General features: G+C 61.5%; 107 protein-coding genes, 1 tRNA gene, 1 pseudogene and 1 riboswitch (1 of these 110 cut by a window edge). Of the genes and pseudogenes, 47 read left to right on the plus strand and 62 right to left on the minus strand.

All coding sequences use genetic code 11. The features are described 5' to 3' along the window. The 8 genes and pseudogenes from ACIOTL_RS00005 to ACIOTL_RS00040 all read left to right on the plus strand — a co-directional run. A pseudogene (locus ACIOTL_RS00005) lies at positions 1–309 on the plus strand (HNH endonuclease); the annotation flags it as partial. A gap of 380 nt (positions 310–689) precedes the next feature. After that, on the plus strand, positions 690–1,484 hold the full coding sequence (locus ACIOTL_RS00010) for a creatininase (RefSeq protein ID WP_400341163.1): 795 nt from the start codon (positions 690–692) through the stop codon (positions 1,482–1,484). 121 nt (positions 1,485–1,605) lie between these two features. Further along, the gene (locus ACIOTL_RS00015; protein WP_388023001.1) at positions 1,606–3,231 is read left to right on the plus strand and encodes a BCCT family transporter; all 1,626 of its coding nucleotides are present in this window, start codon (positions 1,606–1,608) and stop codon (positions 3,229–3,231) included. 295 nt (positions 3,232–3,526) lie between these two features. Continuing rightward, positions 3,527–4,780, plus strand: a complete 1,254-nt coding sequence (locus tag ACIOTL_RS00020; protein WP_400341165.1) for an aminopeptidase P family protein — start codon at positions 3,527–3,529, stop codon at positions 4,778–4,780. Positions 4,781–4,972: 192 nt separating this feature from the next. After that, positions 4,973–6,325 (plus strand): MFS transporter, encoded by a 1,353-nt coding sequence (locus tag ACIOTL_RS00025; RefSeq protein WP_400341167.1) that lies wholly within the window; start codon positions 4,973–4,975, stop codon positions 6,323–6,325. Positions 6,326–6,356: 31 nt separating this feature from the next. Beyond that, positions 6,357–7,130: an IclR family transcriptional regulator gene (locus tag ACIOTL_RS00030; RefSeq protein ID WP_400341169.1), complete on the plus strand. Its 774-nt coding sequence runs from the start codon at positions 6,357–6,359 to the stop codon at positions 7,128–7,130. 2 nt (positions 7,131–7,132) lie between these two features. Further along, the gene (locus ACIOTL_RS00035; RefSeq protein WP_400341171.1) at positions 7,133–7,468 is read left to right on the plus strand and encodes a cupin domain-containing protein; all 336 of its coding nucleotides are present in this window, start codon (positions 7,133–7,135) and stop codon (positions 7,466–7,468) included. Positions 7,469–7,606: 138 nt separating this feature from the next. Next, positions 7,607–8,194, plus strand: coding sequence for an NADPH-dependent FMN reductase (locus ACIOTL_RS00040; protein ID WP_400341173.1), 588 nt, complete (start codon positions 7,607–7,609; stop codon positions 8,192–8,194). Positions 8,195–8,210: 16 nt separating this feature from the next. Here the strand turns inward: ACIOTL_RS00040 and ACIOTL_RS00045 are convergent, their stop codons facing one another. Further along, positions 8,211–8,783 carry a dihydrofolate reductase family protein gene (locus ACIOTL_RS00045; RefSeq protein WP_400341175.1) on the minus strand — a complete coding sequence of 191 codons (573 nt, stop codon included), beginning with the start codon at positions 8,781–8,783 and terminating at the stop codon, positions 8,211–8,213. A 134-nt stretch (positions 8,784–8,917) separates the two neighbouring features. Further along, positions 8,918–8,993: transfer RNA gene (locus ACIOTL_RS00050), tRNA-Ala, on the minus strand. Positions 8,994–9,184: 191 nt separating this feature from the next. Here ACIOTL_RS00050 and ACIOTL_RS00055 point away from each other — a divergent pair. Beyond that, positions 9,185–9,610 carry a VOC family protein gene (locus ACIOTL_RS00055; RefSeq protein WP_133833990.1) on the plus strand — a complete coding sequence of 142 codons (426 nt, stop codon included), beginning with the start codon at positions 9,185–9,187 and terminating at the stop codon, positions 9,608–9,610. A gap of 9 nt (positions 9,611–9,619) precedes the next feature. On the opposite strand, the gene ACIOTL_RS00060 is transcribed toward ACIOTL_RS00055, so the two are convergent. After that, positions 9,620–10,846, minus strand: a complete 1,227-nt coding sequence (locus ACIOTL_RS00060) for an MFS transporter (RefSeq protein WP_105656358.1) — start codon at positions 10,844–10,846, stop codon at positions 9,620–9,622. A 208-nt stretch (positions 10,847–11,054) separates the two neighbouring features. On the opposite strand from ACIOTL_RS00060, the gene ACIOTL_RS00065 reads away from it, so the two are divergent. Then, a complete protein-coding gene (locus ACIOTL_RS00065) occupies positions 11,055–11,933 on the plus strand; it encodes an endonuclease/exonuclease/phosphatase family protein (RefSeq protein WP_388023018.1) in 879 nt (292 codons plus the stop codon). Here the strand turns inward: ACIOTL_RS00065 and ACIOTL_RS00070 are convergent. Continuing rightward, positions 11,930–12,604: an alpha-ketoglutarate-dependent dioxygenase AlkB gene (locus ACIOTL_RS00070; RefSeq protein WP_332487612.1), complete on the minus strand. Its 675-nt coding sequence runs from the start codon at positions 12,602–12,604 to the stop codon at positions 11,930–11,932. The two genes, ACIOTL_RS00065 and ACIOTL_RS00070, sit on opposite strands and share 4 nt — an antisense overlap. 290 nt (positions 12,605–12,894) lie before the next feature. Here ACIOTL_RS00070 and cobA point away from each other — a divergent pair, with 290 nt between their 5' ends. From cobA to ACIOTL_RS00090, 4 genes are all read left to right on the plus strand, one after another. Next, a complete protein-coding gene (cobA, locus tag ACIOTL_RS00075) occupies positions 12,895–13,914 on the plus strand; it encodes a uroporphyrinogen-III C-methyltransferase (RefSeq protein WP_400341177.1) in 1,020 nt (339 codons plus the stop codon). Continuing rightward, a complete protein-coding gene (locus ACIOTL_RS00080; protein ID WP_105661937.1) occupies positions 13,914–15,014 on the plus strand; it encodes a uroporphyrinogen-III synthase in 1,101 nt (366 codons plus the stop codon). Before cobA ends, ACIOTL_RS00080 begins: the two co-directional genes overlap by 1 nt. 46 nt (positions 15,015–15,060) lie before the next feature. Further along, positions 15,061–15,969, plus strand: coding sequence for a carbohydrate kinase (locus ACIOTL_RS00085; RefSeq protein ID WP_105656354.1), 909 nt, complete (start codon positions 15,061–15,063; stop codon positions 15,967–15,969). Between the two features lie 201 nt (positions 15,970–16,170). Then, positions 16,171–16,944 carry an IclR family transcriptional regulator gene (locus ACIOTL_RS00090; RefSeq protein ID WP_105661938.1) on the plus strand — a complete coding sequence of 258 codons (774 nt, stop codon included), beginning with the start codon at positions 16,171–16,173 and terminating at the stop codon, positions 16,942–16,944. A gap of 7 nt (positions 16,945–16,951) precedes the next feature. Here ACIOTL_RS00090 and ACIOTL_RS00095 read toward each other — a convergent pair whose 3' ends face one another. The 7 genes from ACIOTL_RS00095 to ACIOTL_RS00125 form a co-directional block, all read right to left on the minus strand. Further along, the gene (locus tag ACIOTL_RS00095; protein WP_388023026.1) at positions 16,952–17,962 is read right to left on the minus strand and encodes a sugar phosphate isomerase/epimerase family protein; all 1,011 of its coding nucleotides are present in this window, start codon (positions 17,960–17,962) and stop codon (positions 16,952–16,954) included. A 13-nt stretch (positions 17,963–17,975) separates the two neighbouring features. Next, positions 17,976–19,082, minus strand: coding sequence for a Gfo/Idh/MocA family protein (locus ACIOTL_RS00100; RefSeq protein ID WP_388023029.1), 1,107 nt, complete (start codon positions 19,080–19,082; stop codon positions 17,976–17,978). A gap of 18 nt (positions 19,083–19,100) precedes the next feature. Continuing rightward, positions 19,101–19,940: a carbohydrate ABC transporter permease gene (locus ACIOTL_RS00105; protein WP_105656351.1), complete on the minus strand. Its 840-nt coding sequence runs from the start codon at positions 19,938–19,940 to the stop codon at positions 19,101–19,103. After that, the gene (locus ACIOTL_RS00110; protein WP_388023033.1) at positions 19,933–20,925 is read right to left on the minus strand and encodes a carbohydrate ABC transporter permease; all 993 of its coding nucleotides are present in this window, start codon (positions 20,923–20,925) and stop codon (positions 19,933–19,935) included. The genes ACIOTL_RS00105 and ACIOTL_RS00110 overlap by 8 nt, the downstream gene beginning before the upstream one ends. 95 nt (positions 20,926–21,020) lie before the next feature. After that, the gene (locus tag ACIOTL_RS00115) at positions 21,021–22,373 is read right to left on the minus strand and encodes an ABC transporter substrate-binding protein (RefSeq protein ID WP_133833997.1); all 1,353 of its coding nucleotides are present in this window, start codon (positions 22,371–22,373) and stop codon (positions 21,021–21,023) included. Positions 22,374–22,419: 46 nt separating this feature from the next. Continuing rightward, on the minus strand, positions 22,420–23,532 hold the full coding sequence (locus tag ACIOTL_RS00120) for a Gfo/Idh/MocA family protein (RefSeq protein WP_105661941.1): 1,113 nt from the start codon (positions 23,530–23,532) through the stop codon (positions 22,420–22,422). A gap of 5 nt (positions 23,533–23,537) precedes the next feature. Then, positions 23,538–24,278, minus strand: coding sequence for a sugar phosphate isomerase/epimerase family protein (locus ACIOTL_RS00125; RefSeq protein ID WP_388023038.1), 741 nt, complete (start codon positions 24,276–24,278; stop codon positions 23,538–23,540). 158 nt (positions 24,279–24,436) lie between these two features. On the opposite strand from ACIOTL_RS00125, the gene ACIOTL_RS00130 reads away from it, so the two are divergent. Both ACIOTL_RS00130 and hutU read left to right on the plus strand, forming a co-directional pair. After that, positions 24,437–25,651 carry an ROK family transcriptional regulator gene (locus tag ACIOTL_RS00130; RefSeq protein WP_332487599.1) on the plus strand — a complete coding sequence of 405 codons (1,215 nt, stop codon included), beginning with the start codon at positions 24,437–24,439 and terminating at the stop codon, positions 25,649–25,651. A 130-nt stretch (positions 25,652–25,781) separates the two neighbouring features. Then, a complete protein-coding gene (gene hutU, locus ACIOTL_RS00135; protein WP_400341181.1) occupies positions 25,782–27,458 on the plus strand; it encodes a urocanate hydratase in 1,677 nt (558 codons plus the stop codon). A 78-nt stretch (positions 27,459–27,536) separates the two neighbouring features. On the opposite strand, the gene ACIOTL_RS00140 is transcribed toward hutU, so the two are convergent. The 3 genes from ACIOTL_RS00140 to ACIOTL_RS00150 form a co-directional block, all read right to left on the minus strand. Beyond that, the gene (locus ACIOTL_RS00140) at positions 27,537–28,046 is read right to left on the minus strand and encodes a Dps family protein (RefSeq protein WP_133834001.1); all 510 of its coding nucleotides are present in this window, start codon (positions 28,044–28,046) and stop codon (positions 27,537–27,539) included. A 72-nt stretch (positions 28,047–28,118) separates the two neighbouring features. Further along, the gene (locus tag ACIOTL_RS00145) at positions 28,119–28,307 is read right to left on the minus strand and encodes a hypothetical protein (protein ID WP_400341183.1); all 189 of its coding nucleotides are present in this window, start codon (positions 28,305–28,307) and stop codon (positions 28,119–28,121) included. A gap of 241 nt (positions 28,308–28,548) precedes the next feature. Continuing rightward, on the minus strand, positions 28,549–28,803 hold the full coding sequence (locus tag ACIOTL_RS00150; protein WP_105656343.1) for a hypothetical protein: 255 nt from the start codon (positions 28,801–28,803) through the stop codon (positions 28,549–28,551). Positions 28,804–29,132: 329 nt separating this feature from the next. Between ACIOTL_RS00150 and ACIOTL_RS00155 the strand changes: the two genes are divergently transcribed. From ACIOTL_RS00155 to panD, 3 genes are all read left to right on the plus strand, one after another. Further along, positions 29,133–29,711, plus strand: coding sequence for a DUF3060 domain-containing protein (locus tag ACIOTL_RS00155; protein WP_105656342.1), 579 nt, complete (start codon positions 29,133–29,135; stop codon positions 29,709–29,711). 182 nt (positions 29,712–29,893) lie between these two features. After that, positions 29,894–31,435, plus strand: coding sequence for a histidine ammonia-lyase (hutH, locus tag ACIOTL_RS00160; protein WP_400341185.1), 1,542 nt, complete (start codon positions 29,894–29,896; stop codon positions 31,433–31,435). Between the two features lie 110 nt (positions 31,436–31,545). Then, entirely contained in the window at positions 31,546–31,968 is a 423-nt protein-coding gene (gene panD / locus ACIOTL_RS00165) for an aspartate 1-decarboxylase (RefSeq protein ID WP_105656340.1), read from the plus strand. Between the two features lie 7 nt (positions 31,969–31,975). Here the strand turns inward: panD and ACIOTL_RS00170 are convergent, their stop codons facing one another. Further along, positions 31,976–34,432, minus strand: coding sequence for an ABC transporter (locus tag ACIOTL_RS00170; protein ID WP_400341186.1), 2,457 nt, complete (start codon positions 34,430–34,432; stop codon positions 31,976–31,978). Positions 34,433–34,485: 53 nt separating this feature from the next. Beyond that, positions 34,486–34,863, minus strand: coding sequence for a hypothetical protein (locus ACIOTL_RS00175; RefSeq protein ID WP_400341188.1), 378 nt, complete (start codon positions 34,861–34,863; stop codon positions 34,486–34,488). Between the two features lie 155 nt (positions 34,864–35,018). Between ACIOTL_RS00175 and ACIOTL_RS00180 the strand changes: the two genes are divergently transcribed. Then, complete coding sequence (locus tag ACIOTL_RS00180) at positions 35,019–35,504, plus strand: DUF6328 family protein (RefSeq protein ID WP_105656337.1); 486 nt, start codon at positions 35,019–35,021, stop codon at positions 35,502–35,504. Between the two features lie 12 nt (positions 35,505–35,516). On the opposite strand, the gene ACIOTL_RS00185 is transcribed toward ACIOTL_RS00180, so the two are convergent. The 8 genes from ACIOTL_RS00185 to ACIOTL_RS00220 all read right to left on the minus strand — a co-directional run bounded on the left by ACIOTL_RS00185 (position 35,517) and on the right by ACIOTL_RS00220 (position 42,577). Further along, on the minus strand, positions 35,517–36,317 hold the full coding sequence (locus ACIOTL_RS00185; RefSeq protein WP_400341190.1) for an oxygenase MpaB family protein: 801 nt from the start codon (positions 36,315–36,317) through the stop codon (positions 35,517–35,519). Between the two features lie 63 nt (positions 36,318–36,380). After that, the gene (locus ACIOTL_RS00190) at positions 36,381–36,572 is read right to left on the minus strand and encodes a hypothetical protein (protein WP_332487581.1); all 192 of its coding nucleotides are present in this window, start codon (positions 36,570–36,572) and stop codon (positions 36,381–36,383) included. 65 nt (positions 36,573–36,637) lie between these two features. Then, entirely contained in the window at positions 36,638–37,021 is a 384-nt protein-coding gene (gene rbsD / locus ACIOTL_RS00195; protein WP_332487579.1) for a D-ribose pyranase, read from the minus strand. A 34-nt stretch (positions 37,022–37,055) separates the two neighbouring features. After that, the gene (locus ACIOTL_RS00200) at positions 37,056–37,979 is read right to left on the minus strand and encodes a ribokinase (RefSeq protein WP_388023064.1); all 924 of its coding nucleotides are present in this window, start codon (positions 37,977–37,979) and stop codon (positions 37,056–37,058) included. A 74-nt stretch (positions 37,980–38,053) separates the two neighbouring features. Next, positions 38,054–38,989: a substrate-binding domain-containing protein gene (locus tag ACIOTL_RS00205; RefSeq protein ID WP_105656332.1), complete on the minus strand. Its 936-nt coding sequence runs from the start codon at positions 38,987–38,989 to the stop codon at positions 38,054–38,056. A 49-nt stretch (positions 38,990–39,038) separates the two neighbouring features. Continuing rightward, entirely contained in the window at positions 39,039–40,007 is a 969-nt protein-coding gene (locus ACIOTL_RS00210; protein ID WP_400341192.1) for an ABC transporter permease, read from the minus strand. Next, entirely contained in the window at positions 40,007–41,521 is a 1,515-nt protein-coding gene (locus tag ACIOTL_RS00215; RefSeq protein WP_400341193.1) for a sugar ABC transporter ATP-binding protein, read from the minus strand. The genes ACIOTL_RS00210 and ACIOTL_RS00215 overlap by 1 nt, the downstream gene beginning before the upstream one ends. A 21-nt stretch (positions 41,522–41,542) precedes the next feature. After that, complete coding sequence (locus ACIOTL_RS00220; RefSeq protein ID WP_105656329.1) at positions 41,543–42,577, minus strand: LacI family DNA-binding transcriptional regulator; 1,035 nt, start codon at positions 42,575–42,577, stop codon at positions 41,543–41,545. Between the two features lie 239 nt (positions 42,578–42,816). Between ACIOTL_RS00220 and ACIOTL_RS00225 the strand changes: the two genes are divergently transcribed. Next, complete coding sequence (locus ACIOTL_RS00225; protein WP_105662148.1) at positions 42,817–43,494, plus strand: metal-dependent transcriptional regulator; 678 nt, start codon at positions 42,817–42,819, stop codon at positions 43,492–43,494. A 291-nt stretch (positions 43,495–43,785) separates the two neighbouring features. Continuing rightward, positions 43,786–44,658, plus strand: coding sequence for an HNH endonuclease family protein (locus ACIOTL_RS00230; protein ID WP_400341195.1), 873 nt, complete (start codon positions 43,786–43,788; stop codon positions 44,656–44,658). A 289-nt stretch (positions 44,659–44,947) separates the two neighbouring features. On the opposite strand, the gene ACIOTL_RS00235 is transcribed toward ACIOTL_RS00230, so the two are convergent. The 6 genes from ACIOTL_RS00235 to ACIOTL_RS00260 all read right to left on the minus strand — a co-directional run bounded on the left by ACIOTL_RS00235 (position 44,948) and on the right by ACIOTL_RS00260 (position 51,446). Next, positions 44,948–45,823 (minus strand): metal ABC transporter permease, encoded by an 876-nt coding sequence (locus ACIOTL_RS00235; protein WP_105661959.1) that lies wholly within the window; start codon positions 45,821–45,823, stop codon positions 44,948–44,950. Further along, positions 45,820–46,575: a metal ABC transporter ATP-binding protein gene (locus ACIOTL_RS00240; protein WP_400341197.1), complete on the minus strand. Its 756-nt coding sequence runs from the start codon at positions 46,573–46,575 to the stop codon at positions 45,820–45,822. The genes ACIOTL_RS00235 and ACIOTL_RS00240 overlap by 4 nt, the downstream gene beginning before the upstream one ends. Continuing rightward, the gene (locus tag ACIOTL_RS00245) at positions 46,572–47,528 is read right to left on the minus strand and encodes a metal ABC transporter substrate-binding protein (RefSeq protein WP_400341199.1); all 957 of its coding nucleotides are present in this window, start codon (positions 47,526–47,528) and stop codon (positions 46,572–46,574) included. The genes ACIOTL_RS00240 and ACIOTL_RS00245 overlap by 4 nt, the downstream gene beginning before the upstream one ends. A gap of 113 nt (positions 47,529–47,641) precedes the next feature. After that, on the minus strand, positions 47,642–48,607 hold the full coding sequence (gene hutG / locus ACIOTL_RS00250) for a formimidoylglutamase (protein ID WP_105661961.1): 966 nt from the start codon (positions 48,605–48,607) through the stop codon (positions 47,642–47,644). Between the two features lie 78 nt (positions 48,608–48,685). Continuing rightward, the gene (locus tag ACIOTL_RS00255; RefSeq protein ID WP_400341202.1) at positions 48,686–50,647 is read right to left on the minus strand and encodes an SH3 domain-containing protein; all 1,962 of its coding nucleotides are present in this window, start codon (positions 50,645–50,647) and stop codon (positions 48,686–48,688) included. Positions 50,648–50,792: 145 nt separating this feature from the next. Next, positions 50,793–51,446: a peptidyl-tRNA hydrolase gene (locus ACIOTL_RS00260; protein WP_105656322.1), complete on the minus strand. Its 654-nt coding sequence runs from the start codon at positions 51,444–51,446 to the stop codon at positions 50,793–50,795. Positions 51,447–51,593: 147 nt separating this feature from the next. On the opposite strand from ACIOTL_RS00260, the gene ACIOTL_RS00265 reads away from it, so the two are divergent. After that, positions 51,594–51,863 (plus strand): hypothetical protein, encoded by a 270-nt coding sequence (locus tag ACIOTL_RS00265; protein WP_400341204.1) that lies wholly within the window; start codon positions 51,594–51,596, stop codon positions 51,861–51,863. A gap of 124 nt (positions 51,864–51,987) precedes the next feature. On the opposite strand, the gene ACIOTL_RS00270 is transcribed toward ACIOTL_RS00265, so the two are convergent. After that, positions 51,988–52,797 (minus strand): hypothetical protein, encoded by an 810-nt coding sequence (locus ACIOTL_RS00270; RefSeq protein ID WP_400341206.1) that lies wholly within the window; start codon positions 52,795–52,797, stop codon positions 51,988–51,990. Positions 52,798–53,301: 504 nt separating this feature from the next. On the opposite strand from ACIOTL_RS00270, the gene ACIOTL_RS00275 reads away from it, so the two are divergent. Next, on the plus strand, positions 53,302–54,093 hold the full coding sequence (locus ACIOTL_RS00275; protein ID WP_400341208.1) for a MerR family transcriptional regulator: 792 nt from the start codon (positions 53,302–53,304) through the stop codon (positions 54,091–54,093). Positions 54,094–54,140: 47 nt separating this feature from the next. On the opposite strand, the gene ACIOTL_RS00280 is transcribed toward ACIOTL_RS00275, so the two are convergent. Further along, the gene (locus ACIOTL_RS00280; RefSeq protein WP_105656318.1) at positions 54,141–54,347 is read right to left on the minus strand and encodes a helix-turn-helix domain-containing protein; all 207 of its coding nucleotides are present in this window, start codon (positions 54,345–54,347) and stop codon (positions 54,141–54,143) included. 227 nt (positions 54,348–54,574) lie between these two features. On the opposite strand from ACIOTL_RS00280, the gene ACIOTL_RS00285 reads away from it, so the two are divergent. Continuing rightward, positions 54,575–55,057, plus strand: a complete 483-nt coding sequence (locus tag ACIOTL_RS00285) for an Lrp/AsnC family transcriptional regulator (RefSeq protein ID WP_105656317.1) — start codon at positions 54,575–54,577, stop codon at positions 55,055–55,057. Between the two features lie 74 nt (positions 55,058–55,131). Here the strand turns inward: ACIOTL_RS00285 and ACIOTL_RS00290 are convergent, their stop codons facing one another. Further along, a complete protein-coding gene (locus ACIOTL_RS00290; protein ID WP_400341209.1) occupies positions 55,132–56,325 on the minus strand; it encodes an MFS transporter in 1,194 nt (397 codons plus the stop codon). A gap of 14 nt (positions 56,326–56,339) precedes the next feature. Beyond that, the gene (locus ACIOTL_RS00295) at positions 56,340–56,744 is read right to left on the minus strand and encodes a low molecular weight phosphatase family protein (protein ID WP_400341211.1); all 405 of its coding nucleotides are present in this window, start codon (positions 56,742–56,744) and stop codon (positions 56,340–56,342) included. Between the two features lie 167 nt (positions 56,745–56,911). Here ACIOTL_RS00295 and ACIOTL_RS00300 point away from each other — a divergent pair, with 167 nt between their 5' ends. Further along, positions 56,912–57,160: a hypothetical protein gene (locus tag ACIOTL_RS00300; RefSeq protein ID WP_146112217.1), complete on the plus strand. Its 249-nt coding sequence runs from the start codon at positions 56,912–56,914 to the stop codon at positions 57,158–57,160. A 91-nt stretch (positions 57,161–57,251) separates the two neighbouring features. Here the strand turns inward: ACIOTL_RS00300 and ACIOTL_RS00305 are convergent, their stop codons facing one another. From ACIOTL_RS00305 to ACIOTL_RS00315, 3 genes are all read right to left on the minus strand, one after another. Then, positions 57,252–58,775 (minus strand): APC family permease, encoded by a 1,524-nt coding sequence (locus ACIOTL_RS00305; RefSeq protein WP_105656313.1) that lies wholly within the window; start codon positions 58,773–58,775, stop codon positions 57,252–57,254. Between the two features lie 151 nt (positions 58,776–58,926). After that, entirely contained in the window at positions 58,927–59,799 is an 873-nt protein-coding gene (locus ACIOTL_RS00310; RefSeq protein ID WP_388023159.1) for a universal stress protein, read from the minus strand. 3 nt (positions 59,800–59,802) lie between these two features. Continuing rightward, entirely contained in the window at positions 59,803–61,230 is a 1,428-nt protein-coding gene (locus ACIOTL_RS00315) for a flavin monoamine oxidase family protein (protein WP_400341213.1), read from the minus strand. Between the two features lie 106 nt (positions 61,231–61,336). Between ACIOTL_RS00315 and ACIOTL_RS00320 the strand changes: the two genes are divergently transcribed. Beyond that, a complete protein-coding gene (locus ACIOTL_RS00320; protein ID WP_105656310.1) occupies positions 61,337–61,984 on the plus strand; it encodes a TetR/AcrR family transcriptional regulator in 648 nt (215 codons plus the stop codon). A gap of 2 nt (positions 61,985–61,986) precedes the next feature. Further along, complete coding sequence (locus ACIOTL_RS00325) at positions 61,987–62,208, plus strand: LapA family protein (protein ID WP_332487549.1); 222 nt, start codon at positions 61,987–61,989, stop codon at positions 62,206–62,208. Here ACIOTL_RS00325 and ACIOTL_RS00330 read toward each other — a convergent pair. The 10 genes from ACIOTL_RS00330 to ACIOTL_RS00375 all read right to left on the minus strand — a co-directional run bounded on the left by ACIOTL_RS00330 (position 62,205) and on the right by ACIOTL_RS00375 (position 71,198). Beyond that, positions 62,205–62,393, minus strand: coding sequence for a hypothetical protein (locus ACIOTL_RS00330; protein ID WP_332487547.1), 189 nt, complete (start codon positions 62,391–62,393; stop codon positions 62,205–62,207). The genes ACIOTL_RS00325 and ACIOTL_RS00330 overlap by 4 nt on opposite strands. 163 nt (positions 62,394–62,556) lie before the next feature. Then, complete coding sequence (locus ACIOTL_RS00335; protein WP_105656308.1) at positions 62,557–62,928, minus strand: hypothetical protein; 372 nt, start codon at positions 62,926–62,928, stop codon at positions 62,557–62,559. A 359-nt stretch (positions 62,929–63,287) separates the two neighbouring features. Continuing rightward, a complete protein-coding gene (locus ACIOTL_RS00340; protein WP_105656307.1) occupies positions 63,288–63,533 on the minus strand; it encodes a hypothetical protein in 246 nt (81 codons plus the stop codon). 200 nt (positions 63,534–63,733) lie between these two features. Beyond that, positions 63,734–64,222 carry an Lrp/AsnC family transcriptional regulator gene (locus tag ACIOTL_RS00345; protein ID WP_105661972.1) on the minus strand — a complete coding sequence of 163 codons (489 nt, stop codon included), beginning with the start codon at positions 64,220–64,222 and terminating at the stop codon, positions 63,734–63,736. A gap of 152 nt (positions 64,223–64,374) precedes the next feature. Further along, positions 64,375–65,631 carry an MFS transporter gene (locus ACIOTL_RS00350; protein WP_332487544.1) on the minus strand — a complete coding sequence of 419 codons (1,257 nt, stop codon included), beginning with the start codon at positions 65,629–65,631 and terminating at the stop codon, positions 64,375–64,377. A gap of 7 nt (positions 65,632–65,638) precedes the next feature. Further along, entirely contained in the window at positions 65,639–66,772 is a 1,134-nt protein-coding gene (locus ACIOTL_RS00355) for an NAD(P)/FAD-dependent oxidoreductase (RefSeq protein ID WP_400341216.1), read from the minus strand. Then, positions 66,773–67,090 (minus strand): bifunctional 3-phenylpropionate/cinnamic acid dioxygenase ferredoxin subunit, encoded by a 318-nt coding sequence (locus ACIOTL_RS00360; protein ID WP_105656303.1) that lies wholly within the window; start codon positions 67,088–67,090, stop codon positions 66,773–66,775. It lies immediately after the preceding gene. Positions 67,091–67,186: 96 nt separating this feature from the next. Continuing rightward, positions 67,187–68,116, minus strand: coding sequence for an N-acetylglucosamine kinase (locus ACIOTL_RS00365; protein ID WP_388023173.1), 930 nt, complete (start codon positions 68,114–68,116; stop codon positions 67,187–67,189). Between the two features lie 572 nt (positions 68,117–68,688). Further along, a complete protein-coding gene (locus tag ACIOTL_RS00370) occupies positions 68,689–70,005 on the minus strand; it encodes an ABC transporter substrate-binding protein (RefSeq protein WP_400341218.1) in 1,317 nt (438 codons plus the stop codon). A 173-nt stretch (positions 70,006–70,178) separates the two neighbouring features. Next, a complete protein-coding gene (locus ACIOTL_RS00375; RefSeq protein ID WP_400341219.1) occupies positions 70,179–71,198 on the minus strand; it encodes a LacI family DNA-binding transcriptional regulator in 1,020 nt (339 codons plus the stop codon). Between the two features lie 174 nt (positions 71,199–71,372). Here ACIOTL_RS00375 and ACIOTL_RS00380 point away from each other — a divergent pair, with 174 nt between their 5' ends. Genes ACIOTL_RS00380 through ACIOTL_RS00400 form a run of 5 tightly spaced genes read left to right on the plus strand, consistent with a single transcriptional unit; the run spans position 71,373 to position 77,921 of the window. Next, entirely contained in the window at positions 71,373–72,509 is a 1,137-nt protein-coding gene (locus ACIOTL_RS00380) for a Gfo/Idh/MocA family oxidoreductase (protein ID WP_332487636.1), read from the plus strand. A gap of 11 nt (positions 72,510–72,520) precedes the next feature. Next, entirely contained in the window at positions 72,521–73,759 is a 1,239-nt protein-coding gene (locus tag ACIOTL_RS00385) for a dihydrodipicolinate synthase family protein (protein ID WP_400341894.1), read from the plus strand. After that, complete coding sequence (locus tag ACIOTL_RS00390; RefSeq protein WP_105661980.1) at positions 73,756–74,664, plus strand: sugar phosphate isomerase/epimerase; 909 nt, start codon at positions 73,756–73,758, stop codon at positions 74,662–74,664. Before ACIOTL_RS00385 ends, ACIOTL_RS00390 begins: the two co-directional genes overlap by 4 nt. 30 nt (positions 74,665–74,694) lie before the next feature. Continuing rightward, entirely contained in the window at positions 74,695–76,824 is a 2,130-nt protein-coding gene (locus ACIOTL_RS00395; protein ID WP_400341221.1) for a DUF6807 family protein, read from the plus strand. A gap of 2 nt (positions 76,825–76,826) precedes the next feature. Continuing rightward, complete coding sequence (locus ACIOTL_RS00400) at positions 76,827–77,921, plus strand: Xaa-Pro peptidase family protein (protein ID WP_105656294.1); 1,095 nt, start codon at positions 76,827–76,829, stop codon at positions 77,919–77,921. Between the two features lie 75 nt (positions 77,922–77,996). On the opposite strand, the gene ACIOTL_RS00405 is transcribed toward ACIOTL_RS00400, so the two are convergent. From ACIOTL_RS00405 to ACIOTL_RS00420, 4 genes are all read right to left on the minus strand, one after another. After that, entirely contained in the window at positions 77,997–78,905 is a 909-nt protein-coding gene (locus tag ACIOTL_RS00405; protein WP_400341231.1) for an NAD-dependent epimerase/dehydratase family protein, read from the minus strand. Positions 78,906–78,913: 8 nt separating this feature from the next. Beyond that, complete coding sequence (locus tag ACIOTL_RS00410; RefSeq protein WP_400341233.1) at positions 78,914–80,269, minus strand: Gfo/Idh/MocA family protein; 1,356 nt, start codon at positions 80,267–80,269, stop codon at positions 78,914–78,916. Positions 80,270–80,365: 96 nt separating this feature from the next. After that, the gene (locus tag ACIOTL_RS00415) at positions 80,366–81,346 is read right to left on the minus strand and encodes a carbohydrate ABC transporter permease (protein WP_286134060.1); all 981 of its coding nucleotides are present in this window, start codon (positions 81,344–81,346) and stop codon (positions 80,366–80,368) included. After that, complete coding sequence (locus ACIOTL_RS00420; RefSeq protein ID WP_105656291.1) at positions 81,339–82,265, minus strand: carbohydrate ABC transporter permease; 927 nt, start codon at positions 82,263–82,265, stop codon at positions 81,339–81,341. The genes ACIOTL_RS00415 and ACIOTL_RS00420 overlap by 8 nt, the downstream gene beginning before the upstream one ends. A 280-nt stretch (positions 82,266–82,545) precedes the next feature. Between ACIOTL_RS00420 and ACIOTL_RS00425 the strand changes: the two genes are divergently transcribed. The 3 genes from ACIOTL_RS00425 (at position 82,546) to ACIOTL_RS00435 (ending at position 85,943) form a co-directional block, all read left to right on the plus strand. Beyond that, positions 82,546–83,769, plus strand: a complete 1,224-nt coding sequence (locus ACIOTL_RS00425; protein WP_400341235.1) for a mandelate racemase/muconate lactonizing enzyme family protein — start codon at positions 82,546–82,548, stop codon at positions 83,767–83,769. 260 nt (positions 83,770–84,029) lie between these two features. Next, positions 84,030–85,163, plus strand: a complete 1,134-nt coding sequence (locus ACIOTL_RS00430) for a mandelate racemase/muconate lactonizing enzyme family protein (protein ID WP_105656289.1) — start codon at positions 84,030–84,032, stop codon at positions 85,161–85,163. A 66-nt stretch (positions 85,164–85,229) separates the two neighbouring features. Continuing rightward, positions 85,230–85,943, plus strand: a complete 714-nt coding sequence (locus ACIOTL_RS00435) for a FadR/GntR family transcriptional regulator (RefSeq protein WP_105656288.1) — start codon at positions 85,230–85,232, stop codon at positions 85,941–85,943. Positions 85,944–86,037: 94 nt separating this feature from the next. Here the strand turns inward: ACIOTL_RS00435 and ACIOTL_RS00440 are convergent, their stop codons facing one another. The 5 genes from ACIOTL_RS00440 to ACIOTL_RS00460 all read right to left on the minus strand — a co-directional run bounded on the left by ACIOTL_RS00440 (position 86,038) and on the right by ACIOTL_RS00460 (position 91,391). Further along, a complete protein-coding gene (locus tag ACIOTL_RS00440; RefSeq protein ID WP_400341237.1) occupies positions 86,038–87,396 on the minus strand; it encodes a gluconate:H+ symporter in 1,359 nt (452 codons plus the stop codon). 420 nt (positions 87,397–87,816) lie between these two features. Continuing rightward, positions 87,817–88,209: a universal stress protein gene (locus tag ACIOTL_RS00445; RefSeq protein WP_105656286.1), complete on the minus strand. Its 393-nt coding sequence runs from the start codon at positions 88,207–88,209 to the stop codon at positions 87,817–87,819. After that, a complete protein-coding gene (locus ACIOTL_RS00450) occupies positions 88,206–89,735 on the minus strand; it encodes a tripartite tricarboxylate transporter permease (protein ID WP_400341238.1) in 1,530 nt (509 codons plus the stop codon). Before ACIOTL_RS00450 ends, ACIOTL_RS00445 begins: the two co-directional genes overlap by 4 nt. A 23-nt stretch (positions 89,736–89,758) precedes the next feature. After that, positions 89,759–90,343 (minus strand): tripartite tricarboxylate transporter TctB family protein, encoded by a 585-nt coding sequence (locus tag ACIOTL_RS00455; protein WP_400341240.1) that lies wholly within the window; start codon positions 90,341–90,343, stop codon positions 89,759–89,761. Between the two features lie 49 nt (positions 90,344–90,392). Beyond that, positions 90,393–91,391, minus strand: coding sequence for a tripartite tricarboxylate transporter substrate binding protein (locus ACIOTL_RS00460; protein WP_105661987.1), 999 nt, complete (start codon positions 91,389–91,391; stop codon positions 90,393–90,395). A 151-nt stretch (positions 91,392–91,542) separates the two neighbouring features. On the opposite strand from ACIOTL_RS00460, the gene ACIOTL_RS00465 reads away from it, so the two are divergent. The 6 genes from ACIOTL_RS00465 (at position 91,543) to ACIOTL_RS00490 (ending at position 100,099) form a co-directional block, all read left to right on the plus strand. Further along, a complete protein-coding gene (locus tag ACIOTL_RS00465) occupies positions 91,543–92,433 on the plus strand; it encodes a LysR family transcriptional regulator (RefSeq protein WP_105656282.1) in 891 nt (296 codons plus the stop codon). Between the two features lie 138 nt (positions 92,434–92,571). Next, complete coding sequence (kdgD, locus tag ACIOTL_RS00470) at positions 92,572–93,510, plus strand: 5-dehydro-4-deoxyglucarate dehydratase (RefSeq protein ID WP_400341242.1); 939 nt, start codon at positions 92,572–92,574, stop codon at positions 93,508–93,510. 50 nt (positions 93,511–93,560) lie between these two features. Next, positions 93,561–95,162, plus strand: coding sequence for an aldehyde dehydrogenase (NADP(+)) (locus ACIOTL_RS00475; RefSeq protein ID WP_400341244.1), 1,602 nt, complete (start codon positions 93,561–93,563; stop codon positions 95,160–95,162). 3 nt (positions 95,163–95,165) lie between these two features. After that, the gene (locus tag ACIOTL_RS00480) at positions 95,166–96,494 is read left to right on the plus strand and encodes an enolase C-terminal domain-like protein (RefSeq protein WP_400341245.1); all 1,329 of its coding nucleotides are present in this window, start codon (positions 95,166–95,168) and stop codon (positions 96,492–96,494) included. A gap of 122 nt (positions 96,495–96,616) precedes the next feature. Next, on the plus strand, positions 96,617–97,558 hold the full coding sequence (locus tag ACIOTL_RS00485; protein WP_400341247.1) for an AEC family transporter: 942 nt from the start codon (positions 96,617–96,619) through the stop codon (positions 97,556–97,558). A gap of 579 nt (positions 97,559–98,137) precedes the next feature. Further along, positions 98,138–100,099 (plus strand): S8 family peptidase, encoded by a 1,962-nt coding sequence (locus tag ACIOTL_RS00490; RefSeq protein WP_400341249.1) that lies wholly within the window; start codon positions 98,138–98,140, stop codon positions 100,097–100,099. Between the two features lie 87 nt (positions 100,100–100,186). On the opposite strand, the gene ACIOTL_RS00495 is transcribed toward ACIOTL_RS00490, so the two are convergent. Beyond that, the gene (locus tag ACIOTL_RS00495; RefSeq protein ID WP_105656276.1) at positions 100,187–100,984 is read right to left on the minus strand and encodes a dioxygenase; all 798 of its coding nucleotides are present in this window, start codon (positions 100,982–100,984) and stop codon (positions 100,187–100,189) included. On the opposite strand from ACIOTL_RS00495, the gene ACIOTL_RS00500 reads away from it, so the two are divergent. Then, positions 100,983–101,840 carry a MarR family winged helix-turn-helix transcriptional regulator gene (locus ACIOTL_RS00500; RefSeq protein ID WP_388023207.1) on the plus strand — a complete coding sequence of 286 codons (858 nt, stop codon included), beginning with the start codon at positions 100,983–100,985 and terminating at the stop codon, positions 101,838–101,840. The two genes, ACIOTL_RS00495 and ACIOTL_RS00500, sit on opposite strands and share 2 nt — an antisense overlap. A gap of 62 nt (positions 101,841–101,902) precedes the next feature. On the opposite strand, the gene ACIOTL_RS00505 is transcribed toward ACIOTL_RS00500, so the two are convergent. Continuing rightward, positions 101,903–105,118, minus strand: a complete 3,216-nt coding sequence (locus ACIOTL_RS00505; RefSeq protein ID WP_400341250.1) for a DEAD/DEAH box helicase — start codon at positions 105,116–105,118, stop codon at positions 101,903–101,905. A gap of 140 nt (positions 105,119–105,258) precedes the next feature. Then, a riboswitch (SAM riboswitch) is annotated at positions 105,259–105,380 on the plus strand. Between the two features lie 31 nt (positions 105,381–105,411). Here ACIOTL_RS00505 and ACIOTL_RS00510 point away from each other — a divergent pair. Continuing rightward, positions 105,412–105,963, plus strand: a complete 552-nt coding sequence (locus tag ACIOTL_RS00510) for an OsmC family protein (protein ID WP_400341252.1) — start codon at positions 105,412–105,414, stop codon at positions 105,961–105,963. 76 nt (positions 105,964–106,039) lie between these two features. Here ACIOTL_RS00510 and ACIOTL_RS00515 read toward each other — a convergent pair whose 3' ends face one another. The 4 genes from ACIOTL_RS00515 to ACIOTL_RS00530 form a co-directional block, all read right to left on the minus strand. Next, positions 106,040–107,095, minus strand: a complete 1,056-nt coding sequence (locus ACIOTL_RS00515) for an L-idonate 5-dehydrogenase (protein WP_400341255.1) — start codon at positions 107,093–107,095, stop codon at positions 106,040–106,042. Then, a complete protein-coding gene (locus tag ACIOTL_RS00520) occupies positions 107,085–107,855 on the minus strand; it encodes an SDR family oxidoreductase (protein WP_105661993.1) in 771 nt (256 codons plus the stop codon). Before ACIOTL_RS00520 ends, ACIOTL_RS00515 begins: the two co-directional genes overlap by 11 nt. Positions 107,856–108,027: 172 nt before the next feature. After that, a complete protein-coding gene (locus tag ACIOTL_RS00525) occupies positions 108,028–108,735 on the minus strand; it encodes a FadR/GntR family transcriptional regulator (protein ID WP_105661994.1) in 708 nt (235 codons plus the stop codon). Positions 108,736–108,759: 24 nt separating this feature from the next. Next, complete coding sequence (locus ACIOTL_RS00530) at positions 108,760–110,436, minus strand: L-lactate permease (protein WP_332489136.1); 1,677 nt, start codon at positions 110,434–110,436, stop codon at positions 108,760–108,762. Between the two features lie 146 nt (positions 110,437–110,582). On the opposite strand from ACIOTL_RS00530, the gene ACIOTL_RS00535 reads away from it, so the two are divergent. The 3 genes in view from ACIOTL_RS00535 to ACIOTL_RS00545 are tightly spaced (at most 17 nt apart) and all read left to right on the plus strand, a layout consistent with a single transcriptional unit that may run on beyond the window. Further along, positions 110,583–111,347 (plus strand): (Fe-S)-binding protein, encoded by a 765-nt coding sequence (locus tag ACIOTL_RS00535; RefSeq protein ID WP_105656268.1) that lies wholly within the window; start codon positions 110,583–110,585, stop codon positions 111,345–111,347. A gap of 17 nt (positions 111,348–111,364) precedes the next feature. Then, positions 111,365–112,816, plus strand: coding sequence for a LutB/LldF family L-lactate oxidation iron-sulfur protein (locus tag ACIOTL_RS00540; protein ID WP_400341896.1), 1,452 nt, complete (start codon positions 111,365–111,367; stop codon positions 112,814–112,816). Continuing rightward, positions 112,813–113,413, plus strand: the 5' portion of a protein-coding gene (locus ACIOTL_RS00545; protein ID WP_332489138.1) for an LUD domain-containing protein. The gene runs 32 nt beyond the window's last position; the window shows 601 of its 633 coding nt (coding positions 1–601); its start codon is at positions 112,813–112,815; its stop codon lies off the right edge, out of view. The genes ACIOTL_RS00540 and ACIOTL_RS00545 overlap by 4 nt, the downstream gene beginning before the upstream one ends.

Here is a 113,413-nt window from a genome sequence, read left to right on the forward strand (position 1 = left end):
GGCATCGTGGAGGAAATAGACCACGTCAAGCAATACGCCCGCGGCGGCAAGAGCACCGTCTTCAACGGCGATGGCCGATGCGCTACTTGCAACAAAGCCAAGGAAGCCGCCGGCTGGTACGAATACACGACCTACGGCAACGGCCACACCATCATGATCTGCCCCGGCTCGGCGATGTCCTACAAGTCCACCGCCCCACCAGCCACGGGCTACGCGCACAAGCCGTTCCCACAATTGAGACGCGACTCGAAATGGATACAGCAACTCAAGGAACGGCTGAAGCCCCCACCCGACCAACCGGATCCATGAGCCGCGAGGTAAACCGATCGTTTGCACCGCTCGCCGCTATTACGCAACCACGCATCACCCCGTCCCACCCCTGCTTGGCGCGCTAATCCAAACCGCCCGGCATGCATCCGCCACGCAACACTTCGATTTTCGTGCACCGCGCAAGCAGGCACCTCGTTACCGCACTGGCCTGGCACCCCTTCTTGCCGCTCATCGTGCAGATGCTAAACCCGCGAGATGCGCCACGACCACCATGCGAAGTTTTTCACCATGAGGCTTGACTGTGACGTGAGCCACTGAAATGATTCAGTGCAACACTGTTGCGCTTCTTGCAACCGTATTCCGATACCGAATCTTTCCCGCCTGCGGCATTACTTGCCCCACGGGTCCAGGAGAATTCCATGCACTCAGTATTCATAGACGAACTCGATGCCCAGACTTACGCCGAGAACGTAGCGCGTACCGGATCCACCATTATCATCCCGGCCGGAGCGACCGAACAGCACGGATCTCACATGCCACTGGGCGTAGATGCCATGCTCTCGCGTTCCATCGCAGAAGCCGTCGCGCAACGCACAGGTGCTTTGGTTGCGCCGGCGTTGAGCTACGGGTACAAATCCCAGCCCCGCTCCGGCGGCGGCAACCACCGCAAAGGCACCACCAGCCTCGGCGGCACTTCGCTTAGCTTGATGATTGAGGACGTAGTTGCATCCTTCATGTCCCAGGGCTTCGATAATGTTGTCGTCCTCAACGGGCATTTCGAGAACTACCAGTTCATCTACGAAGGATTGGACAACGCAGTAGCCAAGTGCCGAGCCGCCGGCGCGGCGTCGCGCGCCATCCTGCTGTCTTACTGGGACTTTGTCGATGAGGAAACCTTGGCCAAGGTCTTCCCCGACGGCTTCCTCGGCTGGGACATCGAGCACGGAGGCATCCTCGAAACTTCCTTGATGCTCCTGCTCCACCCGCACCTGGTAAACATGGATCGGGTTGTCGACCACCCGCCCGCTAAGCTCGCGCCCTATGACATCTTCCCGGAGGATCCGTCACGCACCCCGGACAGCGGTTGCCTCTCTTCTGCGAAGGGCGCCACGGCAGATCGCGGCCAGCTGCTATTCGAAACCGTCACAAACCAAGTTGCCGATGCACTCAAAGGCGAGCTGCTGCTGGGCAACATCAGCATCGAGGTGAAATAGCATGTCTGTGGATAGCTCGACATCCCAAGACAGGAAAAAGTCCGCGAAAGCACCCCGGACCCCTGAAGGCACTAAGAAGCAAGTTGAGGTACCACGTTTCATGGGGCGGCACATACCTCCCATGGATCGACTGCTCATTCGCGTAATCCCCCCAGTACTGATCATCGCCGTGATGATTTGGGTCCTGTCCAATCCAGAAGCCGCCTCAGCCGCGATTTCCGAAATGCGCACTTTCGTCACCGGAAAATTCACCTGGCTCTTCATCTTGTATTCAGTATTCACAGTGGTGGTGTGCATTTGGCTCTCCATGAGCCGAGTAGGCAAGATCCGTCTCGGTGGCCCGAATGCCAAACCGCAGCACAGCAAATTCGCATGGTATTCCATGCTGTTCGCTTGCGGCCAAGGCATCGGCTTGATCTTCTGGTCAGTTGCCGAACCAATTATGCTTCGCGATGAAAACCCCGTGATCCCAGCAGGGCCAAACGGTGGCGGCGAAGAAGGGGCCATTGTTTGGACCTACTTCCACTGGGGCTTGACCGCCTGGGCAATGTATTGCGCCGTTGCAGTGTGCTTGGCCTACTCGCATCACAACCTCGGCAAGACATTGACTTTTCGCGAGGCTACCGTCGATATCCTGCCCCGCTGGTCGCGACGCGGAGCCGGTGTCATCGTTGAGCTCCTGGCAATTATCGCGACCGTACTCGGCCTGGCTACCTCTTTCGGATTCGCAGCCATGCAGTTCTCCTCCGGCCTGACTTCCTTCACTGGATTAACCGCCAGCCCAATGATGTGGTTCATGGTCATTCTGATCTTCGCCGGCATCACCTCAATTTCGGCTATCGTCGGCATCAGCAAGGGTATGGCACGCATCAGCGGATTGAACTCGATCCTCAGTATCGTGCTGATCGCAGCGGTGCTGATTTTCGGCCCATCGCTGTACATCATCTCGAATCTGTCCCAGACCTTTGGCAGCTTCTTCACGAACTTTGCCAATATGAGCCTGTGGACCGATTCAGGATTGGCCACCACCACCCTGGATTCATGGCAGGACAGCTGGAATGGCTGGTGGACGGTCTTCATATGGTGCTGGGTTATTGCCTTCTCCCCATTTGTGGCCGGATTCATTGCCCGCATTTCGCGTGGCCGTACCATCCGCGAATTCGTTCTCGGCGTGACCATAATTCCTTCATTGATCGTGATGGTTTGGGTTGCAGTGATCGGCTCCGCAGCCCTCTACTACGATGACCAGACTAATCGTGGCATCAGCAGTGCAGTCGCCGAGGACACTTCCTCCGGCTTGTTCGTCATGCTTGACTCCGTGCCTGTCGTTGGCACGGTCTTGCTAGTTGTTTCCACCATCCTGGTGGCCACCTACTACGTGACATCCTTGGACTCTGGCATTTACGCACTCAGTGAATTCGTCTCCGCCCCGGGCAAATCCGGTCCAGTCTTCCGTGTAGTCCTCGTGCTGTCTGTCGCAACGGTGACCACCGTGCTGCTGACCATGGGCGGAACCGCGGTGGTCGATACGGTCCAAACTGGCACCATTATCGGCGCCTTCCCCTTCTCCTTCGTGATCATTTTGATGATCATCAATTTGATCCGGAGGCTGCTCAAACGAGACAAGGCGATCAAGCAGCTGGAAAAGGACATCAACAACCCCGACCCGAATCTGGTCTTCGTAGCCGACCCCGATGGCGGCGGAGCGATCCTCAAGGAAGACCCAGGACAGGACCCACAGAATTAAGCAGTAGAACCCGCATTGGCATGAAGGCCGCGATGCTCGCCATGATGAGCTTCGCGGCCTCCTGCATTACCTCGTGGTTTTCATATTCATGCAGGACAATTCCGATCTTGTGCACTGCAGAAAAAGTTTTCACAATCGCCCTTGACAGTGACGCAGGGCACACATAATCTAAATGCAACGGCGTTGCAGTGAGCGCAACACGTACTTCTTCTCCGGCGATTCCCATGAATCCTCGCAATCCATCTGATTGGGCCGGCCTCCCTTGACAGTTGATTTCCCACAAGGAGCCAAAACCATGACTACCGCCAATATCGCCACCAATGTTTCCGAACTGGCCCGACTGAAGACCCTGCACAACGGCGCCAAGGAGCAGCTGACCTTCTCGGATGCCGAGTTCGAGCGCCGCCTGGCCGGCCTGCGCCAGATCATGGCCACGAAGTCGCTGGACGCAGTCATCCTGACCAGCTACCACGGCATCAAGTACTACTCGGACTTCCTGTACACCACCTTCGGCCGCAACTACGCGCTGGTGGTCACCGCCGACAACTCCACCACCGTCACCGCGAACATCGATGCCGGCATGCCATGGCGCACCAGCTACGGCGACAACATCGTGTACACCGACTGGAAGCGCGACAACTTCTTCTACGGCCTGCAGGAAGCACTTAAGCGCGACGGCGTGAAGGCAACCCGGATCGGCGTGGAAGACGACTTCCTGCCGGGCCGCACCCGCCAGCAGATCGCCGACACCTTCGACGGCGCAACCCTGGTGGATGTCTCGCAGGACGCCATGCGCCAGCGCATGATCAAGTCCGCCGAGGAAATCGAGGTCATCAAGCACGGTGCACGCATCGGCGACCTGGGCGGCGAAGCCATCAAGGCAGCGATCCGCGAAGGCATCAGCGAATACGAGGTCGCACTGATCGGCACCGAGGCGATGGTGCACGAGATTGCCAAGACTTTCCCGCACCGCGAAGTGCGCGATACGTGGGTCTGGTTCCAATCGGGCATCAACACCGATGGCGCCCACAACTGGGCCACCACCCGCAAGCTGGAGCGCGGGGACATCCTCTCGCTGAACTGTTTCCCGATGACCTCCGGCTACTACACCGCTCTGGAGCGCACCTTGTTCCTCGGCGAGCCGGATGCCCGCAGCCTGGAACTGTGGAACGTCAACGTCGAGGTCCACAAGCGTGGACTGGAGCTCATCAAGCCCGGAGCGGTCTGCAAGGACATCGCAGCGGAGCTGAACGAAATCTACATCTCCCACGGACTGCTCCCGAACCGCACCTTCGGCTATGGCCACTCCTTCGGCGTGCTCTCGCACTACTATGGCCGCGAAGCTGGTCTGGAACTGCGCGAGGACATCGAGACTGTTCTGGAGCCGGGCATGGTCGTTTCGATGGAGCCAATGATCACCGTCGCTGATGGCGAGCCAGGTGCCGGCGGCTACCGCGAGCACGACATTCTGGTCATCGGCGAGGACGGCGGCGTCGAGAACATCACCAAATTCGGCTTCGGCCCACAAAACAACATCATCGATGCCTAGGGGCAACTGATAACCGTGGGGCGGGGCCCGAGCCCCGCCCCACGGCTGCTTTAGCCATCTGGGGCGCAGCAAGCAGGGGGCTGTGCCTAGAACCGAAGACCACGCACCGGTCTGCCGGAACACTTCATCATTCCAGCGGCAAAGAAGCCAGCACTGGCCAAAGCCGTTGCCCTCCAGAGGCGGTTTCACCCCATGAACCATTCCAGCAACTCCCCACTGCAAGCTCCCACCGGAACCACGGCCGCAGCGGCCACCGGCGTGCCCCAGTCCCGCACCATTGACGCGAAGACCCGCCGCAAGGTGATCGCTGCCAGCTTCATCGGCAACTTCGTGGAATGGTTCGACTACGCGGCCTACGGCTACTTCGCCGTCACCATCGCCGCCGTATTCTTCCCCAGCGACGACCCCCAAGCTGGTCTGCTGATGACCTTCGGGGTATTCGCCATCTCCTTCCTGGTCCGTCCTGTCGGCGGGTTCATATGGGGGCATCTGGGCGACAAGATCGGCCGGCGTGAAGCCCTGTCGTGGTCGATCCTGCTGATGACCGGTGCAACCTTCTGCATAGCGCTGCTCCCCGGCTACGCATCCATCGGTTTTGGCGCGCCCCTGCTGCTCCTGGCCCTGCGTCTGGTCCAGGGCTTCTCTGCCGCCGGCGAGTATGCCGGCGCCTCCGCCTTCCTGGTCGAGTACGCGCCGGCCAACCGGCGCGGCCTGTACGCGGCAGTGGTTCCGGCGAGCACTGCCACCGGCCTGCTCTTCGGCTCACTGATGGCCGCCGGGCTGACCGGGTTGCTGTCAACCGGGGATCTGGAGTCCTGGGGATGGCGCATACCGTTCTTGCTAGCTGCGCCCATGGGGCTGATTGGCCGCTATATCCGCACCAAGCTGGAGGATTCGCCAGCTTTCCTTGAAGCATCCGAGCCCTCCACTCCTGAGGGATCCCCAGTCGGATCGTTGCTGAAGAACCACTGGCGCCAGCTGGTCCAGGCTGCGGGTGCGGTGCTGCTGAACGCCGTGGGCTTCTATGTAATCCTTTCCTACATGCCGACCTATCTATCCGAAGAGCTCGGACTGGACGCCACCCGTTCCTACCTGGCAACGACAGTTGCACTGTTGACCTACGTCGGATTCATCTTTGTCACCGGCATGCTTTCGGATCGCTTCGGCCGCAAGCGTGTCTTGATCAGCGCATCGATTCTGTTCATCCTGTTCACCGTTCCTGCATTCATGGCCTTGGAATCGGGAAACTTCTTGGTTATCGTCCTGGTCCAGGTCCTGCTCGGCGCGATGCTCACGCTCAACGACGGCACCCTTCCGAGCTACCTCGCGGAAATGTTCCCCACCAAGGTCCGCTATTCCGGCTTCGCGGTGTCGTTCAACCTCTCAAATGCATTGTTTGGCGGAACGGCGCCATTCGTGGCCACATTGCTCATTGCCACCAGCGGCAATGTCCTTGCCCCCGGCTGGTACTTGATGGGCGCAGCGGTGATTTCGCTGGTGGCGGTGGCCTGCTCGGTCGAAACCAGCCGCAAACCACTGGTTTGAGCCGTAGGATAGTAGCAACTCAGGAGGGGAAATGACTGAAATTCGCAGTGAAACCCGAGGCACCTCGGTGATCGTCAACGTGCTCGATGTGCTCCGTTGCTTCACCGTTGAGCGCCCGGTAGTGGGCGTCACCGAAATCGCGGAGCAGGTCGGCCTCCACAAATCGAGCGTCTCGCGCATTCTGGCCACCCTTGAGCAGGAACGCGTTGTGGATCGCGACGCGGAAACCCGCAAGTACCGCTTGGGTGTCGGCCTGATTGCCATTGCCGGACCATTGCTTGCCAACCTGGACGTGCGGCAGGTGGCTTACCCCATTCTGGAAGATCTGCGTGAAGCTACCGGCGAGACCGCTGTACTGAACATCTGGGACGGCAGCGAGTCGATTTCGGTAGAACAGCTGCCTTCAACCCATCTGGTCAAGCACACTTCGGTCATGGGGTCGCGGTACCGTTCGGGGCTGAGCGCTACCGTCCAGGTATTCCTCGCCAATGAGGATCCAGCACGCCGCGCGGAGCTGATCTCCAACGGAGAGATCGATCTTGCCGGCACGGCCCCCGCCGAATACCAGGCACGCCTGGATCTTGTACGCGAGCGGGGCTACGCGGTCAACTACGGCGAGACCTCCGCCGAGGAGGTCGGAGTGGCCGCAGGAATTCTCGATCACCGCGGTGAACTCGTCGCCTGCGCCATGACCGCCGCTCCGTTCTACCGCATCGGCGCCGATGAGCTGGAGCAGCTCTGCTCCAGCACCCGCACCGCAGCAAGGCGAATCAGCACCAGGCTGGGATACCAGGCGGAGGGATAGCCATGGATCCGTTTGAAGCGCGCGATGCCCATGCCTTCGACTACGGTATGCACGAAGGGTCAGCCATGAAGGTCAGCCACCACTTCGCCGGGCATACCGGGATGCCGGTAGCCATCCAGACCTGGGTGATAGAACCAGGCGGCTTCGAGGGCTTCCATCGCCACGAGGGCCAGGGAGCTTTGCAGGAGTTCTACCAGGTGATCGAGGGCCGGGCGCGGATGCGGGTCGGCGAGCGCGTATACGAGCTCGGTCCCGGTGACAGCGTATTGGCCGATGCAGGGGTGGACCACGACCTGCGAAATACCGGCGGCACTGGCCTGCGCGTGCTCACGGTTTAGGTCCCGCCACGCAAAGCCGACTTCTCAGCCTTCGGCTCGCAGCAGATTACCCAGCGCGGTCAACCAGGCGGCCTGGCTTAGCTGGGAGTTTGCCCGAGGGCCTTTTGCCACCCCTCGCCCCGGTGCTGAAGTGGTTCCATGGATTACAACATCGGCTATTTCGTCGGTTCGCTCGCCACGAACTCCATCAACCGCGTCCTGTCCAAGGCCCTGATAGCCCTGGCACCTGAAAACCTCAGTTTCACGGAAATCCCGATCAGCGATCTGCCCTTGTATAGCGCTGACTACGATGATAATTATCCCGAAGCCGGGACCGCGCTAAAGACCGCCATCGAGGCCTCGGACGGCCTGCTATTCATCAGCCCGGAGTACAACCGTTCAATTCCCGGTGCGCTGAAAAATGCCATCGACTGGGGTTCGCGGCCCTGGGGCACCAACTCCTTCGCCCGCAAGCCCACCGGCCTGCTCGGCGCTTCGGTCGGAGCCATCGGTACCGCGGTCATGCAGTCCAGCATGCGCAGCGTCCTCAGCTTCCTGGATGCCCCGCAGCTGAACTCCCCCGAGGTCTACCTGCAGTACCGTCCCGAAGACTTCGGCGAGGACGGGAGCATCAGCAACCCGGACACCCAGAAGTTCCTGGCCCACTACATGGGCGAATACGCGGCGTTCGTTGAGCGTGTGCTCGATGCGACAGCTGCGGGTCATATCGGAGACGAAGGAATGTAGCCGCCTCCAACGTCCACTAGCCGCGCGAGTACTCGGCAAGACAGACTCCGGAGGCAAAAGTCTGCATGTTCTCCAGCCTCCAGCGATCCGGGGCATACCCCGTGTCCCCGAAGAGCCTGATACCCGACCCGAACATCACCGGCTGCACTTTCAGGGCCAACCTGTCGATGTCCGGCCGGAGTCTGGCGGCCAATTGCCCTCCGCCGCACAGCCAGATGCCGTCACCCGGTTGGGATTTGAGTTCCCCGATGACCTCTCGCGGATCCGCGCTGGTGAACTGCACCTCTTGGCTTCCTGGAGGTGCAGAGTGCTCGCGCGTGAAAACCATCTGCCTCAGATGCGAGTAAGGGCTGGGCAGTGCTGGCAAGCCGACAGCGTAGGTATTCCAGCCCATCAGCACCGTATCGAAAGGGCACCCCTCGATAGGCAGTCCAGCCGACTCTGCCAGCTGGGTCGGCGCGGTGCCGCGGTAGCGGTCCCAGATGGGCGCCGCATGGTCACCAGCCACCGCGAAAGCATCGAATTCACCGTTAGGACCGGCAATGTACCCGTCCAAGCTCACTGCAACGAAGTAGGTTAGTTCTCTCATTGATTCTCCCTTGGTTCGAAGACGGGATCGTCTGGGAAATTGAGCCAACCCTACAGCATGGCCTGTTGGGAACTTGGGAGAATGCGAAAAAGCCGGGAAACATCATTTCTGATGTTTCCCGGCTTGTTTCCATTTGGTGGAGGTAAGGGGATTCGAACCCCTGACCTTCTGCATGCCATGCAGACGCGCTACCAACTGCGCCATACCCCCAAATGAGGTGGTTTTCCGCGGTTTGAACAACCGCTGAACCGAGATAAAACTCTACCGGAGCACTGCCGAAAACGCCAAATCGGCCATTCGAGACGCTGGTCACACTCTGCTATTCACACGGTGCTCCCCAAGTGGAAGAATATGGGTCGGGACCTGCCGGCCCCACCCACTCCTTCGAAAGGCGCAATCCCATGACCATCGGACTGACCCCATACCTGCGTTTCGCCGGAGACGCCAAGGAAGCAATGGAGTTCTACCACCAGGTACTCGGTGGCGAGCTTTCCATGATGACCTTCCAAGAAGGCATGAATGACAACAATCCGGCCGTTGCCGACCAGATTATGCACTCCTCGCTATTCGTTGAACGCGGCCTGCACTTCATGGCCTCGGACACCCCGCCCGAAATGGACGTGCGGGGCAATGGCGTGATCGCGCTCAGCAGCGACGGGACGGCCGGAGCCGACGCGGAGACCCTGACCCGGTGGTGGGAAGGGTTGGGCGAAGGCGGCCAGATCAACATGCCATTGGAGCGGGCCCCGTGGGGCGACTCCTTCGGCGAGCTGCGCGACAAGTTCGGTGTGGTCTGGATGTTCAACATCACCGCGGTGGCAAGCTAGCCGAAGCAGCTAGTGGGTGCGCGCCTGCTCGCGGGCTTCCAAAGCTTCGCGGCCTACGAGCAGGCCCACCTTCTTCGCGCGGATCTGGGTTATCCACGCGATCAGCAGGCCCAAAGCGGCCAGTCCAGCGCCGACCACAGATGGGGCGCGGAATCCGTAACCGGCGGCAATCACCGCGGCACCCAGGGCGGCGCCCAGCGCGTTGGCAACATTCAGCGCGGAGTGGTTCAGCGAAGCAGCCAGCGACTGCGCATGCGGGGCCGAATCCATCAGCAGCGTCTGCAACGCAGGGATCAGCAGGGAACCCACCGCGCCCATCACGAAGACCATGATCATCGTCGGAACCACCCAGCTGGTCACGGCCGCGAAAATCAGCATGGTGGCGATCATGAAAACGGAAGAAAGCTTGATCGCGCCGAAGATCGACCAGTCGGCAAGCCTGCCACCGGCCAGCGAACCAACGACCATGCCTACGCCATAGAGCGCCAAAGCCAACGGCACCAGCTCAATTGGCAGTCCTGCTTCTTCGGTCAGCGTGGGCGAAATGTAGGAGTACACCGCGAAGAATCCGCCGAAGCCGACAATGCCGGTGAGCATCGCCAGCCACACCTGGGCACTCTTCAAGGCGGTCAGCTCGCGGCGGATGCTCGCCCCGGCATCGGTCTTGCGCCATGGGACGAACAAGCTAATCAGCACAGCGGTCAACACGCCGATCGCAGTGACGACCAGGAACATCGAACGCCAGCCGTATTCCTGGCCGAGCCGGGTCACCAACGGGACACCGGCAACGTTGGCCACCGAGAGCCCGAGCATCACCCAGGCAATGGCGCGTCCGCGCATCGTGGCCGGAACCAGGCTGCCGGCAAGCACACCGGCCAGTCCGAAGTAGGCCCCATGCGGCAGGCCTGCAAGGAAGCGGGTCACCAGCATGGTGTTGTAGTCCGGAGCGAAGAATGAGGAGAGGTTGGCGAGCGTGAAGAAGAGAATCAGCAGCTGCACCGCACGCTTGCGCGGGATCTTGGCAGCCAGCGCAGTGAGCACCGGGGCGCCCACCACCACGCCGATTGCGTAGGCGCTGATCATCAGGCCCATCTGCGCATAGCCCACTTCCAGATCAGCGGCACCTTCCTGGAGCAAGCCCATCATGGCAAACTCAGTGACACCGATGCCGACGCCGCCCATGGCCAAGGCAACAATTGCCAGCAGTAGTTTTCCGCCAGATACATAGGCAGTCATTCAATTTCTCAATTCATGGCAGGGTCTTGGGAAGCGGCTCCCTCGGCGCTCTTATCCATCGTAGTGACTGCATCGGGCGACAGTGGCAATCCCCGAGCGGAAAATTACGAATCCCACAGTATTTTGTGCCACTGTATTAAGTCCTATGCCTCATTCATCGCACCATCGCCTGTCGGCCTCGCGAATAATCGCGAGGTTCTTCTTTGTCATGCTCTGTCTCGCGCTGGCCGGGCTAATGGTGTTCCACCAGCAGATCCCCGATGTCCTGGGTCTCGGATTGATCGTCGATAACCTGGCCCCGTGGATGGGCCTCGGAATTCCAGTGCTCTTGCTGATGGCCTTGGTGGTGCGCGGACGCATCAGCTTCATCGGCCTGCTCGTACCGGTCGTTGTTTGGGCTGTGCTCTTCGGGCCGGCGTTCCTGCCTTCGGACCGGCGCGCACCAGAAGCTTCCCTGCTGGTTGCCACGCAAAACGTCCACGAGTCTGCGGGCGTGCAAGCCGCCCGCGAATTGGCAGCCAACGGCGCGCAGGTCATCACCCTGCAGGAAATCGGTGAAGGCCAAGAGCCGGAAATCACCGCCGAGCTCGCCCAATCCCATCCTTACAGCTACATGGTCAGCACCGTAGGCGTGTGGAGCGCCTATCCGCTGAAGAATCCAGAGCCCCTGGATCTGGGGCTGGGTTGGGACCGCGCGTTGCGGGTGGACGTGGCCAGCGAAAAAGGGGATGTCCGCCTGTACGCTGTGCATGCGGCGTCGGCCAGGCCTACCGGCCATCACGAGCGGGACATGATGCTTGCTTCCTTGGCCGGCTACCTCGCCGATGACGATTCTGCGAAGATCGTTGCCGCCGGAGACTTCAACGCCACCAGCTCCGACCGCCACTTCGCGCCGGTCGCTAACCAGCTGGAGGAAGCCCACTACAGCGACTGGGGCTTGGCCCTGACCTGGCCGCGGTCCCTGTTCCCGATGCTCGGCATCGATCATGTGATGCTGCGCGGCGTCGAATCAGCAGGCCTGGAGCGGCTGGAAATCGCCGATTCCGATCATTACGCGCTCGCTGCCACGATCGATCTGGGGAACTAGTTCGCTTCCAGCCCGGTCTGGCGCAGCGTGATGTTAATGCGTCCGCCGCCAAGGCCCAGGCCTGCAGGCGCGGTCCCGGCATGGATCTTGCTCACCCCGTGATAGGCGAAGCGTGAGGGGCCGTCGAAGACGAACAGGTCCCCCGAAGCCAGCCGGATCTCTTGCCATGGCCGGTTGCGGTTCTCGGTATTGCCCAGGCGGAATGTTGCCGAATCGCCGATGGACAGCGAAACCACTGGGGCGTTGATGCGTTCTTGCGCATCCTGGTGCATGCCCATGGCGGCCTGCTCGTCGTAGTAGTTCACGATAGCCGCATCGGGCTGGTAGTCCTGCGCGCGCTGCAGGTCACCAGTAGCTTCTGCGACCGCTTGCTTGCCCAAGCGGACCAGCCAGTCTTCCATGGGCGCCACTGATTGCCCGTCCAGGTCGTCAGCGGTCTTGGAGTAGCGGTTCGGGCTCCAATGCCATCCCAGGCACAAGCTCTGCACGCTCATCGGATGGCCGTTGACGGCTGTGCGGTGCGGCGGAACAGGCCCGCTGCCCCATTCGAAGAAGCGCCGGACGATCCACTGCTGCGCGGGCGCGTCCAGCCACCCCGGCAAGTGCCAGGCTCCTGGGCGCAAGGCTCCCCCGCTACGGGGCAGTGCACTGTCGTCGAACAGGGATTCCATGTTCCCAGCGTGCCCGTTGCAGGCAGAACTCGGCAAGTCTCCCGCGTATTCGCTCACTGAACTTTGCAGGATCAGCCAGGCCGGTGCCTCGCAACAATATTTACATTAGAGACTTTGTGTTTCGTCTTACCCTCGCGAACATTTCGAAAAGGTTAACCTTTACTCGAATTATTGCGCTTGAAACATTTGCGATACCTCCGGGAAAACCTGGGCGCCTAAGCTGGGTGCATCCACTAGTTCAAGGAGAATCCCATGTCACCCCTAGAAACTCGAGCAGAATCAAGGAAACCATGATTGGCATCGACCTCGAACTGCGCGGATGCACTGTGCTGATCGCTGGAAGTAAATCCGGGAGCAAAAATACTGCGCTGCGCTTCCGGGTGGAGGGCGCCACGGTGCTCACCGCCGACGGGCCCTTCCAGGCAATACAGTTGCTGGAACAAGCCGGCCTGCTGGTGATCTGCGATGCCGAACCGCTGCGCTTCGCCTCGGTGGTGCAGGCCGCGCGCATTCCCGTCATGCACCTTGGACCAGCGACCCGGGCCGGATCCATCACCCTGCTCGGTGGCGGCCCCGGCGCATTGGACCTGCTGACCCTGCGCGGCGTGCGGGCCCTGGCCGAAGCAGAAGTCGTCTTCGCCGACAGGCTCGGTCCCGCAGCGCACCTGCCCGCTCTCGCACCGCAAGCTCAAATCGTGGACGTCGGCAAGCTTCCCGGACACCACAAGCTCACCCAACGGGATATCGAAGCCCTGATGATCGAAGCGGCCCGCGGTGGCGCTGCCGTAGTCCGGCTCAAGGGCGGAAATCCCTTCGTCTTCGGCCGCGGCTTCGAAGAAATCGCGGCCGCTACCGCTGCGGGCATCCCGATCAGCGTCATCCCGGGACTGAGCTCGTGCATCACCGTGCCGGCAGCAGCCGGCATCCCGGTCACCGCCCGCGGGGTGAACACCATGTTCACCGTGGTATCGGCCCACGACCCACTCAGCGATGCGCAGCTTGACCATCTGGCCAAGCTGGGCGGAAGCATCGTGATCCTGATGGGCATGGGCACCATCGAGCAGACCGTCGCCGGGTTGCACCGGGTCGGCATGGACCCGCAAATGCCATGCGCCATCGTCGAATCCGGCACCACCGACATCCAGCGCACCAGCTGCACCCGGCTAGCCCGTCTCGCCGAAACAGCCCGCGGCCATTCCAACCCTGCAGTCATTGTCATAGGTGAAGTCGCTGGGCTGCCGGCCACCCTGGTGAACGCGGCAGCGCAAGAAGAGCCGGCCACGCTGGCAGCGCAATTGGAAGTGGCCTGATGAGCAGCCCCAAACCCTTGGCCGGCTTCCGGCTGGCCGTCACCAGCGACCGCCGTTCCGCAGAACTCATCGAGGCCTTCGAACGCCGCGGCGCCGAGGTGACCCATACTCCGCTGCTCCAGCTCGCCCCGCTGGACGATGAGCAGCAACTGATCGCGCAAACGCAAAAGCTGATTGAGGTCCGTCCGCAGGTAGCCGTCATTACAACCGCCTACGGACTGCGCCGCTGGGTTGATACCTCCGAGGCTGCCGGCATTGGCGACGAGCTGCTGGCAGCGCTCGGGCAGGCGCAGCTCTACGTCCGCGGGGCCAAAGCCCATGGCGCCGTCAAGGCGCTGGGCCTGGAACCGGCCGCCGTGGCCAAGGACGGGCGCAGCGCCTCCATGCTGGAACTGCTGGAGGGCAAGCTCCAGGGCGCCACCGTCGCCTTGCAGCTTCATGCCGATTCCGACCATGGAATGCCCCAGAGCCTGCGCGAGCTGGGCGCTCGCCGGGTGCTGAAGGTGGAGCCCTACCGCTGGCAGGACACCAGCAGCGATAGCGGGATTTCTGCTTTGGTGGAGGGCCTGTGCGCCGCCCACTTCGACGCGGTGACCTTCACCAGCGCGCCAAGCGTGCACGCGCTGTTCGCCGCTGCCAAGGCGCGCAATCGCTTGCCCGCACTGCTGCGCTCACTGGCCGAGCGCGTCGCAGTGGCCACCGTTGGACCGGTGACTGCTGCCCCGCTGATCGAGGCGGGCATCTGCCCGCTGGTTCCCGAGCGCCATCGCATGGGTGCGATGATCGGCCAGCTCGTGGAGCATCTAGCCTCGCTGGGCACGTTGCAGGCGCAAACAGTCCACGGCCAGGTGCAGCTGCGCGGTCGCACCCTCTCAGTCCAGGACGAAAACTGCGAATTGACTCCCGGGCAGGCCGAATTGGTGCGCGCGCTGATCGAGGCGGGCGGCAGCGTCCTCTCCCGCGACGAGCTGGGGGCCGCACTTCCGGAAGCCAGTTCCAAGCATGCCTTGGATATGACATTGAGCCGGCTGCGCAAGGCGTTGCCGCAACCGGAAATCATCGCCACGGTCATCAAACGTGGGTACAGGCTGAACGTATGATCTCCCCGATGGGCTTTTTCCCTCCGGGTTACGTAGGATCGATGTCATGGTTAATATTCAGGTTGCCGGTGAAGCCCTAGTCGATATCGTCGATGGTGTGGCGCATCCCGGCGGTTCCCCGATGAATGTTGCTGTTGGACTGGGCCGATTGGGCCACGAAGTCCTGCTCCAGACGGACATCGGCGATGACGAGCATGGTCGGCTGATCGCCGAACATGTGGCGGCCTCAGGCGTTCAGCTCGCAGCCGGATCACACACCGATGCGCAGACTTCCAGCGCCACCGTCGTGCTGGACGAGTCCGGAGATGCCAACTACGAGTTCCAGCTGAACTGCAAATTGCAGAGCATGGCTTCGACCCAAGCCACCTTGTTCCATTCAGGATCCGTTGCAGCATTCCAGGGTCCGAGTGCCGCTCGAATCCATGAGGCTTTCGAGGCTTCCCCACCGGGCCAGATCCTGAGCTTCGATCCGAACCTGCGTCCGGAGCTGGTCGAGGACCGGGCAGAATCGGTCAAGCAGATCGAGAAGCTGGCCGGGCTGGCGGATATCGTCAAGCTCAGTGACGAAGACGCCCTGTGGCTCTATCCGGGATGGGACACCAATCGCATCCTGGAGCACTTCTTGGAGCGCGGGGCATCGCTAGCGATCATCACCTTCGGCGCACGCGGAGCCGAGGCCCGGACCAGGCAAAGCGAGGTCATGGTTCCCTCGATTTCGGTGCGTACCGTAGATACGGTCGGCGCCGGTGATGCGTTCATGGCCGGGCTGCTCCACGCCATCTTGGACAGCTCGCTGGCCAAGTCCCTTCGCGATGGCACGCAGCTGGACAGCGTCGAGCTGGAGAAGGTCATGCAGATCGCTTCGGTGTGCGCGGGAATCACCGTGTCGCGCGCCGGGGCGAATCCTCCAACCCTTGACGAGCTGAATCATTTCCTCAGTTCCACGACGCGCTAGACCTTTCATTTCTGGCCGATAGTCGCTGGGATCTCCGCCTGGAATGGCGCTGATCCCAGCGACTATTTATTTCATTCGTTGTGGGTGACTAGCATTATCCGCCGGCAGCCAGCCCAGCAGCCTGGACTATCGAAGGAAACCGCTGACCAGGTTGCTAGAGTTCCTTGCAGAGCACTATGCACGATTCATTGAGGAGGCCCCATGGGCAGCAAGGTTCCAGCGGCCGATAACACCTTGCGGATCCTCAGGTTGCTGGCCAGCAGGAAGACCCCGACTCCGGCGGCAATGATCGCCACGTTGCTGGAGCTTCCTCGATCCAGTGTCTACCAGCTGCTGAACGTGATGCTGGAGCACGGATTCATCACCCACTATCCAGAGGACAAATCCTATGGTCTGGGTGTCTCCGCTTTTGAGCTTTCCAGCGCCTATACCCGCCAGGAACCGCTGGCACGGCTGGGTGCCCCGCTGATTGCCCAGCTGGTCGACAAGGTCGGGGAAAGCGCCCACCTGGCCGTGCTGCATGGTTCCGATGTTCTCTACATTGTCGAAGAACGCGCCAAGGGCCGGCCATCCTTGGTCACCGACGTGGGTGTTCGCCTGCCTTCGCACCTGACCGCATCCGGCAGGGCAATTCTCGCCGCGCTGCCCAAATCCCAGGTGCGTGCGCTCTACCCCGGTGCTGCCAGCTTCACGGAGCGAGTGGCCGAGTCATCGATCTCCAGCTACTCGCAGTTGCGCCGCGAGCTGGACCAGAGCACGCAGCGCGGCTATGCCGTAGAGCGCGGGGATGTCACCCCGGATTTCCACTCGCTCGCGGTAGAAATCCGGGATTCCAGCGATTGGCCGGTGGCCGCCGTTGCTGTCACCTTCCTGGCCGATCGTGTCCCCGAAGAGCAGTGGGAGACTCTCCTGCTGCAGATCCGCGCCACCGCTTCGGTGATTACCTCGCGGGTGCAGGGCAAGCGTCCTTCCTAGCCAGGTGCTACTGGTTCGAGAATGCCGCGTCGAAGGACGCTTCGGGGCGCTTGAACAGGAGGCTGCGGATGTAGCCCACAGCTTCCTTCGCACCGTGCAAGCGGTCCATTCCCGCGTCTTCCCATTCAATGGAGATGGGGCCCTTGTACCCGTGGAACTCCAGTGCGCGGAAGGCATCTTCCCAGTTGATGTCGCCGTGGCCGGTGGAGACGAAGTCCCAGCGCCGGCGGGGATCGCCCCATGGGAGATGGGAACCCAGGATGCCATTGCGCCCGTTGGGATGATGCATCCGGGTGTCCTTGCAATCCACGTGGTAGATGCGGTCGGCGAAGTCGGTGATGAATGCGACCGGGTCGATGCCCTGCCAGAACATATGGCTGGGATCCCAGTTCAGCCCGAACGCTTCGCGGTGGCCGATTGCTTCCATGGTGCGCACGGTAGTCCAGTGATCGTAGGCGATCTCGGATGGGTGCACCTCCAGGGCGAACTTCACTCCCTGCTCATCGAATTCGTCCATGATCGGATTCCAGCGATCCGCGAAGTCCTCGTAGCCTGCATCGATGACCTCGCCCGGAACCGGCGGGAACATGGCGACGTACTGCCAGATCTTCGAGCCGGTAAAGCCAACCACTACATCGGCACCGAGCTTGCGGGCGACGCGGGCCGAGCGCTTCATGTCCTCGGCGGCCCGCCGGCGGACGCCTTCCCCATCTCCATCGCCCCAGACATAGTCGCGCAGGATGGCCTGGTGGCGGAAGTCGATGGGATCATCGCAGACTGCTTGGCCGCCCAGGTGGTTGGAGATCGCCCAGGCTTTCAGCCCGTACTTGTCCAGGATTTCCAGCCGCGACTGGAGGTAGGCCGGATCCTCGTCGGCACGCTTGAGGTCCAGGTGGTCACCGCTGGCTGCGATTTCCAATCCGTCATAACCCCATTCGGAAGCCAGCCGGGCGACTTCTTCGAAGGGCATATCAGCCCACTGGCCGGTGAAAAGCGTCACTGGATGCGTCGCGTTCATGGTGGTTTCTCCTCTAGTCATCGGTGTCGATCCAGTCCCCGGAATCAGCCGATTCCAGAACGGCATCGGTCAAACGGCAGGCGCGGGCGCCATCGGCAAAAGTTGGAAGCCCATCGGGTGCTTCGCCACGGATCGCCGCGTAGGTGTCGGCCACGAAAGCGGCGAAAGCATCAAGGTAGCCCATCGGGTGTCCTGCGGGTACCACCGACAAGCGTGCGGCGTCGGGACTGAGATCAGCGGCCTGGCGGGACAGGATCGAGGACATGTCGGGTTTGCCGATCCACAGTTCTTCCGGCTTTTCCTGCTTGAATTCCAACGCCGACCGGTCTCCGGACATCTCGATGGTCAAGGCGTTCTTCCGGCCTGCGTTGACCTGTGACACCATCAGCGTGCCGATGGCTCCCGAAGCCATCTGCACAATCAAGGCGGCAGCATCCTCGGTATCGACGTCCACGGCGCCCCGCTGCTTATGGGCAATGGAGGTGGTCGCGTTCAGCCGAACGATCCGCTCTCCCGCAATGAATTCCAGCAGATCCACCAGATGCGAACCGATGTCCGCGAAGGCCCGCGAAGGCCCGCCTTTGGCTGGTTCTACCCGCCAGTTGCTGTCGCTGATCGTATGCATCCAGTCTTGCAGGTACTGGCCACGCACGGTCAGCAGCCGGCCAAGTTTCCCTTCCTGCACGTGGGCCCGGGCCTGCCGCACCATGGGGTGGTAGCGGTAGACGAACGGCACCGAAGCCACGGCCCGGGAACGCGATGCCAGCAAGGCCAGCTCGCCGGCTTCCCGGGCGCTGGTCGCCAGCGGCTTCTCGCAAACAACGGACAGGCCAGCTGCCAGTGCGGAGGCTGCCTGCTCGGCATGCAACGCATTGGGCGAGGTGACATGCACGGCGTCGCATTGGGCGAGCAGCGCTTCGACGCTGCCGAAACCGGGCACGCCCAGGGCGGCTGACGCTTGGCGGGTGGATTGCTCGCCGTTGGACCGCACCCCGATGAGCTGGGCGCCTGCCCGGCGGATCGCATCGGCGTGGGTCCGGGCCATGAAGCCGCCGCCGATGACGCCGACCTTCAGTTCCTGCATGGCCGGTGCAGCCTGCTGGCTGTTCAACTGGGACATGTAATTCCTTGTCTTTTCTTACTTGACCGCGCCGGAGGACAAGCCTGCGACCAGGTGCCGTTGCGCGAAGAGGAAACCGACCAGCACCGGAATCGATACCACCACCGAGGCGGCCATCATCTGGTTCCAGTACACATCGGTCTGCGAAGCGTAGGCCTGCAAGCCGATGGACAGCGTCCTGGTGTCCGAATTGGTGAGCACACTGGCGAAGAGCACTTCGCTCCAGGAAGTGATGAAACAGTAGACCGACACCGCGATGATCCCCGGGCGTGCTACCGGCAAGACCACCTTGAGCAGTGCGCCGAGCCGGCCAAGTCCATCGACCATGGCCGCCTCTTCCAGTTCCTTGGGCATGGCGGCAAAGAAGCCGGTGAGCATCCAGATGGAGAATGGCAGGGAGAACGTCATGTAGGTGACGATCAGCCCCAGGTAGGTTCCGTTCAGCTGCAGTCCCACGGCACGCTCCAGCTGGGTGAAGATCAAGAAGAGCGGCAGCAGGAACAGGATGCCGGGGAACATCTGGGTGGAGAGCACGATCAGCCGGAAGGACCGTGCCCCGCGGAAGTCGAAGCGCGAGAGCGCATAGGCGGCCAGGATCGCGATGGAAACCGAGAGGATGGTGGCGCTGATGGTCACGATCAACGAGTTGGCGAAGTACTTGCCCAGCGGCACCGTGGTCCAGATATCCAGGTACGGGGCCAGCGTGATTTCCGAGGGAATCCACTCGAAGGCGCCGCGCACATCCTTGAGGGGCTTGATGGAGGTCGTGAGCACCACGTAGAGCGGCAGCACGATGATCAGGGTGATGAAGGCTAGTCCGAAAACTCGCAGGATGCGGAAGCCGCGGGTCTCAATCATCGATGCTCTTTCCCTTCGGCATGACAAGTCGGATGTAGAACGCTGAGACGATCAGCAGGGCAATCAGCAGGACGACGCTCAAGGCGCCACCCACGCCGAAGTTCCAGTTGTTGAAGGACTGCTGGTAGATCAACGGGGAAATCAGGGTTGCTTCTTCCGGGGACACCGGGCCGAAGAGCAGGTAGGGGATGTCGAACTGGTTGAACACCCACAGTCCCAGCATCAAAAGCAGCACCACGTTGGCGTGCTTGATCATTGGCAGGGTGATCCTGGTGAACTGCTTCCACAGGCTGGCTCCATCCAGGGAAGCGGCTTCATAGACTTCGTTCGGGATGGATTGCAGGGCGGCCAGCAGCATCAGGAAAGCGAAAGGCCAGAATTGCCAGACGGCGACAACCACCATGACAAAGAAGGAATTCCCGCCCAATAGCCAGAACGGCCCTTCCTCCAGGATCCCGAGGTCTTCGACCAGGAAGCGGTTGACCATGCCATCGCGCTGGTTGAACATGAACGCCCAGGCGATGGTGGTGACGTAGCTTGGCAGTGCGTAGGGCACCAGGAACAGGGTGCGGAAGAATCCGTTGCTGCGGAATTTGGATGCCAGCAAGACCGCGGCGAAGATGCCAAGGCTCCAGGCGATTGCCACTACCAGGAAGGTGAACAGGAAGGTGCGCCCGAGGGCGTCGAAGAATTGGGAACCGATCGGACCGTTGGGGTCCAGCGCGGTGTTGAAGTTCTGCAGTCCCACGAACGGGGCCTTGACCCAGTTGGCAATGGAGAACTGGGTCAGCGAGAGGAAGGCGATCCATACGCCGAGCAGCATCGGGATGATGTGGATCAGCAGTTCCAGGAATGCTGCGGGCGCTGAGAGCGCATAGGGGAAAAACCGGTCGCGCTTGATTGAACTGCGCTTGATCGCCCTTGAAGCGTCGCGGGGCTTGAGCGGTTCGCTGATTCGAGGCGGTGTCTGGGCTGGCGCCGACATTCGGTCTCCTTTCATGAAAACGAATTTGGGTGCTGCAACTGGCCGCGGGGGCGCAAGGAGGTCCGCTCCCGCGGCCAGTGCAACGTGTCGGGCCGCTAGCTAGCCGGCATCTGCTTCTGCGCGTCTTCCAATGCCTTGCGGACATCGGCCTCGGTGATTTTTTCGCCCTGGGCAATCCTGGCGAATTGCTTGGCGATGGCCTCGCCTACGAGGGATTCCATCTGCCCTTCGGTGGGGAACAGCGGCATCGGGGCAGCGTTATTGGCCAGGATCTCCTTCTTGGCCTGCTGCTCGGGGGTGTCGAAGGCCGGGTCGTCGAAAGCTTCGGTGACCGATGGCAGCGAGGTGTACTTGGCGTTCAGCTTCTTCTGCTCATCGACGCTGAGCAGGTGGTTCACGAATTCAAGGGCGGCATCCTTGTTATCCGAGTTCTCGAAGACGCTCACGTTGATGCCGGCAACCAGCGACTGGGTGGCTTCCAGCCCGGTGGCATCGGCGTTCTTCAGCGGGATGGGCGCCATGGCGTAGTCCTCGAAGTCAGCGGCATTGAAGGACTTGCCCGGGGCCTGGTCGAAGAACATGGCGGCGTTGCCGTCCATGATTTCCCCTGGCAGCACCGAACCGTCATTGATCTCGGCGTTGGACTTGGAGACCACGCCGTCCTCGCCCATCAGCTGGATCCAGTCGTTGACGCCGCTGACGACGCCATCATTGGTGAAGTCCGGCTTGCCGTCCGTGGTGTACAGCTCGCCGCCGTTCTGCATGCCCAGGATGAATGCGGAGTGGGCATTATTGGCGGTACGCTGTCCGGCCAAGGTGAAGCCGTACTGGTCGACCTTGCCGTCGTCGTCGGTATCCTTGGTCAGCTTCTTGGCGGTGGCCAAGAATTCATCCCAGGTCTTCGGAGCCTGCTTGATGCCGGCTTCCTCGAACATCTTGGTGTTGTAGTACAGGCCGTAGGCCATGGAATACAACGGCAGCGAGGTTGGGGCCTGGCCCTCGGCGCCGCCGGTGGCCAGGGCTGCCGGCACGAACTTCTCGGCTCCGCCTATGGCCTCCAGCGCCTCGCCTTCAAAGGGGACGAAGGCGCCGCTGGCCTGCAAGGTGGTGGCCCAGGTGTTGCCGATGTTCAGCACGTCCGGCCCTTCGCCGCTGGAGACGGCGGTGAGGATGCGGTTGTACAGGTCGGCCCAGGGGACGACTTCCAGCTCGACCTCGATGCCGGTTTCCTCGGTGAACCGCTTGATGGATTCGCCCAGGATCTCCTCGTCCTGGGTGACCGAGCTGCCCTGGTTCGAAGCCCAGTAGGTGATGGTCCCGCCGGCTTCTTCCGAGCCGGAGCCGGAAGCCGAGCCGGAACAGGCGGCCAGGCCGCTGAGCGACAACGCTGCGATGGAGGTAATCGCCGTGAAGCGCCCCAGCTTGCTCTTGAAATGTGGTGCAGACATGTTTATTCCTTTTCAGGTGCGGGTGATGCTGTCAAGGGGTGGTGCTTCAGGCAAGGATGCCGGGAGCCGAAGGATCCCAGGCTGGGTCCAGCAGCGCGATGGGCTCGACCGTCGAGGCCACGTCGATGAATGCTCCCGATTCCATTGCTTCCGCGGCGCAGACCATGATGTCCAGGACGTGGAACGCCAGTTCGCCGGGCACGCGTTCCTTGCGTCCCTCGCGGATGGCTTGGGCGAGTTCGGCAACGCCGGTGCCGCGCCCGTAGGTGGAACCTTCGGCGGTGACAACGCTCGGCTCCTGGTCCTCCAGGTGCAGGATGGTGTCTCCGGTGAATTCGTTCGGATCCGGCAACTGCGCGGTGCCTTCCGTTCCGGAGATCTCCACGAACCCTGCACGCTTGAGCTTGGAGTCGAAGCTGAAGATGCACTGCGCACTGGCCCCGGACTCGAAGGAGAGCAGCGCTCCGACGTGGGTTGGGACCTCGACCGGGAAGCTGGTTCCGGCCTTGGGGCCTGCACCGATGACCCGCTGCGCGCGGGCCTGCGAACCCAGGGCGGCAACCTTGGCTACCGGGCCGAAGACCCGCACCAGGGTGGTCAGGTAGTAGGGCCCGAGGTCGAAGAGCGGTCCCGCGCCGTGGGCGAAGAGGAATTCCGGGCTGTGGTGCCAGGATTCCGGGCCGGGGCCCTGGAAGATGGCCAGGCCCGAAAGCGGGGTGCCGATGGCGCCTGCTTCAATCTGCCGCAGGCCGGTCTGCAGGCCCGCACCCAGGATGGTATCCGGGGCCACGGCGACGCGGACTCCTGCTGCCTTGGCGGCTTCGACCAGCTGCCGTCCGGATTCGCGGTCCAGCGCGTAGGGCTTCTCGCCCCAGACGTGCTTGCCGGCGGCCACCGCCTGCAGGGCTACCTCGACATGAACTGCCGGGATCGTCAGGTTCACGACGATCTGGATGTCTTCGCGGGCCAGCAATTCAGCGTAGGTTCCCGAGGCTTCCACGGACCATTTGCGCGCTTGGCTTGCTGCGCGCTCGGTATCCAGGTCGGCGATGAACCGCACGGCGAGGTCCGGGAATGCGGTGAGGTTCTCCAGGTACTGGTCGCTGATGGTGCCGGCTCCGACAATGCCCACGCCCATGGGCTGATTCTGAAATTCCATAGTCCCTAGTTCTTTTCTGCTACGAGGTAGGCGCGGCTTTCGGACACGGCCTGGAAGATATCGCCTGCGAAGTCATCGAGTTCCACCACATGCAGCATGCCGCTGGTGGCGTCGACGATCTGGTCGATCGGCATGGATCCGCTGCCCACCGGCACCTGTTCCTTGTGGTTCTTGGACTTCGGCCCGTCCTTGATGTGCAGGGCCACGACGCGGGGAGCCAGCGCTTCAAGCAGCTGGAGCACATCGGCGCCGCCCACGGCAACCCAGTAGGTGTCCACTTCCAGGACGACTTCCGGGTCCAGCAGGCTAGCCAGGTATTCCAGGGCCGTCTTGGAATTGATCTTGCTGGAGATCTCCCAGTCGTGGTTGTGGTAGCCGACCCTGATGCCGTATTCGGCCCCGCGCCGGGAGGCGGCGTTGAGCTTCTGCGCGATGGCACCGATGGACTCGGCATCCTGCCACTGCTCCGCCGGGATGAACGGATCGATGACGGTGCTGATGCCGAGTTTGCCGGCCGCGGCGAAGACCTCGTCGTAGTCCGAGGAGAGCAGCGGTGCGTGCGCCGTTGGCGCGCTGAGTTCGTTCTCGGCCAGCGCCTGGGCATACTCGTCAGCGCGGGCCACGAAGTTGTACGGCTCGACTTGCGTGTAGCCGATGCCAGCTACGCGTTCGAGCGTCGCGGCCAGGTTCTCTGCGATGTGCTCGCGCAGCGTGTACAGCTGGATTGATAGGTCGTGGGCAGGCAAAGGCGTCTCCTGAAAGAAGTGGTGGGTGCGATCCAGATGCTCATGACTTGCATCACACCTTGAGACTAGTTTTACTTTTGTCGATAGTCAATAGAAGTATGTCGACATTCCCATAAAGTGTTTCGGCTTCGCGTCCATTGCTGTGTTTTACTGGGTTCATGGCCAATCCTTCGAGCCCCCAAAGCATGCAATTCGCCCGCGGCGCCAGTGGGGCAGGCGACGTCTTGCAACTGTTCATGGACGGTGCCGCGCACAGCCGCACGGACCTTGCCGCCCTGACCGGCATGGCTCGCTCCACCCTGCAAGAGCGCCTCGACGTGCTCATCCAGCTGGGCCTGGTTGGCACCATCGCGGATGGCGCGTCCACCGGAGGCCGCCCTCCCCAGCGGCTTGCCCTGCTCCCCGATGCCCGCCTGGTGCTGGCCGTCGATCTGGGAGCCAGCCACCTGCGCGTTGCGCTGACCGACCTGGCCCCCACTCCCCTGGTGCAATCCCAGGCTCCCATTTCCTTCGCCGACGGCCCGGTGGCGATCTTGCAGACCGCGATGGATCTGGCCGATGGCTTGCTCGATTCGCTGGGCCGCACCCGTGACGATGTCATTGCCATAGGCATGGGAGTGCCAGGGCCGGTGAATTTCGAGACCGGCCGTCCCGCCAATCCGCCCATCATGCCCGGATGGGACGACTTCGACATCCCCGCTTGGTTCCAGCAGCAGCTGGACGCCTTGGTAGTCGTGGACAATGACGTCAACCTCATGGCCATTGGCGAGAAGGACCAGCTGGAGACCGGCAGCGAGGACTTCATTTTCGTCAAGCTGGCCACCGGCATCGGCTCGGGCATCATTTCCGGAGGACTGCTGCAACGCGGAGCGCAGGGTACAGCCGGCGATATCGGGCACGTGCGCATCCGCCGCGGCGATGGCATCTACTGCCATTGCGGCAATGAAGGCTGCCTGGAAGCCGTAGCCGCCGGACCCAAAATTGCCACCGCATTGCGGGCGCAGGGCATCGAAGCGCACAGCAACACCGATGTGGTCGCCCTGGTGAACTCGGGGAACATCCAAGCGATCCATGCAGTGCGCCAAGCCGGCCGCGATTTGGGCGAGGTATTGGCTGCCAGCGTGAGCTTGCTGAACCCGTCGCTGATCGTGGTCGGCGGACGGATCTCCGCCGCCGGAGAGCACCTGCTGGCAGGCATCCGCGAGGTGGTCTACCAGCGCGGAGCGCCGCTGTCCACCCAGCACCTGCAGATCCGCACCTCGCGCAGCTGGGAAGTTGGAGCCCTGCGCGGAGCCAGCATGATCGCCATCAGCCAGGCCCTGAGCCCGGAGGCCATCGAACGCAGCGCGCTGGCGCTGATCCCCGCCACCTAGGAGCTGGAGGCAACCGGAAATTCCTCCGATTCTGAAATACCGGACAGCTCTGCCTATTCCCCGGTACCCAAGCCATGGCCGATAGCCAATGATGGAATCAGTTAGCTACGTTACATCGTAAGGAATTGCCATGAGCCACGAACCACGTGTTGTCCGCGCCCCGCGCGGTACCGAACTGACCGCCAAGTCCTGGGCCTCCGAAGCCCCATTGCGCATGCTGATGAACAACTTGGATCCGGAAGTTGCCGAACGCCCCGAGGATCTCGTGGTCTACGGCGGCACCGGCAAGGCAGCCCGCTCATGGGAGGCATTCGATGCGATCGTCCAGACGCTCAAGGACCTGGAAGAGAACGAGACGCTGCTGGTGCAGTCCGGCAAGCCGGTCGGCGTCTTCAAGACCAACAAGTGGGCACCACGGGTGCTGATTGCCAACTCCAACCTCGTTGGCGACTGGGCCAATTGGGAGCACTTCCGCAAGCTCGAAGCCGAAGGCCTGATGATGTACGGCCAGATGACCGCCGGTTCGTGGATCTACATCGGCACCCAGGGCATCTTGCAGGGCACCTACGAAACCTTCGCCGCGATCGCCGAGAAGCGCTTCAAGGGCTCGCTGGCCGGAACCCTGACCTTGACCGGTGGCTGCGGCGGCATGGGCGGCGCCCAGCCGCTGGCCGTGACCCTCAACGGCGGTGCCGTGCTGATCGTTGACGTGGATGAAACCCGACTGCGCCGCCGTGCCTCCAAGCGCTACCTCGATGAGGTCGAGCTGGATCTGGACAAGGCGCTGGGCAAAGTCCTGGCAGCCAAGTCCGAAGGCCGCCCGCTGTCGGTGGGCTACGTCGGCAACGCCGCCGAGGTCTTCCCGGCGCTGCTCAAGCGCCACGAAGCTGGAGAATTCTCCTTCGACATCGTCACCGACCAGACCAGTGCCCACGATCCGCTCAGCTACCTGCCGGTGGAATACACCATGGACCAATGGCACGCCGAAGCCGAAGCCGATCCGGCCGGCTTCACCAAGAAAGCCCAGGCCGCCATGGCCGCGCAGGTCGAGGCGATGGTGGGATTCCAGGACGCCGGCGCGGAGGTCTTCGACTACGGCAACTCGATCCGCGACGAGGCACGCAAGGGCGGTTTCACCCGCGCCTTCGAATTCCCGGGCTTCGTCCCGGCCTACATCCGTCCGCTGTTCTGCGAAGGCCTGGGCCCGTTCCGCTGGGTAGCGCTGTCCGGGGATCCCGAGGACATCAAGGTCACCGACCAGGCGCTGAAGGACCTGTTCCCGGAAAACCAGCACCTGCATCGCTGGCTGGATGCCGCACAGAAGCACGTGGAGTTCGAGGGCCTGCCGGCGCGCATCTGCTGGCTGGGCTACGGCGAGCGCCACAAGGCCGGCTTGCTGTTCAACCAGCTGGTCGCCGAAGGCAAGGTCTCTGCACCTATCGTGATCGGCCGCGACCATCTGGATTCGGGTTCGGTAGCTTCGCCGTACCGCGAGACCGAGGCCATGAAGGATGGCACCGATGCCGTGGCCGACTGGCCGCTGCTGAACGCCTTGACCGCAACCAGTTCGGGTGCCACCTGGGTTTCGATCCACCATGGCGGTGGCGTGGGCATGGGCCGTTCCATCCACGCCGGCCAGGTCTCCTTGGCTGACGGCAGCGAAATGGCCGCCGCGAAGCTGGAGGCACTGCTGACCAATGACCCGGGCATGGGCGTCATCCGCCACGTCGATGCCGGATACGAACGCGCCGCCGAAGTTGCCGCTGAGCGCGGCGTGCGCATCCCGATGGCCGCACAGGAGAAGTAGGACGCGCACATAGCCTGAGGCACCACTGTTTGTGGTGCCTCAGGCTATTTATTCAATTCCAGGACCGCGCGGCCCGGTTTACGGCTTGCGGGTTTCCGCGCTGATAAACCAGGCTTGCTGCTCCAGATCCGCAATGTACTGGTGCAGGATATCGGCGGTGGTCGGATCCGCTTCATCCACCGGGTCATGGACCTCTCGCATGACTCCCACAGTGGTCTGCAGTGCCTTGACTACCATGTCCACGGCATTGGTGGTCAGGATTTCGGTATTCACGGGTTGTTCCAGCTTCGTGTACTTCGTGACCGTTGCTGCCAGCCCGTCCGGAGTGGCATGCAAAGCTCGCATCCGCTCGGCGATTTCATCCGAGCCGCGGCGCGCGATGTCAACGATTTCGTCGAGGTTCTGGTGCAGGTCGCGGAAGTTGGGACCAACGACGTTCCAGTGGATTTGCTTGCCTACCAATTGCAGGTCCAGCAGCTGGATCAGCACGGTCTGCAAGGACTCGCGCAGCACTTCGGGAGCCACGAACCCGTTTTCTGCGTTTTCGCGATCAGTTTTCTTTGCTGGAGTCTTCTTCGAATTAGCCAATGCTTCTCCTTACGTTGTCATGGACGCTTGGGGCAAGACCTTTCTCGGTGTCCCAGTCTGGACACTATCGATTTACCGGGCGGATTCCGACCGGATGGACAATTCTTTCGGAGAACGTTCAGCTTTCTCTTCGCGCCTGTTGAGCAATTCCAGAAGCCGCCATGGCAGCTGCGGAAAATCCTCCTTGTCCCTCGGGTTACCGGGAATGGCGATTCCTTTAGCACGCAGTAGTGAATATTGGCCGAAGTCTCCGAACACCATGGGTAGTGGCTTAACTGCGGGTTTCCAGCGGCTCTGAGCTTCCCCGAAATCCTTGAACCGGGTTTTTTCTACGCATATCGTAGGGCAAGTCAGGAACCACCGACCCACGGAGGACAGCATGTCTGAGCAGGATGCAAACGAGCAGTTCGGGAACTTCGACAACAACGAATCTGAAGGCTTCGAAAGCCAGTCCAATTCAGATTTCGGATCAAATGACAATGGCGGATTCGAAAGCCAGCAGTCAGAACAGCAGTCCTACGGCGGCGGCGAGAGCCAGCAGTCCTACGGCAATGACAGCCAGTCCGGACAGCAGTCGGAACAGCAGTCCTACGGCGGTGGCGAAAGCCAGCAGTCCTACGGCGGTGGCGAAAGCCAGTAGTCCTACGGCGGCGGTGAAGGCCAGCAGTCGGAGCAGCAATCCTACGGCGATAGCAACGAATCCGGTGAGGAATCGTTTGGCGGCGAAAGCCAGGCCGGACAGCAGTCCGATGGCCAATCGTATGGAAACGATGAAAGCCAGTTTGGTTCCGAAGAGCGGAATGAAGGATTCTAGGAACCAAATAGCCCGGTAGGTTCGCCTGCCGGCTCAAATCGTGCCCCTTCTCCCCCTGGGCACTAGTAGTCGCTTCACTGCTTGCACTGGGCATGAGGTGAAGCGATTGCTTTTGTCCCCGCATGGAATCGTCAGTAAATTGCATGGTTGCGTGCTCCCGGGCACGAGAAGTCATTCGTTCCTGAGCCGTTCGCGTTGGTCATTTATCGTCATTCAACGCAGAATGTATCTATACCGCGTGTCCAAATGCGCTGGCCGGTTCGATTGACAGGATGGTTATGTTCTCGAAAATTACCAAACGCTTCGCTGGGCCGCTGGCGGTTGGAATCCTTGCAGTCGCACTGGCAGGTTGCGTGAGCATCCAACCCTCCAGCGAAGAGACAAGCGCACCAGCAGAAGAAAGCATGGCACCGGAGAACGCCGGGCCTATCGAAGGCAGCGTCACCCCAAGCTCCAAAGCCCCAGAAGGCGCTTCTACTGGTACTCCCAATGTTCCGAAGGCACCTGCGGACAGCACCTTCCAGTCCGTCTATGATTTCCTCGATGCGCAAGCGACCGAAATCAGGTGCACGGGCGGCATGGATATCTCTGAAATGGGTCAAATGCTGAAGCTCATCGGCGATTGCCAGAACGTCACCATCTCTGGTTCCGGAAACATGATCGTCGCTCCGCACATCAAGAATCTTGAGCTGGACGGCAGCGGTAATATCGCAGCGGTCAAGAACATCAAGCACGTAACCTTTAGCGGCATCGGCAATTCGGCCGCATCCCTTAACGAGAACGCCAAGGTCACGGACAACGGCTCGTCCAACAAATTTGGCGAGGAAGCCTTCGAAGGCATCACCTTCTGAAACTGGAACCCTTCGAACGGACTTCCAATTGGCATGCCAATTGGAAGTCCGTTCTTTTCTCCCTCCAAGGCACTGTCTGGCATTTCGGACAGATGACTCGAATATCAGTGCCGCGCAAACTCGTTCTGCCGAACAATGGAGATTAGAGACCTCATTGCAGCGTAGAGAACGGATTGAAAATCATGGCTACTTCCCCGCACGTAACCCTGGACCTAGCTGGCGCCACCGCCGATGACGTGATTGCGGTAGCCCGGCACAACGCGCAGATTAGCCTCGCGCCTCAGGTTCTTGAAGAACTGGCAGCAGTCCGCGCACACATTGATGCCCTGGCTTCAGCCGACACCCCGGTCTATGGCATTTCCACCGGGTTCGGCGCCCTGGCAACGCGCCACATCGCTCCCGAGGACCGCGCTAAACTGCAGCGTTCGCTGATCCGCTCGCATGCAGCCGGCATGGGCGACCCAGTTGAGCGCGAAGTGGTGCGCGCGCTGATGTTCCTGCGCGCCAAGACCCTGGCCTCGGGCCGCACCGGCGTGCGCCCGGTAGTGCTGGAAACCATGGTTGGACTGCTTAATGCCGGCATCACCCCGGTGGTGCGTGAGTACGGTTCGCTGGGTTGCTCAGGAGACCTTGCTCCGCTCTCCCACTGCGCACTGGTCTTGATGGGCGAAGGCGAGGCCACTGACCGCGAAGGCGTGAAGCGCCCAGTGCCGGAGCTCTTTGCTGAAGCAGGACTGGAACCTGTCGAACTGGCGGAGAAGGAAGGCCTGGCGCTGGTCAACGGCACCGACGGCATGCTCGGCCAGTTGCTGATGGCACTGGCAGACCTGGAAGAGCTCGCAGACATTGCCGATGCCACCGCGGCCATGAGCGTCGAAGCCCAGCTGGGCACCGACCAGGTCTTCCGTGCTGAACTGCACGAACCGCTGCGCCCGCATCCGGGCCAGGGCCGCAGTGCTGCGAACATGTTCAGCTTCCTTTTGGGCTCCCCCATTGTCGCTTCGCACCGCGAAGGCGACGGCCGCGTGCAGGATGCCTACTCGCTGCGCTGCTCCCCGCAGGTTACCGGCGCAGTGCGCGACACCATCGCCCATGCCCGCCTGGTCGCCACCCGCGAATTGGCGGCAGCCATCGATAACCCTGTCGTGCTGCCATCGGGTGAAGTCACTTCCAACGGCAACTTCCACGGTGCTCCCGTGGCGTACGTCTTGGACTTCTTGGCCATTGCCGTAGCTGACCTGGGATCCATTGCAGAGCGCCGGACCGATCGCATGCTCGACCCGGCTCGTTCCCGCGATCTGCCAGCGTTCCTTGCCGATGACCCGGGCGTGGATTCGGGCATGATGATCGCCCAGTACACGCAGGCCGGACTGGTCGCGGAGAACAAGCGTCTGGCCGTACCGGCCAGCGTGGATTCCATCCCATCATCAGCGATGCAGGAAGACCACGTTTCCCTGGGTTGGCACGCGGCGCGCAAATTGCGCACCTCGGTCGCCAACCTGCGCCGCATCCTGGCAATTGAAATGCTGATTGCCGGCCGAGCCCTGGATCTGCGCCAGCCATTGCAGCCTGGCCCGGCTACCGGCGCCGTATTGGAGCTGCTGCGCACCAAGGTCGCAGGTCCGGGCGAGGACCGTTTCCTCTCTGCCGAGCTGGAAGCTGCTTGCCAGTTGCTGGCCTCCGGTGAAGTGCATCGCGTGCTGGAAACCCATCTGCCAAAGTAGCCGTTCGCGGCCAACTGTGTGGGGTGCCGGACAATGCCCGGGCATCTGCGCGCAAGAGGCGTAAGCTTGGATACCGGGAAACCACTTACCTCGCGTGAAAGAATCGTCTAATGCAACGCACCATGTTCAAGTCCAAGATCCACCGGGCAACTGTCACCCAGGCAGACCTGCACTACGTAGGCTCGGTCACCGTTGACTCCGAGCTGCTCGAAGCCTCGGATATCCTGCCCGGCGAACTGGTCAGCATCGTAGACATCACCAACGGCGCCCGCCTGGAAACCTACACCATCGCCGGCGAGCCGGGCAGCGGGGTCATCGGCATCAATGGTGCGGCAGCGCATCTGGTGCACCCCGGGGACCTGGTCATCCTGATCAGCTATGCGCAGATGGAAGACGCCGAGGCTCGTGGCTATGTGCCGAGCGTGGTGCATGTGGATGCCGATAACAAGATCATCCACCTCGGCGATGATCCTGCCGAAGCGGTGGCCGACGGGGTGCAGACCCCGCCGCACGCACTGCTGAACAGCAAGTAGTCCAGCTTCACAAGGCCAGCCGGCGCGCAAGGTATTGCGCGGTTCTGCTGGCCTTGTCTTGCGCCACCGCCGTTGGGGTCCCCTCGGCAACGATGCGCCCGCCGCCATCCCCGCCGACCGGCCCCAAATCGATCACCCAGTCGCTTGCGGCAACCACATCCATCTGGTGTTCCACCACGATGACGGTGTTGTCCTGGTCGACCAGCTGCTGCAGCTGCGATACCAGCAGCTGCACGTCGGCAGGGTGCAGTCCGGTGGTGGGCTCATCGAGAAGATAGAGCGTGTGCCCGCGGCGCTGGCGCTGGAGTTCGGTGGCCAGCTTGATGCGCTGGGCTTCGCCGCCGGACATTTCGGTAGCTGGCTGGCCCAGCTGCAGATACCCCAGTCCGACTTCGCGCAGGGTCGCCAGGGCCCGTGCCGCGGAAGGGATTCCGGAGAGGAATTCTTCGGCTTGGCTGACGTCCAGTTCCAGGATCTGGGCAATGTTCTTGCCCTGGTATTCGACGTCCAGGGTCTGCTGGTTGTACCGGGTTCCGCGGCATTCGGGACATGGCCCGTAGGTCCCTGGCAAGAAGAGCAGCTCGATTTCCAGGTAGCCTTCGCCCTGGCAGTTCTCGCACCGCCCGCCGGCAACGTTGAAGGAGAAGCGTCCGGCACTGTAGCCGCGTTGCCTGGACAGCGGCAGCTCGGAGAAAGCCTTGCGGACCGCATCGAACAAGCCCGTGTAGGTTGCGACATTGGATCTGGGTGTGCGCCCGATGGGCTTCTGGTCCATCAGCACTACGCGGCTTAGCTGATCTGCGCCGGTGACCTCGGCGGTCACCGCGCGGTCCGCCGCCGCCTCCGGATCCTCCGGCCCGGCAAGCACCGGGCCGCCCGCAGCCTGGGCCAGGGCACCGCAGACCAGGCTGGACTTGCCCGATCCCGACACGCCGGTGACCGAACAGACGACCCCCAGCGGGAACGCGGCGTCCACGTCGTCCAGGTTGTGCAGGTTCACCCCGCGCAGCTGCACCCATCCTTGGGCTTCGCGCGGCTCGCGGCGCGGTGCAGGCCCGGGATCGAGGAAGCGCCGGGTCACGGATCCCTCAATTCCGGACAGCCCGGAAACTTCTCCGCTGTAGAGCACCTGCCCGCCGTTGCTGCCCGCGCCCGGGCCGACATCGACAATCCATTGCGCACGGCTGACCACATCCATGTTGTGCTCCACCACGAACACCGAGTTGCCTTCGGCCTTGAGTGCATCGAGCACCTCGATCAGCGGCTGCACATCGGCCGGGTGCAGTCCGGCCGATGGCTCATCGAGCACGTAGATGACGCCGAACAGTCCCGCGCGCAGCTGGGTGGCGATGCGCAGGCGCTGCATTTCCCCCGGCGACAGCGTCGGGGTGGCGCGGTCCAGGCTCAGGTATCCCAGCCCGAGCTCGACCAGCACCTGGATTCGGCCCAGCAGGTCGGCGCTGATGATGCTCGCGACTTCAGCCTGCGCCTCAGCCTGGGCATCAGCCGCGAAGGGGCGCAAGAGCTCGGCCAGGGAGCTGAGCGGCTTGCCGTTGAATTCCGCGATATCCAGGCCGTCGAATGTGACCTGGAGCGCATCGGGGCGCAATCCCGTCCCCGAGCACGCCGGGCAATCCTGCGAATGCATGAAAGCCAGCGCCTTGGACCGCAGGTTCTCGCTCTTCGAGGTCGCAACCGTGTGCCGGACGTAGCGTTCGGCACTCCAGAACCGGCCCTTGTACGGTTTGGCCACGCGATCCCGTTCCGGGGTGACTTCCACGACTGGCTGGTCTTCGGTGAACAGCAGCCACTTCCGTGTTTCCGCGGGCAGCTGCTGGAACGGAACGTCGATGTCGTAGCCCAGGTGCGTGGTGATGTCCCGCAGGTTCTTGCCCTGCCAGGCGCCGGGCCAAGCCGCAATCGCGCCGTCCCTGATGCTCAGGGAGGAATCCGGGACCAGCGATTCCTCGCTGACCGAATGCACCGTTCCCGCACCGTGGCATTGCGCGCAGGCGCCGGCCGCGGTGTTGGTGGAAAAGGCATCCGAATCCAGCCTCGCCGCACCCTGGGGGTAGGTTCCAGCGCGGGAGAACAGCATGCGCACGGAGTTGGAGAGCGTAGTCAGGGTCCCGACGGTGGAACGGGAACTGGCAGCACCACGCCGTTGCTGCAGGGCCACGGCCGGTGGCAGCCCGGAGATGAATTCCACCTTGGGAGTGTGCCCCTGGGCGATCAGCCGCCGCGCGTAGGGAGCCACCGATTCCAGGAATCGGCGCTGGGATTCAGCGAAGATGGTTCCGAAGGCCAGGGAAGATTTCCCGGAACCGGAGACCCCGGTGAAGGCGACAATGGAATCGCGCGGAATGCGCACTTCGACATTGTCCAGGTTGTTCTCGTTGGCACCCCGCACATGGATGAAGCCGTCATGGTCGGCAGGTGCCCGGAAGGATGCAAAGCTCTTCATCTTTCCCACACTATGCGCCTGCACGGGGCGAACTCAATTCGCACCTCGCGCGCTCACCCTTCGGATTGGCAGGCCGCGTCGGGGCAGCCTTGCCAGGTCTTCGAGAAGTATCCGACGATATCGGTACTGTGTTCCCACGGGTAGATTTCATCGACCTTCCCGTGGATACGCATCGCCGCCTGCTCCACGGCCAGGTGGAAGAACCGGCAGACCTGTGAGTAGTGCCAGAGATCTGCAATCAGCTCGGCCAGCTGTCCATGGGCCAGCGGCCGGCCGGGTCCAAGTCCGGCTGCCGCCATAGCCTGGAGCACGATATCCTCCGTGAGTTCATGGCCTTTGCCGCAATCGCACCAGGCCAGGCCCTGGCTGGGCATCGACCACACATCAATGCTGCTCCCGGCGGCGCCATCAGGTTCCATCTGCTCCTCCATCGTCGAATTCTGCTGGGCTCCCGAATGTACCGGCCGCGACCTACAGTTTGGCCCGGCGGGCCGGCAGGCTCTTGCCTGCACCGGCATTGCTTGGCATAGTCGTTTGAGCCGGCGGGGTTCAACCAGCTGGCGGATTGAGGCCGAGGAGAACAGTGATGATCAAGCGTTCCCACCCCGATACCAGCGATGGCGCACCACACCGGCAGTGGAACGAGCTGCTGCAGGAAATGCGGGTGATGCAAACTGGTGTGCAGATCCTGGCTGCTTTCCTGGTGGTCCTGCCCTTCCAGGCGAGGTTCGAGATGCTCAGCCGAACCGACGAGGTGGTCTACATCATCTTGCTGGTGGCGGCCACAGTGCTGATTCTGCTGCTGATCACCCCCGTGGCCGTGCACCGGTATCTCTTCGGGCAGCGGCTCAAGGAGCAGACGGTCAGCTTGGGGCACGCCATCGTGAAGATCGTGGGCATCGGCGTGGGCCTGCTGGTCTCGGGTTGCGTCTGGTTTGTGCTGCAGGTGCTCTTCGGCTGGCAAATCGGGGCCTGGATCGGAGGGCCGCTGATCCTGGTGGCCTTGTTCCTGCTGGTGGCGCTGCCGCGAATCCTGATCCGGGTTGGACCAGAGAACGGCTCGGGGCACTAGGCTTCGGGCCGGCTAGGCCAACTTGTCGACGCGGCGCAATATCAGCCGCATCGGCGCATGCCTGAGGGCTCGCGGCAGCAGCCGCGTGGCGGCCCTGGCGACGGCGATGACGCGGGCGTTGCGGCTCGCGGCTTTCCCGGTAAGGCGATAACCGAAGCCCTCGCGCACCGGGGCCGGAAGCTGGGCGATGGTCACGTCGCGCATCAGCGGCATGCCGATCCGGACCCACCATGGGGCATTGCGTGCTTCGAAAAGTTCGCGGGCCAGCGCCCTGGTCCGGTCGGTGACTTCCAGCTCCGCTTGATTCTGCGCAAAGTACTGCTCGAAGCCGCCGAGGTCCTGCGGCCAGTAGTCGACCGGCATCTGCAAGGCCTCACCGAGCCGCGCGTACTGCAGGTAGAGCTCTTCCTGGTCGGCCTTGTTTTCATCCAGGATCTGGCCGGCAATTACGCGGGCCGAATCATAGAGCGTGGCCGCCACCCACAACTGCAGCCTGGGATCCAGCGCAGAATACGCGGGCCTGCCCTCGTCACGCGTTGCGCGAATGGGCTGGTGCGCCGCGTCCACATGGGCGATGATCTTGCGCTGCTGTTCTGCTGTGCCATTGCTCAATGCATAGATATAGCCGAGGGTATGAATCAGCCGGCTGAGCGGGTTGGCGGCGAAATCAGAGTGCTCGGCAATGGCCCGGCCAATCTGCGGGTGGGCCAGTTGAAGCAAGATGGCGCGGCCCGCGCCGAGCAGGAGCCCGGCTTCCGGCGCGATGCGGGAGAAGGGCTCGCTGTTCTCTGCGGCCAGGTTCCTTTGCGTCATGACCCCCATTCTAGGCAGTCGGCTAGCCCAAGGTCATTGGCGCCGATGGCTGCAGGAAGTTTCTCAGGATTCTTGCGTCGCAGCCTTCTTCAGCAGGACAACGACGGAAGCTGCGGCCATGAACACGGTTCCCGCGATCACCGCAATGCTCTGGGGCGCTTGGCCCGGGTCGCTGGACAACGCCGGCACGGTGAGAATCAGGACGGCCGCCCCCAGCACCATGAGGGCAAAAGCTGCATAGAACATCTTCTTCATTGCCGGTCTCCTTGCGTCTCTCCTCGGGTAGCGCGCTGCCGCGAAACAGCTGCGGCATCCGTTCCCTAGAATGCTACCCCGCAGTGCAGGATCGCGTTGGCGTAGGGGGTAGCTTCCCCCGTGCGCACGATGACCTTGGCCTGGGGCAGTTGGGCTTTCAGCTCTTCGTGGGAGATGAAGTCCGGGTCCAAGCCCTTGGCCAGGCACAGTTCCTGGACCGGGCCGTTCTCGGCTTCGGCCGCCAGGGTGCTGTTCTCGATCACCAGGTTCCGGGCCAGGACCTCGAGCACCTGATCGAAGCTGGGCAGCCCCTGCACCAAGGCCAGATCGATGACCAGTGGGCCTTCGGGCAGCGGCAGGCCGCAGTCCGCTATCACCACGGTGTCGGTATGCCCGCACTTGGCCAGGGCGGCCAGCAGCGGGGCGTTGAGAATTTCGGATTTCAGCACAGCGGCTTCCTCAGGTCTTGCTCGAAAAGGGGTCTCAGAGGTTCTGCAGGGAACGCGGGTAGGAAGCCTGGGCGCCGTGCGCCTGCACCGTCAGCGCGGCGAACTTGCCGGCGAATTCTGCGGCCTGCGCCAGGTCATCGCCCTTGGCCAGGCGGGCAGCCACCGCACCGGTGAATGCGTCGCCGGCACCGGTGGTGTCCACGGCCTTGACCTTCACGGCGGGCAGCGCGCGAACCTGGACCCCGCCGTTCTCCCCTGGGAAACGGTCGGCAACCAGGCAGCCATTGGCGCCGAGGGTGATGACCACGCTGGCGATGCCCTGGTCGACCAGCATCCCGGCCAGGCGCTCGTACTTGCCGTCGAACTGGCGAGCCGGGTGCGGGTTCAGCTGCTGGAGCACGGCTTCGGCCTCATGCTCGTTGACCACCAGCGGGTTGGCCTTGAGCAGGTACTCGCGGTCCAGTTCGATCACCGGCGCCAGGTTGAGCACGATGCGCTGTGTGGCAGCATCCATGGCGGCCTTGATGCCCGAGGCAGGAATCTCGCCCTGCAGCACCAGGATGCCCTCGATGCCCCCGGCGCCCTGCACAGCCTCGCCGGAGACGGTCGAGTTGGCCCCGGAGACCACGGCAATGGAGTTCTCTGCGCCACGGTCCACCTGGATGATGGCTACGCCGGTCGGCTCGCTGGCGCGGGCCACGCGATCGAGCTTCACGCCGGCTTCCTCGAGCTGGCCCAGCGCGATTTCGGCGTGCGAGTCGTTGCCGACGGCGCCGATGAATTCCGTGGCGGCACCGGCCAGCGCGGCGGCCAGCGCCTGGTTGGCGCCCTTGCCGCCGGGCGAGAGCTGGTAGGAATCTGCCAGCACGGTTTCGCCCGGGCCGGGAAGGCGGGCCATCAGCGCAGTGATGTCCACGTTGCTAGAGCCCACAATGGTGACCTGGATGTCCTGCTGCATGCTATGTCCTCTGGTTCTCTCCACCCGGCGGCCGATGGGCGCCGGTGCACTGCTTGATTGCCGCTAAGGGCAGATTACTCGCCTGCGTAGTCGGCGACGTTCTTCTCATCCACCGTGTCAACGGCGACCTGCACGTTGGCTTCGACTTCTTCGCCCTTGATGGCCTTGGCCAGGATCTGCACCGACTGCTTGCCCAGCTCGGCCGGGTTCTGGGCGATGGTGGCAACCAGGGTGCCATCCTGGACTGCCTTGAAGCCGTCGTCGGTGCCGTCGAAGCCGACTACCAACACGTCCTTGCCGGCCTTGTCGCCCAGTGCCTGGATGGCGCCCAGGGCCATTTCGTCGTTCATCGCCAGCACGCCAGCGGCATCCGGGTTGGCCTGCATCAGGTTGGTGACCACGTCCAGTGCTTCGGCTCGGTCGAAGTTGGCGGTCTGCGAGGAGACGACCTCGATGTCCTTGAACTCGGCCAGGCCCTTATCGAAGCCTTCGCCGCGCTCGTTGGTTGCCGAGGCGCCTGGAACACCTTCCAGCACGATGATCTTGCCCTTGCCGCCCAGCGCCTCGCCCAGCGCCTTGGCAGCCTGCTCGCCGCCGGCAACGTTATCCGAAGCCACGAAGGAAGCGATCTTGGTCTCGCCCACCGCACGGTCAACCGCAACGATCGGCAGGCCGGCCTCGGCCACCGGGTTCAGGCCGGCTTCAGCAGTTTCGGTATCCACGGCGTTGATGATCAGGCCGGCCGAGCCGTTGGTTGCCGCGGTGGCCAGCTGGTTGGCCTGGGTTGCGGAGTCGTTCTGCGCGTCGACGACGGACAGGTCGATGCCCTGCGCTTCGGCCTCGGCCTGGGCGCCGTCACGCAGGTCGACGAAGAAGGGGTTGTTCAGGGTGGACACTGCCAAGGTGGCCGAGCCGGCCTCTGCTTCGGTGCCGCGGTTGCAGGCGGCCAGGCCGGCCACCAGGGCCAGTCCGACGCTGACGGCTGCGGTCTTGCGGATGATGTTCTTCATGGGGTTCTCCTTTGAACTTTTCTTGAATTGCTGGGTACGGAGGGAAAATCTAGTGCTTGACGTTCTTGCGGCGCAGCACGTCGAAGCCCACGGCGATCGCAATCACGGCGCCGATGACTACCTGCTGCCAGAAGGCGGAAACCGAAAGCAGGTTCAGCCCGTTGCGGATCACGGCCAGCACCAGGGCGCCGATCAGGGTGCCGGAGATGCGTCCCACGCCGCCGGAGAGCGATGCGCCGCCGATGACCACGGCCGCGATGGCATCCAGCTCGTAGCCCGAAGCCAGGGTCGGCTGGGCCGAGTCCAGGCGCCCGGCCAGGATCATGCCGGACAGGGCCGCGAAGACGCCGGAGATGATGAAGACGGTGACCAGCACGCGCTTGACCGGGATGCCCGACAGGCGCGCGGCTTCGGTGTTGCCGCCCACGGCGAAGGCGTTCTTGCCGATGACGGTGCGGTTGAGCACGAAGGCGGCAAGCAGGCCGGAGACGACCAGGATCAGGATCGGCACCGGGATCGGGCCCATGTCATCGCCCAGCCAGGACACCGAGGAGCTGGTGGAGATCGGCCGGCCATCGGAGATCACCAGGGTCAGCCCGCGCACCACGGTGAGCATCGCCAGCGAGGCGATGAAGGTGGGCAGCTTGCCGTAGGCGCTCATCGCACCGGTGACCCAGCCGCACAGTGCACCGACGGCCAGGCCGATCGGGATGGACAGGCCATCGGGCAGGCCGGCGGTGGTGATGGCATAGGAGGAGCCCATGGCCGAGAGCGCCGCGACCGAGCCGACCGAGAGGTCGATGCCGGCGGCGACGATCACGAAGGTCATGCCGAAGGCCATCACCGCGATGGTGGAGACCTGGATGCCGATGTTCATCAGGTTCGGTCCGGTCAGGAAGCGCGGGGTGGCGATGAACAGGGCCAGGCAAAGAATGACCAGGCCAACCAGGGCTCCGTTGTTGGCAAGGAATGCCTTGAAATCAAAGCCCTTCTTCGGGGCAGTAGCTACGCTGCTCATTACTTGGTTCCCATTTCTTCTTCGCGGTGCACATTGCTGACGGCCAGGGACATGATGGCGTCCTGGGTGGCTTGTTCGGTGGCCAGTTCCCCGGCGATGCGTCCCTGGCTCATGACCAGGACGCGGTCGGACATGCCCAGCACTTCGGGCAGTTCGCTGGAGGCCATCAACACGCAGCCTCCGGAGGCGGTGATCTCATTGATCAGTTCGTAGATTTCGACCTTCGCTCCCACGTCCACGCCGCGGGTCGGCTCATCGAGCAGCAGCACCTTGGCCCCGGCGGTGAACCAGCGGCCGAACACGGCCTTCTGCTGGTTTCCGCCCGAGAGCGAGCGGATGGGCGCATCGATGCTGCCCATGCGGATGCGCAGGCGTTCGGCGACCTGCTGCGCGCGGTCCTTCTGGCCCTTGCGGTCCACCAGTCCGTTCTTGGCGGTGGCGGCCATGGTGGCGTAGCCGATGTTCTCGGCCACCGAGGCATCCAGCACCAGGCCCTGGGTCTTGCGGTCCTCGGGAACGTGCCCGATCCCAGCGCGGGTAGCTGCAGCGACGTCGAAGCTGGCCAGCTTCTTGCCGTTGACCGCCACGACGCCGCTGGCGTACTTGTCGGCTCCGGCGATGGCGCGGATCAGCTCGGTGCGCCCGGCACCCATCAGGCCGGCCAGGGCAACCACTTCGCCGGGGCGGACTTCCAGCGAGATGTCCTTGAGCATGCCCTCGCACAGGTTCTGCACGCTCAGCAACGGCTTCTGGCCTGGCTCGGTGGCTACGCGCGGGAACTGGGCGTCGATATCGCGGCCGACCATGAGCCGGACCAGCTCGTTCTCCTCGGTGTCCGCCGGCACGGTGGCAATGAATTTGCCATCGCGCAGCACGTTCACGAAGTCGCCGATTTCGGCAATCTCATCGAGGTGGTGGCTGATGAACACCATGCCCACCCCTTGTTGCTTCAAGGTGGCGACCACCGAGAACAGGTGCGCGATTTCGGCCTTGGTCAATGCCGCGGTGGGCTCATCGAGGATCAGCACGCGGGCGTCCAGGCTCAGCGCCTTGGCGATCTCCACCAATTGCTGCTGGGCCAGGCCCAGCTGGCCCACCGGCGTATCGACATCCAGCGCCAGTCCGAGCTTGTCCATCGCTTCGCGGGCGATCTGGCGCATGGCGCGGCGGTTGATGATGCCGAATTTGCGCGGCACGCGGCCCAGGGTGATGTTCTCGGCAATGGTCATCGATGGCACCAGGTTCAGTTCCTGGTGGATAGTGGCGATGCCCAATGCCTCGGAAGCCTTGGTGTTGGGAATCTTCACGGCCTTGCCGTCCACCATGATCCGGCCGGCGTCCGGCTCGTGCACGCCGGCGATCATCTTGATCAGCGTCGACTTGCCTGCGCCGTTCTCGCCGAGCAGCACCGAGACCTTGCCGGCATGCACCTCGACGGTGACCTCGTCGATCACCTGTACCGGGCCGAAGGACTTGCAGACCTTGTCCAGGACCAGCAGAGCGTCATTACTCATTTTCGTTCCTTCCATCCTCGCCTATGCGCCGGTGGCGGGTTGCGTTGGGGCCAGCGACTCACGCGCGGTGAATCGGCTGATGAATTCTTGGGGCTCGGGGCTCTTGCCCGCCATGACGTCCTGGAGCGCGGTGACCGCGGCGCGGCCCATGCTGGTCAGGTCGTGGCTGATCGTGGCGATCGGCGGATCGTGCATGAGCATTGCGTCCACCTCGTCGAAAGTGATCACCGAGAGCTGCTTCCCGATCCGGATGCCGGCTTCGCGCCACACGGTCAGTGCGCCGATGGCCATTGGCGCATCGGCGATGACCACCGCGGTGGGCTGCAGTTCATGGCCCAGCAGCCAGCGGGCGCCTTCGGCACCCGAGGCGGCGCGGAAGTCGCCGGCAAAGTGCAGGGCAGGATCGGTATCCAGGCCGTTGGCTGCCATCGCCGAGTCGAAGGCGCTGTGGCGTTCGCGGGCGGTGGAAGCGTGGTCCGGGCCGCCCAAGAAAGCGATCTTGGCGTGGCCCAAGGCCTTCAGCCGCGCGATGGCTTCTTCCAGGGCGCCGGTGCTGGAGGCGGTGATGGATGGGATGCGAAGCTCGGGCAGGGTGCGGTCGACGAAAACCAGCGGCGTGCCCGAGGCAATGATGCGCTGCATCATCTGGCTTGGCCGGTCGGCGTCTTCATCAAGGCCCTGGGGAACGAGAATCAATCCGTCAACGCGGCGCGAAAGCATCGCGGCGAGGAACTGGTCCTGCTGTTCGGTGTCCTCGTTGGCATTGCCGATGAAGGTCATCATTCCCGCGGCGTGGGCCTGCTGCTCGACGGCATGCGCGAGATCGGAGAAGTAGGGGTTGCGCACATCGGATATCAGCAGCGCGATGGTGTCGGTTTTGGTGGAGCGCAGGGAGCGGGCCTGGGCATTGGGCACGAAACCCAAATCCTTGGCGACAGCTTCCACTTTTTCGCGGGAAGCGGCCGAAGTGGCGGGGTGGCCGGATAGAACGCGCGAGGCAGTCGCGGAAGATACTCCGGCTGCAAGTGCCACATCCTTGATGGTGACAGCGTTCATGTCGATAAGCCCCTTTGCTTACGTGTAATCGATTCCATGGAATCGATTACACAGTTTTCCGCACAAAGAAATTTAAGTCAATACGCTGCCCCTGGGCCTCGGATAATCCTTATCCGTGGAGCAGAATTTTTAGGCTCGTGACTAGCCGCTTTCAGTTGTCAGCGGTCTCCAGCCCGAATTGCCCAATAATCAAAGTCACCTCGCGACCAGCTGGCCCGATGGTCGCTAAGATGGTGCTTGTGTCGGTCAACCAGCTTTCAGATAGCGCCCAGAACTATCTCAAGATCATCTTCGGTCTCAACGAGTGGTCGAGCGATCCGGTAACCGCCAGCATCATCGCCAGCAAATCAGGCATGAAGCTCTCCACGGTTTCCGGCGCCCTGGGCAAATTGCGCCAGCAGGGCCTGCTCGACCATGCGCCCTATGGCGCCGTAACGCTGACCGAACTGGGACGCGAGTATGCGGTGACCATGGTGCGCCGCCATCGCCTGATCGAAACTTTCCTGGTGCAGATGCTGGGCTACCGCTGGGACCAGGTGCATGACGAGGCCGAGAGCCTGGAGCATGCGGTATCCGATTTCATGATCGAGCGCATCGACAGCTTGCTGGAGCACCCCACCCGCGACCCGCATGGCGACCCCATCCCGACGGCCGAAGGCCGCATTTCCATCCCGCAGGCGTTCAACCTGAGCGAAGCCAGCGATGACGCCCAGGTGGTTGTCGAACGCATCGCCGATGACGATTCGCAGCTGCTGCAGTATTTCTCCGATCATCGGATCGTTGTCGGCGCGCAACTGCGCATTACCGCTGGCGAGCAATTCTCCGAGACAGTGAATGTCCAGGTCTGCTCAACTGGCGAAACCCTGCGCTTGGGTTCGCGTGCAGCCGCGGCCGCATGGGTCTCCCTTCTCCCCTGAATAGCCTTTCCAGGTCCTGGTCAACGGCAAGCGGAAGGCCCGTGGCATCGACGCGTCCCTGCACCCAGGGTGCTGATTGTCCGGCCAATAGTCTAAAGTGATGATCAACCAGGGATACTGCAATGTACAAGTTTTACATGGGGGTACATTGCAGCATTCTTGGCGAACTCCTGCGCTCACACCCTCTTGAAAGACATCACCTTGCCAAGAAAACTCATTGCTGCGCTCTGCGCTGCAGTTTTAGTGCTCGCTGGATGCAGCGCACCGGCAGAACCTTCGGCACTTACCGGGATGGATCCCGCACCGGTTGAAGACCTGCTGGCAACAGATCGGCCATTGCTGGTTGAACGGGCTGCCACCAGCAGCAAGAAGGTCCTTCCCGGGGCGAAGCTCAAGGGCCCCAAGGCCACCGCAATGCTCAAGACCCTGCCGGTAAAGGGCAAGGCGGCCGCCACTGGGTACAACCGGAACAAGAAGTTCGGCAATGGGTGGAAGGACTTCGACAAGGACAAATGCGATGAACGCCAAGACACCTTGTCCCGGGACATGTCCAAGGTGAAGTTCAAGGACCGCAAGAAGTGCACCCTAGCTTCGGGCACGTTGCATGACAGCTACACCGGCAAGAGGATCAACTGGAAGGTCAAGTCAGGCAGCGTCGACATTGACCACGTGGTTTCCCTGAAGAACGCGTGGATCTCCGGCGGCCAGAAGCTTTCCCAGGCCCAGCGCCAGGCTCTGGCTAACGACCCGCTGAATTTGATGGCCGCTGATGCCTCTGCCAATCGCCAAAAGGGCGATAAGAACACAGCTGAATGGCTCCCCAAGAACAAGTCCTTCCGATGCCAGTACGTAGCCACCCAGATCAGCGTCAAGAAGAAGTACGCGCTGTCGGTCACCAAAGCCGAAAAGCAGGCCATGGCCAAAGTGCTCAAGAGCTGCCGCAACCAGAAGACCGCGAAAGTCACCACGATCAAGCCTGCCGGTTCCAAGCCCAAGGCATCACCGAAGAAGGACGTGCACAAGGCTCCTTCCGTGGTCAAGGGCACCGTGCATCCGGGCGCTTACTGCAAGCAGGCAGACAAGGGAAAGCGCGGCAAGTCCAAGGCCGGCAAGCTCTACACCTGCAAGACCGACGCCAAGGGCAAACTGCGCTGGCGCGCCTAATGCCGCTTGCAGGTCCCGATCGAGCCAACTGATTCAGCTGCCCATCCGGGCGCAGCGCAGGGCAGCGCCCTTCCAGTTAGCAGGGTGGTCGGGTGGAGGTTCAAGCCATGCGCCGGATCGCCCGGATCCGGATCCAGCCATGAATCGAGAGGACCTGCCGCAGCGTTGCCGGCCATGGGAAGTACGCTGATTCGCTGATGCGTGCATCCATTGCCCATCAGCTGTCGCCGGCGAGCGCACGTCTCACACGCCATTTTCCTTTCAGCTGCGGGAAACTTGCCACCGCCTTCTACGTGTTCGCCGCAAGCGCCTTGCGCCGCCCCTTGCTGGCCAGCCGGGTGGCAATGAGTCCTTGCTTCGGACTGAACAGATAGGCAATTCCAAAAATCGCCGCCTGGGCCAGAACCACCATTCCGCCGGTTGATGCATCGAGGTAATAGCTCATGTAGACACCCAGGATTCCTGCACAGGCTGCGAGGATCGGTGCGATCAGGAGCATCTTCCCGAATCGATCGGTCAACAGGTAGGCCGTGGCGCCGGGGATGATCAGCATGGCAACTACCAGGATGACGCCCACCGCCTGCAAAGCCACAACAGAGGTCATGGCCAATAGCCCCAGGAGCACCGCGCCGATGATCCGCGGGCTCATCCCCAAGGCATGTGCGTGCGTTTGGTCAAAGGCATAGAGGGTGAAGTCCTTGCGCTTGAGAATCAGGATGGCGAAGGTGATCGCGCCAAGCACCAGGACCTGCCACAGGTCATTGGCCGAGACGCCCAGCAAATTGCCGAAGATGATGTGGTTTAGATCCACATGGCTCGGCGTGACCGAGACCAGCACCAGCCCGATGGAGAAGAGCGTGGTGAAGACGATGCCAATGGCAGCATCTTCCTTGAGCTTGGTGGTGTCGCGGACTCCCCCGATCAGGGCCACCGCGAGGAATCCGAAGACCAGGGCACCCAGGGCAAAGGGAGCACCCACGATGTAGGCCAGCACGACTCCGGGCAAGACCGCATGCGAGACTGCATCGCCCATCAGCGACCAGCCAATGAGGACCAGCCAGCAGGACAGGACCGCGCACAGTACGGCGGCGATGATCGTAACCAGCAGGGCGCGCACCATGAAGGTGTAGCCCAGCGGCTCAGCTAGCAATTCAATGAGGTTCATTCCCCGCCTCGCTTCATGGGATCCAGCCCGAAGGCCAGGGCCAGGTTTTCTGCCTGCAGCACGAGATCCGGATGGCCATGCATCAGCACCTTGCGCATCAGGAGCACCGCTTCATCGGCAAGTTCCGGAAGCGCGTGCAGGTCGTGGGTGGAAATCAGCACGCTGCCGCCTTCATAAGCAACTTCGCGCAACAGCTTGGTGATCGTTGCTTCGCTGCGTTTATCCACGCCTGCGAAAGGCTCATCGAGCAGCATGATATTGGCGCCCTGGGCAATGCATCGGGCGACGAAGGCACGCTTTTTCTGGCCTCCGGAGAGCTGGCCGATTTGCCGGTTGGCAAAACTGGCCAGCTCCACCCGTTCGAGGGCTTCATCCACGGCGGCGTGGTCCCTCTTCCTGGCTCTCCTGGTCCATCCCATTTGCCCGTAGCGCCCGGTCATCACCACTTCACGCACCGAGATCGGGAAGTTCCAATCCACGGCTTCGCTTTGCGGCACGTAGGCAAGCTGCCCGCTTTTCCGAGCTTGCAGCGGGTCGGTGCCGTTGATGCGCACGCTGCCGGTGTCGGGCTTGATCTGCCCCATGATGGTTTTGAACAGCGTGGATTTGCCCGAGCCGTTCATCCCGACCAGGCCGCAGACCCGACCGCGGCCCAACTGCAAGGAGGCATGGTCCAGGGCCAGCACGGGGCCGTAGTGGACGGTCGCGGCCGAGACATCAATTGCGAGGGCATCGCTGGGCTTCGCGTTCATGGTGTTCCGCCTTTCAAGGCACGGGCGATGGTTCTGGTGTCATGCGAGATCAGGTCCAGGTAGCTGGGTACCGGACCGCCAGGCTCGGAGAGCGAGTCCACATAGAGCGTTCCGCCATAGGAGGCATCGGTGGATTCGACGACTCGTTGCATGGCCGCATCGGAGACCGTGGATTCGCAGAAGACCGCAGGAACATCGTTTTCCCTGACATAGTCAATCGCCGCGGCGACCTTGCGCGGCGTAGCCTGCGATTCCGCGTTGACGGCCCAGAGATACTTTTCGGCCATGGCGGTATCCCGGGCCAGATAACTGAAGGCCCCTTCGCAGGTAACCAGTACCCGCTGGCGTTCGGGGATCTCTGCCAGTGCCGCTTCGAGCTCGTCGTGGACCTTTTGCAGTTCGGCTTGGTAGGCCTTGGCGTTGTCCCGGTAGTCGCGCGCATGGGCCGGGTCCAGTTCGGTAAATGCATCTGCCATGCGGTCCACGTAGATTTTCACGTTCAATGGGCTCATCCACGCATGCGGATTGGGCTTTCCCGCACCTTCTTCTTGGACGATATCGATGGCCTCGATCCCCTGGCTGACGGTGGCATGCGGAGCGTCGTTGCCTTCGACGAATTGCTGGAACCAGGCTTCGAGGTTCAGACCGTTATCGAGAATCAGGTCCGCATGCGATGCCCGGCGCAGATCATCAGGGGTAGGTTCGTAACCGTGGATCTCCGCACCAAGACGGGTAATTGATTCAACGCGCAGGTGATCGCCTGCGACATTCTGGGCGATGTCCTGCAGGACCGTGAAGGTTGTCAGCACCACCGGCCGGTGGTCTTGGCTGTCGGCGGGCACGGCACTTTGGCTACCGCCGCATCCAGCGAGCGCGAACAGGCATGCCAAGCCAGCGGCTAGCCAGCCTGCGCGTTGCCCCGCACGTGATCGGGGCTTGAGGGTTCGCACCATTGCACACCATTCCAAATCTCGCCATGACGATTAGTTCGTCCCCCTCAATCATAATGTTTGAGGGGTCGAACATTGCAAGTTCGCGTCGGCAGATTTCGGTGCGGCCTCCTGCTTCAGACCCCCAGCAGGGTATTGACCAGCCTGGCTGCGGTGCGGGCCGTTCTTCCGTCAATATCCAATGATGGATTCAATTCGACAACATCGACCAGCGCCAGCTTGTCACTGCGCGCCAGCATCGCGCAGACCCCGTGGATTACTTCCAGCGGCACCCCGAATCCGGCAGGGGCGCTAACCCCGGGGGCGACCGAGGCAGGAAGCACATCCAGGTCAATGGTCAGGTACAGCTTGTCTACGCTCTCCATGAAGTCGGCAACGAAGGCCAGGACGGAAGGCAGCTGCCCGGCAGTGCACTGCTCGTCAAGCAGGTAGCGCACTTCCAGGGCGCGGGCCTGCTCGAAGAGGACCCGGGTATTGTTCGGTTTGCTGATGCCCACCACGGCATAGTTGAAATCTTGTCCCGCCGCCTGCAGGTCCTTGGCAATATCCAGGAAAGGAGTGCCGCTGCTCCGCCGCGGAGCACTGCGCAGATCGAAATGCGCATCCAGATTCAAGATGCCCAGCCGAGTTCCAGGCTCTTGGCTGCAATGCCGGAAAAGGCCGTTGAACGAACCGTAAGCCGTTTCATGGCCGCCGCCGAGCACGACTGGAAGCATCCCTCCTCCGAGCAAAGCGCTCACCGACTGCGCCAGCCGCTCCTGCCCTGATTCAAGCTCATCGCCAGATACTGCGACATCACCAGCATCAATCAGGAGCCGTGGCTCGTGGATAGCAAGGGAACCCAAGGCGGCACGCAGCGCCTGTGGTCCTTGCGCCGCCCCGGCCCGGCCCTCGTTGCGCAGCACGCCGGCATCCGAAGCGAAACCGAGCAGCGCTGCCGGTCCCCGCCCGCTGGACTGGTCGTCAGCCTTGCGGTTGATTTGCTGATGCCATCTCAGGTGCTGCTCGCCGGCACCGTCATTGCGCCCGCTCCACGTAGCCGCTGCCCGGTCAACAGCCAATTCCGGCTTAAAATTCTCCATGGTTCCAGCTGACCAGAGACACCGCGAGTACGCTATGCCCCCTGCGCATCTTCGTCTGAAACACCAGACAGCAGCAGATTAGCGGGTTCGCAGCGCCCCGTAGTCCAGCGGACCTCCCGTGGCCGAGTTGCCGTAGACCTCCACATGGATGTGATCCATATGCATCGTGGTGTCATTCCAATTGCCGGTGAACTGGTTTCCGTACTTTCCAGATCCGGAATACGGCGTCCAGCCTGTCGTGGGAAGCCAAATCCGGTCTTGCCAGATCAGGTAATAGATACCCAGCTGGCTGCGGTTATCCAGCAGGAACTGGGCCAGCTTCTTGCCCTGGGCAACCCGCTGCCTGTTCTTGTAGTCGCGAATCATCAGGTCCACGGCCTTCCCGGAGCTGTGCCCGGCAGAGCCGCTTCGAATGGTATGAATGGCGCTGATAGTATCGCCGGTCTTCCCCTGCAACGCAGCGATGACGCGCTGCGCATCGGGTTGCAACGTTCCCGGCTCATTTTTGGAAAGGTAGTTTTCCTTGACCCAGCCGGTGGCCTGGGGAGCGGCGACTTGCGCCCATCCGGAATCGCTGCGCAGGTAGGCGACTTTCTGCCCCGCTGGCAGCACGGCTTTGCTCTGGTGGCTGATTCCCGCGCCGGCGCGGAGGTTCACGTTGGTTGTGGTCCAGCGGTATTCGGCTTTCGGTGCCGGTGCCGGTCGCGGCGCCTGCGGTTTGCTAGTAGCAAGATAGCCATTGCTGATCCATCCGGTGCCCTGCGTTGAGGCAACTCGCGTCCAGCCATTGGCCGTTCCCAGGACGCTGACCTGCTGGCCCTTGGAGATGACCGCCAGTGATTTATGGCCGGTGGAGTACCCGGAGCGCAGGTGCACATTAGCCGTCGTCCAGCGCTTGGCCTGCTTCAGCGGCGTGTAGGCCTTGGCCACCAGTACGCTTGATGGAACCCATCCCATCGTCTTGGAAGTCTTCACTCGCGCCCAGCCATTCGACGTGCCGTGCAGGGTGAGCTTGGACCCCGCTGGCACGGTCCCCAGGGACTTGGCAGAGCCCGAAGCGCCGACGCGCAGGGCGGTATTAGCCAGGATCCAGCGAGCCGATGGGTTGGCGGGCTTGTAGGCGGTGCTGGACAGGCTAGTGCTAGGCACCCAGCCGGTGCCGCGCTGGGACTTGATCTGGGACCAGGAACCTCGGGTTGCGTACAAGCCGACTTTTTCACCCGGCGCAAGGCTTCCAAGGGACGGAGATGAGCTGCGATTGGACTGGCGCAGGACGCTGCTGCTGATCAGCCAACGGTTCCCGATCGTTTTCCGGGTTGCTGCCGGTTGCGACGACAGCTGCTTGGCCGGCAGCCAGCCGCGTTTTCCGGCAGAAATGGCATAGGTCCACGAGCCTGACGTGCGCAGCCACTCGACTTTGGCTCCAGCTGGAACACCCGCAACGCGTGCCGCTTTGGCAGAGGCGGACTTGCGCAGCACTTGCGCGGTTTTCGCATACCGGTACACCGGCGCGGGCATTGCGGTAGACAGCTGGCTGGTGGGCACGAAACCGGTGATCTTGCCGATTCTGATCCGGCTCCAGGAACCGGTTGCGCCCAGGCGCTGGACCTCGGCTTTGCGCATGGCCCCGGTCAAGGCCGCGGATGCCGCCGATGCCTTCTTGCGCACCGGCTGGTAGGAAATCAGATAGCGCACGGCTGAGGTCTCGGGCTTTGCCGGCGCCAGCGCTTTCGGCGTTGCCAGGTACTTGGCCGAGACCCAGCCGGTCTTCTTCATGTAGCTCGCTTGCACCCAGCCCGATGAACCCTTGGACGCGAGGAGCTTGGCACCTTTGGGAATGACTAGCAGCGACGCGGATCGGGCCGATGGCGACTTGCGCAAATTCAGGTTGGTGGTGGTCTGCTTGGCAATTGCCGGAGGAGCGGCAGCGAGTTGCGCCAGGCCGGCTGGAGCCTGCGTTGAGGCGCTGGCGCCAGCTGCGGTCCCGAAGGACAGCATCAGGACCAGCAGCAGGCCCAGTACACGTTTAGAGAATTTCAATGTCAGTGCTTTCGAGCAAGGGCATATTGCCGTTTCCTGCGGCCCACGGAAGTGCACAGCGATCCGCTGTGGTGACAATTGCTGTTACCGCCAAGGAAATCATGACACAGGTATGGCGGTTTCACCGCGCTTGGATTCTAAGGTTCTAGCGTGCCTCGGAAATGACGAAAGCGGTGACGGATCCGGGTTCGATTTCAGTTCGCCCGGCATCCTGGATGACAGGTCCAGCGGCCTGCCGCGACAAGCGGTCGAATTCCCTGCGCGGCAGGTGCTTGATGCCCACCGGAGCATGGGCGTGGAGCCACGCTTCGACCTCTTCCGCTGGGGATTCTGTCAGCCAGGCGAACAGCGCGTGTGCTGCCTGCGCCGCGGCCTTGCCTGTGGACATGTCCAAGGATTTGTTCAGTACGATGCTGATCTGCGCATCCAGGACTTCCTCCGCTTTTGGAAGCTGCGTGCCGGAGACCTGCAACTTGGCAATCAGCTTCGGCAAGTCAGCGGCCGGCAATGGAGGCAAGCCAACGGCTCGGGCCTTGCCCACTTCACTGACCATTTGCTCAGGGAACATCTCCAGCACCTTGGCGAACATCTTGGGATTAGCCCGGCGTACCGATTTGGCGTAGGCCTGTGAAGCCCACTGCTGCCAATCCGGGTTCTGCGGATCTTGCAGATAGGCAATCACGGCTGCTCGTGCCACCGCTGACAGGCCCTCGTCCTCGCTCGACGGATCCTCCTTGTCGATTCGCAGGATGATGGGCTGGACCAGTTCTCCGGGGTCGCGATCGCGCAGTTCAGTCATAGTCTTATTCTATGGCGAGTGGTGGTCCTGAAATACTAGGAGCGGACTAGCAGTGCCCCGACTGGCGAAGCCGATTGCTCCCCGGCTTCCACCGCGTGCACAGCGCGGCATTGCGCCATGTTCCAATGCTTGGCTTACTGCTGGCCTATGGGCCCGAGCACTTGTGCTTCGGGGAACGGCAAGCTGACCAGCAAGCTGATTCCAATCACCTCCGCGAACACCACCGTTTCGCCAGTGGGCGTGCAGTTCATCGAGCCCACGGTACGTACCGATGGGCTGGGCGCCGTGCTGCTCGATGAGGCTGTCGGCAAATCGTGGTGGACCCTGCTGTTCCGGGCAACGATCCAGCGGAGATCCTGCCGGCGCGCACTCTTGCCAACTACGAGGAGCTGGGCGCGCCTGGTGCCGTTGTCCTAGAAATCCATTACGGATGGCCCGCAAGCCTTTGATGCTGTCTTGGCAGCAATGAACTTCCAGGGTGCAGTTCGCGTCGTTGCGGATATTTGGCCAGCACCGGCTAACTAGCGGCTTGGACTCTTGCCTAGCGCCGCCGCACCTTGCGAACAATCAGCAAGATGACACTGGTAAGCATGGCCGTCGCCAAGCTGACCAGCAGCGGAGTCTGCCACGGAATTTCCAGGACACTTCCGGTGAATTGTTCCCAGAAGGAGCCGACGGTCTTCCAGCCAGTGGTCTTCGATCCAATAACTCTGGCCGCGCTTTCCACGACTGCCGGCATCATCCATTGGATAGCCAATGCGAAAACCCACATCAGCAGGTTCATGATCCTCGAGAACCCGACGAATCCCAAGATGAGGCCGAGGATCAGCGGCCCGGAATACCAAAGGTAAACGTAGTACGACTGGGCGCCCGCAACGAGCGATGCGATGATCTGCAGCCAATAGCTCACGCCTACAGTGAGCGTTGCATAGAAGAGCACCGCTATGGGCAGCCGCAATTTAGTGGCCAGGAAATACCAGGCTTGGCTGACCAGCAGCAGGCCACCGAAAACCCAAAGATGGCGAATCGAAGCTGGGGAGAGTTCCCCGTCCAAGAGCCCCGGTTCGAATGCTTGGAGTCCTTGGAACCCCAGGCCCAAGAGTCCCAGGACCATGCCCACGGCAGTCACGATGGCAAAGCCGGTGCGACTATATCCAATGCGTCGGGCAAACCAGCAGCCCCAGAGGGTGATCACGGAGAAAACCACCAGTAGCCCTTGGGCGTCGTCGCTGGCATGCGGGAGAATTGAGAGGTCTTCCTGACCGATCCATAACCACGGCAACACCGCGATCGCAGTGATCAGCAATCCGGCGACCAATTGCATCCACCAGTTTTGCCAGACGCGCCTCATTGAACCCACTCTTACTCCTCGGTGTCCCTACGCGCTCATTGTTCCAGAGCCAGAGCGAAGCATCGCGAATGCCGGCAGGCGTTTCCTCCAACTCGCTCGGAGCTTGTGATTCGAATGTGAGTGATTTTGGCAGAAATGCCAGATGGCCCGTGGGCATTCCACCCAACTGGAATGCCCGCGAGCCATCTGGACTATGTCTTCTACCTTGCCTTGGCGTGGGTGGCCAGGGCTCCTTGATCCCGTAAATGCAGATGGTTTACGTCATCAGGCGGTCCTCGTTGATTTCGGCGGTAACCTGTTCAACTTCATCTACCAACAGTGAACTACACATAGATCACACTGTGCAACAAGCGTGCTAACAATTAGTCAATATGATCAATCGGACAAGGAATATCTCGTTATTATTCACCATTTTGTCGTGAGATCTGAATCACAAATTTTTGATCAGGAAATGCGGCTGGGACTATTGACCTTGACGTTGCGTCAACCATTAGCGTGGTAGCCATGAAGGATTCAACTAGCCACGAGCCGGCAGTTCACCACTCGATTGCGCATGTCTCAAAATCCGCTGGCATCAGCAGCCGTACCTTGCGGCACTACGACCAGATCGGCTTGCTGAAACCTGACTACCTGTCCGCCAACGGCTACCGGTTCTACACCGACGGGCAGCTGGTCCGGCTCCAGCAGATTCTCCTGCTCAAGCAGCTGGGCATCAAGCTGGAGACCATCGCTGAAATCCTGGACGAGCAACGCGATGAACTGGTCGCGCTGAGCACCCACAAGGAACAGCTCCATAGGCAGCGTGCGGCGCTGGACCGGCAGATCGCTGCCTTGGAGCACAGCATTTCAACACTAACGACAGGAGGAAACATGGAACCGGAAAAGAGCTTTGACGGCTTCAACGAGCAGTACAAGCAAGAGGTTGCCGAACGCTGGGGCGCCGACGCGTATGAAGCATCGAATCGCTGGTGGCGTTCCAAAACCGGGGACCAGCAAAACGCATTCATGGAAGAGGTGAAGATGCTCAATCAGGATTGGATCGTGGCGGGGAAGAATTCCGTCCCAGCGGACAGCTTCGAAGCCCAGGAATTAGCGGCTCGACATGTGCGCTGGCTCCAGAGCGCCAAGGGCACCCCGGTTGATTCCGGCGATCCGGCACAGCACAAGGCATATATCTGCAATCTCGGCGAGATGTATGTCGCTGATCCGCGGTTTGCAAAGAACTACCGCGGATACGCGGAGCTGGTTCGCGACGCATTGCGGATCTTTGCAGAACGGGCTATCGAGCTGGACTAGGCTGTGGCTGTTCCCTATGGACTCGGGAACAGCCAAGGGCACCGCATTCAGCTCTGGGATTCGTTCGCGATATCGTCGCGGGCCTGCGCATAGCGTTCTTGGATATAGTTCTCCAGTGCAACGCGTTCCACGCGCCACATGCCCCGCCCGCCAATTTGGATGGCCGGCAGCTCGCCGCTTTTCACCAAAGCGCGGACCTGGGGCAGCTTCACATTCAGTTCCTCTGCCACGTCTTCCAACCGCAAAAACCTCATATCAACAGGTTACTGTGATTAGCGCCCATTTGATCTCAGCCTGGTTATTTTGTGGATAAAAGATGGCTTCTCGCCCGAGCATTCGCCCTGTTGACCCCAGTAGCCGACTTGCACGCAATAATATCGGCCAATCCGCGCAACACATTTGGGATTCACTGGTCATATTGACTAAAATCTAGGTTGGTACTTATGCACGCGCAACACAACCTGTCTCAGGAGACCACCACATGAATTCGGATACGTATCAGCTCGATGAAACCGACCGGCGTATCCTTCTGGCACTCGATGCGGATCCGCGTGTGCCGATCATGATGCTGGCGCAGCAGCTGGGCCTGGCCCGCGGCACCGTGCAGACTCGTTTGGAACGCTTGGCCCATTCAGGTGCGTTGCGCCCGAACACCGCGCGAATCCTCCCTGCGTCCATGGGCCGTGGCGTCAGCGCTTTCGTTAGCGCTGAATTGAACCAGGCCAGCTTGAATGAGGCCATCGCCGCACTGCGCCAGATTCCCGAGGTTCTGGAATGCGTCGCGCCGGCGGGAGACACGGACCTGTTGATTCGTGTGGCCGCGACTGACCCGGATGACCTGTACCGGGTCAGTGAAGAGATCCGCCTCTGCCCGGGCATAACCCGCACTTCCACCTCGATGATCCTGCGCGATGTCATCCCATTCCGCACTACCGAGCTGCTCAAGAAGCTGAGCCAGGACTAGCTCCCAGTATGTTGGAGTCCAATGCGTAAACGCCGTTGCCGGCACCGCAAGGTGGCCGGCAGCGGCGTTTGGCATTATGGCCTGTTTGGAACTTCTTCGAGAATGGCAGCGGGCAGATACTTGGCCGAGCGGTACACCTGCATCATGGATAGCAGGCAGAGCACGGCAAGCAGGCCAATGAATAGAGCAGGATGAGCGACCGTGCGCCACAGTGCAAAGAATGTCGGGAAGCTGAACCCGATGAAACAGCACATGTAGAACCGGCCGGTCAATTTGCCGACGTCGGCGCCGCCGGCAAGATCCAATACCTGGCTTAGCCCGGCAACCAGCAAAATGCCATTGGCCGAACCGGCTATGGCGAATGCGATAATTCCCAAGAATTCTGAGCCGCTCAGCGACACTGCGATCATCATGAGCAGTGCAGCCAGCGAGGTAGCCAGTCCAGCCATGAGCAGCTTGATCTTGCCCAAGTCATTGAATCTCTTGACGAATGGCTGGATCAAGGTGCCCATGCCCATGGTGACCGCGACTGCCAAGGTGGTGTAGAACAGGCTGGATTCACCGGCGCCGTTGCTCAGCGCCGGAACCACGGCAAACCCTGTTGCCGCCATGCCAAAGACCCATGGGGCTGCGGGCAAGACGATGCGGTAGAACCGCTGGAGGTTTGCCGGAGTCGTCACGTCGGCCTCCAGATGATGCCCTGCCCGGTCAGTGACTCGGTCTTCTCGGGTGAAGAACATCAACAGCAACCAGGAAAGCGCCGCGGCGGCATGGACGATGTATGCCAGTTCCGGGCTGCCGCTGGTCCCGACAATTGCCCCTGAAATGACCGGTCCCAGCGCGAAGCCCAAGGACGTGCACAGCGCGGCACGAGTCGCGCCGGCAGCTCCCGGGCTAAGCAGCTTCACCCAGCTGGTGACGGCAACCATGGCCAGGCCCATGCCCAAGCCGGTCAGGATGCGTCCCGCATAGAGACCGGACTCGTGAACCGATCCGAAGATGAGCCCGAGGGATCCCAGAATGGAGCAGGCCAGGGCAAGCAGCGAAAATGGCTTGCGCCCGAACTTGTCCGCCAGCGGTCCGCCGAAAGCCAACGCCGGGATCATGCCCGCCAGGTAGCTGCCCATGACCAGCATGGCCTCGAACTCACTGAGCTCGCGGAATTGCTGGTACCAATTGATCAGCGATACGTATTGGTTGGCACACCAACCAGTGAGCACAAGGCATACGCCCGGAAGCCACCACGGAGTTGCCTTTCGGGTGGTCATGCGAACAGTGATTTCTACCGCTCCAACTCGTGGAACAGTTCACGGACGCGATCAGCAATTTCATCGCGGATCATGTTCATTCGTTCGGCACCGGTGATGCCGTCTTCACTGGGTTCGTAGGTGACCCAGCGTTCGGTCTTGATGGACGGATCGAATTGCGGATTCGCATCGGAGCCAAGGATTACCACGCGGTCAACTTGCTCGACGACGCGAGGGTCGATGGCCTTGGGCGTGCCCTGCAACATGTCCGCGCCGGCCTGCGAGAGCGATTCAACCGCTTCGTGGTTGATGCCTGAACCTGGGTTGGTTCCAGCCGAGTAGCTGGTAACTTTCCCTTCAGAAATGTAGTCCATCAATGCGGCCGCCATTTGCGATTTGCCTGCATTGCGGGAGCAGATGAAAAGTACCGAGTTAGCCATGAACCTATTGAACCATTTGCGCGCCGGTTAGGGGCCTTTGGACGAGAAGGTTGCGAAGCAGGAAAAGACCTGCCCTTGGCGAAAGCAAACAGCACTCCCGCTATAGCTAAAAGTGGCGGATTTGGCTACGGTTGGAAATACTCAGCCCAAGGCAATAGGAGAAAACGTTGCTTGCTCTACATAAGAAGATGATTGTATCCGGCGTCGTCATCGTGTTGGCAGGCGTTCTCATCAGCAGCATCTTGCCAGTCCTGGCGATGTGGAGCTTCGAATCCGGTTTTGGAAGCAGCCCTTTGGGCAGCGCGCCGCTGGCTTTCCTTAATTCATTGATCCAGAGCGCGCTCATCCCCTTCGGCGCCGTGCTGGCCGCCATCGGCGTGGCCAAGCACATGACCCGGGCCGACGCCGCCGACTAGCGGCAAGATAGCTCCTGCGGCGGCGGCACCGAACACGAAGGACCACCCGCGATTCGTTCGCGAGTGGTCCTTCTGGTTCGTTGCGCCGGTCCTACTTCAGCAGCTTGTAGGTCTTGATGGTTTCTCCCTTGAAGAACGCCGGGTGGCGCACCCGCATCCACAGCATGATGCCAACGCCCAGCAGCAGCACGCCGACCCCGAGGATGAACACCATGCCCACTCCCCCGATATTGGAGCCCGAACCGTAGTCCGGATTCATGGATTCGATGGCGGTGGCAAAGAACATCACCAGCAAAACGACGCCACCTGCCAACGGCGCCAAGAACTTGCAGAAGAAGTTCCTGGCATTGGCGAACAGTTCCCCGCGGAAGTACCAGACGCAGGCCAAGGCGGTCAGCCCGTAGTAGAAGCAGATCATCAGGCCCAGCGCCGTGATCGTGTCCCACAATGCGTTCTCCGAGAGCAGCCTGGTGACCACGTAGAACACGGCAGCGGCAGCAGCGGAGGCGAAAGTCGCCACCGACGGGGACATGAAGCGCGCGGAGATCTTCGCGAAGCTGGAGGGCAGCGCCTTGTAGTAGCCCATGGCCAGCAAGGTGCGTGCCGGCGAAACCATGGTGGATTGCAGCGAGGCCGCGGAGGAGGACAAGATGGCCAAGGACATCAGCATCGCCAGCGGGCCCATGACCGGACCGGAAAGCACCGCGAAAATTGATTCCTGGTTCTCCGGGTTGCCTGCGCCCAGGCCCGTGGTGCCCACCCCGGCCCAGTAGATCACCCCGAGGGATACGGCCAGGTACAACGCGATGATCACCAGCACCGTCCAGGTGGCACCGCGTCCGGGGACCTTCTTCGGATCGGTGGTTTCCTCGTTCATGGTCAGGGTGACATCCCAGCCCCAGAAAACGAAGATGGACAGCGAGATGCCCGCGGCGAAGGCCGAGAAGGTATCGATGCCGGCCGGATTGAACATCTGCCAGGTGATGGGTGTCGGATCATTGGGCTGGCTGGATGTCAGGGCCATGACCGCGAAGAGCAGCAGCACCGCCACCTGGAACCCGACCAGCACGTACTGGAAGACCTTCGTGGCGTTCATGCCCCGGTAGGAGATCCAGGCGGCCACCGCAATGAACACCAGCGTGGTGGGGATGTTGACCCACAGGTTGCCGGTCAGCTCCGCAATCCATGGCTGGCCGGTGAGCTGGGCAATCAGGATATAGAAGAAGTCCACGGCCACTGCCGCCAGGTTGGAGAGCACAATCACCGTCGCAGCGATCAGGCCCCAGCCTCCCATCCAGCCGATCATCGGGCCGAAGGCACGCGTCGCCCAGGTGAAGGAGGTGCCCGAATCGGGCATGGCGCTGTTCAGCTCGCGGTAGCCCAAGGCCACCAGCAGCATCGGCAGGAATCCGGCCAGCAGGATCGCAGGCAGGCTGGTGCCGACTTCGGCCACCGTGGCGCCGAGGCCTGCGGTGAGGGTGTAGGCCGGGGCGATGCAGGAGATGCCGATAACGACAAGCCCCAGAACGCCAACGGTGCCCTTGGACAGTCCTTTTTCGTGCAGTCCGCTCTCGGAGCGTGCAGGCGGCGATGCCTGCCTCAGGTCGTGCGACATGGTGGTTACCTTAAACAATTAGCGAGGTGTGAGTGCGTCGGCCAGAAGTACCGAGCCACCTTCCGTCAGGGGTCAGATGGGCACCGTCCGCGTGCTTCGCGACGGCAAGTGCCCGGGGAACAAGGATCGTGCAAGAATGACGCGCTGCCTTCTAGCTGGCAGCCTCGAGGGTCGGGATGACGCCCATCGGGACGTTGAGCTGGCCCAGGATCCGCTGGGCCTTGGGGCCGATGAACAATCGGCGCGGGGCGGCCAGCCGGGCCGATCCCAGCAGTGCCAGGTCCCCGTCCTGCCAGGACAGCTGGGCGGCCGCTTCGTCCAGGCCGCGCCCGGAGACCACCTCGACTACCGCCTCCAGGCCCAGGGAACCGGTCAGTTCCTGCAGGTAGCTGCGGGTTTGGGCCAGATGGTCATCCAGCTCCAGCCGGGGGTCGGCCAGATCCATATGGGAGACCAGCGTGGCCACGCGCAGCGGCAGTCCGCAGGCGGCGGCGATCCGCGCCGAGAGGCCGATGACTTCCCGTGCCCCCGGGCGGTCCCCCACGAATGCGGTCAGCCTGGTGATCTTCCCGCCGGCTGCGCGCAGCGTGGCCAAGGAGGCCGGCGAGGACATGAACACGGCCATCGGCGAGGAATGCAGCAGCGCATTGGCGATCGCCCCGGGACTGAAGAATCCGGCGCGGTGGCGCTTGCGGCCGCCCAGCACGATCCCGTGCGCCCCGAATTCCTCGCCCAGGCCGATGAGCCCCTCGGCCACCGAGGGCACGGAACGGGCTACCACCGAGGTGGCGATTCCTTCCGGCACCAGGGCCAGGGCCTGCGCCGCCCAGCGGTCCACCTGGTCGGAGAGGATGGAGGAGAACCCATGGTCCCCGCCGGGGTAGACCGCGTTGAACGGGGTGGCGGCAGGCAGCACGATGGCGACCCGCAAGGACGCGTCGCGGGTACCGGCCACCAGGGCGCTGGCCAGTTCGATGGCTTCGGCACCGCGCTGGTCCGCGGTGTAACCTACGAGCAATTTCATGGTCTAGGCACTGGCCTTTCCCTTGGACGGGGTCAGCGTGGCAACGCCATCGTAGCTCTGGTCGTAGGCGGTGCCATCCAGTGCGGCGATGATGCGCGCGGCCGAGCGGCGGCCCATGCGCACCGCGCCGTCCACGTGCTGGAAGCCTTCGCCGGCCAGATCCGAGGAGGAGAAGTAGATCGGTCCGACATTCTCGTTCTGCGACGGGCCGAAGCGGTGCAGCCCGCCCAGGTCGTAGCTGGTGGCGTAGGCGCCGCGGGTCCATTCCTCGGCGGCGAAGTCCGAGAGGTAGAAGACCTTGGGATCCAGTGCCTTCTCGCCCAGGTAGCCGGCCATGGCCTTGAGGATCACCGCGCGGCGCTGTTCCTCGTCCAGTTCCCACATGGCGTCGGCCTTCAGATCCGAGATGAAGCCGACCAGTGTGCCGGTTTCCTCCCCGGCATAGGTGTTGTCGTAGAGCTCCTGGACCAGGCTGCTCGGGCCGAAGCAGGTGCCCGACAGGCCCTCTTCGCGCCAGAACGGGGTGTCGTAGACGGCGTGGACCTTGATGACCAGGCCCATGGACTGGTGCTGGTGGGTGATCTGCTGCTTGCGCGGCAGCGCCGGGACGTAGGAAATGCGCGAGTACAGGTTCGGCGGTACCGCCAGCACGGCCTTCTTCGCCGAGACGGTCACGGTGCTCCCGTGGGCCACCACCCCGCCATCGAACCATTCGAGCTTGAGCACGGGGTTGTCCAGGAAGACGGTCTGCTGGCCCAGCTTCTCGGCCAGCGTCTTGGATACGCCCTGCATGGTGCCCACGATGCGCCGGTCCAGGATGAAGTCCTCGTCCACCAGGTTGTCGAAGGAGCCGGCCGAGGACGCCATGAGCACCGCCTGCAGCGCGGAGAAGGTGTGCGCCGGCTTGGTCAGCATGCCCCCGGCGATGAACAGGCCCACGTTGTTGCAGGCCAGCTCGTCGGCACAGTGCTGGCGCAGGAAGTGGTGGAAGGAGATCTGGTCCAGCTCCTGGGCCTGAGGGTGCTCCCACGGCTTGTCCGGGTCCATTTCGGCGGCCAGCTGGTTCATGAGTTCTACCAGCTTGTCCATTTCGGCCACGGTGCTGGCGGCCACCGGGAAGTCCTCGCCCTCATAGGCGATCCGCTCGCCTTCCCCGGTGAGGTAGACGCTCTTGCCCGCCTTGTAGCGTTCGAAGGTCTCGATGCCAAGTTCATTGATCAGCGAGTAGAGGCCGGTCTGGTCGGGGCTGATCCACTGGCCGCCGATCTCGATGGTCGCGCCGTCCATGACGTCGGTCCAGGTGCGCCCGCCGACGCGGTCGCGGGCTTCGAGCACCGCGACGGACTTGCCGGCCTTGCTCAGCTCATAGGCTGCTGTCAGTCCCGATGGCCCTGCACCGATGACGACGACGTCGCGTTCCAGATGTTGCATGATCGACTCCCTTGCACATTTAAATGAATAAGGTTCATTTACCTGTCATATAGCATAGGGTACGAAGATCCAGTTGTGAAGCACCCCACGTCAGGAAGAGGTCCGCATGAGTGAAACGGAAGCCAGGCGAGCCGGGCGCCCGCGCAAGGCGGTGCTGAATCGGGAGCGCATTACCGAGCACGCGCTGGAACTTGTTTCCGGGGACGGCTACGAGTCCCTGACCATGCAGCGGCTGGCAAAATCCCTGGGCGTCTCTCCATCGGCCCTCTACAACCACGTCGATTCCAAGCACGACCTCCTGCAGTGGATCCAGGAACTGGTCATGGCCGATATAGACACCTCGGTATTCGACCAAGCCGATACCAAGCAGGCTTTGCTTCAATGGGCTACGAGCTACCGGAACGTCTTCGCGCGGCACATTCCCCTGATTCCGGTCATCGCGGTACTGCCCGTCTCCGATTCGCCGCGCACCTTGGGAATGTACGAGCGCGTTGCCGAAGCGCTGGCAGACTTCGGCATGGCAGAGAACGAGATTGTTCCGACGATTGTCGCACTGGAATCATTCATCTTCGGCTCGGCCATGGATACGGCCGCTCCGCATGACATTTTCGACACCAGCAATCACCAGGATCTCACTCCGCATTTCACCCAGGCTGTGGCCGCGCAACGCCGATCAGAGCTTGATACCAGCGACGATTCGTTCCAGCGCGGGTTGTCGGCTCTCGTTGCCGGCTTGCTGGCGAACGGAAGCTGAGCATGGGCTATCCGGAGCAGCGGCCGCCGAAGAAGGGGCTTAGCGCCAAGCAATGGGCAGCTATTGCTCTGGTGATCCTCGCGGTGGTCTTCATGCTGCAGAACCTGGCCTTCGTCCGCGTTGAATTCTTCTTGATCCATTCCACGGCTCCGCTGTGGCTTGTCCTGCTCGTTACCCTGGCCGCGGGGTATGCCATCGGGTGGTTCTCCAGACGGCGAGGCTAGTCGTCGAGGATTGCCCACTCCCCTACCTGCTCGTTATCCGAGTCGTAGACATCTTCCTGGGCGCCGGCAACGATCGGATACATCGTGATGCTCGTCGACCAGTCGCGCAGAATCTTCTGCAGCTCCTCCAATGGCTTGAGCTGCATGTTCTCGGTATCGAAGTTAACTTCCAAAACAAAACGCATGGCCTGCTCCCGTCCTTCCCGTTGCCGCCATCCTATGCCCGCCGGGCAAGAAATACGAGACTTGCCGCAAGCCCGGCCTCGGAGTAAGCATCTGGTCCGGAAACAGGAAAACGGGATCCCGAGTTGCCTCGGAATCCCGTTTTCCTGGAAATGCTTGCGAGAGCTACTGGCTTGCGCCCATGTAGCTCAGCGACTGGAGAGCTTCATTGCCGCCGACCTTGTACAAAGCCAAGACCAGGCCGCCGAAGACGATGCCCATGATGGCAGAAAAGCCGAGCGAGATCTTGACCAGCGAACGAACTTCGCCGCGGCTGACCTCGGCTTCATCGTTGAGGTAGCGAGCCGCGCCCTGGGTGAAGCTGGCTGCCGGGGTCAATGCGGGAACCGGTGCCGTGAGCAGGTTCGAGGCCGTATCGGTGGCTCCACCGCGCAGATGGGCAACAGTGGTGCGGTTCTTCCGATCCTGGCGGAGCTTGACGATGTTGGCGCCGTGGCGTGCCAAGAGGATGTCTTCACCGAGTGGGATCGAGGCCATTGTTGTTGCTCCTAAAGAATTAACGCTGCTGCATTTCCAGTCATATCCATCATTTCCGACCATTTATCTATTGAGAAGTGGTTTGTTCAGAACCCCACATGCCCCTGTGATGCAATCCGCATGATTCAGGGGTTAAATCGGCTTTTCTGGTGACCGGGGACATAGTTTCCCGGAATTGCGCGAGGTTAATTACCTGCCTGCATTCCGCTGGCACTTGCCGTTTATTCCCGACGCCATTTCCCGGTTCATCAGCTTTGGATAAAGACGGGGCCAGCGGCCGCCCAAGGGCCCTTGACGCGGCTGAGCCCCAGTCCGGAAATGGACTGGGGCTCAGCATCGTCAGCGCATGGGTGCAAACCCTATGCGGTCTTCAGGTCCTGCCCATCCTGCTTGCGCTGGCGCTTTGCCGCGCGGATCTGCAGTACCAGATCGTGGTTCGACAGGTCTTCCGGCGAGGCAACGCCGCGCTTCCGGGCCTTGGCAACCAGGGCCTGGCGGATTTCTGCCTGGTGGGTGCGCTTGTACCGGATCACCAGCACAACGGTTGCGATGGCCAGAACAATCAAGGTCACCAGTGCGGTGACAACAGTTGCGTCAAAATGCATTATCTTCTCGACCTCCCCATTCTTTCAGTCGCAGCTGCGGTGGGGTCCGTTGCTTGTCTGGAGAACCGATCCCCAGCTGCCAACGGGCCGCAGCCATGCCAAGAGAAGAACATCAAGTTTAGCATGTTTCTTCGACCAACGCAGGGCTGCGGGTTGTTCCTGCGAACATGGGCGAGATGGAAATCGGTCAAGAATGGGGCCTAGTACTCTCCGCTGCCGTGGCCGTGTTCGAATACCAGGGAGGTTTGGGTGGTGGCCACGGCCGGATTGGCCGAGAGGTTATCGAGCACGAACTGGCGCACATCCGAAGAATTGCGCACCGCTACGTGCAGGACGAAGTCGTCAGCGCCGCCCAGGAAGAACAGCTGTCGCACCCCCGGTTTGCTGCGCATGTCAGTAGCGAAGTTCGACATCAGGTGACGGGCTCCGGGACGGATTTTCACGAAGATCAGCGCTTCGAGCTCCCGGCCCAGAACCTGCGGATCCACTTCGATGGTGAAGCGCGAAATCACTCCCGAATCGCGCAAGGCATTCAACCGCGCCAGGCAGGTGGACGGTGCTATGCCCAGCTCCTCTGCCAGGGAGTTGTTGGTCCGCCGGGAGTTCTTCGTCAGCAACGCCAGCAGTTTGCGGTCTATGCCATCAAGCTGCGTTGCACGGCTCTCCCGCCCGGATTCGTTCATCGACATTCAGCCGCACCTGCTCCTCATTATCGCGGTTCGCTGGATTCATCATACGGCCCGGTTGGCGTCCCCTTGGCGTTTTTCCGCCACCAGTTCCCGGTGCCGCACCGTTTCCGTTCCGCTCGGTGCGCGACGCTGGGGAATGCTTCGTCCAGGACCTACGGAACGCTCTTGATCTGGCGTACCAGCACGGCGCCGAGGAGGCTGATCACCACAGAGCACAGGAACAGGGTCGGGTAGCCGCCGAACCAGCTCACCGCCAGCCAGGCGATCAGCGGGGCGACCACCTGCGGCAGCGAGTTGGCAATGTTGATCATGCCCAGGTCCTTGCCGCGCGAATCGGCGTTCGGCAATACCTGGGTCAGCAGCGCAAAGTCCACCGCCAGGTAGGCGCCGAAGCCGATGCCCAGGAGCACTGCGGCGACAATGGCGGTGGCGAAGGACGTTGCCGTCGCCAGCACGCCGGCCGCGGCGGCAACGATGACCGAAGAGATGATGACGTACTTCTTGCGCTTGCCGTCCTTGTCCGAGAGCTTGCCGGAGATCACCGAAGAGAAGATCACGCAGAAGGCGTAGATCGCGGTCAGCACCAGCACTCCCTGGGCCGGTTCTGGATGCTTGATGGCATCTTGCAGGAAGAACAGCAGGTAGACCAGGCACAGCTGGCAACCGAGATACAGCAAGAAGCGGGTCAGCCAGGCCCATCCGAAGTCGGCATGCTTGACCGGGTTGATCCAGAAGCTGCGCACGAATTCCAGCGGCTTGACAGGCTCCAGTGCTCCCTTGGGCAGCGGAACATCCTGGCGCATCAGCACGAACGGAATGGAGCAAATGGCCACGGCGGTAGCGACGATGGCGTAGCCGAAGACCAGATTGCTCGCAGCGACCATGCCGATCACGGCACCGATCAGCGAACCGCAGGTTTGGCCCAAGGCCACCAGCCCGCCAACCATGCCGCGCTGCTCTACCGGCACCTTGTCCGGGATGGCCGCGAAGATCGCAGCCAGCGCGGCGTTGCCGGCAGCTTGCATCAGCGCCCAGCCGATGACCAGCGTGCTCACGGTTTGCGAGGTCGACATCAGCAGCAGGGCCAGCGCAGCGCAGATAGTTCCAAAGAACACCCACGGGATGCGGCGCCCGAATTTCGATGTGCTGCGGTCGCTGAGCGCGCCGAACAGCGGGTTGGCTACCAGCGAGACGGCCGCGCCGACGCCGGTGACCAGCGAGAGAATCGCGTTCTTCTGGCTGGCATCCAGTTGTTCGGCGTGCAATCCGAGCAGCACCTGGATCGGTGCGAAGAAGCCGACATTGATACCGATATGGACAATGACAACCGCAGCGATCCAGCCAGGGCCAACCCGTTTGGTGGGCGTCTGCAGGGCCGCGGGAACCTTCAGTGGTTCGGCTGCATTCATAAGTTTCTTACCGGCCTAACTCGCGCGGACCCGTCAGGGGGTCCTTCAATTGTTCAATGCTTGGGGTGGCTGATTTCGCAATGAGCCGTCTCACGGCCTTGGCCATCAGGCCGCCATCGATCATCGAGGCGGACACCAATGAGCCCTTGGCGTCGAGCCCGAAGACCGTCTGGATCTTGCCTCGCCGGTTCAGGCGCGTCACGGTGCTGGCGGCCTGGCTGAAGTCGCCCACGGTTTCCACGTGCATTTCGTGGCGGTCGCTCCAGAACCATGGCACCGAACGCTTCGGTGCGGCTGTGCCCATGATGGTTGCCGCCGCTTGGGCGGCATCTTCCATGGCAGCTTCCCAGTGCACCGCACGGGGCTGGTTTTCCTCCCGGGCGACGTCGCCGATAGCCAGCACCTGGGGGCAGCTGGCAGAACGCTGCTGCGCGTCGACCACGATCCCGTCGTCGACTTCCAGGCCCAGCTGCTCGGCGAGCGCAGTTTCGGGTTCGACGCCGATGGCTGCCACGATCAGCTCCGCATCATGGCGCTGGCCATTGGCCATTGCATAGTTGGGGCCGAGCTCGGTCACCGCACCGGTCAAGGTGGCAATGCCGTGGTTGGCATGATCCGCGTGCAGCTGTTCGGCAAGTTCTTGGCCCAGCACGTGGGCCAGAGGTGCGTCGGAGCTGGAAATCAAGGTGACTTGCGCCCCGGACATCCTGGCGGTGGACGCGAACTCGGCCCCTACCAGCCCCGCTCCGATGACAAGCACCCGCTGGCCGAACATCCCCGATTCCAGGACGTCGGATATGCGGGCGGCGTCAGCTGCGCTGTGCAGGCTGAGCGCATGGTGCCCACCGGGAACATCCAATGCCTTGGGCGTGGTGCCGGTAGCCAGCACAACCCAGTCGTCAGCGGATTGCGGCAGTTGCAGGCTTTGGACATCTTCCTGGATCAGGCCGACGCCATGGTGCTGGTACCAGGACACCGGTGCGAACGGTTCAACCTGCAGGGACTTGCTCAGCGGCGGACGATCATAGGGCAGGCCCTGGGCATCGCTGATCTTGATGGATCCGGCGTACTGCTGCTGCACCAGGTGCCGGGCCAGTGCATACCCCGCGACCCCGCCTCCGATGATGTGCACGGAAGGCATTTAGATTTCAAGCTCCAAGAAGCCGTCCACGACGTCCACCTTGTAGGTCCGGGCGTCCACGGTGGCTGGCATGCATTGCACCTTGCCGGTTTTCAGGTCGAAGGTCGAGGAGTGGATGGGGCATTCGATGCTGCAGTCTTCGAGCCAGCCGTCGGAAAGCGAAGCGACCTCGTGGGTGCATTCATCCTGCAGCGCGTAGAAGTTGCCGTCTTCGGCGTGGAAGATCGCGATGTCTTCGCTTGCGCCGCTGTCTTTGGCTTCAACCAGCAGCGATTCGCCTTCGGGGACAAGATCTACGGGACCGACTCGGAAACTCACGATGACTCCTTAATAATCACGACGTTCTCCACTAATCTTGTCACCTATTGATTGCCTGCGCCTATTTGATGGCCAGTTATCACCGCTGCCCACGTCTTATGGCTGGGCGCGAAAGCGCGATACGAGGCCTTGCAAGGCGTGGTCCGCTGGCAGGAGGGCCAATGCACGGGCTCCGTCCAGCCCATTTCCCGGCGAATCCTGGACTTGCGCGGCAGGGACCAGCAGGTGCAGCTCCCGCACGAAGCTGCTTCTGGCGAATTCGCCGGCGAGCACTCCCCCGATGGCTGCGACCGGAATCGCTCCGGCCTGTTGTTCCAGCCTCGCGCGGCGCAATGCCGTTGCTGCGGAGCTGGCCAGTTCTGCACCGGCGAGCGCGCAGATCCGCGCCGCCATTTCATCGGTCGCGGCCAACTGGGCAACCCTCTGCGCAAAGGAGGCGACGATGGCCACCCTGTCCGGCATCGCTTGCAAGTCAATATACGCTTCGGAGAGATCGGGCCAGCGCTTCGCGAGTTCCCCGGTCAGCGCGGTAGCTGGCCCGCGGCCGTCAAAGCCGCGCATGGCCGCGTTCATTGCCTTCTGGCCAATCCAATAGCCGCTGCCGGCATCACCCATGATGTGGCCCCATCCATCAACTCGGGCCACCGAGCAGGGGCCTACCGCCAAGGTGACGACACCGGTACCGGCTGCAACGACAGCGCCGTGGCGTTCTCCCAGCGCTCCGAGATAGCTGGTCACCGAATCGTGGGCCAGCGCAATATGGGAAATAGCGCTGGATCCGATGAGGTCGTAGAGCTGCCGTGCATCATGTTCGGCTTTCACCAGGCCTGTGGTGCCTACGCTCACGGTGCTGCACTCCCATCCGGCGGCAGCGGCAGCTTGGTTAATGGCGCGTGCCAGTTGGGGCAGGACGGGTTCATGGGTTTGCACACCGGGAAGCGCTAATTCTGCAGTTTCGCCATCCTGCTCGAATCTCAGCTTGATTCCGGTCTGCCCGCCGTCTACTGCCAAAAGTCCAGATGCCATTTTTCCATTCCTCTTGCACTTAGTTTTCAGGATACTTTGTGCTCCCCGCATTGGCCGCAGAGCTGGCGGGGTTCGACCTGCAATCCGCAGGTGCCGCAAACCGATCACCGGCAAGGTCGAGCCAGCAGCTTTGCGGCCCAGAACTGCGGGCACCGCGGTGTGGTTGCCTCTGGCAATGGATGGAAGAAAGCAGGAACCCAATGGCAATTCACCTCTCGGGGGATTCCAGCTGATTGGCAGCACCCTTCCGATAGGCCATGCTCTGGAAAGTTCAACGGCCGCTGGCGACTCGCATCCCGGTTACTGGTGCACTCGCGACTCGTCGCACGCAAATGGCTGGAGAGGCTTGCTTGGGCGCAGATCACGACCGAACAAGGTTATGAGGCATCTGGAAGCCCTGGTTCAAACCGCAGCCCTGTACGGCACGCGCCGTGGCGAATTCAAGGATTGCACCGCGCAGAGAGTTGAAGGAGGAGCAGAATGAACTTTCCCTCGAACGCGCAAAGGCCGTTGCAATCCCCGGGATCCAGGGATTGCAACGACCGCAAGAACGATGGTTGATTCTCGTTCAGCTATTGGGCTACCGCAGTTTCGATTTCCTTGAAGGCATTCTGCGCCGCGTCGCTTACGCTCTGGCGCTCGAAGAACACTTCCATTTCATAACGGTAGAGGACATCCTGAACCGCACTGAACCCCATTGGCGGGATTGGTTCCGTGCTCTGAAGTTCGGGTTTCAAGCTCGTCACGAATTCTGCAGAAGAAGCTTCGATTGAATCCAATTTTGAGACGACTTGTTCCCGCACTTCGGTGTTCGAAGGTAACCCGCGGTCCATCTGGTTCAGCGCGCCAGCTTCTTGCGAATTCACCATGAAGTCAACAAATCTCTTGACCTCTTCCGGGTGTTCGGTGCGAGCATACCCCGACATCATCATTGACGACTTGTGCCAAAGACCATTGTCCTCAGCCTTGCCGGTGTGGCTTGGCAGTCGCAGCGGAACCAAGTCCGAACCAACCGCTGTGGAAAGGCCTCCCAACTGGTTGCTCCACCACATGCCGAAGGCTGCCACTCCCGTGCCTGTCATAGAACGGTCTGGACCTGCATTCTGGTTTTCCGCCAGGACCGAGGCCTTTGGATAAGAACCGTTATCCATCAAGTCCTTGTGGTGCTGGAAGTACTTGGCCAGATCGTCAGGCGAGAATCCGAGTGATCCATCCGAGCTCGTCAGATTCTTCTTGTCTTGACGCAACCAGGTCTGCAACCCGGCCGGTTCGTTCGGGGCTTCGGCTCCATATTTGCCGTCGAGCTTCTGGCTCACCGTCTCGGTGATCGTCCGGTAGTCATCCCACGTCCAGGTCTTGTCATCTGGAACTTCCAGGCCAGCTTCGGCTAAGACTTGTGGATTGGCGGTCAATGTGAAGGAATTGATTCCGGTGGTAATGCCGACAAGGCCGGCATCGGTTGTACCGTTTTGAACGGCAACGTCTTCGAACTTGGAAACATCTACGCCTTCGAGGTCCAGCAATGCGCCGCGGTCCGCGTATTCGCGAAGGTACTTGTCGTCCATCTGGATAATGTCCGGAGCATCGTTGGAGGCAACCTGTGTTGCGAGCTTGTCCCAGTAGCCGCTCCAGTCGGAGTACTCGCCTTGGACATCGATGTCCGGGTTGGCCGCTTCGAAAGCCTCAATAATTTCATTGGTTGCCTGGGCCCGCGAATCCGAGCCCCACCATGAGAAACGAAGCTGGATCTTCCCGTCCTCACCGTCGGCAGCGCTGCTACCGCCACAGCCAGTGAGGGCCAGAGCGGCTACCGCCACAACTGCAACTGATTTGCTTAGCCGCAGACCGAATTTCCGTCCAGTTTTTCTCGTGCATACCTGCTGAGTCATGAAAATCTTCCTTGGGTGGGGTGGTGATGCGAGGCCATCCTGCAAGCAACACCTGGTTTTTCATTGTGGAAAGCGCTTGCCAAACAATCTAGGTGTGATTGCGGTCACTGGTCAAGGGGTTTCGGGAATCAAGTCAGTTAGTTTTCGCATGGCACGATTCCCAATGAACATCACTACTGGCCGTCAGCCAGCTGCGTGGACTCGCGCAGGACCGGCACACCGGAAACCACAATCTTCCGCAGTTCGCCGTGGTTCAGCGCCATCTCACCAGCCCATTTTCCGATTTCTTCCAGAGGAAGTCGAGCAGTGCTGACCGTGGGCGTAATGTCGATAAGGGTCGGGATGTCATCGAATCCCACCACAGCGATATCTTCGGGAATACGCAAGCGGTTTTCGCGAATCGCCCGAATGGCACCCAGGGCCATGACATCCGAAACGCAGAATACGCACACCCGATGGACACCGCCTGCCGACTTCTGCTGCTTGAGGTAGTCGCTCATTGCAACATAGGCCCCCTCGCGCGAGAAGGGACCGCTGATAACTTCCTCTGCATCCAGGCCACTGCGCTTCAGCTTCTCCAGGAACCCGTTGGAACGGTCCCTCGATGTCAGCAGATTCGCTTCCCCTGCCAATACGACAAACCTGCGGTGGCCGGCACTGATCAGCTCGGCCGCCAGATGCTCGGCAGTTACTTCGTTGTCGATTTGTATGCCACCCATATCGGTCATAGGCTGGCCGATAATCATGACCTGGCCACCGTTTTCCTGATAATTCTCGATCAGTTTCAGCAACTGCCCATTCTCGCCCAAACTGCGCGATCCCGACAGGATGATAGCGTCCGTCCGTTGCGACATGAATGCCTGAACGGCTTCGATTTCCCGCTCGGGATCGTACTCCGTGCTGGCCAAAAGCAGCTGGACACCGCTATCACCAAGAGAGCGCTGCACTCCCCGGGCGATGGTAGAGAAGTAGGGGTCGGCTATGTCCCTGACCACCAAGCCGATCAGCTTCGTGGTGGATCTGGCAAGCGCTTGCGCTTGGGCATTGGGGAAGTAACCGAGCTTTTCAGCCGCAGCACGCACTTTATCCGAGATTTCCACAGCCGGCTTGCGTGCTGACCCATTGAGCACTCGCGAAGCGGTCGCCAGGGAAACCCCGGCTTCATTAGCCACATCAGTTAGTCGAACAGCCATCTGAAATCCTTATCATTCTCTGCAACCTGGCACAAGCTTATCTTTCGCGAACGTGATGGTTGACACTCCAATTACACCTCACTATCGTGGAAAGCGCATTCCCATTCTATTCCCTTACGCATTCCCCGTTTCGAGGAGACCCCAGTGACAGAAACAAAAGTTCTACGCATCGCCATGAACGGCATCACCGGCCGCATGGGATACCGCCAGCACTTGCTGCGTTCAATCCTTCCTATCCGAGACCAGGGAGGAATCACTCTCGGGGACGGTTCGAAGCTGACCGTTGAACCGATCCTCGTTGGACGTAACGAAGCGAAGCTGCGCGAACTTGCGCAGAAGCACCAGGTTGAGCACTACAGCACCGATCTTGACTCCCTGATTGATGACCCGAGTGTCGACATCATTTTCGACGCGTCCATGACTTCCTTGCGTTACGAAACGCTGTCGAAAGCCATCGGGGCAGGCAAGCATATCTTCACCGAGAAACCGACCGCTGAAACCCTCGAAGAGGCCGTTGATCTCGCCCGCCAGGCACAGGCCAAGGGAATTACCGCCGGCGTCGTGCACGACAAGCTCTACTTGCCCGGCCTGGTGAAGTTACGCCGCTTGGTCGACGAAGGCTTCTTCGGACGCATTCTCTCAATGCGCGGCGAGTTCGGCTACTGGGTATTCGAGGGAGACATCCAGGAAGCGCAGCGGCCTTCCTGGAACTACCGTCTTGCGGATGGCGGATCGATGACCACCGACATGTACTGCCACTGGAACTACGTCCTTGAAGGAATCATCGGCAAGGTCAAGTCGGTCACCTCGACCACGGCAACCCACATCCCTACCCGCTGGGACGAACGAGGCGAAGCCTACGAAGCCACCGCAGATGATGCGGCCTACGGCATCTTCGAACTCGAAACTCCTTCCGGCGATGCAGTAATTGCGCAGATCAACTCCTCGTGGGCAGTGCGCGTCTACCGCGATGAACTGGTGGAATTCCAGATCGACGGCACCCACGGTTCCGCCGTCGCGGGATTGAACAAGTGCGTTGCCCAGCAACGCGCCCACACTCCGAAGCCTGTTTGGAACCCCGATTTGCCAGTCACTGAGTCGTTCCGCGACCAGTGGATGGAAGTTCCCGCCAATGCCGACCTGGATAACGGCTTCAAGCTGCAGTGGGAAGATTTCTTGGCCGACGTCGCAGCGGGACGCGAACACCAGTATGGCTTGCTTTCGGCAGCTCGCGGTGTCCAGCTGGCGGCTTTGGGATTGCAGTCAGCCGCCGAACGACGCACCCTCGATATCCCGGAGATCACGCTATGAGCTACGCATCCTTGCCCGAATTGACACTCATTGACGAAAACGGGCAGAACTTTTCCTATCGGTTGAAAGGCCCCGGAGAATTCCAGCGGCCGTCTGCCCCGCTTTCCTCGCGCAAGGCCTATGCTGCAGCCCATGTCATCCCCCTCATGGGAGCAGACAATACGCCTGGCGCACCGGCAAGCATCGATTGGGATGCGACGCTGGCCTACCGGCACGAGCTATGGTCCTACGGGCTGGGTGTCGCCGATGCGATGGATACGGCGCAGCGAGGCATGGGGCTGGACTACGCGGCTACCTGCGAGTTGATCAGGCGATCGGCGATCGAAGCGGCCGGGGTTCTCCAGAAGAACAGCTACCCGGCCTTGGCTGGGCTCACCGTCAGGGATATTCTCGCCTGCGGTGTCGGCACGGACCAGCTGTCGGCAGACACTGTCCAGCCGGGCCAGCTGGCTGAAGTCACCAACGCTTATTTGGAGATGCTGCGCCTTGTTGAAGGTTCAGGTTCGAAGGCGATCTTGATGTGCTCCCGGGCCCTGGTCAAGGCTGCGCGCACCTCGCAGGATTATCTGGACGTGTATGCGACTTTGCTCGATGCTGCCAAGCAGCCAGTGATCCTGCATTGGCTTGGCGACATGTTCGATCCACAGTTGAGCGGCTACTGGGGAACACAGGATTTGGCAGAAGCCACCGGGGTTTTCCAGTCCATTCTGGAGCAGCACGCGTCGAAAATCGACGGCGTCAAAGTCTCTTTGCTCAATGCCGAGCATGAGAAGCAGCTTCGTGCCGCATTGCCAGCTGGAGTGCGCCTCTACACTGGCGACGATTTCAACTATCCCGAGCTGATTCACGGTGACGGGCAACTGCATTCCGATGCGTTGCTGGGAATTTTCGCCGCCATCTATCCCGCTGCGTCAACGGCCTTGCAGGCTTTCGATGCAGGCGACGCAGAACGCGGCCGGAAGATCCTGGACTCCACCAGAGAGCTGGGATTGCATATTTTCAGCGCCCCAACGTTCTACTACAAGACCGGGATTGCCTTCCTTTCGTGGCTCAATGGGCACCAAAGCGGTTTCCAGATGATCGGCGGGCTGCACGCCGGACGTTCCCTGCCGCATTTGGTGCGCACATTCGTTCTCGCTGATGGCGCTGGCCTGTTGCAAAACCCGGATCTGGCTGCTGAGCGAATGGAACAGCTCCTGGCAATTTCTGGAATCAAAACTACAACTTCGTCCCTGACAGGTGTGTCATGACATTCGAACTATCGCTTAATACCGGCACTACCCCGAATCTCAGCCTCCACGAAGCCGCCGAAGCTGCAGCGCAGGCGGGCCTGAGCCATATTGGTCCGTGGCGGCATTTGCTTGCCGAGGCCGGTGGCGCTGGGCCAGCAGCCCAGATCATCGCTGGGGCAGGGCTCAAAGCCAGCACCTTGTGCCGTGGCGGCTTTCTCACTGCACCTTCGGCCGAAGCCCAAGCTGCCGCGCTGGCATCGAACCGGCAGGCCATCGAGGAAGCTGCCGTCATCGGCGCCAATGAATTGATCATGGTCGTGGGCGGCTTGCCGTCGGCCGCGCATATTCTGGGCGGCACCGGGGATCCAGCAGACAAGAACATTGTCGCGGCTCGCGATCGCGTCGCGCGCGGCTTGGAAGAGCTGGTTCCCATCGCCCTGGAACACGGCGTTCGGCTGGTGCTAGAACCGTTGCATCCAATGTATGCCGCCGACCGAGCGGTGCTTTCCACACTCGGACAGGCCCTGGACTTGGCCAGTCCTTATCCAACCAAGGCCGTAGGCGTTGTTGTTGACACCTTCCATGTGTTCTGGGATCCGCAATTGCAGCAGCAGATCCAGCGGGCAGGCCTTGAGCATCGCCTGGCCAGCTACCAGATCTGTGATTTCAATCTGCCGATTGCCAGCAATGCACTGCAATCCAGAGGCATGATGGGCGACGGCCATATCGATTTCTCGGCGATTTCCCGATGGGTGTCACAGGCCGGATACCGAGGTCCAGTTGAAGTCGAGATCTTCAATGACGAGATCAACCAGCAGGATTCCGCGCTGACCTTGGCAACCATGTCCCAGCGCTACGAAACTCTCGTACTGCCCCACCTTGAGCAAGCTGCGGGCGTTCAGCCGGCCAGCGCATTAAACTGATCTGAATTCGAATATCTCTGAAGGAACACGATGAATCAGCAAGCCACCGCAGCGGGATCTGGAACGACTAGTGCCCTGGCAGCGCCAACTGCTCCTGCGGTGGTGCTGATTGGTCTGAACGGATTCGGACGCCAGCATCTGGCAAATATCCATCGACTCGCAGCCGAGGAGAAAATCACGTTCCTTGCCGGCATCGATCCGGTCGATCCCGGGAAAGAGATTCGCGGCAAGGACACGCACGTGTTCGCCGACTTTGATGCTTTCCTCAGCTCCGGATTAACCCCGGACATCATCATTATTTCAACGCCGATCAGTACGCATGCCGACCTGGCGATGAGGGCCTTGCGTACGGGTGCAGATCTCTACCTCGAAAAACCGCCGACAGCGACCCTGGATCAGTATTCACGCCTGCTGCAAGCCGCGGCCGATGCTGGCGCCCACGTGCAGGTAGGGTTCCAGGCCCTTGGCTCGACAGCCTTGAAAACCATAGATGGGTTCTTCGCCGATAACGCAAAGAACTCTCCCATCGGGGCCCTTCGTGCGGTGGGTGCCAGTGGAAATTGGCTCCGCACCACGGGCTACTATGAACGTTCGCCTTGGGCAGGACATCGGAAACTCGACGGCGTCGAGATTGCCGACGGTGTAGTGACCAATCCCCTGGCCCACGCGGTCGCCAGCGCCTTGCACATCGCCGGAGCGCGCAAAGCCCAGGATGTCGCCCATCTGGCCACCGAGCTGTATCACGCCCACAGCATCGAAGCAGACGATACCTCCGTGGTGCGCGTGCAAACGAGCACCGGAATCCCCGTCATTGCCGCGCTGACCGTTTGCGCCAGTGAACAGCAGGATCCATGGATCACCATCTATGGCACCGAAGGCACCGCAACCTTGTACTACACCCGTGATGAGCTGCTGGTTCGACCCAACCCGGACTTGGGGCTTCCAGAATCTTCTGAAGTTTTCGGACGAGTCAACCTTCTCGAGAACCTCGTCGAGGTGCGCAACGGCAGCGAAACCGAACTCTTGAGCTCTTTGGCGTCGGCCGGTGCTTTCATGCGCGTCCTCGAGCAGATACGGACCTCGGATACTCCAACTCAGATCGCGGAAGAGCAGGTTATCCCTGCAGGGGATGGAGCAGATTTCCACCCAGTGATACCGAACATCGAACGATTCATCGACCGGGCGGTGGCGGCGCAGTCCAGTTTCTCTTCGCTCGGAGCGCCTTGGGCCTTGCCAGCGAAAACCAGTGGCTCGTTGTCGCTGATCCATCCCGCAACGGGGAAGCAGCGCACCCTTGCGGAGTTGCGGACGGGAGAAGATATTTCCCGCACCAATTCACCGCGTCCTTTCTTGGATAACCTGAAGACTTTCAACGGAGTTGTGGTCAGTGAGCAGCAACCGCTTGACCACACCTGGCATCTAGGTGTCGGGGTTGCATTGCAAGATGTGAACGGGACCAATTTCTGGGGTGGGCGCACCTACACCCGCGACGCCTCACGCTACATATGGCGTGCGGACCATGGACATATCCGTACAGCGTCCAATGCGTTCGCCCGCAATGGCAGCGCTTTGGATTCGCAGCTTGAATGGGTCAGCCACGAACAGGAAATCCTGCTCGATGAGCACCGTTCAATTGAGCTCAATGCATTTGAGGACCACGAAAGCGCCATCACTGGCTGGAGCCTGGATTTCAGTTTCAGGCTCTCGGCGCGCGAACGCCAAGTGTCGCTTGGCTCTCCGGGTACCAACGGCCGTCACAACGGCGGCTACGGAGGTTTCTTCTGGCGTCTGCCGCCAATCGCTGATCCACAGATTTTTACCCCATCGGCTACCGGGGAATCGCAAGTCCACGGTGTGCACAGTCCATGGCTCGCCTTCAGTGCCACGTTCTCTTCGGACTCGGTGGGTTTGGCTGATCTTGCTGAAGGACACGGGGATGCCACCATCATTTTCTGCAGTGAGCATGATGACCCATGGTTTGTTCGCAGTTCTGGATATCCGGGTGTCGGCAGTTCGCTGGCCTGGTCTACACCGGTTGTGCTGGACCCTCAGGAAGCGATAACCCGCCAAGTTCGAGTACTCGTGGTTGATGGGAGGGTCCCGGTGCAGACCGTGGCCCTGCTAGCCCGAAAATACGGTTCAGGTTCCAAGGAAGGCTGATTGTGCCCACCACCGCCACTCATGAATACGCAAAGAAGCATGCCCAACTGGTCGAGCTCATCAGAAGCCGCGATGGGCAGTATCTGCTTCTCTCAACCCCCGCTTCGCTTGCCTGGCTCTTGGGCGGTGCCCGCACGCACGTATCTCTTGCGGCACCACCCATTGCCAGGGTTCTGGTTCATGCCCAGGGGTGCGAGCTTGCCACGTCCGTGAGCGAAGCTGCACGGATCCAGCGAGAAGAGCTCGGCAACGTGGAACAAGTTTCGGTGCATGTCACCGCCTGGTACCAGGATCTCGACAATGTCCGAGAATGGTTTCCAGCGGCGAGCGGACAAAAGATCCTCAGCGAGCGGGAAATCGAGTCCGATTTGCGAGCTCTTCGCTCAGCACTCAATGAAACTGAGATTAATAGGTATCGCGCTCTTTGCCGCGACACGGCTGCGCTCATGACCCAAGTGCTGTCGGCCGCCCGTAGCGATGATTCCGAGTTCGACGTGGCAGCCAAGCTGACAGCTGGAGCCGTCGTCCAAGGAGGCGAAGTGCTCGTTGCCTTGGTCAGCGGCGATTCACGTGCCGCAGCCCGGCACCCCCTGCCCACCGCGGCCCCGCTCGGAGGCAAAGCCATGGCAGTGCTGTGCGTAAGACGTCATGGGCTCATTGCCAACATCACCAGGTGGGTGCGATTCGGTGCGCCGACGCCTCAGGAACTCTCTGGAGAAGACGACATCCTGGCTGTCGAGGCAGATATCCTTGCGGCAATTCGCCCTGGCGGCGTTCTCGGTGAATTATTGCCCGTCATCCAGGAATCCTACCCGGAGCATGGTTTCGATGCCGGGGAATGGTCGTTGCATCATCAAGGCGGCATTGCCGGCTACAACGGACGAGATCCCCGGCTCACCCCAGGAGCAACTGATCTCTTCCAGTTGAACCAGGCTTTTGCGTTCAATCCCAGTGCAGCACGCGATGGTCTGGCGTTCAAAGTTGAGGACACCATGCTGCTGACCGAGTCCGGGGATTTTGAGGTTCTCACCTTCGATCCGCTCTGGCCCTCAAACCTGGTTAACGGTTTGCCACGGCCAGCAGTACTTCAACGCTAAGCACACCCTAAACAATTATTGGCTGGGAAATCCTTTTGAGGTTTCCCAGCCAATAATTTTATGTACCGATGCCTTTTATACGGTGGCCTTCAATTCCGAGCGCCAGCTGCGTTTCGGTTCCCAGCCAAGGACATCTCGCGCTTTCTGGATACTGAAGGCAGGGCTATCCGTGGTGAGTCCCGCTGCGACGTCCTCGAGCTCCGGATAAATCTCTGGGATCAGCTCTGCGAGCGGACGCGTTGCCATGGCATCCTTTGCACCAACGAAGAACACCGAGCCATTCTCTACGCGGTCAAACCGTTCAAGCAGTACCAGCAGGAAATCTGCCACGTCCCGCGCATCAACGTAATTGAATAGCGCAGGCGCTGACAAGCGAGGATCTTGTAGGCGCTCAGCAACAGTGTGTCCCTGCTGCGTTGGAGCGCCGGCCCACTCTTCCTCTGCGATCACATAGCAGGGCCTGAAGGAAGCGAACTTCACCGAACTTGCCGGTCCCATTTTCGCTGCGAACATGGCGGCAATCTGCTCGGCTACGAATTTGGAAAGCCCATAAGCATGCCATGGCTTGGGAACTTCGTTTTCATCAAGAGGCAGCTTCTCCGGCACCCATCCGCCCGGAGAACCATAGCCCATTATTGATGGGCTGGAGGCCAGCACGACCCTGGTAGCACCGGCCTCCACTGCCGCCGAGGTGACGTTATGGGCAATGGTCGCGTTCGTGTGCAGAAGCACCTCTTCCGGGGCCATGAAAGGAACAGCCATTGCCGCGAGGGACACCACCGCTTGCGGAGCAAGCTGCTCGAATAGCGCATGCGTAGCCTTCGCATCTATCAGATCGATGCAGTGATACTCCACGCCATCGAGAGGTTCTTCCGGAATCTGCCTGTCAAGAGAGATCACTTCATGCCCTGCGTGAGAAAACCCCGCGAGCACGGCACGGCCTAAACGCCCTGCTCCCCCGGTGATGACGACTTTTTCACCCATGGCTCCGTTTACACCTTGGCCTTCGGTTGAAACGAAATGTCCACGCCCAGGCCAGCACTCCCGACGTCCACGAGCTGCCTGGTTTCCAGCGATTGATTTCCGCAAATCCCGACAGCAATGGCGCGCACACCGTCGATGAATCCGGCTTGCCGCGCATATCCATCCTCGTTGGCTCCGCGGAAGAGCTCTTCGAGCAGGAGCTTGTCGCCGCCACCATGCGATCCATTCGAGTTTTCGATCTGAATCTCCACTGCTTCTTCCCAATGCCGCTGCAAAAGCAATCTCTCGCCTTTCGACCTGGCATTGCCGCTCTGGCCATCATTGCTATATGAAGGATCCACCGGATGCCCGCCGGCCGCGGGCAGTACTGCTGCCCGTTCGACAACGTCCAGTTCCAGGCGTCCTTCCGTCCCGTTCACCGCAACCCGGTATCCTTCCCATGGGCTGTGCGCGTTCAGGGAATATGAAAGCACCGGTCCGTTTTGATACTCAGCAGTCAGGCTCAAATTGTCTTCGATGGTGATCTCGCCATTGAAGACTCCCTGGTCTCGGCGGTACCCATCAAAGTGTTCGTTCTCTAGATAGAGCTTTTCCAACCGCTCATCGCTGCGAAGATCCAAATCAAACGGATCCTTATCGCTTAGCCCGTGGGTACCGCGTTCGTTGGCTTGGCGGCCCCTGAACTCTGCGTTGTCGGGCCCGTAGAACTTCAGCCCTCCTGTTGCAAAGACCTTCTGCGGTGAATCGTCGAGCCACCAATTGACCAGATCGAAATGATGGCTGGACTTATGGATTAGCAAGCCGCCAGAGTTTTCCTTGAGTCGATGCCATCGGCGAAAGTAGTCTGCTCCGTGAACGGTATCCAGCATCCAGTTGAAGTCCACGGATGTGACTTGGCCGATTTTCCCATCGTCGATGGCCTTCTTCAGGGCTGTATTCCGAGGAGAATAACGGTAGTTAAACGTGACCACGATTTCATGGCCGCTTTCTTCCACCGCCCGAGCTATACGAGCGGTGCTCGGCGCATCAATTGTTAGTGGTTTCTCAACTATCACATCGGCGCCGGCATACAGAGCGGTGCAGATCAGCTCAGCATGCGTGTAGTCCGGGCTCGTGATGATTACCCGGTCAATGTGGCGTTCTCGAATGACTTTGGCCAAGTCTTGCGGGTCAAAGGACCCAACCTTCTCGCCGAAGGTCTGTTCAACTACGTCTTGGTAGTACTCGATTCGCCCCTGGTTGGTATCTGCCAATGCGACAAGTTCAGCGACGTCGCTATGTTCACCGAAGATAGCAGTCAGGTACATTTCGCATCGGTTCCCTGTGCCGATCAGTACGTAGCTGGTGCGTGATGAGCTTCCCATGCGGTTTCTCCTACGATAAGTTTCTGGCGCTTGTGTCTGGTATCGGTCGAGGCCACTGGCCTAGCGCTGTTGTCCTAGGCCAGTGGCATATTCCTGCTATTTGATACCAGTAGTTGCGATGCCCTTGACCAGGTATTTCTGCCCGAAGAGGAAGGCAAGGAATACAGGGACCAACGTGACGATCGACATTGCGAACAGTGCGCCCCAGTTGGATTCTCCGGTGGAGTCTATGAATGCGTTGAGCGCAACTTGCACGGTGTAATTACTCGGGTTGGTGAGGTAGATCAGTGAGGTAAAGAAGTCGCTCCAGGTCCAGATGAACGTGAAGATTGCCGTAGTTGCCAAGGCTGGAACCATAAGCGGCAGGATGATCTGCAGGAAGATCCGTGGATGGCCGGCGCCATCGATTCGGGCTGCTTCATCCATATCCTTAGGGATTCCTCGGATGAATTGGATCATCAGGAAGATGAAGAACCCGTCCGTGGCAAGCAGTTTCGGAACGATGATTGGCCAGAAGGTATTGACCCAGCCGATCTGAGAAAACATGATGTACTGCGGAACGATAATCACGTGGATCGGCAGCATAATGGTCATCAGCATCAGCGCGAACATAATCTTCTTGAACTTGAAGTCAAGCCTGGCAAATGCGTATGCCGCCATGGAGCAGGACACCAAGTTGCCAAGGATGCATCCCAAAACCAAAATCGCAGAGTTCATCAAGTACTTGCTGAAAGGTTCAGACAGCGCGTTCCAACCGCTGGGGTAGTTATTCCAGTCCACCTGGGAAATAACCAAACCGGCCTCGCGGAAGATCAGGTCGTTCGGGCGGAAGGAGCTAGCTACCATCCACAGCAATGGATAGATCATGACTCCGGCACCCAGGATCAGCAGCGCATGCTTTAGCAATGAGCGCATTGAAACCTTGAACTTCGGGCTCTTACCCTTTACGGTCTTGCCTCGTTCATCAGTACCGCCAACCGGCGGCTTTTTTCCGAGAAGTTCTTCCTCATCAAGCACGAGTTCTTGCGGTGACCCACCGCGTACTTGCGAATCTGGAAGTGAAGTTTGATTAGTCATCGTAAAACACCCAATACTTAGAAACGAAGAAGTTCACAGCGGTAAATGCACCAACTATGAGCACCAGGAGCCATGCCATGGCTGAGGCATAACCCATATCGAACTGTTTGAATCCTTGCTGGTACAGGTAGAGCGTGAAGAACATGGTGGAATCGGCAGGACCGCCCGATCCATTGGACACGATGAAAGCTTGAGTGAAGTTCTGGAAGGCCCCAATGATCTGCAGGACCAGGTTGAAGAAAATAATGGGGCTAATCATCGGCAACGTGATACTCAGGAACTGCCGCCATTTGCTCGCCCCATCAATGGAGGCTGCTTCGTAATACATCATGGGAACTTGACGCAGACCCGCAAGGAAGATCACCATCGGTGAGCCGAAGGTCCACACGTTGAGCAAGATCAGGCTTCCAAGTGACGTGTTTGGATCGGAGATCCATCCAATGCCTTGGATACCGACCAATTCCAAGAGCTGATTCACCAGGCCGGTGGTACCGAAAATCTGCTTCCACAGCACTGCGATTGCAACTGAGGAACCCAGCATGGAAGGCAGGTAGAAAATTGAGCGGTAAAAAGAGAGCCCGCGCATTCCCCGGTCAAGCAAGATTGCTACGGCGAGGGCCACTGCCAGCTGCAACGGAACACCGATCAAAACGTAGGTGAACGTGACCCGCAATGAATTATGCAGCCGCTGGTCGTCGAGCATCCGTTCAATGTTCTCAAACCCTGAAAAGGACGGAGCCTGCAAAAGGTTGTAGTCCGTAAACGCAAGATACAGCGACATGGCCATGGGCCCCAGGGTGATAAGGAATAACCCGATCGTCCACGGAATGAGGAAGATATGCGCTGCCTTGTTGTCCTTGGGAGGGACTTTGCGGCCATTGTTCTTGCTGAGGTTCTGCAGTTCGGCAATGGCGCTCATTGACCACTACCTCCTTTCGACGAAACGCGAAGGCAGCCCTTACGAATCGGGACCGACATGAGTGACTCCTTGCTAGAAGCGCTTGGTGAAGATGATTCGAAATCGACTTCAGGAATGCGCTTTCCAATCTCTATTCCTCAACGCTAAACTAAACACCAACGTGAGGTCAACCACACTGGCGAGATCGGTTTGAGGAATCGCCTCGGAGCCACCGCTGGACGCCATCACACGGTGCGAACAGTCGCTGGATGCGTCCATATGAAAATAGGAGATCAGTAAAATGTCGCAGGCCAAAGACGGTTTAAGTGACACTATCGTGTCAATAGAGCTCTATTGGATATCACTGCCTTTTGATGCCGCGCGGCGAAGCCAGGAAGATTCCAATGCGGAATCAATCGATGCTTTCAATGCATCATCACGCACGTTGACCCAGATGGAATCATTAATGGTGAAGGTGCACACCGCGGATGGGTTCACCGGCTGGGGCGAAGCCTTCGGCCACAAATCCAATCCCGCGACATGGGCTGCCCTTGAACAGATCGTGGCCCCCTTTTTCTTGGGGCGTTCATCGGCCCTCGACGGGAGCATTGCCTCGGCCGAATATGCATTCCACGCCTTCGGACGCACCGGCCCCATTCACTTTGCACTATCCGCAGTGGACATCGCTCTTTGGGATATAGCGGCACGTCGCGCAGGACAGACGCTGCGGGAATTCATCAATATCGATTCCCGCCATGAAATCAATGCCTATGCGTCTTTGGTCCACTATGCCGAGGATCCGCAGGAGGTTGCTTTTCATCTTTCCAGGGCTTTGGAACACGGATTCAAGGCGTTCAAAATCCATGAGTCCTCGATTCCAGCCATCAAGGCCGCACGGCAGGCCGTGGGCTCCCACCCGCTGATGGTCGATGTCAATTGCAAGTGGCATCATCCAGCCGAAGCAGGGTCGTCGATTGCTGCCATGGCGGACCTGGAGCTGCTGTGGATCGAAGAACCGATCTTCCCGCCAGATGATTCGCAATCACTAGCCGCCCTCAATGCTCGTTTCGGCAACGTCTCCGGTGGAGAAAACCATTCAGGGGTCCAGGGGCTGACCTCGGATATGGAACTCGGCGCCCTGCAGTTTGCCCAGCCGAGCGTCGGAAAGATTGGCGGACTCAGCGCCATGCTCAAAATTCGCGAGGCGGGTCAACGGCTTAATGTCCATGTGGTGCCGCACTGCTTCTACTACGGTCCGGCCCTCCTGGCCACCGCGCAGCTGATCGCCGCAGACCAAGAAGTCCAGCTTGCCAACGGGTCGCTCCGTCCGGAATTGGAAATCCCCTTCCTCGGTTGGGAAACCCAGCTCCACCCTTGGCATGCGCCGCATCAGGGGAAACTCACCAACGAGGGTACGATCCGCCTGCCAACGGAAGCCGGGCTCGGTTTCACTCCGGATCCAGTCGTTCTTGAAAACCATGCCCTCAAGCATCTGGTCTTGACCACTGCGCCTTGCGAAGGATAAATGATCCGGCAAGGCAATAGCCGCTTCAGGCATTGCGGACAGCCCGCGATTGCCTGGAGCCCCGCCGTCCAGACGGGAACCTTCCGCGGCTCCAAGCATCCGAGCGGCAGCTCCGGGCGCATTCGACCACAGAGAAGAAAGGGGCAGCAGGCCACCGAAGAAAACACTCGAAAAATCACTTGTGTAATAAGTTTCTTACTTATAGGATAAGTAATTAAATGAGCTTACCCCCACAGTGATCCCAACAGGAGATTCCCGCCATGACCTATACCCCCGACGCCATCCGCCACGTCAAGCTTTCAACGGCCCGGTTGCCGCTGGCCACACCGATCTCCGATGCGAAAGTTTTCACCGGTCGCCAGAAGCCAATGACCGAGGTGGTCTTCCTCTTCGCGGAGATCACCACGGAACAGGGCCATGAGGGTTTCGGGTTCTCCTACTCCAAGCGGGCTGGCGGTCCTGCACAGTACGCCCATGCCAAGGAAGTCGCACAAGCGATGATTGGCGAAGATCCAAGTGACATCGCCAAGTTGTACACCAAGCTCCTCTGGGCCGGCGCTTCGGTGGGCCGCTCTGGTGTGGCGACCCAGGCGTTGGCCGCACTTGATATCGCGCTCTACGACATGAAAGCCAAGCGCGCGGGGCTTCCGCTAGCCAAGTTCCTCGGCTCCCACCGCGATTCGGTGCGCACCTACAATACTTCCGGCGGCTTCTTGAACGCCAGCATCGAGGAGGTCAAGGATCGGGCTACCCAGTCCATCGAGGAAGGGATCGGCGGCATCAAGATCAAGGTCGGCCTGCCGGACAGCGCCGAAGACCTGCGCCGCGTTGCCGCAGTGCGCGAGCATATTGGCCCGGATTTCCCGCTCATGGTCGACGCCAACCAGCAATGGGACCGCGCTACCGCATTGCGCATGGGGCGCAGGCTCGAGGAGTTCAACCTCGTCTGGATCGAAGAACCGCTGGATGCCTACGATGCTGAAGGCCATGCGGCCCTGACCGCTGCCCTGGATACGCCAATAGCCACAGGAGAGATGCTTGCTTCGGTATCCGAGCACGAACGCTTGATTGCCGCACGCGCCTGCGACATCATCCAGCCTGACGCTCCCCGGGTTGGTGGCATCACCCAGTTCCAGAGACTGGCAACTTTCGCTGACCAGGCTGGGCTGGATCTGGCACCGCACTTCGCAATGGAAATCCACTTGCATCTGGCAGCAGCGTACCCGCGCGAGCCTTGGGTGGAGCACTTCGACTGGCTCGACCCGCTGTTCAATGAGCACTTGGAAACCAAGGACGGCCGGATGATCGTTCCGAACAGGCCAGGGCTCGGCTTCACCCTGAGCGACCAGGCCCGCGCGTGGACCACCGAAACCGCGCAATTCGGCACCGCCTGAGTCCCCATGACTGGACCTTCGCGCCGGAACCGCCTGCCAGGCGGTTCCGGCGCTTATCCTTTAAGCATGCACAACGCCAAACCCAATCTGGCATCGGCCTTGGTCGGGCACCTGCGCGCGCAGATCAGCGGCGGGGCCATTCCTCCGGGACAGAAGCTGCCCAGCGAGAACGAGCTGATCGCCGAGCACGGGGTATCGCGCACCGTGGTCCGCGAGGCCATTACCCGACTGCAGGCCGAAGGGCTGGTCTACACGCGGCGCGGCGCGGGCAGCTTCGCTTTGACTCCTCCACCGCCCGCCGAGCCTGCCGCTCAAGCACTGGTTCCGCGTACCGTCGAGGAACGCCGCCAGTTGATCGAGTACCGGGTGGGTTTCGAGACCGAGGCCGCCGCCGTCGCGGCCCGCTCCCGCACCGCGCAGGATTTGTCCGCAATGGACCAGGCCCTGCGGGGCTTCGAGGCTGCAGCGGGCAATGCGGCGGTGAGCATGAGCTGCGATTTCGAGTTCCACCTGGCCGTGGCCAGGGCTACCGGCAATCCCTACTTCGGCCAGGCTGTGGAGAATTTCGGTCCCTCCATGATCGCGATGCCGCGCGGCCGGCTGGATTCGGCCGACACGATCACCGCCGACCGGCTGGGTTCGGTGGCCGCAGAGCACCGCGCCGTGCGTGATGCCATTGCCTCCGGCGACCCGCACATGGCGGCCGCGGCCATGCGCATGCATCTGGGCAACTCCATGCTGCGGCTGCAATCCGAAGCGGGGCTCGGCCCCGCGCTTTAGGGCCGGGACGCGGAAAAGACCTCCGGCTGGCCGTGGCAGCTGCCATCAGCTCCATGTCGCCGAGAGGTCTTTCCTTCAAAGTTCCGTACCGGGCCTAGGTGATCACCAGGTCCAGTGCGAAGACCCCGAGCAACCCGAGTACCGCCAACGTCGTGGTGTAGGTGGTGCGCACCGCGAGCGCCTGCCCGACATTGAGGTTGAAATACTCCTTGAACATCCAGAAGCCCGGGTCGTTCACGTGGCTGAAGGCGATCGAGCCGCAGGCGGTGGCCAGCACCATCAGCTCAGGCGACGCTCCGGTGGCCGCGACCAGCGGTGCGGCGACGCCGGCGGCGGTCGATACCGCCACCGTAGCTGATCCCAGCGCGATGCGCAGGATCACCGCAATGATCCAGGCCAGGAACAGCGGGCTGAGATTCCACCCCGCAGTGGTGTCCGCAATGTAGTCGGCAATGCCGGCGGAAACCAGCACCTGCTTGAAGGCGCCGCCGGCGCCGATGACCAGCAGGATCATGGCCATGGCCCGCGCGGCCTCGCTCATCGACTTGGCGACCTGCGCCATGGAACGGTTGTTCAGCGGGCCGAAGGCGGCAATCGCCACCAGCAGGGCGATCAGCAACGCAATTTCCGCCGAGCCCAGCAGCGCGAGCACATCGTCGGCCTCCTCGCTCAGCGTCACGGTCATGCGCAGGATTTCCGAACCGGCAATCAGCACGATGGGCAGCAGCGCCACCAGGAAGGACAAGGCGCCCGAGGGCAGCTCGTCGTCGGCGAAGTCCTTTTCCGCGAGCAGCCCCGAGGGCATCTGCGGGTTCATCTGCCGCACGAAGGACAGCCGCGGCCAGGCCATCGCAATGGCCACACCGGCCGGAATGGCGATGAGCAGGCCGTAGGCCAGCGTCAATCCGACCGATGCGTTGTACAGCCCGGCCACTGCGGTCGGACCCGGGTGCGGGGGCAAGAAGGAATGCATGGTGGACAGCGAGATGGACATGGGCAGGCCCACCCACAGCAGGTTGACCTTGGTGGCGCGCACCAGGGTGAAGGCGACCGGCACCAGGATCACGAACGCGACCTCGTAGAACATGGTCACGCCGATCAGCATCGCGGAAATGATCATGGCCCACTGCACGCCACGCTCGCCGAAGACCGAGAGGATCTTGCGGGCAATGCGCTGCGCCGCCCCGGCGTCGCCCATGACGCGGCCAATCATGGCGCCTAGGCCGATGACGACGGCGGTGCTTCCCAGCTGCCCGCCCAGGCCCTCGGTGATGATCTCCGGGATGTCAGCGACGCCCGCGGGCTCGCCGTCCACGCTCAGCGATCCGGTGGCGACGGCCCAGAAGGCCACGAGGGTGGCGACGAGGATCAGGGCGATGAATCCGTTGAGCTTGAACCTCATCATGAGGATCAGCAGCACGACTACCGCCAGCGCTACGACAAGCAGGGGCATAAAGGGGCTCCGATCTGGGGAATACTTTGGAAAAGGGTGGAATCTCGGCATCGCGGGTGGCGGCGAGGGCTTGGGTTTACGTGAGCTGCCGCATATCGCCATGTGCCTGTAGTCACGTTAGTAAGCCGGGATCGCTCCCGTCCAAGACTCGATCCGCATGTTTTGATACCCAGCCGGCATCGCGTTGCGTGCCCGGGTGTCGGCCATCCCCGCGATCCCGCGACATTCCGGCACTCCGCGCCCGGTAGCGCATTCGGCTCGGCGTTTCGGCGCTCCCCGGGAACCGTTCATTGAGTGACGAGCCTCACAATAGTTGAAGCGCTGCAACCATTGAGGAGCCACCGGACCGTGGACGCGCAAAGGCCGCGGAAGGCTTCCATTGAAGCCGTCCGCGGCCTTTGGCAGCGGTGCGGTGGCGGGTCAGCCGGCCTTGACGGCCAGCACCGGATGCTGCGCCTGCAGCAGGATTCGCTGGGCGTGCGAGCCCATGATGAACTTGCCCACCTGGCTGCGCTGGCGCAGCCCGATGACGATCAAGGACACCTCGTGCTTCTCGGCCAGCCCCAGGAACTCCTCGGTCAGGTCATCACGGTAGCTGGACTCCACGATGCGAGCCTCGACTCCCGCCGCGGCGGCAGCTAGCAGCACGCGTTCCAGGTCCTCGGGCGAAGCGGTGTGCTTGTCCACCAGCGACCCCTCGCGCGAGGAGTTCACGATCAGCAACGGTTCGGCGCGCAGCTTCGCCTCGATGATGGCCGCGTCGACGGCGGCCTGCCCTACTGGGGTGGGGACGTATCCCACGATGATGCTCATGCGTTTTCCTTTTCCTTTACGGCCTGCACGGCCACCAAGCGGTTCTTGCGCTGATCGATGGCGGACTTGATCATCGGCCACACGGCCACGAACACGAACACCACCAGCAGCGTTGCGGAGATGGGTCGGGACAGGAAGCCCGAGGGGTCGCCTTCCAGCACCAGCAGGGATCGGCGCAGGTTGGATTCCAGCAAGCTGCCCAGCACGAACGCCAGCACCAGCGGGCCGGGCTCGAAACCGAATTTCTTCATCAGGTAGCCCACGGCGCCGAACATGACCACCAGCATCACGTCGAACATGGAGTTGCGGATGGTGTACGCGCCCAGCAGGGTGATCAACGCCGTGATCGGCGCCAGGATCGCGGCGCGGATGCGCAGGATCCGCACAAACACGCCGATCAGCGGGATCGACATGATCAGCAGCAGGATGTTGCCGATATACATCGAGTTCACCACGCCCCAGAACAATTCCGGGTCATTGGAGATCAGCTGCGGGCCGGGGGTGACCCCCTGGATCAGCAGCGCCCCGAAGATGATCGCCATTGTCGCATTCGCAGGAATGCCCAGAGTCAGCAATGGGATGAACGAGCTGGTCGCCGCCGCATTGTTCGCGGTTTCCGGTCCGGCGACACCCTCGATCGCCCCCTTGCCGAAGCGCGTAGGGTCCTTGGCGGTCTTCTTCTCCAGCGCGTAGGAGGCCAGCGAGGAGATCGTCGCGCCGCCGCCAGGCAAGATGCCCAGGAAGAAGCCGAGCACCGACCCGCGGCCGATCGCCCCGGAGGCCTGCTTCAGGTCCTGGCGCCGCGGCCACACGTTGGCCACCTTCAGCGGGGCGGACACGGCCCGGTGCCGCTCCTCCAGGTTGTAGAGGATCTCGCCCACGCCGAACAGGCCCATGGCGATCGGCACGAAGTCGATCCCGTCGGCCAGCGACAGGTTGCCGAAGGTGAAGCGCTCGGCCCCGGTGAAGCCGTCGCGACCCACCGTGGCCAGGAACAGGCCCAACGCCGCGGCGATGATCGCCTTGATCTTGGAGCCTCCGGAGATGGTGGCCACCAGCAAGATGCCCAGCAGCGCCAGTGCTGTGTACTCCGGCGGGCCGAAGTCCAGCGCGAAACTGGCCACCAGCGGAGCCAGGAAGGTCAGGCCCACAATGGCGATCGTGCCGCCAATAAACGAGCCGATGGCGGCAATGCCCAGTGCGGTGCCGGCCCGGCCCTGCTTGGCCATGACATAGCCGTCGAAGACCGTCACCACCGAGCTGGCCTCGCCGGGAAGGCGCAGCAGCACCGAGGTGATCGTGCCGCCGTACTGGGCACCGTAGAAGATGCCGGCCAGCATGATGATGGCGGTCACCGGCTCGACACCGTAGGTCAACGGCAGCAGGATCGCGATCGTGGCCGCCGGGCCCAGGCCCGGCAGCACGCCGATCAGCATGCCAATGACAACGCCGAGCAGGGAATACAAGAGGTTTGTGGGGTCCAGGACGGTGCCGAAGCCGTCCAGGACTGGTCCGAAGAAGTCCATGGGAGTCAACCTTTAATTGCGACTTAGAACAGTCGGGGAATCGTGGTGCCGAGCGCGGCAATGAAGATGGCGTAGAAGGCCACGACCACCAGCACCGAATACAAGGCGGCAGAGCGCCAGCGCTCACCGCCCAGCCAGCGCATCCACACGAAGCACAGCAGCAGCGCGGGAATCTCGAAGCCGATCAGCGGCATGAGCACCACCATCAGGATCAGGGTGGCGAAACCAATGACGGTGTACCAGCTCATGGCACTGAACTTCTCCCCGTCCTTCCCGCCGCGCCTGCCCACGATGAGCTGCACCACGGCCATGACCGAGGCAATCAGCGTGACGATGAAGGGCCACATCCCGGCGCTGGGCGCCGCGGGAGTGCCCAGTCCCAGGCCAACGGACAGCGCCATGCCGGCGCAGCCCAGCCCGAGAACCACCAGACTGGAGGCAAGGTTCGCCACCGGCCCGGCCGGTTCCGGGGCCTCGGCTTCCCACTGGGCGGCGAGTTCCTCCGGGGTCAGCGCCTCGGGCGACGAATCGTCCTCGGGCTGCACCGGGCCGGATTCCGCGCGGGGCGCGGCGGACACCGGCGGGCGTTCAACGTGTTTGGCTTGCATGATGTCCTCCTGTGCTTGAAGTGTTCCGGATCAGCTGGCTGCCGGGAGGCTACTTGCCGGCCAGCGAGATGTCGTACTCATCGGTCAGTTCCTTGTACTTCGCGGCCAGCTCATTCCATTCGGCGGTGACTTCCTCGCCGGAAATCTCGTTCGGAGTCAGCATGTTCTTCTCGTTGAACGAGGTGTAGGTGTCCGTGGCTACCGCGTCCTTGATGGAGGCCACCAGCTTCTGCTTGGCGTCATCGCTCAGGCCCTTCGGGGCTGCGATGGCGCGGTACTGGGAGACCGGGACTTCATAGCCTGCCTCGATGGCGGTGGGCACATCGGGAAGGAACTCATTGCGCTCGGAGGAGAAGACCACGATCGGGGTGACGGTGCCGGCGTCGATTTGCGGCTTGGCTTCGCCCAGCTGCACCGTGGAGACTTGCACCTGGTCGCCCATGACGGCGGTCAGTGCCGGGGAGCCCGAGTCGAATGGTACTGTGGTGCCTTCGATGCCCGCCTGGGCCAGGATCAGTTCCTGGGCCAGCTGCGAGCCGGTGCCCACGCCGGTAGTGCCGAAGGACAGCTTCTTGCCGCTGTTCTTGATGTCATCGAAGTTCTCCATCCCCGACTTGGTGCTGGCTACCATGACGTAGTCATCCTGGCTCAGTCCCATGAGGACATCGAGGTCATCGAGCGAAACCGCCTCGTCCGCGGATACCGCCAGCGGGGTAATGGTGATCAACGAGGCGTTGAGCAGCACGAGGTTCTGCCCGTCCGGGGCCATGGCCGCCACTTCTTCGGTGGCCAGCGCGCCGTTGGCGCCCGGCTTGTTCACCACGGGCAGGGCCACGCCCAGGGAATCCGCCATGCCGTCCGCCGCGGCGCGCGCGATCAGGTCGGTGGAGCCGCCAGGCGCCTGGCCGACGGTCAGGGTGATGGGGCCGCTGGGGAATTCGGCGGAGGCCGAGCCCCCGCCGACGTTGCCGCCGCAGGCGGAAAGCGCTAGTACCGCGCCAGTGGCTGAGAGGGCGAGCAGCGAACGGCGAGTCAAGCGGTTTTTCATGGGAAGTTCTCCTGTGGTGTCGAGTGCGGGACCCCGGCCGAGGCCTCGAGTGAGACAGCTCACCTTGCTGGTCTTGGAGTCAAGCGTAGAAACTTGAAGTGATGCATGTCCAAGGTTGAATGTGCATAGAATGATTCCAGAAAGGTATCAAATGTTTACTCTGGACCAAGCACGAAGTTTCGTTGCCGTTGCCGAAGAATTGCACTTCGGCCGTGCCGCCGAGCGGCTGAACATGACCCAGCCGCCGCTGAGCCGGCAGATCCAGAAACTCGAGCGCACGGTCGGCGTGGAACTGCTCGAGCGCGACAACCGCCGCGTGGCCCTCACCGCGGCGGGCCATGCTTTCCTCCAGGATGCCCGCCGGCTGGTCGTGGCCGCCGAGCGTGCCCCGGACAATGCCCGCCGCATCGCCGCCGGCCAGCTGGGCGAGCTGCGCATCGGCTTCACCGCAGCCTCGGGCTTCAGCCTGCTCGGCCCGCTGCTGGGAGAAATCTCGGCGCAGATGCCGCAGGTGCACCTGGAGCTGTCGGAAATGGTGACCGGCGAGCAGGTGGACGCCCTGCTGGACGGCGACATCGACCTGGGCTTGGCCCGCCCGCCCTTCGACGAGAAGCTCTTCGAGTCCGCGCTGCTGTTAACCGAGGGACTCTACGTGGCGGTGCCCTCCGGCCACCGGCTGGCCCGGCTGCAGCGGGAAGTACTGTTCGATGACCTGCGCAACGAACCGCTGATCATGCACTCCCCCACCAAGGCCCGCTACTTCTACGACCTGGTGGTTCGCCGCGTCGACATCGAGCACAAGAACGTGCGCCATACCGTCAGCCAGGTGCTGACCATGCTCGCGCTGGTCTCCGCCGGGCGCGGTATTGCTTTCGTCCCGGAGAGTGCCAAGCTGCTGGGCGTGGGCGGGGTCAGCTACCTGCGGCTGGGCGAGGTTACCGACGATCCGGTGCAGCTGCACGCCATCTGGAGCAAGTCCTCGCGCAATCCGGCGCTGGAACGGGTGGTCTCGATCGTGCGCCACGCGCTGCACGCTGAATGATGCACACTGGGTATCAAACAATACAAATATGGCCTTGGACAGGCATCATAGAGGGTTCCTAGGCTGAGGGTAATACCAATGCACCACCCCCAGCTTTCCCGCCTCGCCTGATGCGGGAACCAGTCAAAGGAACAAACCATGGCCCAGTACACCCCCGCCGAACTTGCCTCCAAGCTCAAGGACGGGTTGCTCTCCTTCCCGGTCACCGCATTCGACGCGAACCTGGAAATCGACGAGGCCGCGTACCGCAACCACCTGGCCTGGCAGTCCAGCTTCGACGTCGCGGGACTGTTCGCCGCCGGAGGCACCGGCGAAGGCTTCACGCTGACCCCGGCAGAGGCCTCGCGTGTGGTCCGCATGGCAGTGGAAGAAGCCGGCTCCAAGGTTCCGGTGCTGGCCTCGGCCGGCGGTTCGACCAAGCAGGCCATCCAGAACGCGCAAGACGCCGAGGCTGCAGGGGCCGAGGGCCTGCTGCTGCTGCCGCCGTACCTGACTGAATGCGACCAGGAAGGGCTCTACCAGCACGCGTCGGCCATCTGCGCATCGACGACGACCGGCGTGATCGTCTACAACCGCGCCAACGCGATCTATTCGGCGGACACCGTGGCCCGGCTAGCCGATAACCACGAGAACTTCATCGGCTTCAAGGACGCGCTGGGCGACATCGAGCACCTGACCAAGGTGTACGCCAAGAACGGCGACCGCCTGTTCTACCTGGGCGGGCTGCCTACCGCGGAGACCTTCGCGCTGCCGCTGCTGCAGCTGGGCATGAGCACCTACTCCTCGGCCATGTACAACTTCGTCCCGGAATTCGCGCTGGACTTCTACAAGGATGTGCGCGCCCAGGACCTGACCGCGGTCAACGAGAAGCTGAACCGCTTCGTGCTGCCGTACCTGGAAATCCGCGACCGCGTCAAGGGTTACGGCGTATCCATCGTCAAGGGCGGGCTGAAGGCCATCGGCCGCGACTCCGGCTCGGTGCGCCCGCCGCTGCAGGATCTGACCGAGCAGGACCTGGCGGACCTGTCCGCGCTGATCCAGCAGGCAGGCATCGTTCCCGCCGGCGCGAGCCTCTGACCAGCACTGGCACTTTACGACACACCAATCAGTCGACTCAGGAGCAATTCATGAGCACAACCACGCAGAACCTCACCGGCCAGTCCATCCTCGCCGGCGCCAGCACCGAAGGCAACGGGCGCAAGGTCAACGGCTATAATCCGGCGACCAACGAGCGCCTGGAACCTGCCTACAGCCTCATCGATGAGCAGCAGCTGAAGCTGGCCACCGCTGCGGCGGCCGAGGCCTTCGAGTCCTTCCGGTCCTTGGAACCGTCGAAGCACGCAGAGTTCCTGGAAGCCATCGCGGAGAACATCGAGGCAGTGGGCGCCGAACTGGTCGCTCGCGCCATGGCCGAAACCGGCTTGCCCGAGGCGCGCCTGACCGGCGAGCGCGGACGCACCACCGGTCAGCTGCGGCTGTTCGCGCAGGTGGTGCGTCAGGGCGACCAGCACGGCGTGCGCGTGGACCCGGCTCTGCCCGAGCGCACCCCGGCCCCGCGCGTGGACATCCGGCAGCGCAAGATCCCGGTGGGCCCGGTCGCGGTGTTCGGCGCGTCGAACTTCCCGCTGGCGTTCTCCACCGCCGGCGGCGACACCGCCAGCGCGCTGGCCGCTGGTTGCCCGGTGGTCTTCAAGGCCCACAATGCGCACCCCGGAACCAGCGAGATTGTTGGCCATGCCATCAGCAAGGCCGTCGCCGACTTCGGGCTGCACCCGGGGGTCTTCTCCCTGGTTTATGGCCCCGGCGCGTCGATCGGCCAAGCCCTGGTGAAGGATCCGGCCATCAAGGCCGTGGGCTTCACCGGTTCGCGGGCCGGCGGCACCGCCCTGATGGCCGCCGCGGCCGCGCGACCGGAACCCATCCCGGTGTATGCCGAGATGAGCTCCATCAACCCGGTGATTTTCTTCGAGGGAGCATTGGCTCAGGATCCCGTTGCGCAGGCCAAGGCCTACTTGGCTTCTGTTGTCGGTTCTTCCGGCCAGCTGTGCACCGCACCGGGACTCGTCTTTGTTCCCGCCGGAGCTGCCGGCGACGCATTCGCCCGCGCTGTCAGCGGCCAGGCACCGGAAACTTCCGGGCAGACGATGCTCACCGAGGGAATCTACAATTCCTGGACCGCTGGTGTCCAAGCGCTCGGCAGCCAGGACGGTGTCGAACTGCTGGGCCGCGGCACCGAAGGGGCAACCGAGAACGCTCCGGCACCGGCCATCTACACCGCTGGAGTGGAGCAGCTGCTGGCCAACCCCGTGCTGCAAGACGAAATCTTCGGAGCCGCCTCGCTGGTGATTCGCTACGCCGATGCCGCACAGCTGCAAACCGCGCTGGGCCGGCTGGAAGGCCAGCTCACCGCCACCTTGCAGCTGAACGATTCGGATCACGAAGCCGCAGGGCAGATCATCGGGACGCTGGAAACCAAGGTCGGGCGCATCCTGGTCAACGGATGGCCAACCGGTGTGGAAGTGGGCCACGCGATGGTGCACGGAGGTCCGTTCCCGGCGACGTCCGACCCGCGGACCACCTCGGTGGGCACCCTGGCCATCGAGCGCTTCCTGCGCCCGGTCGCCTACCAGAACTTCCCGGAAGCGCTCTTGCCCAAGCCCATCGCGGAAGACAATCCGTGGAATCTGACCCGTCGGATCGACGGCGTCCTGCAGGCGAAAGGCGAATAATCCATGACTTCCCAGCCCACCATTGCCTCGGTGAAGGTCATCCCGGTCGCCGGGCATGACTCCATGCTGCTGAACCTCTCCGGGGCGCACGGGCCGTTCTTCACCCGCAATATCGCCATCCTCACTGACTCCGAGGGCCGCACGGGCCTCGGCGAGGTGCCCGGCGGCGAAGCGATCCGTTCGACCATAGAGGAGGCCGGCACGCTGATTACCGGCGCCCCTGTGGCGACTTACCGTTCGCTGCTGCGCCAGGTGGCAGCCCGCTTCGCAGACCTCGATTCCGGCGGACGCGGTGCACAGACCTTCGATTTGCGCACCACCGTTCACGCAGTCACCGCACTTGAATCTGCACTGCTGGATTTGCACGGCCAGTTCCTCGGAGTGCCGGCGGCCGAACTGCTCGGCGACGGGCAGCAGCGCGACGCTGTACCGATGCTCGGCTACCTGTTCTACGTGGGCAACCCGGATACGACGGATCTGCCGTATCTGCGCGAACCGCAAGGCAGGGACGACTGGGAGCGCTTGCGCCGCGAGGAAGCCATGACGCCAGAAGCCGTGGTGCGCCTGGCCGAGGCGGCTCAGGCCCGTTACGGGTTCAAGGATTTCAAGCTGAAGGGCGGCGTCCAGGACGGGGACTCCGAGGTCGATGCTGTCATCGCTTTGAAAGAACGCTTCCCCGAGGCCCGGATCACGCTTGACCCCAATGGCGGCTGGCTACTCGAAGATGCTATCCGGCTTGGCAAGCGCATGCGCGGAGTGGTGGCCTACGCCGAAGATCCGTGCGGCCCTGAAGGCCGCTTCTCGGGCCGCGAGGTCATGAGCGAATTCCGCCGGGCGACCGGTCTGCAGACCGCCACGAACATGATTGCGACTGACTGGCGCGAAATGGCGCACGCGGTGCGCACCAATGCGGTAGACATCCCCCTGGCAGATCCGCATTTCTGGACCATGTCCGGTTCAGTGCGCGTTGCCCAGCTGTGCAACGAGTTCGGACTGACTTGGGGGTCGCACTCGAACAACCACTTCGACATCTCGCTGGCGATGTTCACCCAGGTCGGCGCCGCTGCTCCGGGCGAGATCACGGCACTCGATACCCACTGGATCTGGCAGGATGGACAGGGCCTGACCGAGGAACCATTGGTGATTCGGGACGGAGAGATCAAGGTTCCGCAGCGGTCCGGCTTGGGTGTCAGCCTGGACATGGATCGGGTCGCCCAAGCCCACGAACTGTACCTGGAACATGGGTTGGGCTCGCGTGACGACTCGGTGTCCATGCAATACCTGATTCCCGGCTGGACCTTCGATTCGAAGAGTCCCGCGCTGGTTCGCTGATGGGCTGCCAGGGAATCTGAATAATGCACCGTGGACGGTAGAGGGAGCTTTCGCACCCTCGCCGTCCACGGCTTCGAGAAGCCCCGGAGCTGGGAACACCAGTACCGGGCGGGAAAGGCAATATGCAAGGAGTTCTACAGGGATTCTCCGTTGTCTTGATCCTCATCGGCATCGGCCTGCTGATGTCGGTCGCACTGCCGCGACAACGCGCGGCCATTGCCCAGGGGCTCACCCCGCTCATCTTCTACATCACCAACCCCGCCCTGATGTTCACCCTGCTTGCCAGTACCGATCTGCATGCGGTGGTTGGTGTATTCACCCCGACAGCCTTGATGGTTGCGGTGCTGACCGGCTCCGCTTATGCATTGGTCGCGCGGCTGGCCTTCAAGACTCCAGCTCATCGGCTGCCCGTTGCGGCCATGTCCACGAGTTATGTGAATGCTGGAAATATCGGTGTGCCGCTGGCCCTTTATGCGGTGGGCAGCACCAGTCCCGTAGTGTCGGTGCTCATCGCGCAGTTGCTGATCATCGCTCCCGTCTACCTGTGCATGTTCGCGGTGCTCTCCCGCGCCAAGTCCGGTGGCGCGGATGGCCTGCCCGGTGCGAAAATGATCCTCAAGTCCATCGCCAACCCTGTCACTATTGCGACCTTCCTCGGTGCGGTGTTCTCCTTCTTTGGCCTGGCACTGCCCGAAGTCATTCATGCGCCAGTGCAAATGATTGGCGACGCATCCATCCCCCTGTTGCTGATGTCCTTTGGAATGGCGCTATACGGCCAGCGTCCATTGTCAGATAAGAACCTGCGCGGCGAAATCTATCTGGCGACCGCGTTCAAGGTGTTCTTCATGCCTTTGCTCGCCTGGCTCGTTGCCCGCTTCGTTTTCGGCCTATCAGGAATCGAACTTCTCGGAGTGGTGATCATGGCGGCGCTTCCAACCGCGCAAAACGTCTTGCTGTTTGCCCAGCAATTCAAGCTGCCCGTCGCCGTGCCGCGCGAAGTGGTGCTGGCAAGCACCCTGCTGACCTTTCCCAGTGTGCTGGTCATTGCCTTCTTGCTGGGCTAGATACGTGCAGCACCGGTATTCGCTCCGGTGGGCATCTTGAGCTTGCCGAAGCAAGCCGTTGCCAGCTGTCTCCCGAAGGGTAACTCGGCGGAACTGATTAGTTGGCGAAGCCTCCAGCCGATGAGCTGGCACCAAGGCGCTATCGGCCATCGCACGGTGCCGAATCCGGAGGGACGCCATTTATTCAATGAATTAGCCAAGATACCTAGCACGCTTGGACCACGGCTTCGACGCTAGGAGAGCTGGATCCCGGAATGTACTCCTAGCGTGAAACACCTTTGGAAAGATAGCGTTCGCTATGCAAATAATTATGTGTTTTCCATGGTCAGTGCGGATCTGAAAATTTCGAACTCCGCAAACATGCAGATAACCATCATTCATTTTTCGAATCTGCGAGTCCGACGGGATAGTTCCACAGAAATATGTGAAACACCTTTTTAGTACATGAGCGAATATAAAAGATTTATTTGAGAAGTACTTCCTTTAGGAGTTGCCGAGCAGTTACGCTCCTACCGGCACACACCACATCGATTGATCACCGACCTTTGTGCGCCCAAAAACCCTACAAGGAGAACATCAATGGCACGTTTTTCTACCCCTCTTCGGAGAACCCTGGCCGTCTCCGCGGCCGTAGTGATCGGCATGAGCGGCTTCGGCGCTGGCGCCTTGCCAGCTACCGCCTCCCCCGTATCGGCTCCCGCTGAAAAGTCCCTCCCCAAGGCAAATGGCGAAGACAAGGTCAAGATCGGTTCGGTTCAATCAGGCGAGGCCTACGACCAATTCATCGTCACCTACAAGGCTTCAGCCACGCAGACGGGCAAGTCCTCCCGCGCCAAGGCCTGGGGCAAAGCAGCCAAGGCAGCAGGCGTTACCGTCAAGGAAATGCGAGCCATGGCCACCGGCAGCTTCGTGGTGAAGGCCGACAAGAAACTCAAGGGCAACGGCGCCAAGGAGTTCATGGCCGATATTGCGCAGTCTGGTCTCGTGGAATCGGTGGAACCCGATGCCATCATGAAGATTTCCATGACGCCTAACGACACCCGGTACGGCGAGCAGTGGCACTACAGCGGCACCAACGGGATGCGCTTGCCTTCGGCCTGGGACATCGCCACCGGCGAGGGCAGCATCGTCGCAGTCCTGGATACCGGCATCACCTCGCACTCGGACCTGAACGCCAACATCGTTTCCGGCTACGACTTCGTCTCCAGCTCTGCCTCGGCCCGCGACGGCAACGGCCGCGACGCGAACCCCCAGGACGAGGGCGACTGGTACGCCGCCGGTGAATGCGGCGGCAGCTACTCGGGCAATTCCTCCTGGCACGGCACCCACGTGGCCGGCACCGTAGCCGCAGTCACCAACAACTCCAGCGGCGTGGCCGGAGTTGCCCCGGATGCCAAGATCCAGCCAGTCCGCGTCCTGGCCAAGTGCGGCGGCAGCCTGTCCGACATCGCCGATGCCATCATTTGGGCCTCGGGCGGTGCGGTCCCGGGAATTGCCAATAACCCAACCCCGGCAGACACCATCAACATGTCCCTGGGCGGTGGCGGCGCTTGCGGAACTACCTACCAGGCGGCCATCAACGCCGCGGTTTCGCGCGGCACCTCGGTGGTAGTTGCCGCCGGCAACGAAAGCCAGAACGCTTCGAATTCCCGCCCGGCCAACTGCGAAAACGTCATTACCGTAGCGGCAAGCAACCCTTCGGGCGCTCCGTCGTACTACACGAACTACGGCTCGGCCGTTGACGTCACCGCACCTGGTGGCGACACCCGCTACGTCGGCCAAGGCGTGCTGTCCACCATCAATACCGGCACCACTACTCCATCCAGCCAGGGCTATGCCTTCTACCAGGGCACTTCCATGGCCACCCCGCACGTAGCGGGCATGGTCGCACTGATGAAGTCGGCAGACCCTGGGATGTCCCCCGCCTCCGTGGAAACTGCGTTGAAGCAGGGCACCCGCGCGATGCCAGGCGGTTGCAGCATCGGTTGCGGCGCCGGACTGGTGGATGCCGCCAAGATCATGAATGCCCTGGACGGCAGCAACCCAACACCAACCCCGGAGCCAACTCCGGATCCGGAGCCAAGCGGCAACCTGCTGAAGAATGCTGGCTTCGAGAACGGGGCGGATTACTGGACCGCCAACCGCGCCGACATCTTCGAGTCCGGCTCGGCAGCCCGCTCCGGCAGCGGACTAGCTGGGCTGAACGGTTGGGGCAACTCCAACACCTACACCCTGGACCAGAAGGTCGCCATCCCGGCAGATGCCACCAATGCGCAGCTGGAGTTCTACCTGCATGTGCTGACCAATGAAACTACTGCCTATAGCCAGTACGACAAGCTGACCGTACAGGTTCTGGACGGCTACGGAACCTACAACGTGGGCACCTGGTCGAACTTGGATGCCGGCTCGTCCTACGAACTGCAGGCCGTTGACCTGAACAACTTCCGCGGTAAGACCGTTACTTTGCGTTTCAAGGGCGTGGAAGACAGCTCGCAGGCTACCTTGTTCCGCATTGATGATGCATCGGTAGCCGCCAGCTAGAGGATCGACCAGAAAAGTCCACTATTACCTGCGCAAGCGCGGCACCAATCGGTGCCGCGCTTGCTGCGGGAAAGATAGGGATATCGCCTAGCTCAAGGTCCAGGAGCGCTTGGACAGGCCGTACCAGAAACCGTCAATTGCCGTCTTGGCATCAATTCCACCCGAGGCGTATGCCGCACCCAGCGCAACGTACAGCGGAGCCCAATGCTCCGAGCGCGGGTGCGCTTCGCGGGCCGCCGGGGCCTTGTGCAGGAAGTCGAGGATGGAGTCCACATCCCCGCGGGCCATTGCCTCCTCGGCCCAATGGTCGAACTCGCTGGAGGCCGATGGCGGCGCCGAATCCGGCCCGCCGGCTGGGTTGAACCAGCGCAAGTTGTGGGTGGTGAATCCGGAGCCAACGATCAAGGTTCCCCGCTCGCGCAAGGGCGCCAAGCTCTTGCCCAGATCAAAGAGTCCTGCAGGATCCAGTGTTGGCATGGACATCTGCACCACCGGTACATCCGCATCCGGAAACATTTCCTTCAGCGGCACGTAGGCGCCATGGTCCAGTCCACGCGTCTCGTCGCGCTCCACGTGATGGCCATAGGCCGAGGTCAGCCGTTCGACTTCATTGGCCAGCTCGGGCGCCATTGGCGCGTCGTAGCGAACGTCGTAGTACTTCTGGTCGAAGCCCCAGAAGTCGTAGACCAATTCGTTCTTCTGCTGGGTAGCACTCAGCGTCACCGGCGCATTTTCCCAGTGCGCGGAGATCATCAGAATATCTTTCGGCTTCTCGAAAGTGCCGGACCAGCTAGCCAGCTCCTGGGTCCAGCGCTGGTCGTCGGCCAGTGGCGGTGCGCCATGGCTAAGGAACAAGACGGGAGGGGTATCGGATAGCTGATTCATGATTAAAACCTACCAAGCATTAGTTGAAGCGTCAAGTTTTATTTTCATGAATCCCGATATCCAACTCCAAATGCTCTCCAAGAGGCCCGTGGACAGTGCGGACAGCTTCGCCGCACCACGTTGGGTCCAACGCCAGAGGCAACGGAGGCCATGGCTTTCTTGCTCTGCTTCTGAGCGGCGGCGGAAATCTATTGCTTCTCTAATCACGAATGCAATCGGCAAGTCGTTCCTAAGCTGCGCCGGAGAAGTGGAACTGTACGGCTTTGCAGGCATCAGGCGTTGCCTGGCCAGTCTTTTCCAAGCCATTAATTACGCTCAGCTGGGGATTCGCAGTACGTTCAACACTTCGGCTTCGAACGGCTGCGGTCTCCAATATCAGACTTATCGACCATTAATCTTTAGAATGGTTTGTATGCAAGAAGAAGAACTGATGCAGACGGTCGAAGAAGAATTCACCGCCATCTTATTGCGCGCCCGCCAGATGCTGATCCGTCGCGCCAAGATCATCCACCCGGACCTGCAGGATCCGGGGTACCGCTTGCTTGCAGTGGTCATCCGCGATGAAGCCCAGCAACAGGGAGCACTCGCAGAAAAACTGCGTCTGGACAAGGCGACTATTTCCCGCCTCGTGCAGCACCTCGAGTCTCTGGAACTTGTCACCCGCACCCAGGATCCTTCCGATGGCCGGGCCCAGCTGGTCTCGGCAACAGAAAACGCCAAGGAAAAATGGCGCTCCAGCGGTAACACGCTGCGTGAGGAACTGCGCCGCCAGCTCAAGGAATGGGAAGCCTCCGAACTGAAGAATTTTGGAGATCTCCTGCACCGCCTCAACGACAGTTTTGAACAGATTCTCTAGTCCCCGATCATCAGCTGAAGCCTTGGAGACCTTCTGGTTTCCAAGGCTTCAGCTTTTTAGGCTCACTCCATCAGCGCCAGGAAATCATCGGCGCTTAACGCAGCACTCTGCGCGGCTTGGGCAGTCTCTCCCAGGACATCATTGAACAGCTGCGTCTTCTTGGCCTGCAGCGCGAGCACCTTGGATTCGATGGTGTCCTTTGCCACCAAGCGATACACATAGACCGGACGAGTTTGCCCAATGCGGTGGGCCCGGTCAATAGCCTGGGCTTCGGCCTGCGGGTTCCACCATGGGTCCAGCAAGATGCAGTAGTCGGCGGAAGTGAGATTAATGCCGAAGCCGCCGGACTTCAGCGAGATGAAGAAGACCGGGAAATCTCCCTCGCTGAAACCGTCAATCAGTTCCTTGCGCTTTGGGCCAGTGGTGGACCCATCAAGGTATCCGTGCTCAATGCCCAGCTCTTCAGCGACGTCGCGTGCCTTGGCCAAGAAACTGGTGAATTGGCTGAAGACCAGAATCTTATGCCCTTCAGAAACCGCATCCCCCATGAGTTCGCGCAGCATTTCCAGCTTCGCGCTCGGAGCATCGCCCTCGCCTACCAAGGACGGATCCAAGGCCAGCTGGCGCAGCAAGGTCAGCGATTGGAGAATCTGGAAGCGATTCGAATCAACGTCGTCAACCAGCCCCAGAACTTCTTGCCGCACACGCTGGAAGCGGCGGTCATAAGCTTTGCGGTGCCCCGGCTCCAGTTCGACTTCCAGCACCTGCTCGGTCTTCGCCGGCAACTCTGGAACGACCTGTTCCTTGGTACGGCGCAGCACGAACGGACGCAGTCGGCTCTTCAGGCGCTCCAGGCGCTCCTGGTCTCCGTCGGCAATGGGCTTCTGGTAGTTGTCCTTAAAGGACTTCGCACCGCCCAGCAGGCCTGGTGCAGCCAGTGAGACCAACGCCCACAGTTCCAGCAGGTTGTTTTCCATGGGAGTGCCAGTGACCACGAATTTGCACGGCACTGGCAGCTGCCGGGCCTGCTTGTAGCCTTTGGAGGCATGGTTCTTCAGTTGCTGGGCCTCGTCCATGATCATGACGTTGAATCCGGCGGCTTCAAAATCCTCATAGGCCAGGCGGAAGATCGTGTAGCTGGTAACTACCAATTGGGCGTCACCGATCTGCGACGCCATGCTTTGGCCGCTCATTCTAGCTGTTGAAGTGATGCCGGTGACTCTCATCTGCGGCGCAAATCGCTGCGCCTCATTGATCCAGTTGCCCACCACCGAGGTAGGAGCCAGCACCAGGAATTTCTGGGCAGGATCCTCGACGCGCGCTTGTTCAAGGCAAGCCAGCAACTGGACGGTCTTGCCCAGACCCATATCGTCGGCAAGGACGCCGCCGAGATCATGGGTACGCAAGAAGTTGAGCCAGGATAGGCCGTGGCCCTGATACGGGCGCAGTTCAGCGTTGAACGTTTCCGCTAGCTGGACCGGCTGCATTTCTTCACCGCTTTGCAGCGCATTCATGGTCTGCAGCCACTGGTTGTGCTGGGCTTCGATAATGCCCAGATCCACCAGTTCTTGCCACCAGTCGATGCTCAACTTATGGATGCGGATCGTATCGCCCTGCACCGTGCCCAGCTCCCCGGCCTCTGATATCAGCTGGCGCAGCTGCGTGAAATCTGCACCATCAATCGGGATCACCGTAAGGTCATCGAGGACGAGATACTCATCTTGCTTGGTCAAGGCCTCCAGCAGCAGTGGGAACGGGACCTTGGTCTCGTCCAGGAGCACTTCCACAGACAAGTCGAACCAGTCCCCCGTGCTTTCGCCGGCTTCGACACTGACAGCGGCCGGCGCGTGGCTGATCCGGTACTTCGGCAGCCTGTTCTGCTCTTCAACGACCACATCGGGATGCTCTGCCAATAGCGGCAATGCGTAGACCAAGAAATCGATGGATTCGGAGGTGCTGAATTCCTTCGGCGGGAAGATTCCTGAAGAGGTCAGTTGCCCCAAGGAAGCCTGCGCGCCGAGCTTGTCCTGCACCGAAGCAGCAATTTCCTTTTCCACGGCATACTGGCGGGGGCCCGCGGAGGCGTACTCCCAGGAATAGCTCACGGTCAGCGGAGTTCGGATGCTCTCCAGGGACAGCTTGAGGCTGGGGCGTGCTGGAACAGGGATGCTGTAGCTGTCATCCTCGCTCTTCAACGGTGCCATCAGGCGCAATCGGTCCAGGTGCTGGCGCTCGAAAAGCTCAACGCCTTCCTGCGGGATGGATTGCGCACCGGATTCAATAAATGTGGCCAGTTCCTTCGTGACCGGTTCAGCGAACCGGGCCAAACCGATTTCCCTGGCCTTCGGCAAGGGGCTGGACGCGTAAGCCAACAAGGTCGGCGGCGTGCCTATGGGCAAGAGGTAGACGTGCTCTTCGCTCGGCCCGCGCAGCTTCCCTTCCATGCTCAGGCCATGTTCACCGCGACGCACATCCACGTGTGCCATGGCTGGTTGCTCGCTGAACTCCACCGGGGCCTTGGCCGTAGAACCGCCGTTGACGATCTGCACTCCAGCTTCACGCAGGGCTTCGAACGCATCCAGCAGGTCCTGGCCTGGAAAATCCATCAAGGAGATCCACTCCTTGGGATCCCACGAATGGCGATAAGTATCTTGTTCAACGTGTTCACGCAACCGGTCCAGTTCAACGACCGCACGACGCTGCTTCTTGGAGAACCGCGTATCAAAAGCAACATTGCGCCAGCTGATCCCGGTTTGGATCCAGGGGCTCTTGGTGCCCTGGCGGGCCGGGCGTGCCTGCAAGGTCAGCGCGTCCTCGCCGCCATAACGCGGTTCGCTTACCACTTTCAGGATCAATCCCAGCGGTTCTTCGGCAACCAGCGGCTCATCGGAAATGACTGGAAGCAGACGGTCAAGGGTACGTTCCCACTGCGGCTTGCTATTGCGTTTCCAAGCGTGGGGATCCACCCCGGAGTCGGAGACGAAAAAGCCCTGGTCTTCTTCGGTGGTGACCTCAATGAGCAAGGCGGCGACATCTTCACAGGACTGAACCCCCGGATGCTTGCCGCAGAAGCTGGTGAAGCTGATATTGCCCTCGGTGATTTCCAATTGGGCCATCACCGATTCACGCAGCACCACACCGGAGATGCGGGTAGATCCCGGTTGCATTACCCGGTTGGCGATCTGCACTTTTCCGGAATCACACAGGAATTGGCCCAGGTTGTATTCGGATTCGGTCACCAAGGTCTGGGCCGCAGAAAGTGTCAGCTGGAATTCCATACTCGCCGTTCATTGTTCGTGCAGTGGGCGCCCGAGAGCTAGATTCCATCTTAGCGAGCCGGAAAGCAAGATGCCCGGTGACGAAAAGTTACTTCTGCCCTTTACCCGCGGGCCCTGCAACCGATAGAAATTAATCACTGAATCACGAGTTCCACTCTTTGAGCCCTGGCTGAGTGGACGGCAACCCTCCTGCGTCATTGTGCGGGGTGCCCCAGGTGAAGATTCGACGCATCTTGAACGCCAAGATGCGTAAGCGATGGCGCCCCTTGCGCCAGAAAGGGGATCAATTCCCCATGACTAATGCAGCATCTGCCCCAACCGTATCCGAAGACCGCGCACAGCGCCTGCAGGAAGCAGGCAAGGGCTGGGGCGAACGAATTTCGGCTGCCCCGCAAAGTGCCCAATTGACTTTCACCGTCGAGGGCGAAGGCTTCGATTCGGTAGCCAGCAACATTGTCTCCGGCAAGCACACCTTCCAGGCCGACGAGCCAGCTGCCCTGGGCGGCAGCGACCTGGCCGCAAGCCCCGTGGAATACGCGCTCGGAGCGCTCATCTCCTGCCAGGTTGTGGTCTACCGCTTGTACGCGCAGAACCTCGGCATCCAGGTGGACGACGTGAAGATCCAGGCCAATGGCCACCTCGATGTCCGCGGACTCTTCGGCATCGACCAGACCATCCGCCCCGGCTTCTCGTCGGTGGATCTGGACATCCGGATTGCCGGACCGGAATCAGCTGAACGCTATGAAGAACTGCGCCGCGCAGTGGATGCACACTGCCCGGTGCTGGACCTCTTCGCCAATCCGGTGCCCGTGACAACCGCGGTAAGCATCGCAGAGACCAACTAGAGTTCGCTGAACTAAAAAGCACCGCGGCGGCCCCCGACTTCAGGTGCCGCCGCGGTGCACTTCTAGCTGAAGCCAACTATTGCCCCAGGAAGTTCAGCAGGACTTTGCCGGAGCGAGCCGAATCCTTGGCCGTTTCGAAGGCTTCAAGCGCATCGGCGACCGGGAACTCGTGGGTTACCGCCTCGGAAACCTGCAGTGAACCGTCGGCCAGGGCAGCAAGCACATGGTCGATTTCGTCGTTGAAGCGGAAGGAACCAACCAGTTCCAGCTCGCGGGTAATAGCCAGCGAAATGAGTGCGGGTTGTTCTCCTGAGGGCAGCAACCCGACCATGACCACTCGACCGCCGCGCACGGCACCGCGCACGGCGGAGGCCAACCCGCGGAAGTTGCCGCTGGCCTCGATCACCACGTCCGCGCCCACCTGGGCAAGAGCTTCCTGGTCATCGGCGCGCAAAGTTGAAGTGGCACCGAGTTTCCCGGCGATTTCCAACGGCTTCTCGTGCATGTCCACTGCGATGATTTCTTTGGCTCCGGCACGCTTGAGCACTGCTACAGCGAGAGCTCCGATCGGCCCAGCACCAATAACCAGCGCCTTCTTGCCGGCGACTTCACCGGCGCGCGACACCGCATGCCAAGCAACCGCAGCCGGTTCTGCCAGTGCCGCATCACGCAGTGCTAAGCCAGCAGGCAGCTCACGCAGCATGCGTGATGGCAGGTTCACTTCGCGGGCGAATGCGCCCTCGGTGTGCGGGTAGCGGGCGGCCGAGCCCAGATAGGTGCACCCCGGGGAAAGATTCGGGCGGTCGGCCGGGTAAGGTTCCCCGGTCTCGCCTGGTGTTGCCGGGTGCACGGCGACTTTGGTTCCGGCTGCCGGCCCGCTGCCGTCAGCGGCGGCCTGCATGACGGTCCCGACGATTTCATGCCCGAGAACCATTGGAGCCTTGAGGAACGATTCCCCGGCGGCGCCGTGGCTCCAGTAATGCAAGTCTGATCCGCAAATACCGCCGTAAGCGATGGCAACGCGTGCTTCATCTGCTCGCGGCGCTGCCAGCTCGATTTGTTCAATACGCAAATCATCGGCTGCATGGGCCACGACGGCCAACGTGCTGGTGGCGAGGGAATTAGACGACAACGCTCATGCCTCCGTCGATGAAAATGGTCTGTCCGTTCACGTAATTTGATCCGTCCGAGGCCAACCAGACTGCTGGTCCGGCCAGATCCTCGACGGCGCCCCAACGCGCTGCGGGGGTGCGGCCCAGAATCCAGGAGTTGAATTTTTCGTCGTCCACCAGATTCTGTGTCATTTCGGTGTGGATGTAGCCCGGTGCGATGCCGTTGATTTGCAGTCCCGAACCAGCCCATTCGGCGGTCATGGCGCGGGTGAGATTGCGCAGACCTCCCTTGGCCGCGGTGTAGGCGGAGATGGTGGGGCGGGCCAGGTCGGTTTGCACCGAGCAGATGTTGATGATCTTGCCTTCGCCACGCTGCACCATGGAGCGTGCGACCTCTCGGCCTACCAGGAATGCGCTGGTGAGGTTCGTGTCGATCACGCGCTGCCAGTCAGCCACCTCCAGATCCAGCATGGGCACGCGGTGCTGGATACCCGCGTTGTTCACCAAAATGCGGATGGGGCCGATGTTCTTTTCAATGGCTGCGATGTTCTCGCGCACGGCGGCATCATCGGTGACATCGAAGCAGGCGCTATGGATTTTTTCAGCTCCATAGCGTCTGCTGAATTCGGCAACGGTTTCGGCCAGGCGTTGCTCGTCGCGGCCATGCAGGATGATGGTGGCACCGGCATCCGCCAAGGCACTGGCAAGTTCGCGGCCAATGCCGCGGGAGGATCCGGTGACCAAGGCCAGGCGTCCGGACAGGTCAAAAAGTTGGCTCATGAATTCCCTCGCATGAAGTGTCGATGGTACATCGACGGGAACTCATCAGCGGTATGAACCAGCTGTTAAATCCGAAAAATCAGCCCCGTCGCTTCCCCAAAACATATCAGATATAAGAGGTGCGAGGTGCCTTAAAGTCCGACTTATTTACCTGAAAACTATCCTGCCGGATCTAGCGGGTCTGCGAGTAGAACCAGTTGATGTGCTCTTCGAGCAGCTGGGCCGCCCGTTCGCGCTGGTTCGTCGCGAACGCGTGGTGGATGGCCTTGTGCTGGCGGCGCAGGATGCGCACCACCGGCTGCCAGGCCTCGTCGCTGGGCACCGATTCGGAAACATAGTCGCTGATCGAGTTGCGCAGCGATTCCATCATCGATTCCACTACCGCGTTGCCGGCCATGGAGGCCAGGAGCACATGGAACTCGGCATCAATACGGTGGAAGGCCTCGCGCGAGAGCTGCGCGTCGTCCATGCGCATGATCAGCACCGCGGTGCGGTCAATGACCTGCTGGGCATGGATTGGATCGCGCGGCGTCATTTGCGCTGCCCAGGTTTCCAGCAAGATGCGAGATTCGACGATCTCGCGGACGTTGATCCCCTTGGCCGCCAGATGCAGGCGCAATGCCTGCGAAATGCCAGCCGAGGGGTTGGAGATGATCACCGCTCCGGAGTTGGGCCCGGAGCCGGTTGAAGTCTTGATAATGCCCATCACATCAAGGATGCGGATGGCATCGCGGACCGAGGCCCGCGAGATCCCATGCTGCTCCGCGAGCGCACGCTCGCCGGGAAGCTGGTCTCCAACGGAGAGCTTCTCCTTGCGCAGATCCTCTTCAATTGCTTGGAGAACAATCTGGTACGCACGCGGAGCTGGGTTTACTGGCATCGGATCTATTTTAGCCGTTCACGGCTAAGGCAGCATCCAGGACAGAACCGGGGTGGACTGCAGGTAAACCAAGCAGCACAGCACCAGCAGCATGCCTACGGACCAACCGGCAACCTTCTTGAGGATCACCGACTCCTGGCCTTCCATCTTCACCGAGGTAGCGGCGATGGCCAGGTTCTGCGGGGAGATCAGCTTGCCGACCACGCCGCCGGAGGTGTTGGCGGCAACCAGCAGGTTCGGATCGATGCCGGCATTGATGCCAGCGGTCTGCTGCAGCTTGGCGAACAGCGCGTTGGCCGAGGTGTCCGAGCCGGTCACCGCGGTGCCGATCCAGCCCAGGATTGGCGACAGGAAGGCGAAGAATGCGCCGGTGCCTGCCAGCCAGGTGCCAATGGTGATGGTCTGGCCCGAAAGGTTCATTACGTAAGCCAGGCCGAGGACCGACAGGATGGTCAGCGCGGCGTAGCGCATGTTGTAGACGGTCTTGCCGATTTCGGCAGCACCCTCGGCGAAGGTCATCTTGTACTTGCCGTTGCCGTCGTTCTTCGCGTAGACCAGGGCCACGATCAGGCCGGTGATCAGCAGCAAGGTGCCCGGGGAGGATAGCCACTGGAAGTTGTAGATGGTCGAAGATACCGCTTCGCCATCAGCATTCAGGATCTTGCCGTCCAGTCCTGGCCAGCCGAACTTGATGTCCGTGGTTGCCAGCCATGCAGGAATGTCCACGCCCAGCTTCCACAGCTTGGCCACGCCGAAGATGACGATAACCAGCAGGTACGGGAACAAAGCCATCCAGGTGTTGACCGGGTGCAGCTTGGCATTGGCCTCGTATGGAATTACGGCGGCTTCAGCAGTCAGCACGCGCTGGCGTGCCTCGTCGGCACCCTTTGGAGTCCAGAAGCGCAGCAGGATCACTGCGGCGGCCAGACCAACCAGCGCAGCAACGATATCGGTCAGCTCATAGGAGAAGTAGGTCGAGCACAGCCACTGGGCGACACCGAAGGAAATGCCGATGGTCAGCGTTGCCGGCAGGGTCTGGCGCATGCCGCGCCAGCCGTCGAGGATCAGGACCAGGATCGATGGGACGAACAGCGCCAGCAGCGGGGACTGATGGCCAACGATGGCGCCGATGTCGGCAGCCGGGATGCCGGTCAGGGCACCGGCGGTGGTGATCGGGATCGCCACGGCACCGAAGGCCACCGGGGCGGTGTTGGCGATCAGCACGGCGCAGGCTGCGCGCAGCGGCGACAGGCCCAATGCCAGCAGCATGGTGGCGGTAATCGCTACCGGTGCGCCGAAGCCTGCCAGCGCTTCAAGCAGGCCGCCGAAGCAGAAAGCAATCAGCACGGCCTGAATGCGCACGTCGCCGCCGCCGATGACGTCGAAGACGCGGCGCAGGTCTTCGAAGCGGCCCGACTTGACAGTGACCTGGTAGAGGAAGATCGCCATGACAACGATCCAGACAATAGGGAAGGCACCGAAGACCATGCCCATCAGTCCGGAGTTCAATGCCAATCCAACCGGCATGTTCCAGCCGAAGATCGCCACGAGGATGGCAACAGCGAGCGAGCCGAGGCCGGCCCAGTGGGCCTTGACCTTGACTACCGCCAGAAGTACGAAGAAGGCTACAAGCGGGATCAGTGCGATGAGCGCTGAAACAGCTATGCTCCCCGCGATCGGATCCGTGGAGGGTGTAAACACGGTGTGGGCGTCCTTACTCGAGATGGTCTGACCATATGTGGTCCGACCACCTAGAGTACAAGGTGAGAGCTATCACAACAAGTCTTGACTATTACGAAGTACGTGGCATAGTATGGTCTGACCACACCCTGAAAGAGTCATTTATTATGCGAATTGCTCTCTTTGCCACGTGCATTGTGGATGCTATGTATCCGGAAACCGCCAAGTCGACAGTGAAAATCCTGGAACGCTTGGGCCATGAAGTCATTTTCCCCAAGGCGCAAGCCTGCTGTGGGCAAATGCACATGAATTCCGGTTATATGCCTGAAGCCCTGCCCGTGGTCGAAAACCACATCAATGCCTTCGACACCGAAGACTATGACGTCGCGGTGGCCCCCTCGGGCTCCTGCGTTGCTTCGGTCAAGCACCAGCACCCTTTCCTGGCAGAGCGCCTGGGCAAGCCGGAGCTCAAGGAACGCGCAGTTGCCGTGGGCAAGCGCACCTATGAACTGAGCCAACTGCTGGTGGATGTCCTGGGGATCACCAACGCCGCCGAGCAGCTGGGCAGCTACTTCCCGCAGACCATCACCTACCACCCTTCCTGCCACGGCATGCGTTCGCTGAAACTCGGCGATCGGCAACTTGATCTGCTCAAGACCGTCGGCGGCATCACCGTCAACGAGCTTCCGGAAGCTGACCAGTGCTGCGGCTTCGGCGGTACCTTCTCGATCAAGAACTCCGATGTCTCCACGGCAATGCTCGAAGACAAGATGAAGAACATCTGCTCCACCGGCGCCTCGGCCTGCGCGGGCGGCGACGCCTCCTGCCTGATGCACATCGGCGGCGGACTTTCGCGCACCGGAGCCAAGCCAAAGACCCTGCACCTGGCAGATATCCTGGCCAGCACCATGGAAGAGACGGTGTCACTGTGACTCAGGTATTCCTCGGCATGCCTGCCGGCGGGCAGGGCAACCTGTTCGAGACCGAGCCATTCCCCAAGGCCGCGCACCGCGAACTGGGCAACACCCAGATGCGCAAGAACCTGCGCCACGCCACCCACACCATTCGCGACAAGCGGCTGAACGTCGTCGGCGAGCTTCCGGACTGGGAAGAGCTGCGCGACGCCGGCAGCGCCATCAAGAACCTGACGATGGCCAACCTCGAAGAGCGTTTGGAAGAGTTCGAGAAGAACTTCACCGCCCGGGGCGGCATTGTCCACTGGGCCCGTGACGCGGACGAAGCCAACAAGATCGTTACCGAGCTGGTCAAGGCGACCGGCTCGAAAGAGGTCGTCAAGGTCAAGTCCATGGCCACCCAGGAAATCGGCCTGAACGAGCACCTGGAGACCGAGGGCATCGAAGCCTTCGAAACCGACCTTGCCGAGCTGATCGTCCAGCTGGGCAACGACAAGCCAAGCCACATCCTGGTTCCGGCTATCCACAAGAACCGCACCGAGGTGCGCGACATCTTCCTCAAGGAAATGCCGGTAGTGGATCCGAACCTGACCGATGAGCCAGCCAAGCTGGCCGAAGCTGCCCGCAAGCACCTGCGCAAGAAGTTCCTTTCCGCCAAGGTCGCGATCTCCGGCGCGAACTTCGCGCTGGCTGATACCGGCACCCTGGGCGTAGTGGAATCCGAGGGCAACGGCCGCATGTGCCTGACCCTGCCCGAAACCCTGATCACGGTCATGGGCATCGAGAAGGTTCTCCCCCACTGGGAGGACATCGAGGTCTTCATGCAGCTGCTGCCGCGGTCTTCCACCGGCGAGCGCATGAATCCCTACACCTCGCTGTGGACCGGCGTGAGCGAAGACGATGGCCCGCAGGACGTGCACATCGTGCTGCTGGATAACGGCCGCACCCGCGCCCTGGCCGACCGCTTCGGCCGCACCGCGCTGAACTGCATCCGCTGCTCGGCGTGCATGAACGTGTGCCCAGTGTACGAGCGCACCGGCGGCCACGCCTACGGTTCGACCTACCCGGGCCCGATCGGCGCAATCCTCTCCCCGCTGCTGACCGGCATCCAGGTCGAGGAAAACGGCTCCTTGCCATATGCTTCCTCGCTGTGCGGCGCCTGCTACGACGCTTGCCCGGTGAAGATCAACATCCCGGAAATCCTCGTGCACCTGCGCGGCGAGGACGTGGATGCCAACCGCGACAAGCACAAGCTCCCGACCCAGATGGATCTGCTGATGAAGGGCGGCTCCTGGGCGTTGGGCAAGGGCAAGAACCTCGGCCTGCTCGAAAAGGCCTTGCCGCTGGGCCGGCTGATGTCCGGCAAGGAAAAGAAGATCAAGAAGCTTCCGGGCATCGCCGCAGGGTGGACCGCCAGCCGTGACATTCCCGCCCCGCCAAACAAGTCCTTCCGCGACTGGTGGAGCGACGAGAAGGAGTCCAAGTGAGCGCAAAAGACGAAATCCTGGGACGGATCCGCTCGGCACTAGCCGATGCTCCCGTCGCCCAAGAGGTACCCCGCGAATACCGCAAGACCTCGGATATGGGTGAAGCTGAGCTCATCGACCTGCTGGTGGACCGCTTGGTGGATTACAAGGCCGGGGTGAACGTCATTGACGCCGCGCAGATCCCGGAATACGTAGCGGCCAAGCTGGCGGGAGCCTCCAGCGTTGTCTACCCGCATGGCTTGGACACCGACTGGCTCTCAGGGCTGGGCGAGAAGGTCGAGCAGCGCATCGATGCCCCGGGCGCACGGCTGAGCATCGCCGAACTGGATGAAACCAGCGCCGTGGTCACCTCGTCGGCCGTTTCGGTCGCCGAGTCCGGCACCATCATCCTCGATGGCGAGCCAAACCAGGGCCGCCGCGCGATTTCGCTGGTACCCGACCACCATGTGTGCATCGTGCCGATCTCCTCGATCGTGCGCCTGCTGCCAGAAGCCATGCCGCGACTGGCCATCACCCGTCCGCAGACCTGGATCTCCGGCCCGTCGGCCACCAGTGATATCGAGCTGGAGCGCGTTGAAGGCGTGCACGGCCCGCGTA

Origin of the sequence: Glutamicibacter sp. NPDC087673 (assembly GCF_044743255.1) — a bacterium.
GTDB lineage: Bacteria > Actinomycetota > Actinomycetes > Actinomycetales > Micrococcaceae > Glutamicibacter.

Coding starts and splice junctions, on each gene's coding strand:
- ACIOTL_RS00010 (WP_400341163.1), top strand. CDS start 690: ATGCACTCAGTATTCATAGACGAACTCGATGCCCAGACTTACGCCGAG.
- ACIOTL_RS00015 (WP_388023001.1), top strand. CDS start 1,606: ATGGATCGACTGCTCATTCGCGTAATCCCCCCAGTACTGATCATCGCC.
- ACIOTL_RS00020 (WP_400341165.1), top strand. CDS start 3,527: ATGACTACCGCCAATATCGCCACCAATGTTTCCGAACTGGCCCGACTG.
- ACIOTL_RS00025 (WP_400341167.1), top strand. CDS start 4,973: ATGAACCATTCCAGCAACTCCCCACTGCAAGCTCCCACCGGAACCACG.
- ACIOTL_RS00030 (WP_400341169.1), top strand. CDS start 6,357: ATGACTGAAATTCGCAGTGAAACCCGAGGCACCTCGGTGATCGTCAAC.
- ACIOTL_RS00035 (WP_400341171.1), top strand. CDS start 7,133: ATGGATCCGTTTGAAGCGCGCGATGCCCATGCCTTCGACTACGGTATG.
- ACIOTL_RS00040 (WP_400341173.1), top strand. CDS start 7,607: ATGGATTACAACATCGGCTATTTCGTCGGTTCGCTCGCCACGAACTCC.
- ACIOTL_RS00045 (WP_400341175.1), bottom strand. CDS start 8,783: ATGAGAGAACTAACCTACTTCGTTGCAGTGAGCTTGGACGGGTACATT.
- ACIOTL_RS00055 (WP_133833990.1), top strand. CDS start 9,185: ATGACCATCGGACTGACCCCATACCTGCGTTTCGCCGGAGACGCCAAG.
- ACIOTL_RS00060 (WP_105656358.1), bottom strand. CDS start 10,846: ATGACTGCCTATGTATCTGGCGGAAAACTACTGCTGGCAATTGTTGCC.
- ACIOTL_RS00065 (WP_388023018.1), top strand. CDS start 11,055: ATGCTCTGTCTCGCGCTGGCCGGGCTAATGGTGTTCCACCAGCAGATC.
- ACIOTL_RS00070 (WP_332487612.1), bottom strand. CDS start 12,604: ATGGAATCCCTGTTCGACGACAGTGCACTGCCCCGTAGCGGGGGAGCC.
- cobA (WP_400341177.1), top strand. CDS start 12,895: ATGATTGGCATCGACCTCGAACTGCGCGGATGCACTGTGCTGATCGCT.
- ACIOTL_RS00080 (WP_105661937.1), top strand. CDS start 13,914: ATGAGCAGCCCCAAACCCTTGGCCGGCTTCCGGCTGGCCGTCACCAGC.
- ACIOTL_RS00085 (WP_105656354.1), top strand. CDS start 15,061: ATGGTTAATATTCAGGTTGCCGGTGAAGCCCTAGTCGATATCGTCGAT.
- ACIOTL_RS00090 (WP_105661938.1), top strand. CDS start 16,171: ATGGGCAGCAAGGTTCCAGCGGCCGATAACACCTTGCGGATCCTCAGG.
- ACIOTL_RS00095 (WP_388023026.1), bottom strand. CDS start 17,962: ATGAACGCGACGCATCCAGTGACGCTTTTCACCGGCCAGTGGGCTGAT.
- ACIOTL_RS00100 (WP_388023029.1), bottom strand. CDS start 19,082: ATGTCCCAGTTGAACAGCCAGCAGGCTGCACCGGCCATGCAGGAACTG.
- ACIOTL_RS00105 (WP_105656351.1), bottom strand. CDS start 19,940: ATGATTGAGACCCGCGGCTTCCGCATCCTGCGAGTTTTCGGACTAGCC.
- ACIOTL_RS00110 (WP_388023033.1), bottom strand. CDS start 20,925: ATGTCGGCGCCAGCCCAGACACCGCCTCGAATCAGCGAACCGCTCAAG.
- ACIOTL_RS00115 (WP_133833997.1), bottom strand. CDS start 22,373: ATGTCTGCACCACATTTCAAGAGCAAGCTGGGGCGCTTCACGGCGATT.
- ACIOTL_RS00120 (WP_105661941.1), bottom strand. CDS start 23,532: ATGGAATTTCAGAATCAGCCCATGGGCGTGGGCATTGTCGGAGCCGGC.
- ACIOTL_RS00130 (WP_332487599.1), top strand. CDS start 24,437: ATGGCCAATCCTTCGAGCCCCCAAAGCATGCAATTCGCCCGCGGCGCC.
- hutU (WP_400341181.1), top strand. CDS start 25,782: ATGAGCCACGAACCACGTGTTGTCCGCGCCCCGCGCGGTACCGAACTG.
- ACIOTL_RS00145 (WP_400341183.1), bottom strand. CDS start 28,307: ATGGTGTTCGGAGACTTCGGCCAATATTCACTACTGCGTGCTAAAGGA.
- ACIOTL_RS00155 (WP_105656342.1), top strand. CDS start 29,133: ATGGTTATGTTCTCGAAAATTACCAAACGCTTCGCTGGGCCGCTGGCG.
- hutH (WP_400341185.1), top strand. CDS start 29,894: ATGGCTACTTCCCCGCACGTAACCCTGGACCTAGCTGGCGCCACCGCC.
- panD (WP_105656340.1), top strand. CDS start 31,546: ATGCAACGCACCATGTTCAAGTCCAAGATCCACCGGGCAACTGTCACC.
- ACIOTL_RS00170 (WP_400341186.1), bottom strand. CDS start 34,432: ATGAAGAGCTTTGCATCCTTCCGGGCACCTGCCGACCATGACGGCTTC.
- ACIOTL_RS00175 (WP_400341188.1), bottom strand. CDS start 34,863: ATGGAGGAGCAGATGGAACCTGATGGCGCCGCCGGGAGCAGCATTGAT.
- ACIOTL_RS00180 (WP_105656337.1), top strand. CDS start 35,019: ATGATCAAGCGTTCCCACCCCGATACCAGCGATGGCGCACCACACCGG.
- ACIOTL_RS00185 (WP_400341190.1), bottom strand. CDS start 36,317: ATGACGCAAAGGAACCTGGCCGCAGAGAACAGCGAGCCCTTCTCCCGC.
- ACIOTL_RS00190 (WP_332487581.1), bottom strand. CDS start 36,572: ATGAAGAAGATGTTCTATGCAGCTTTTGCCCTCATGGTGCTGGGGGCG.
- ACIOTL_RS00200 (WP_388023064.1), bottom strand. CDS start 37,979: ATGCAGCAGGACATCCAGGTCACCATTGTGGGCTCTAGCAACGTGGAC.
- ACIOTL_RS00205 (WP_105656332.1), bottom strand. CDS start 38,989: ATGAAGAACATCATCCGCAAGACCGCAGCCGTCAGCGTCGGACTGGCC.
- ACIOTL_RS00210 (WP_400341192.1), bottom strand. CDS start 40,007: ATGAGCAGCGTAGCTACTGCCCCGAAGAAGGGCTTTGATTTCAAGGCA.
- ACIOTL_RS00215 (WP_400341193.1), bottom strand. CDS start 41,521: ATGAGTAATGACGCTCTGCTGGTCCTGGACAAGGTCTGCAAGTCCTTC.
- ACIOTL_RS00220 (WP_105656329.1), bottom strand. CDS start 42,577: ATGAACGCTGTCACCATCAAGGATGTGGCACTTGCAGCCGGAGTATCT.
- ACIOTL_RS00230 (WP_400341195.1), top strand. CDS start 43,786: ATGGATCCCGCACCGGTTGAAGACCTGCTGGCAACAGATCGGCCATTG.
- ACIOTL_RS00235 (WP_105661959.1), bottom strand. CDS start 45,823: ATGAACCTCATTGAATTGCTAGCTGAGCCGCTGGGCTACACCTTCATG.
- ACIOTL_RS00240 (WP_400341197.1), bottom strand. CDS start 46,575: ATGAACGCGAAGCCCAGCGATGCCCTCGCAATTGATGTCTCGGCCGCG.
- ACIOTL_RS00245 (WP_400341199.1), bottom strand. CDS start 47,528: ATGGTGCGAACCCTCAAGCCCCGATCACGTGCGGGGCAACGCGCAGGC.
- hutG (WP_105661961.1), bottom strand. CDS start 48,607: ATGGAGAATTTTAAGCCGGAATTGGCTGTTGACCGGGCAGCGGCTACG.
- ACIOTL_RS00260 (WP_105656322.1), bottom strand. CDS start 51,446: ATGACTGAACTGCGCGATCGCGACCCCGGAGAACTGGTCCAGCCCATC.
- ACIOTL_RS00265 (WP_400341204.1), top strand. CDS start 51,594: ATGGGCCCGAGCACTTGTGCTTCGGGGAACGGCAAGCTGACCAGCAAG.
- ACIOTL_RS00270 (WP_400341206.1), bottom strand. CDS start 52,797: ATGAGGCGCGTCTGGCAAAACTGGTGGATGCAATTGGTCGCCGGATTG.
- ACIOTL_RS00275 (WP_400341208.1), top strand. CDS start 53,302: ATGAAGGATTCAACTAGCCACGAGCCGGCAGTTCACCACTCGATTGCG.
- ACIOTL_RS00280 (WP_105656318.1), bottom strand. CDS start 54,347: ATGAGGTTTTTGCGGTTGGAAGACGTGGCAGAGGAACTGAATGTGAAG.
- ACIOTL_RS00285 (WP_105656317.1), top strand. CDS start 54,575: ATGAATTCGGATACGTATCAGCTCGATGAAACCGACCGGCGTATCCTT.
- ACIOTL_RS00290 (WP_400341209.1), bottom strand. CDS start 56,325: ATGACCACCCGAAAGGCAACTCCGTGGTGGCTTCCGGGCGTATGCCTT.
- ACIOTL_RS00295 (WP_400341211.1), bottom strand. CDS start 56,744: ATGGCTAACTCGGTACTTTTCATCTGCTCCCGCAATGCAGGCAAATCG.
- ACIOTL_RS00305 (WP_105656313.1), bottom strand. CDS start 58,775: ATGTCGCACGACCTGAGGCAGGCATCGCCGCCTGCACGCTCCGAGAGC.
- ACIOTL_RS00310 (WP_388023159.1), bottom strand. CDS start 59,799: ATGAAATTGCTCGTAGGTTACACCGCGGACCAGCGCGGTGCCGAAGCC.
- ACIOTL_RS00315 (WP_400341213.1), bottom strand. CDS start 61,230: ATGCAACATCTGGAACGCGACGTCGTCGTCATCGGTGCAGGGCCATCG.
- ACIOTL_RS00320 (WP_105656310.1), top strand. CDS start 61,337: ATGAGTGAAACGGAAGCCAGGCGAGCCGGGCGCCCGCGCAAGGCGGTG.
- ACIOTL_RS00325 (WP_332487549.1), top strand. CDS start 61,987: ATGGGCTATCCGGAGCAGCGGCCGCCGAAGAAGGGGCTTAGCGCCAAG.
- ACIOTL_RS00330 (WP_332487547.1), bottom strand. CDS start 62,393: ATGCGTTTTGTTTTGGAAGTTAACTTCGATACCGAGAACATGCAGCTC.
- ACIOTL_RS00335 (WP_105656308.1), bottom strand. CDS start 62,928: ATGGCCTCGATCCCACTCGGTGAAGACATCCTCTTGGCACGCCACGGC.
- ACIOTL_RS00340 (WP_105656307.1), bottom strand. CDS start 63,533: ATGCATTTTGACGCAACTGTTGTCACCGCACTGGTGACCTTGATTGTT.
- ACIOTL_RS00345 (WP_105661972.1), bottom strand. CDS start 64,222: ATGTCGATGAACGAATCCGGGCGGGAGAGCCGTGCAACGCAGCTTGAT.
- ACIOTL_RS00350 (WP_332487544.1), bottom strand. CDS start 65,631: ATGAATGCAGCCGAACCACTGAAGGTTCCCGCGGCCCTGCAGACGCCC.
- ACIOTL_RS00355 (WP_400341216.1), bottom strand. CDS start 66,772: ATGCCTTCCGTGCACATCATCGGAGGCGGGGTCGCGGGGTATGCACTG.
- ACIOTL_RS00365 (WP_388023173.1), bottom strand. CDS start 68,116: ATGGCATCTGGACTTTTGGCAGTAGACGGCGGGCAGACCGGAATCAAG.
- ACIOTL_RS00370 (WP_400341218.1), bottom strand. CDS start 70,005: ATGACTCAGCAGGTATGCACGAGAAAAACTGGACGGAAATTCGGTCTG.
- ACIOTL_RS00375 (WP_400341219.1), bottom strand. CDS start 71,198: ATGGCTGTTCGACTAACTGATGTGGCTAATGAAGCCGGGGTTTCCCTG.
- ACIOTL_RS00380 (WP_332487636.1), top strand. CDS start 71,373: ATGAACGGCATCACCGGCCGCATGGGATACCGCCAGCACTTGCTGCGT.
- ACIOTL_RS00390 (WP_105661980.1), top strand. CDS start 73,756: ATGACATTCGAACTATCGCTTAATACCGGCACTACCCCGAATCTCAGC.
- ACIOTL_RS00395 (WP_400341221.1), top strand. CDS start 74,695: ATGAATCAGCAAGCCACCGCAGCGGGATCTGGAACGACTAGTGCCCTG.
- ACIOTL_RS00405 (WP_400341231.1), bottom strand. CDS start 78,905: ATGGGTGAAAAAGTCGTCATCACCGGGGGAGCAGGGCGTTTAGGCCGT.
- ACIOTL_RS00410 (WP_400341233.1), bottom strand. CDS start 80,269: ATGGGAAGCTCATCACGCACCAGCTACGTACTGATCGGCACAGGGAAC.
- ACIOTL_RS00415 (WP_286134060.1), bottom strand. CDS start 81,346: ATGACTAATCAAACTTCACTTCCAGATTCGCAAGTACGCGGTGGGTCA.
- ACIOTL_RS00420 (WP_105656291.1), bottom strand. CDS start 82,265: ATGAGCGCCATTGCCGAACTGCAGAACCTCAGCAAGAACAATGGCCGC.
- ACIOTL_RS00425 (WP_400341235.1), top strand. CDS start 82,546: ATGTCGCAGGCCAAAGACGGTTTAAGTGACACTATCGTGTCAATAGAG.
- ACIOTL_RS00430 (WP_105656289.1), top strand. CDS start 84,030: ATGACCTATACCCCCGACGCCATCCGCCACGTCAAGCTTTCAACGGCC.
- ACIOTL_RS00435 (WP_105656288.1), top strand. CDS start 85,230: ATGCACAACGCCAAACCCAATCTGGCATCGGCCTTGGTCGGGCACCTG.
- ACIOTL_RS00440 (WP_400341237.1), bottom strand. CDS start 87,396: ATGCCCCTGCTTGTCGTAGCGCTGGCGGTAGTCGTGCTGCTGATCCTC.
- ACIOTL_RS00445 (WP_105656286.1), bottom strand. CDS start 88,209: ATGAGCATCATCGTGGGATACGTCCCCACCCCAGTAGGGCAGGCCGCC.
- ACIOTL_RS00450 (WP_400341238.1), bottom strand. CDS start 89,735: ATGGACTTCTTCGGACCAGTCCTGGACGGCTTCGGCACCGTCCTGGAC.
- ACIOTL_RS00455 (WP_400341240.1), bottom strand. CDS start 90,343: ATGCAAGCCAAACACGTTGAACGCCCGCCGGTGTCCGCCGCGCCCCGC.
- ACIOTL_RS00460 (WP_105661987.1), bottom strand. CDS start 91,391: ATGAAAAACCGCTTGACTCGCCGTTCGCTGCTCGCCCTCTCAGCCACT.
- ACIOTL_RS00465 (WP_105656282.1), top strand. CDS start 91,543: ATGTTTACTCTGGACCAAGCACGAAGTTTCGTTGCCGTTGCCGAAGAA.
- kdgD (WP_400341242.1), top strand. CDS start 92,572: ATGGCCCAGTACACCCCCGCCGAACTTGCCTCCAAGCTCAAGGACGGG.
- ACIOTL_RS00475 (WP_400341244.1), top strand. CDS start 93,561: ATGAGCACAACCACGCAGAACCTCACCGGCCAGTCCATCCTCGCCGGC.
- ACIOTL_RS00480 (WP_400341245.1), top strand. CDS start 95,166: ATGACTTCCCAGCCCACCATTGCCTCGGTGAAGGTCATCCCGGTCGCC.
- ACIOTL_RS00485 (WP_400341247.1), top strand. CDS start 96,617: ATGCAAGGAGTTCTACAGGGATTCTCCGTTGTCTTGATCCTCATCGGC.
- ACIOTL_RS00490 (WP_400341249.1), top strand. CDS start 98,138: ATGGCACGTTTTTCTACCCCTCTTCGGAGAACCCTGGCCGTCTCCGCG.
- ACIOTL_RS00500 (WP_388023207.1), top strand. CDS start 100,983: ATGATTAAAACCTACCAAGCATTAGTTGAAGCGTCAAGTTTTATTTTC.
- ACIOTL_RS00495 (WP_105656276.1), bottom strand. CDS start 100,984: ATGAATCAGCTATCCGATACCCCTCCCGTCTTGTTCCTTAGCCATGGC.
- ACIOTL_RS00505 (WP_400341250.1), bottom strand. CDS start 105,118: ATGGAATTCCAGCTGACACTTTCTGCGGCCCAGACCTTGGTGACCGAA.
- ACIOTL_RS00510 (WP_400341252.1), top strand. CDS start 105,412: ATGACTAATGCAGCATCTGCCCCAACCGTATCCGAAGACCGCGCACAG.
- ACIOTL_RS00520 (WP_105661993.1), bottom strand. CDS start 107,855: ATGAGCCAACTTTTTGACCTGTCCGGACGCCTGGCCTTGGTCACCGGA.
- ACIOTL_RS00525 (WP_105661994.1), bottom strand. CDS start 108,735: ATGCCAGTAAACCCAGCTCCGCGTGCGTACCAGATTGTTCTCCAAGCA.
- ACIOTL_RS00535 (WP_105656268.1), top strand. CDS start 110,583: ATGCGAATTGCTCTCTTTGCCACGTGCATTGTGGATGCTATGTATCCG.
- ACIOTL_RS00540 (WP_400341896.1), top strand. CDS start 111,365: ATGCCTGCCGGCGGGCAGGGCAACCTGTTCGAGACCGAGCCATTCCCC.